Source organism: Bacillus thermotolerans (genome assembly GCF_000812025.2).
Taxonomy (GTDB): domain Bacteria; phylum Bacillota; class Bacilli; order Bacillales; family Domibacillaceae; genus Quasibacillus; species Quasibacillus thermotolerans.
The window spans coordinates 55654-143313 of the sequence record NZ_JWJE02000004.1 but is presented as its reverse complement, the minus strand read 5'-3'; the positions used below and the strand labels follow the sequence as shown (position 1 = coordinate 143313).

Annotated in this window: 91 protein-coding genes, 1 other RNA gene, 1 pseudogene and 1 riboswitch (1 of these 94 only partly in view); of the genes and pseudogenes, 11 read left to right on the top strand and 82 right to left on the bottom strand. The window is 44.9% G+C overall.

What is annotated here, in order from left to right:
• Positions 1-184: 184 nt before the first annotated feature.
• Complete coding sequence (locus tag QY97_RS03440) at positions 185-877, bottom strand: DUF421 domain-containing protein (protein WP_039237882.1); 693 nt, start codon at positions 875-877, stop codon at positions 185-187.
• A gap of 389 nt (positions 878-1266) precedes the next feature.
• Here QY97_RS03440 and QY97_RS03435 point away from each other — a divergent pair, with 389 nt between their 5' ends.
• Both QY97_RS03435 and QY97_RS03430 read left to right on the top strand, forming a co-directional pair.
• Entirely contained in the window at positions 1267-1824 is a 558-nt protein-coding gene (locus QY97_RS03435) for a GNAT family N-acetyltransferase (RefSeq protein WP_039237881.1), read from the top strand.
• 161 nt (positions 1825-1985) lie between these two features.
• On the top strand, positions 1986-3347 hold the full coding sequence (locus QY97_RS03430) for an MATE family efflux transporter (protein ID WP_039237879.1): 1362 nt from the start codon (positions 1986-1988) through the stop codon (positions 3345-3347).
• A 13-nt stretch (positions 3348-3360) separates the two neighbouring features.
• Here QY97_RS03430 and QY97_RS03425 read toward each other — a convergent pair whose 3' ends face one another.
• From QY97_RS03425 to QY97_RS03375, 11 genes are all read right to left on the bottom strand, one after another.
• Entirely contained in the window at positions 3361-4155 is a 795-nt protein-coding gene (locus QY97_RS03425; protein WP_039237878.1) for an SDR family oxidoreductase, read from the bottom strand.
• Between the two features lie 130 nt (positions 4156-4285).
• Positions 4286-4942, bottom strand: coding sequence for a CAP domain-containing protein (locus tag QY97_RS03420; protein ID WP_039237927.1), 657 nt, complete (start codon positions 4940-4942; stop codon positions 4286-4288).
• Positions 4943-5334: 392 nt separating this feature from the next.
• On the bottom strand, positions 5335-6807 hold the full coding sequence (locus tag QY97_RS03415) for a lmo1851 family serine protease (RefSeq protein WP_039237876.1): 1473 nt from the start codon (positions 6805-6807) through the stop codon (positions 5335-5337).
• A 181-nt stretch (positions 6808-6988) separates the two neighbouring features.
• Positions 6989-7807, bottom strand: a complete 819-nt coding sequence (locus QY97_RS03410) for a D-Ala-D-Ala carboxypeptidase VanY (protein ID WP_039237873.1) — start codon at positions 7805-7807, stop codon at positions 6989-6991.
• Between the two features lie 112 nt (positions 7808-7919).
• The gene (deoD, locus tag QY97_RS03405) at positions 7920-8624 is read right to left on the bottom strand and encodes a purine-nucleoside phosphorylase (protein WP_039237872.1); all 705 of its coding nucleotides are present in this window, start codon (positions 8622-8624) and stop codon (positions 7920-7922) included.
• Between the two features lie 120 nt (positions 8625-8744).
• The gene (locus QY97_RS03400) at positions 8745-9515 is read right to left on the bottom strand and encodes a sporulation protein (RefSeq protein ID WP_039237870.1); all 771 of its coding nucleotides are present in this window, start codon (positions 9513-9515) and stop codon (positions 8745-8747) included.
• Positions 9516-9634: 119 nt separating this feature from the next.
• Complete coding sequence (locus tag QY97_RS03395) at positions 9635-9856, bottom strand: YozE family protein (RefSeq protein ID WP_261337347.1); 222 nt, start codon at positions 9854-9856, stop codon at positions 9635-9637.
• Positions 9857-9940: 84 nt separating this feature from the next.
• Entirely contained in the window at positions 9941-10336 is a 396-nt protein-coding gene (gene msrB, locus QY97_RS03390) for a peptide-methionine (R)-S-oxide reductase MsrB (protein ID WP_046128626.1), read from the bottom strand.
• A 31-nt stretch (positions 10337-10367) separates the two neighbouring features.
• Positions 10368-10904, bottom strand: coding sequence for a peptide-methionine (S)-S-oxide reductase MsrA (gene msrA, locus QY97_RS03385; RefSeq protein ID WP_039237867.1), 537 nt, complete (start codon positions 10902-10904; stop codon positions 10368-10370).
• Positions 10905-11368: 464 nt separating this feature from the next.
• Positions 11369-11947, bottom strand: a complete 579-nt coding sequence (locus tag QY97_RS03380) for a YpmS family protein (protein ID WP_039237865.1) — start codon at positions 11945-11947, stop codon at positions 11369-11371.
• On the bottom strand, positions 11944-12726 hold the full coding sequence (locus tag QY97_RS03375) for an SGNH/GDSL hydrolase family protein (protein ID WP_229731629.1): 783 nt from the start codon (positions 12724-12726) through the stop codon (positions 11944-11946). Before QY97_RS03375 ends, QY97_RS03380 begins: the two co-directional genes overlap by 4 nt.
• A 152-nt stretch (positions 12727-12878) precedes the next feature.
• Between QY97_RS03375 and QY97_RS03370 the strand changes: the two genes are divergently transcribed.
• Positions 12879-13379 carry a PCYCGC motif-containing (lipo)protein gene (locus QY97_RS03370; protein ID WP_039237863.1) on the top strand — a complete coding sequence of 167 codons (501 nt, stop codon included), beginning with the start codon at positions 12879-12881 and terminating at the stop codon, positions 13377-13379.
• 41 nt (positions 13380-13420) lie between these two features.
• Here the strand turns inward: QY97_RS03370 and QY97_RS03365 are convergent, their stop codons facing one another.
• The 16 genes from QY97_RS03365 to mntR form a co-directional block, all read right to left on the bottom strand.
• A complete protein-coding gene (locus QY97_RS03365) occupies positions 13421-14263 on the bottom strand; it encodes a DegV family protein (protein ID WP_039237862.1) in 843 nt (280 codons plus the stop codon).
• Between the two features lie 298 nt (positions 14264-14561).
• Complete coding sequence (locus tag QY97_RS03360) at positions 14562-14753, bottom strand: DUF4177 domain-containing protein (RefSeq protein WP_039237860.1); 192 nt, start codon at positions 14751-14753, stop codon at positions 14562-14564.
• A gap of 16 nt (positions 14754-14769) precedes the next feature.
• Positions 14770-14952, bottom strand: a complete 183-nt coding sequence (locus tag QY97_RS03355; RefSeq protein WP_039237859.1) for a hypothetical protein — start codon at positions 14950-14952, stop codon at positions 14770-14772.
• Positions 14953-15215: 263 nt separating this feature from the next.
• Positions 15216-16010, bottom strand: coding sequence for an ABC transporter ATP-binding protein (locus QY97_RS03350; protein ID WP_039237857.1), 795 nt, complete (start codon positions 16008-16010; stop codon positions 15216-15218).
• Complete coding sequence (locus tag QY97_RS03345) at positions 15985-17004, bottom strand: ABC transporter permease (RefSeq protein ID WP_039237855.1); 1020 nt, start codon at positions 17002-17004, stop codon at positions 15985-15987. Before QY97_RS03345 ends, QY97_RS03350 begins: the two co-directional genes overlap by 26 nt.
• Before the next feature lie 137 nt (positions 17005-17141).
• Positions 17142-18107 carry an ABC transporter substrate-binding protein gene (locus tag QY97_RS03340; protein ID WP_046128576.1) on the bottom strand — a complete coding sequence of 322 codons (966 nt, stop codon included), beginning with the start codon at positions 18105-18107 and terminating at the stop codon, positions 17142-17144.
• An 834-nt stretch (positions 18108-18941) separates the two neighbouring features.
• A complete protein-coding gene (locus QY97_RS03335) occupies positions 18942-19433 on the bottom strand; it encodes a dihydrofolate reductase (protein WP_039237852.1) in 492 nt (163 codons plus the stop codon).
• 23 nt (positions 19434-19456) lie between these two features.
• The gene (locus QY97_RS03330; protein ID WP_039237850.1) at positions 19457-20413 is read right to left on the bottom strand and encodes a thymidylate synthase; all 957 of its coding nucleotides are present in this window, start codon (positions 20411-20413) and stop codon (positions 19457-19459) included.
• A gap of 32 nt (positions 20414-20445) precedes the next feature.
• Positions 20446-21222 carry a class I SAM-dependent methyltransferase gene (locus QY97_RS03325; protein WP_039237847.1) on the bottom strand — a complete coding sequence of 259 codons (777 nt, stop codon included), beginning with the start codon at positions 21220-21222 and terminating at the stop codon, positions 20446-20448.
• Positions 21223-21329: 107 nt separating this feature from the next.
• A complete protein-coding gene (locus QY97_RS03320) occupies positions 21330-21764 on the bottom strand; it encodes a BrxA/BrxB family bacilliredoxin (RefSeq protein WP_039237845.1) in 435 nt (144 codons plus the stop codon).
• A 14-nt stretch (positions 21765-21778) separates the two neighbouring features.
• Positions 21779-22903: a conserved virulence factor C family protein gene (locus QY97_RS03315; RefSeq protein WP_039237843.1), complete on the bottom strand. Its 1125-nt coding sequence runs from the start codon at positions 22901-22903 to the stop codon at positions 21779-21781.
• A gap of 78 nt (positions 22904-22981) precedes the next feature.
• The gene (locus QY97_RS03310) at positions 22982-24868 is read right to left on the bottom strand and encodes an ABC-F family ATP-binding cassette domain-containing protein (protein WP_039237841.1); all 1887 of its coding nucleotides are present in this window, start codon (positions 24866-24868) and stop codon (positions 22982-22984) included.
• A 24-nt stretch (positions 24869-24892) separates the two neighbouring features.
• Positions 24893-25393 carry a hypothetical protein gene (locus QY97_RS19470; RefSeq protein WP_052717198.1) on the bottom strand — a complete coding sequence of 167 codons (501 nt, stop codon included), beginning with the start codon at positions 25391-25393 and terminating at the stop codon, positions 24893-24895.
• A gap of 37 nt (positions 25394-25430) precedes the next feature.
• Positions 25431-26108: a class I SAM-dependent methyltransferase gene (locus QY97_RS03300; RefSeq protein ID WP_039237840.1), complete on the bottom strand. Its 678-nt coding sequence runs from the start codon at positions 26106-26108 to the stop codon at positions 25431-25433.
• A 414-nt stretch (positions 26109-26522) separates the two neighbouring features.
• Positions 26523-26960, bottom strand: a complete 438-nt coding sequence (locus QY97_RS03295; protein ID WP_039237837.1) for a hypothetical protein — start codon at positions 26958-26960, stop codon at positions 26523-26525.
• Positions 26961-27104: 144 nt separating this feature from the next.
• Positions 27105-27524, bottom strand: coding sequence for a transcriptional regulator MntR (mntR, locus tag QY97_RS03290; RefSeq protein ID WP_039237835.1), 420 nt, complete (start codon positions 27522-27524; stop codon positions 27105-27107).
• 225 nt (positions 27525-27749) lie between these two features.
• Here mntR and cspD point away from each other — a divergent pair, with 225 nt between their 5' ends.
• Positions 27750-27950: a cold-shock protein CspD gene (cspD, locus tag QY97_RS03285; RefSeq protein ID WP_029280415.1), complete on the top strand. Its 201-nt coding sequence runs from the start codon at positions 27750-27752 to the stop codon at positions 27948-27950.
• Positions 27951-28005: 55 nt separating this feature from the next.
• On the opposite strand, the gene QY97_RS03280 is transcribed toward cspD, so the two are convergent.
• Both QY97_RS03280 and QY97_RS03275 read right to left on the bottom strand, forming a co-directional pair.
• Positions 28006-28200, bottom strand: a complete 195-nt coding sequence (locus QY97_RS03280; RefSeq protein ID WP_408606239.1) for a zinc-finger domain-containing protein — start codon at positions 28198-28200, stop codon at positions 28006-28008.
• Positions 28201-28222: 22 nt separating this feature from the next.
• A complete protein-coding gene (locus tag QY97_RS03275; protein ID WP_039237921.1) occupies positions 28223-28876 on the bottom strand; it encodes a reverse transcriptase-like protein in 654 nt (217 codons plus the stop codon).
• Between the two features lie 119 nt (positions 28877-28995).
• Here QY97_RS03275 and QY97_RS03270 point away from each other — a divergent pair, with 119 nt between their 5' ends.
• Both QY97_RS03270 and QY97_RS03265 read left to right on the top strand, forming a co-directional pair.
• Positions 28996-29667: a queuosine precursor transporter gene (locus QY97_RS03270; protein ID WP_039237829.1), complete on the top strand. Its 672-nt coding sequence runs from the start codon at positions 28996-28998 to the stop codon at positions 29665-29667.
• 98 nt (positions 29668-29765) lie between these two features.
• Complete coding sequence (locus QY97_RS03265; protein ID WP_039237827.1) at positions 29766-30167, top strand: ribonuclease HI family protein; 402 nt, start codon at positions 29766-29768, stop codon at positions 30165-30167.
• Between the two features lie 135 nt (positions 30168-30302).
• On the opposite strand, the gene QY97_RS03260 is transcribed toward QY97_RS03265, so the two are convergent.
• The 5 genes from QY97_RS03260 to QY97_RS03240 all read right to left on the bottom strand — a co-directional run bounded on the left by QY97_RS03260 (position 30303) and on the right by QY97_RS03240 (position 36314).
• Complete coding sequence (locus QY97_RS03260) at positions 30303-30578, bottom strand: DUF6123 family protein (RefSeq protein ID WP_039237825.1); 276 nt, start codon at positions 30576-30578, stop codon at positions 30303-30305.
• A gap of 13 nt (positions 30579-30591) precedes the next feature.
• Positions 30592-31515, bottom strand: a complete 924-nt coding sequence (locus QY97_RS03255) for a 5'-3' exonuclease (protein ID WP_039237822.1) — start codon at positions 31513-31515, stop codon at positions 30592-30594.
• Between the two features lie 88 nt (positions 31516-31603).
• Positions 31604-32443: a sulfurtransferase gene (locus QY97_RS03250; protein ID WP_039237820.1), complete on the bottom strand. Its 840-nt coding sequence runs from the start codon at positions 32441-32443 to the stop codon at positions 31604-31606.
• Between the two features lie 27 nt (positions 32444-32470).
• Positions 32471-32689, bottom strand: coding sequence for a hypothetical protein (locus QY97_RS03245; protein ID WP_408606238.1), 219 nt, complete (start codon positions 32687-32689; stop codon positions 32471-32473).
• The gene (locus QY97_RS03240) at positions 32670-36314 is read right to left on the bottom strand and encodes a dynamin family protein (protein WP_052728916.1); all 3645 of its coding nucleotides are present in this window, start codon (positions 36312-36314) and stop codon (positions 32670-32672) included. Before QY97_RS03240 ends, QY97_RS03245 begins: the two co-directional genes overlap by 20 nt.
• Before the next feature lie 194 nt (positions 36315-36508).
• Between QY97_RS03240 and QY97_RS03235 the strand changes: the two genes are divergently transcribed.
• Positions 36509-36754, top strand: coding sequence for a hypothetical protein (locus QY97_RS03235; RefSeq protein WP_039237816.1), 246 nt, complete (start codon positions 36509-36511; stop codon positions 36752-36754).
• 536 nt (positions 36755-37290) lie between these two features.
• Here the strand turns inward: QY97_RS03235 and QY97_RS03230 are convergent.
• The 12 genes from QY97_RS03230 to QY97_RS03180 all read right to left on the bottom strand — a co-directional run bounded on the left by QY97_RS03230 (position 37291) and on the right by QY97_RS03180 (position 48544).
• Complete coding sequence (locus tag QY97_RS03230) at positions 37291-38601, bottom strand: nucleobase:cation symporter-2 family protein (protein ID WP_039237813.1); 1311 nt, start codon at positions 38599-38601, stop codon at positions 37291-37293.
• Positions 38598-39188 carry a xanthine phosphoribosyltransferase gene (locus QY97_RS03225; RefSeq protein ID WP_039237812.1) on the bottom strand — a complete coding sequence of 197 codons (591 nt, stop codon included), beginning with the start codon at positions 39186-39188 and terminating at the stop codon, positions 38598-38600. The genes QY97_RS03230 and QY97_RS03225 overlap by 4 nt, the downstream gene beginning before the upstream one ends.
• Before the next feature lie 120 nt (positions 39189-39308).
• A riboswitch (purine riboswitch) is annotated at positions 39309-39410 on the bottom strand.
• 137 nt (positions 39411-39547) lie between these two features.
• Entirely contained in the window at positions 39548-40387 is an 840-nt protein-coding gene (locus QY97_RS03220; RefSeq protein ID WP_039237809.1) for a cytochrome c oxidase assembly protein, read from the bottom strand.
• Positions 40388-40625: 238 nt separating this feature from the next.
• The gene (locus tag QY97_RS03215) at positions 40626-41768 is read right to left on the bottom strand and encodes a THUMP domain-containing class I SAM-dependent RNA methyltransferase (RefSeq protein ID WP_039237808.1); all 1143 of its coding nucleotides are present in this window, start codon (positions 41766-41768) and stop codon (positions 40626-40628) included.
• Positions 41769-41982: 214 nt separating this feature from the next.
• Positions 41983-42375, bottom strand: an RNA gene (rnpB, locus tag QY97_RS19785) — RNase P RNA component class B.
• Positions 42376-42457: 82 nt separating this feature from the next.
• Positions 42458-42775 carry a cell division regulator GpsB gene (gpsB, locus tag QY97_RS03210; RefSeq protein ID WP_039237806.1) on the bottom strand — a complete coding sequence of 106 codons (318 nt, stop codon included), beginning with the start codon at positions 42773-42775 and terminating at the stop codon, positions 42458-42460.
• Positions 42776-42856: 81 nt separating this feature from the next.
• On the bottom strand, positions 42857-43420 hold the full coding sequence (locus QY97_RS03205) for an SLOG family protein (RefSeq protein WP_039237917.1): 564 nt from the start codon (positions 43418-43420) through the stop codon (positions 42857-42859).
• Between the two features lie 382 nt (positions 43421-43802).
• Positions 43803-45041 (bottom strand): ribonuclease H-like domain-containing protein, encoded by a 1239-nt coding sequence (locus QY97_RS03200; RefSeq protein ID WP_039237804.1) that lies wholly within the window; start codon positions 45039-45041, stop codon positions 43803-43805.
• A gap of 2 nt (positions 45042-45043) precedes the next feature.
• Complete coding sequence (locus QY97_RS03195; RefSeq protein WP_039237802.1) at positions 45044-47326, bottom strand: DEAD/DEAH box helicase; 2283 nt, start codon at positions 47324-47326, stop codon at positions 45044-45046.
• A 124-nt stretch (positions 47327-47450) separates the two neighbouring features.
• Positions 47451-47813: a YppG family protein gene (locus tag QY97_RS03190; RefSeq protein ID WP_039237800.1), complete on the bottom strand. Its 363-nt coding sequence runs from the start codon at positions 47811-47813 to the stop codon at positions 47451-47453.
• A gap of 61 nt (positions 47814-47874) precedes the next feature.
• Positions 47875-48225: a YppE family protein gene (locus QY97_RS03185; protein WP_039237798.1), complete on the bottom strand. Its 351-nt coding sequence runs from the start codon at positions 48223-48225 to the stop codon at positions 47875-47877.
• A 76-nt stretch (positions 48226-48301) separates the two neighbouring features.
• Positions 48302-48544: a hypothetical protein gene (locus tag QY97_RS03180; RefSeq protein ID WP_039237796.1), complete on the bottom strand. Its 243-nt coding sequence runs from the start codon at positions 48542-48544 to the stop codon at positions 48302-48304.
• 368 nt (positions 48545-48912) lie between these two features.
• Here QY97_RS03180 and recU point away from each other — a divergent pair, with 368 nt between their 5' ends.
• Both recU and QY97_RS03165 read left to right on the top strand, forming a co-directional pair.
• Positions 48913-49536: a Holliday junction resolvase RecU gene (recU, locus tag QY97_RS03170; RefSeq protein WP_039237792.1), complete on the top strand. Its 624-nt coding sequence runs from the start codon at positions 48913-48915 to the stop codon at positions 49534-49536.
• 73 nt (positions 49537-49609) lie between these two features.
• Positions 49610-52486, top strand: a complete 2877-nt coding sequence (locus tag QY97_RS03165) for a transglycosylase domain-containing protein (RefSeq protein WP_052717210.1) — start codon at positions 49610-49612, stop codon at positions 52484-52486.
• A gap of 91 nt (positions 52487-52577) precedes the next feature.
• Here the strand turns inward: QY97_RS03165 and QY97_RS19465 are convergent, their stop codons facing one another.
• The 13 genes and pseudogenes from QY97_RS19465 to panB form a co-directional block, all read right to left on the bottom strand.
• Entirely contained in the window at positions 52578-53060 is a 483-nt protein-coding gene (locus QY97_RS19465; protein WP_052717211.1) for a YpoC family protein, read from the bottom strand.
• The gene (gene nth, locus QY97_RS03155; RefSeq protein WP_039237791.1) at positions 53060-53716 is read right to left on the bottom strand and encodes an endonuclease III; all 657 of its coding nucleotides are present in this window, start codon (positions 53714-53716) and stop codon (positions 53060-53062) included. The genes QY97_RS19465 and nth overlap by 1 nt, the downstream gene beginning before the upstream one ends.
• Positions 53717-53732: 16 nt before the next feature.
• The gene (locus QY97_RS03150) at positions 53733-54422 is read right to left on the bottom strand and encodes a DnaD domain-containing protein (protein ID WP_039237790.1); all 690 of its coding nucleotides are present in this window, start codon (positions 54420-54422) and stop codon (positions 53733-53735) included.
• A 196-nt stretch (positions 54423-54618) separates the two neighbouring features.
• Positions 54619-55911 carry an asparagine--tRNA ligase gene (asnS, locus tag QY97_RS03145; RefSeq protein ID WP_039237789.1) on the bottom strand — a complete coding sequence of 431 codons (1293 nt, stop codon included), beginning with the start codon at positions 55909-55911 and terminating at the stop codon, positions 54619-54621.
• A gap of 140 nt (positions 55912-56051) precedes the next feature.
• Entirely contained in the window at positions 56052-57257 is a 1206-nt protein-coding gene (locus QY97_RS03140; protein WP_039237788.1) for a pyridoxal phosphate-dependent aminotransferase, read from the bottom strand.
• A gap of 84 nt (positions 57258-57341) precedes the next feature.
• Complete coding sequence (locus tag QY97_RS19780) at positions 57342-57512, bottom strand: YpmA family protein (RefSeq protein ID WP_082090203.1); 171 nt, start codon at positions 57510-57512, stop codon at positions 57342-57344.
• A gap of 80 nt (positions 57513-57592) precedes the next feature.
• The gene (locus QY97_RS19460; RefSeq protein ID WP_052717212.1) at positions 57593-58399 is read right to left on the bottom strand and encodes a ComEC/Rec2 family competence protein; all 807 of its coding nucleotides are present in this window, start codon (positions 58397-58399) and stop codon (positions 57593-57595) included.
• A 57-nt stretch (positions 58400-58456) separates the two neighbouring features.
• On the bottom strand, positions 58457-61279 hold the full coding sequence (dinG, locus tag QY97_RS03130) for an ATP-dependent DNA helicase DinG (RefSeq protein ID WP_039237909.1): 2823 nt from the start codon (positions 61277-61279) through the stop codon (positions 58457-58459).
• Between the two features lie 394 nt (positions 61280-61673).
• Positions 61674-62892, bottom strand: a pseudogene (locus QY97_RS03125) (amidohydrolase).
• Positions 62893-62936: 44 nt separating this feature from the next.
• Positions 62937-64349, bottom strand: coding sequence for an MFS transporter (locus tag QY97_RS03120; protein WP_039237787.1), 1413 nt, complete (start codon positions 64347-64349; stop codon positions 62937-62939).
• Between the two features lie 340 nt (positions 64350-64689).
• The gene (panD, locus tag QY97_RS03115; RefSeq protein ID WP_039237906.1) at positions 64690-65073 is read right to left on the bottom strand and encodes an aspartate 1-decarboxylase; all 384 of its coding nucleotides are present in this window, start codon (positions 65071-65073) and stop codon (positions 64690-64692) included.
• 5 nt (positions 65074-65078) lie between these two features.
• Positions 65079-65936, bottom strand: coding sequence for a pantoate--beta-alanine ligase (gene panC, locus QY97_RS03110; RefSeq protein ID WP_039237786.1), 858 nt, complete (start codon positions 65934-65936; stop codon positions 65079-65081).
• Positions 65933-66772, bottom strand: coding sequence for a 3-methyl-2-oxobutanoate hydroxymethyltransferase (gene panB, locus QY97_RS03105; protein WP_039237785.1), 840 nt, complete (start codon positions 66770-66772; stop codon positions 65933-65935). The genes panC and panB overlap by 4 nt, the downstream gene beginning before the upstream one ends.
• Before the next feature lie 295 nt (positions 66773-67067).
• On the opposite strand from panB, the gene QY97_RS03100 reads away from it, so the two are divergent.
• Positions 67068-68138 (top strand): PQQ-dependent sugar dehydrogenase, encoded by a 1071-nt coding sequence (locus QY97_RS03100; protein WP_039237784.1) that lies wholly within the window; start codon positions 67068-67070, stop codon positions 68136-68138.
• A 37-nt stretch (positions 68139-68175) separates the two neighbouring features.
• Here the strand turns inward: QY97_RS03100 and QY97_RS03095 are convergent, their stop codons facing one another.
• The 7 genes from QY97_RS03095 to QY97_RS03065 are packed head-to-tail and all read right to left on the bottom strand — an operon-like array spanning position 68176 to position 73744.
• Positions 68176-69162: a biotin--[acetyl-CoA-carboxylase] ligase gene (locus tag QY97_RS03095; protein WP_039237783.1), complete on the bottom strand. Its 987-nt coding sequence runs from the start codon at positions 69160-69162 to the stop codon at positions 68176-68178.
• Positions 69147-70340, bottom strand: coding sequence for a CCA tRNA nucleotidyltransferase (locus tag QY97_RS03090; RefSeq protein ID WP_039237782.1), 1194 nt, complete (start codon positions 70338-70340; stop codon positions 69147-69149). Before QY97_RS03090 ends, QY97_RS03095 begins: the two co-directional genes overlap by 16 nt.
• The gene (gene bshA, locus QY97_RS03085) at positions 70330-71484 is read right to left on the bottom strand and encodes an N-acetyl-alpha-D-glucosaminyl L-malate synthase BshA (protein WP_198402924.1); all 1155 of its coding nucleotides are present in this window, start codon (positions 71482-71484) and stop codon (positions 70330-70332) included. The genes QY97_RS03090 and bshA overlap by 11 nt, the downstream gene beginning before the upstream one ends.
• A 1-nt stretch (position 71485) precedes the next feature.
• The gene (gene bshB1, locus QY97_RS03080; protein WP_039237781.1) at positions 71486-72196 is read right to left on the bottom strand and encodes a bacillithiol biosynthesis deacetylase BshB1; all 711 of its coding nucleotides are present in this window, start codon (positions 72194-72196) and stop codon (positions 71486-71488) included.
• The gene (locus tag QY97_RS03075) at positions 72183-72596 is read right to left on the bottom strand and encodes a methylglyoxal synthase (protein ID WP_039237780.1); all 414 of its coding nucleotides are present in this window, start codon (positions 72594-72596) and stop codon (positions 72183-72185) included. The genes bshB1 and QY97_RS03075 overlap by 14 nt, the downstream gene beginning before the upstream one ends.
• 15 nt (positions 72597-72611) lie before the next feature.
• Complete coding sequence (dapB, locus tag QY97_RS03070) at positions 72612-73412, bottom strand: 4-hydroxy-tetrahydrodipicolinate reductase (protein WP_039237779.1); 801 nt, start codon at positions 73410-73412, stop codon at positions 72612-72614.
• Positions 73412-73744 (bottom strand): nucleotide pyrophosphohydrolase, encoded by a 333-nt coding sequence (locus QY97_RS03065; protein WP_039237778.1) that lies wholly within the window; start codon positions 73742-73744, stop codon positions 73412-73414. The genes dapB and QY97_RS03065 overlap by 1 nt, the downstream gene beginning before the upstream one ends.
• Before the next feature lie 176 nt (positions 73745-73920).
• Here QY97_RS03065 and QY97_RS03060 point away from each other — a divergent pair, with 176 nt between their 5' ends.
• Entirely contained in the window at positions 73921-74790 is an 870-nt protein-coding gene (locus tag QY97_RS03060) for a YitT family protein (RefSeq protein ID WP_039237777.1), read from the top strand.
• 84 nt (positions 74791-74874) lie between these two features.
• On the opposite strand, the gene QY97_RS03055 is transcribed toward QY97_RS03060, so the two are convergent.
• From QY97_RS03055 to aroC, 15 genes are all read right to left on the bottom strand, one after another.
• The gene (locus QY97_RS03055; RefSeq protein ID WP_039237776.1) at positions 74875-75552 is read right to left on the bottom strand and encodes a zinc metallopeptidase; all 678 of its coding nucleotides are present in this window, start codon (positions 75550-75552) and stop codon (positions 74875-74877) included.
• A 66-nt stretch (positions 75553-75618) separates the two neighbouring features.
• Positions 75619-76410 (bottom strand): sporulation protein YpjB, encoded by a 792-nt coding sequence (locus QY97_RS03050; RefSeq protein ID WP_052728915.1) that lies wholly within the window; start codon positions 76408-76410, stop codon positions 75619-75621.
• A 92-nt stretch (positions 76411-76502) separates the two neighbouring features.
• Entirely contained in the window at positions 76503-77093 is a 591-nt protein-coding gene (lhaT, locus tag QY97_RS03045) for a lipoprotein heptaprenylglyceryl N-acetyltransferase LhaT (RefSeq protein ID WP_039237775.1), read from the bottom strand.
• 84 nt (positions 77094-77177) lie between these two features.
• Positions 77178-77945, bottom strand: a complete 768-nt coding sequence (locus QY97_RS03040; RefSeq protein WP_039237773.1) for a menaquinol-cytochrome c reductase cytochrome b/c subunit — start codon at positions 77943-77945, stop codon at positions 77178-77180.
• 51 nt (positions 77946-77996) lie between these two features.
• A complete protein-coding gene (gene qcrB, locus QY97_RS03035; RefSeq protein ID WP_039237771.1) occupies positions 77997-78671 on the bottom strand; it encodes a menaquinol-cytochrome c reductase cytochrome b subunit in 675 nt (224 codons plus the stop codon).
• A 14-nt stretch (positions 78672-78685) separates the two neighbouring features.
• Positions 78686-79189: a ubiquinol-cytochrome c reductase iron-sulfur subunit gene (locus tag QY97_RS03030; protein WP_039237770.1), complete on the bottom strand. Its 504-nt coding sequence runs from the start codon at positions 79187-79189 to the stop codon at positions 78686-78688.
• A 161-nt stretch (positions 79190-79350) separates the two neighbouring features.
• Positions 79351-79809 (bottom strand): YpiF family protein, encoded by a 459-nt coding sequence (locus QY97_RS03025; protein ID WP_039237769.1) that lies wholly within the window; start codon positions 79807-79809, stop codon positions 79351-79353.
• Positions 79810-79948: 139 nt separating this feature from the next.
• Complete coding sequence (locus QY97_RS03020; RefSeq protein ID WP_039237768.1) at positions 79949-80488, bottom strand: ReoY family proteolytic degradation factor; 540 nt, start codon at positions 80486-80488, stop codon at positions 79949-79951.
• 38 nt (positions 80489-80526) lie between these two features.
• A complete protein-coding gene (locus tag QY97_RS03015; protein ID WP_039237767.1) occupies positions 80527-81786 on the bottom strand; it encodes a tetratricopeptide repeat protein in 1260 nt (419 codons plus the stop codon).
• 172 nt (positions 81787-81958) lie between these two features.
• A complete protein-coding gene (gene aroA / locus QY97_RS03010) occupies positions 81959-83257 on the bottom strand; it encodes a 3-phosphoshikimate 1-carboxyvinyltransferase (RefSeq protein ID WP_039237766.1) in 1299 nt (432 codons plus the stop codon).
• Between the two features lie 12 nt (positions 83258-83269).
• Positions 83270-84373: a prephenate dehydrogenase gene (locus QY97_RS03005; protein WP_039237765.1), complete on the bottom strand. Its 1104-nt coding sequence runs from the start codon at positions 84371-84373 to the stop codon at positions 83270-83272.
• Between the two features lie 11 nt (positions 84374-84384).
• A complete protein-coding gene (hisC, locus tag QY97_RS03000; protein WP_039237900.1) occupies positions 84385-85485 on the bottom strand; it encodes a histidinol-phosphate transaminase in 1101 nt (366 codons plus the stop codon).
• 28 nt (positions 85486-85513) lie between these two features.
• Entirely contained in the window at positions 85514-85900 is a 387-nt protein-coding gene (aroH, locus tag QY97_RS02995) for a chorismate mutase (protein WP_039237764.1), read from the bottom strand.
• Complete coding sequence (gene aroB / locus QY97_RS02990; protein ID WP_039237763.1) at positions 85897-86988, bottom strand: 3-dehydroquinate synthase; 1092 nt, start codon at positions 86986-86988, stop codon at positions 85897-85899. Before aroB ends, aroH begins: the two co-directional genes overlap by 4 nt.
• A gap of 2 nt (positions 86989-86990) precedes the next feature.
• On the bottom strand, positions 86991-87660 hold the 3' portion of the coding sequence (gene aroC, locus QY97_RS02985; protein ID WP_039237762.1) for a chorismate synthase. It continues 503 nt past the right edge of the window; the window shows 670 of its 1173 coding nt (coding positions 504-1173); the start codon falls outside the window, past its right edge; it ends in the stop codon at positions 86991-86993.

The window sequence follows — 87660 nt, the reverse complement described above, 5'->3', positions numbered from 1 at the left end:
GACAAGCTGATGGGAAGCATCATACATGTGAAGATAGAACGCCCGGTTTTGTTCAATTTCCTGGTAGGTGTGAGAAAAGAACATAAAAAAACCTCCTCTTTCACGTATTCTGAGGAGATTCTACATATTTTTTCACTGTTTGTCCATTGACAGAAGACTTTATCAACAGAATGAGGAGAAAGACTTAGTGTCTTTCTCCTTCATTATCATATGGATAAATAAGGAGGCCATTCTTTTCTGACCACTCCGCATAGAAGATATCTTCTGGCTTCTCGTACCCTTCCTTCTGAATCTCTTTTAATAGCCAATGTTTATCTTTCCCGGCAATAGCCAGCTCCTTCTTTTCAACCTTTCCCTCGTCAATTAGCATATACGTCGGTGCGTTCTCTTCTGGATGAATATTAAGCATGTCCGGTGTTACAGGCTCAGCTTTCGCTTTTGGTAAGATGCTTAACCCGCCGTTCGTCTCTAGCGTAGCAAATTCAATCTCCGAAAGAGAAAAATACCCTTTCTCTCTCATTAGTATTCTTAACTGCTCCATTTCCATATGAGCTTGCTTTAACCTCTCCTGATTGATCCTTCCGTTCTCAATCAGGTTGGCTGTCTCTCCCTTCATAAGGCGCCTCACCCAGTCCACCCTTGCAGCGAGCACCTCAATTAAGAAGACTAAAACCCCCCAAAGAGCAACCGAGTACAAAATATGAAGCAGCGAAACCTTATCGTCATATATTCCTTCTTCAAGGAAGCTTCCTAATAGAATTAGATAAACAATATCAAAGGGTGTAATCTCGGAAAGAGTTTTCTTCCCCAGCAAACGAATAACTACGAGAAGAGCAATTAATCCGATGATCAGCTTTATAGTTATAGATAAATACACAATAGACTCCTCCTTTAAGCAAACAACCAGTCACTTTATATCTTTCCGTTTTCGTAGTGATTAAACGGAATTTAAATAGATACTTATTACCAATTTCTTCTTTCACTAAACCTTTTGTTGTACGCTGTAGGCCCTTTTTAGCTTCTAAAAATTTTTTTTAGAAACAGAAAAAAATCTATTTGCAAATAGGATTTTTTTACGTATTATATATTTATAAATGACAATACTTTTATGGTAACTAGGGAAGGCAAATGGTGCGCCACCAGCTTCTATGGCTGGTTCTAGTGGGTTCGATTCCCACCCCGAAATTTTTTATGAACGCTATGAAAAATTTCGAGGGTGGATTCGGACACTACAGGACCGGAGTGCCCTCATATGGAGGGATTTACATGTTAAAGAAGCGCGATGTACACGACAGCCAGGTACTATTCGACTTGATGACGCACCCAGATGTCTTCCCTTTCGTGCGCCACAAAGTTCATTCCTACGAGGAGTTCTTGTTTATTACGAAGCAAATGATCGACTCAGAGGAGAATGGTGAACTGATCTCACGGACGATTACAGACGAATGGGGAGCGCCTATTGGCACCATTACTCTGTACGATGTGAATGATAATGCCGGTTTCCTCGGCACGTGGCTTGGCAAGCCCTATCATGGAAAAGGGTACAACATGCCTGCAAAGGAAGCTTTCTTTCACGAGCTGTTCTTTGAGCTGGGTATCGAGTCCGTATTTATGAAAATTCGCAAGGCCAATGTGCGCTCTCGCAAGGCGGCGGAAAAGCTGCCTTATGCCGTACAGGCGAACGACACACGGCCGGCTATTTACTTACAGATCAATGAGCATGAGGATGCCTTTGATTTATATGAAATTCCGAAAGACTTATTCACTTTATATGCTCTTCGCCAGCAAAACCAGGAAGCGGACGAACAAGCACTGGAAGCCTAATTCCAGCTGCCGTCTTTTCTTCTCTTGATCCGCTGGTTCAAAAACTCCCCCTTTGGCCTTTCCGGCTAAAGGGGGTCTTATGTTTTCACACCTATTTAAATGTTTGTGATATAATTTTCTTTATTCCATTCATTGAACTTTATAGAAAAAGGGGGAGTAGAATGGAGCAAACGGTGACTATTAACCAAAAAATAAAGCAGTTTCTTTACATTTTAGTTCCCATCCTTGTCACACAAATCGGCATGTATGCTATGAACTTTTTCGATACGATGATGTCGAGCCGCTTCTCACCCGATGACCTCGCAGGCGTAGCCATCGGCTCCTCCTTATGGGTGCCTGTATTTACCGGCTTAAGCGGCATTTTGCTGTCCATTACCCCTATCGTGGCGCAGCTGATTGGCGCTGATCGGAAGGAAAGCGTGCCGTTTACCGTCATGCAAGGCATTTATGCGTCGGTCGCTATTTCGCTTGTCGTAGTTGTTCTAGGCAGCCTTACATTAGACCCCGTACTACATGCTATGAGCCTGGAAGCTCATGTACGGATGATTGCAAAAGAATATGTGGTGGCCCTATCCTATGGCATTGTGCCTGTTTTTGTTTATACGGTGCTGCGCTGTTTTATCGATGCACTCGGCCTGACAAAGATTTCTATGGTGATTACGTTGATTTCCTTGCCGCTGAACATCTTTTTTAACTATGTGCTGATCTTTGGAAAATTAGGATTTCCGGCTTTGGGAGGGGTAGGAGCAGGCTACGCCTCAGCGATTACTTATTGGCTGATTGCCTTAATCGCTGTTTATGTCATTCACCGTAATCATCCCTTTGCCAGCTATCAGATATTCCGGCAACTGCCGGCAGTTTCTCTTAAGAAATGGAAAGAGATCCTGTTCATCGGTATTCCGATCGGCTTAGCCATCTTTTTTGAGACAAGCATTTTTTCTGCGGTCACCTTATTAATGAGCGAATACAGCACAAACGTGATTGCGGCTCACCAGATTGCTATCAACTTCTCGTCCCTGCTGTACATGTTCCCGCTCAGTATATCAATGAGCTTGACGATTCTGGTTGGCTTTGAAGCAGGAGCCAAGCGGTGGAAGGACGCCAAAGTATACAGCTGGCTCGGGGTCACGGTAGCGGTCTGTATTTCATTAGCCTGCATAGCCTTGCTTCTTTTGTTCAGCGAAGAGATTTCCAGCCTTTACACACAAGAACAGGAGGTACTGTCACTGGCTGTTCAATTTCTAATATTTGCAGCGCTCTTTCAGCTATGGGATGCCATTCAGGCTCCTGTGCAGGGCGCCCTGCGCGGGTATAAGGACGTCAATATTACCTTTCTCATGACCATGATCAGCTATTGGGTCATCGGCCTGCCGTTAGGCTATGTATTGGCTAACTTCACAGCATGGGAAGCATATGGCTACTGGATTGGTCTAATTGTCGGGTTAGCCACAGGTGCCCTGACATTGTCCACCCGCCTCATTATCATGCAGCGGAAAAAACGGCAGAGCGCCTCACTATTGTAAAAAACCGGATGGCTTACATCCGGTTTTTTTGATAGTTTATGTGATGAATTTTGCCTAATACATCTTGTCCGCCAGTTACCGGGATAATACTTCCTGTCATAAAATCAGCATCCTCTGATACGAGAAAAGCAACAACTCTTGCCAAATCCTCTCCTGTTCCGGGACGCCCTACGGGGACAAGATCATGTTCAGCTGTCCGTGCTTCGGTAATGCCTCGTTCCTTCCATTCTCCCGCAATATCGCCGGGACAGATCATGTTAGCCGTAATCCCGTTTGACGCTTCTTCAGCTGCAAGAGTCCTTGTAAAAGAAGCAAGGCCTGTTTTAGCCGCAGCAAAGGCGGAGCGATAGATCCACCCGGGAGCCGTTTCCACCCGGTCAAAGCCGAAGGTAATCACCCTTCCCCACTGGTTCGCCCTCATATAAGGAAGCGATAATTTAGTTAAATAGAATACACTGTTTAAATTTCCATTGACCATGTATTCCCATTCTTCCCATGAATATTCATCCAGGGTCTTTCTCTCAGCGACATAAGGGCCTGCGTTATGTATGATGATATCTATGCTGCCAAATTCAGCGGCTGCTGTCTGGATTAGCCGCTCGCAATCCTCTTTCTTTGAAATGTCGCCATGTATCGGTGCTGCTTGCACACCGAACGCTGCAGACAGCTGCTGTCCGAGACTCTCAGCTTCCTCTTTGCTTTTGTGATAGTTAATCACTACATTATAACCGTTCTCTGCCAACGTTATAGCCGTGCGTTTGCCAATTCCTCTTGAAGCTCCAGTTATTAGCGCAGTTTTCCTCCCCATACAATCCCTCTCCCAGAAAAAGTAGTATATAAATTTATACTAAGCATCTGCTGGCTATTATGCAAACTTAAGGAATGAAAGCAGGAATTCGACAAAAAAAGCACCGCGGATACCGCGGTGCTCTTGTCTCTTACTTTTTAATGAACATTTGTGTCCAAATATGACCATCTTCCACATAGCCGACACCAATATGAGTGAAGTCTTCGCTCATAATGTTTGCGCGGTGGCCTGAGCTATTCATCCAGGCATCCACAACTTGAGCCGGTGTTTGCTGTCCTTTAGCAATGTTCTCACCTGCTGAGCGGTAGCTTACACCGAATTCCTTCATCATATCGAATGGAGATCCGTATGTTGGGCTCGTGTGGGAGAAATAGTTATTTGCAAGCATGTCTTCAGATTTCTTCTTTGCTACGGAGCTTAATTGCTGATCAATCTGTAAAGCTGGTAATCCCGCTTTCTGGCGCTCTTGGTTTGTTAGATCAATAACTTCCTGTTCAAACGCGTGAAGGCCTGCCTCTGTTTGTGCCGGCTGTTGTTGAGCCGGTTCTGCTGTTTCCTCTGACGGAGCTGCTTCTGGCTGTGCCGCTTGCTCAGGTTGAGCTGCCTGTGCTGGTTGTTGGAATTCATACTTGCTGAGAAGCTGCTGACAGTTTGAGAAATTCCAGCTGCTTTCCGGTGACCAACGATATGTATTAGAAGGCTGCTCTGCTGCCTCTGCCCCATTTGTAAACGGAGCTCCAAATAATGATAATGATAGTGCTAGTGAAACGACTACTTTCTTTTTCATGTCTTTCATTCTCCTCTCTCTTGCTGTTTGACATAGAAATCGTATCATGGGTGCCTTGTAATAAGAGAGGGAATATATAGCAAACTATCTAACTATTTCTTAACTAGGACCTTTCTCTAGTAGCTTGCCGCTTATTTTCCTTAAAACCTTGAAATATCAATATTTCCTTTTTAAAGATATTTACATAAAATTATACTTATATCTATGATTTTGGATAATAGTCCATAAATTACCTCAACAAAATATGCTCGTAAAACGGGAGGAAAGAAACCGTTTTGCAAAATGTACACTTGCATTACAAAATCGACATTCTTTTTGCAAAAACGACATTCTGGTTTTATTGCACAAAAAAAGCCTGTTTCTTCCTTCAAAAGGAGAAACAGGCTCTCTTATTAAGACGCATTCTTCTGCTCATTCGTTAACAATTCAATGGCTTTTTGTTTTTGCGTATCGTTTTGTTCAATTTTCTCTCGCAGACTGGTCATCAGCTCGACAGCTGTATCACCGGTAATTACGCCTGTCACCTCTAGATCCGCTTCTTCCTGGAAAGCTTTCACTGCCTCTTCGGTCTCTTCATCGAAGAAACCATCGACTTTTCCTGGATTGTATTCGAGCGCTTCAAGAGCTTTCTCAGCATTCTTCACCTCTTCGGACAAGTTGTCCAGTTTTAGCTCACTGTCAGGGTTGATGTACGACAATTTTGAGTAGCTTGGGAGTTCAACTACTTCGTCTGGTGTGACTCCTTTTTCATGAATCCAGTTTCCCTTCGGTGTCAGCCACTTAGCTGTTGTGAACTTCATGTTTGACTGGTCACTGAAGCCTTCCGCTGTTTGTACAGTTCCTTTGCCGAATGTTTTCTCCCCCACTAACGGTACGCCAGCCGACTCTCTCATCGCTGTTGCAAAAATTTCAGATGCGCTAGCACTGCCCCCATCGACTAGTACCGCCACAGGAAGGTCGAACTTCTCTCCCCCATCGGACAGCATTTTCTCACGGTTTCCCTCGCTGTCTTCTACCTGGAGAATCACTTCTCCTTCCGGGACAAACATGCTGGTAATTTCAATTGCCTGGTCTAACAATCCACCTGGGTTCTGCCGAAGATCCAGCACGAGCGATTGCATGCCCTCTGCTTTCATTTTCTTGATCGCTTCCTTCAGCTCACTAGCCGTATGCTCGGAAAAGCTGGTAATCTGAATATGGGCGACATTATTTTTATCCATTTCCGCATACACCGTTTCAATCGGAATTTCGTCACGCGTGATGGTTATATCCATCGGCTCGCTAACGCCGGCCCGCTGGATCGTTAAAGTTACCTTCGTTCCTTTCTCGCCTCTGATCAGCATCACTGCTTCTGATGAACTCATGCCCTGCAAACTCTTTCCATCAACGGAAAGAATACGGTCATTTGGCTGGAGACCTGCTTTTTCTGCAGGGGAGCCTTTGATAGGTGAGACGATTTTGATGGTTCCCTTTTCCTCTTGTATCTCTGCCCCAATACCTTCAAAGGAGGAAGACACGCTTTCTTGGAACTGCCCCGCCTCTTCTTCATTCATATATTCACTGTAGGGATCGTCTAAAGATTCAACCATTCCATTGATCGCTCCGTCGATGAGCTTTTCTTGGTCGATATCTTTATAGTAATTCGCTTCCAATTTATCGTAGGCTTCATATAGCTTTTCAAACTCTGGCCTTGATACTACACCGACGTCGGTCGCTTTCTCATCACCAAAAGCAAGAGCGAACGTCGTTAAAGCTGCTGTAATAAATACGGTAAAGAATAAAAGCATGATGAAGTGAAATCTTTTCAACCGTATATAATGAGATGGATGCTTACCCTCATGCTGGGCGGGTTTGTTTTCATCCATGATGCTCACCGCTTTCTATGCATTAATATTCATTTAGTTAACTCTTACATTCTATCAGTTTTCTAATGAATTACAAAGGAAAACCCCTTCATACACAGATGAAGGGGCCGGAAGACAAAAATCCGGATTTCTTTCTTATCACTCCAAAAGGTGAATCACGGTTAGTAAATGGAAAAGATAGTTATATTTTTTCTACTTCCTTAAAGTACTCTTCGAGGGTCCACTGGTTTTCAAATATCTCGGTCGCTGCTTTTACACCCACATAACGGAAATGCCACGGTTCGTAGGCATATTTCGTGATATTCTCCTTATCCTTCGGGTATCGCAGAATAAATCCGTACTTATGGGCGTTATTCGCTAGCCATTGCCCTTCCTTTGTATGCTCAAAGGATTGGACTAAATCAAACTTCACACTTTCTGCTGATATGTCCATAGCCAGTCCACTTTGATGCTCACTCTGTCCGGGCGGTGCCACCGTCTCAGCAGCCTTTTCGAAGGAGCCGACACTCGCTATTTGATTATTCATGATTTCCTGCTGGCGCTCATACGAACGGTAACCGGAAACGGCATACAGCTGGATGCCCGCTTCTTTTGCCGCTGCAAACATCTTCTCTAAACCAGCCGCAGCTTCTTTTCTTATGTAGCTTTTATCAATATCTTGATCGCCGAAGGAAAATTCCACATTGGGACGGACTAAGTCCTGCGGCTTATATTCTGCCGGCAAAGCAAACTCCTTGTTCACAAGAACTAGCGGATTTTCCGGGTTCGCAATTACTGCTTTCCCATCTATTTGCTTGATTTGATTAAAGTACGCAGCTTCTAGCTGCGGGCCTGGCGAGGTCTTTGGCTGACCTGCCGTTTCCTGCTCTGTTGCTACTGGTTCAATCTTTTCGGCTTGTTCTTCTGCCGGCTTCTCACTGCCGCTGTCAGCAGTCTCACTTACCTGCTGACACCCGCTGAGCAGAAGAGCGCCTGTCAGCAGCCAGCTTGCCTTCTTCATCTCATCACCTGATTTCTCCGTCACTCTCGGTTATCTTATTCTGATTTCTGTCTATGCCTATAATAAAGGAAAAGACCGCCTTTGAACAACACAAGGCCGTCTTTTTCCTTCTTTATTCTTGAATGGCCGCCTCAAGCGCTACTTCAATCATTTCATTGAAAGTAGTTTGGCGTTCCTCAGCTGTCGTCTCTTCACCTGTTAAAATGTGATCGCTGACAGTCAAAACAGATAAAGCCTTGCGTCCAAACTTAGAAGCTAATGTGTAGAGCGCGGCTGTTTCCATTTCAATGGCTAGAATACCGTATTGAGCCCACTTCTCGTGCTCAGCATTGTCGTTATAGAACATATCCGCTGTAAAAACATTTCCTACCTTTAACTCTAAGCCCTTTTCGGTACCGGCGTCAAACGCTTTTTTCAGTAAATCCCAGTTGGCGGTTGGCGCATAATCGATTCCATTAAAGGTTAATTGGTTCATCTTTGAATCCGTTGAAGCGCTCATGGCTAAGATTACGTCGCGAACGTGTACGTCTTTCTGAATAGCTCCACATGTACCTACACGAATCAAATTCTGCACATTATAGCTTTGCATCAGCTCGTTGATATAGATAGAGATGGATGGAACGCCCATCCCTGTTCCTTGTACAGATACTCGCTTTCCTTTGTATGTGCCTGTGTAGCCGAACATATTTCTCACTTCATTGTAGCAGACTGGATTGTCTAGAAATGTTTCAGCAATGTACTTGGCGCGCAGCGGATCTCCCGGAAGAAGAACCGTTTCTGCTATTTCATTTTCCTTTGCTCCAATATGAACACTCATAATAAACCTCCTAGTTTGTATCTTCCTGCGAACATTATTGTAGACTTTTTCCAAACGACGGGCAATTGATTTACTCTTCAGGCTTCTTTGGCCGGTTAGGAGCCAGGAGGTATAATCTGCTTAGGAGTGCTTATCGATCAAGCTTTTTAACTTCTCGTTCAGCCGACTAAGATCGCTAGAATAAATGGTGATCTTTACGTAGGTCTCATCCATTTCCAGCATTTCCTCTAGAAATCCGCCAAACCCTCGCGCCTTGCGATCGACTTGAATCAGCAGGTTAGCAGATTCAGCTGCTTGGGACAGGAAAATGATTTCCACCTCATCCAGCTTGCCAGCGAACGGACCGCCTACCGGTACAAATTCGAACTCCTGTACGAAAGGATAACGTCCTCTGAACCGCTTAGGTGCCTGTTCACATTCTGCCTCGCGCAGCCTGAAGCCCATTCCTTGCATTTCCTTTAGAACAGCCGCAGGAATCCTTGCGGGACGGATTTCAATATAATCTTTGTCTGTCGGATCCGGTGCACTCTTAATGTCCAGGCTCGTAGCGATCCACACGCGTGTATGCCCATAGGTGAGCGGTGTTTCCATCGGCACGGTTAACGCAAATGGAATCACTTTTTCTTCTTTTGCCCTAATAGTAAATGGCTCATTCAATTTGTGCGTGTATAAAGCAGCCCGGTCTGTATATTTTGTATCGTCCATCTCCCGTGTATAAGTGGTATAGAGAGTTAAATAAATAGAATCAATTCGCTGCTGGACATTTCCACCTTTCACTTCAACCTGTCCCCTAATAGTCTCTCCGGCTATGTACTCGCTTTTTTCCAGCTTCGTGTCTACCTTTGCTCCTCCTACACCGATACTTGCCAACATTTTATTAAAAAAAGACATAGAGACTCCCCCTTTATTAATCTTACTTACCTTCTATATATACGCATAAAGGGAGCAGTATGTTTCATTTTCTTTCCGCCTCATGAAAAGAACCCCTTCATCGACCGACAATAAAGGGGTTAAGCCTCTTCTATATAGCGTTCCCATGCCTCATCAAAGACGCTCATGCTTGGTAAGTACGAACCGTTCATCTCCAGGTAGCGGCTGATCTCGTCGTATTGATCTGCCATCTTCGGGAAACTGTGATCTTTAAATGCATGGTTAGCGAAAGCCGCCAATTCATCCCTCGGCGGCTCTTCACGAAATTTCATTAAGTAATGAAAAAAAGATTTACGTGTCAAACCCCTCTCCTCCTTTCCAATCAATATAAAGGAGGACGAGGGGCTGTGTAAAGATAAAACTGCATGGAAGCTTAAGGTTCACAATTACTTATCCTCAAATAATACCAGCCACTTGCCGTAGCCTTCCTCTTCCATTTTTTCTTTTGGAATAAAGCGCAGAGCAGCTGAATTAATACAATAACGCAGTCCAGCCGGCCCAGGTCCATCCGGGAATACATGGCCGAGGTGGGAATCAGCTGTTTTGCTTCTCACTTCTGTGCGCACCATGTTATGGCTTAAATCCTGCTTTTCTTCAATCTCTTCTTCCTCAATCGGCTTTGTGAAACTTGGCCAGCCACAGCCCGCATCGTACTTATCACGCGAAGAGAATAACGGTTTTCCGGAAACTACATCGACATAGATGCCGTCTTCAAATGTATTCCAGTATTCATTTCGGAACGGCGGCTCTGTACCGTTGTTCTGCGTAACCTCATATTGCATAGGCGTCAGTTTTTTCTTCGTATCTGTTAGGTTATTTTCCAATCCTTTTCCCTCCCCAATGGTTGCGGATAAATGCCGCTCTTCCTGAACCTTCCTGATAAGCTTCATAATGAAGCGGGTTCTTCTTATAATAGTCTTGATGGTATTCTTCTGCCGGGTAGAAAGTCTTGGCCGGCAAGATTTTTACAGCTGCCGGCATAGGGAAACGTCCACTCTTGTCCAGCTTCTCCTTGGATTCTTCTGCCAGGTGTTTCTGCTCTTCTGTATGGTAGAAGATCGCCGTCTGATACGATTGTCCGCGGTCATGGAACTGTCCGCCAGCATCTGTCGGATCGATCTGCATCCAGTATATATCAAGGAGCTCCTCATAAGAGATGACAGACGGGTCAAAAGTAATTTCGACCGCTTCATAGTGTCCTGTTTGTTCACTGCAAACTTCCTCATACGTTGGGTTCTCTGTAAAGCCGCCCGTATATCCTGATACGACCTTTTTGATGCCTGGATATTGATCAAACGGCTTAACCATACACCAAAAACAGCCTCCAGCAAATGTTGCTTTTTCTTCCATCTACAATCACCTCTTTAGGAAATATACCCTGTTTTTATTATTTTAATATGATCCTCTTTAATTGGAAACTAAATTGGCTCGTCACTCGCAGCTATACTGATTTAACCTATATACGACGTGTGGTATGCTGTAGGATGGAGGGCCCTGAAATAAGGGGAAACTGAACGGATGGAAGGATACATAGAAAAAGGGGGAAAGAAGAATGGCTTTATTGAGAAATAATTATTTTATATCGGCTTTATGGTTGTCTGTACTGCTCGTGTTAGCATGCCTCTGCCTAATTATTTCAAGCAGTTATTTTAACTCAAAAGAAATAAGCTTATTAACTTCCCGCTGTGACGAGGTGAATGGGAAAGTGCTGCTGCACATACAGAACCACCTTACAAACGACTATTCTTTTGAATGCCAACGATAAAAAAAGAGAGGAGCGGGTACCTGCTTCTCTCTTTTTTGCTTTCTAACGTTTACTCTTTTGTGGGCATAAGAAGAGTAAACTGAATATCATCTTTCTTCAGGTCAATCTGGTCTGCTCTAACCTTTAGATTACTCTTTAATTCCATATCCTCCAGAGAAATGTAAATCACTTCATCGTTTGGCATGATCTTTACCCATTCTGGAAAATCATAAGCATCCCGTGCCGCCTTCAGCACATAGGATACAGGCAGGTTCACTCGTCCGACCTTGATCCCTTTTTGTCTGAGCACTACGTTGCCATTCTCAAGCGCTTCTGGTTCAAACGTTAATTTATAATCAATTCGCTCCGAGAAAATGGGGATATCTCCGTACAATTCTACTTCATCTCGCAGGTATACATTATAGTCTACCCGTCCGCCTTCTTTCTGCTCATCAAGAAAGCTTTTAATTACCCGATTCAAATCCTCTTTGTTGGATTGTATATGAAACTCTACCGCTTCCTTTTGAGGATTTGATGCCGGCAGAGGTTCTTGTTCAATCGGCCAAAGGAAGCCGATCGCTAAGATTGCAACAATCACCACATTGAGGGTCAATAACGATAAAAATGCGATTTTCCAACGTTTATTCATACACTATCCTCGTTTACGTAAATAATTTTTCTATTAGTCAGCTTTTCCAGCTCTTTGCCTTCAATCGTTTCAAAAATCCTCTCGGCGATCAATTCATACCCCCGGTCATTTGGGTGAAATTGATCCTTGTATAAGAGGTTTTCCTGCGGGTTCTGAAAAATATCATCTACCGCAACAAAGCTGGTTCGCTCGTATTCTTCTACAATGCTCTTGCTGGCTGCATTCCAATCCCTCATAATCTCCTTCACTTCCTTTACATCACCGAATACTTCTCTGAAAGGATTATAAAGGCCGATTAATACGATGCCCGTTTCCTTATTTTGCTCTCTTACGGTTTGAATAATTTTATGAAGCCGCTCCTCATACAGCTCCTGTTCCCGTTCAAACTCCTCTATACGAAGCTTCATAAAATTATCTTTAAACACCTTCATGACATCATTTCCACCAATCGTGATGACCACTACATCCGACTCCTGGATCGCCTGCTGCACTTCTTTTTCATCCAAGCGATCTAACAGCTGGTCAGTTCGGTTCCCTTTTATGCCATAATTCTCGAATTGGGCATCATTCACGCTATCCAGCTGCTCCAGCCGCTGCTCTAAGTAAGGAATATATCCTCCGCTGTTCGAGCTGTCTCCTACTCCTTGAGTTAAGGAATCGCCGATGGAGACGATATGCAAATCCTTTGGAATCACTTCTTTTTGTTCGTTAGGCCACTGTGAACACCCGGATGTGACGAACAGAAGAGCAAAGAAAATGATCCACCATTTCCTCAACACCTTCACCTCTTTAATTCTATTAATTTCGATTATATCATACTTTTTTTGACACACACGCACCACACTTTACGCCTTCAGGTAGGTTCTTGTGTAATCATATAGTATAATATGCTTGTTCATACGATAAAAACACTATAAAGGAGCGTTATTCTATGAAAGCACTCTATTATTTTTTGACACTCGCTGCCTTGATGGTCTTAATTGCCGGATGTTCTTCAAAAACCGAGCAGGCCGAAACAGCAGACCATCACGAAGAGGGTCATGTACATACACTAGCCAACGGTGACCTTCAGGAAACTACCTCTTCCATTAAGGACATGCCAAGCTTTCTTGAAGATAAAGACGATCAAATGAAAGCTGTCTATTTAGCTGCAGCTCAACACCCCGATATTCTTGAATTCATGCCGTGCTACTGTGGCTGCGGCGACTCGGCCGGACATAAAAGCAATTTAAATTGCTTTGCAGCTGAAATCACGGAAGAGAAAATCGTATGGGATGACCACGGCACACGATGCGCCGTATGCCTGGAGATTGCAGCTGAATCTATCCTAATGAAGGAAGATGGACATTCCCTTAAAGAAATTCGCCAACACATCGACCAGAAATATGGCGAAGGCTACGCTAAACCTACACCGACACCTATGCCGGCCTAATAACGGGACAAAAGCTGTTCTCTTAATGAGAACAGCTTTTGTTATTTCGCCCAGTACATTACCCCAAGCGCTCCGAGCCCAGCATGTGTAGAAATAACCGGTGTCGTCGTAACGACCTCTACGTCTTCAAAGCCAGTCAGTTCAATCAGCTTTTCTTTCACGCGGCTGGCCAATTCGTACCCACCCGCATGAGCAAGACTGATTTTCATAATTTGCTTGCCCTTTACTTCCTCTGCAATTTGTGTAGACAAGAATTTGACAGCTTGATTATGGCTGCGCACCTTCGTCACAGGTGTTAACTCTCCGGCATCCAGATGAGCAATCGGCTTGATGTGCAGGAGGGAACCGATGAATCCTCTTGCTTTGCCAATTCTCCCGCCTTTTATTAGATTTTCAAGCGTATCAACAACGATATACAGCTTCGTTTCCAGCCGAATATCCCGAAGGCGAGCCACAATCGCATCTACACCCTTTTCAGCCTTCGCCATCTTAGCAGCCTCTATTACTTGATAAGCCAGCGCTCTTGAGATATACCCGGAATCGATCACAGTTACATCGGTCTCACTCAGTTCCGCCGCTTGTTCAGCCGAACGCACCGTACCGCTCATTTTTCCGGTCATATGAATCGAGATGATTTGGCTTCCATCTTTGCCTAATTCATTGTATACCTCTAAAAATCGTCCTACTGGAGGCTGAGAGGTTTTGGGCAGCTCTTTCGACTGCTGCATACGTGTTAAAAATTCCTCCGGCGAAATGGTTATTGTATCTTCGTAGTTATCTTCCTCGACTGTGATCGTTAACGGAACGACCGTAATATCATATTTCTTTAGCTCCTCCGGCTTCATATCCAACGTTGAATCCGTGACAATTTTAATGTTTGGCACACTTCCACATCCTTACTGTTCAATCAATCTTTTGCTATTATATCGTGAAATGTATAGCCTGAACATCTCTCTTTTCCCCTGAAGCAAGAAAAAGAAACAAAAAAGACAGACTAAGCGAAGCGATACAGCTCTGCCTAGTCTGCCCTTTCCTGCTCCAGCTCGACCTCTTCATTTCAGCCTGTCATTATTAAGGAAAATGAAAGCAGTCAACCGTTAAACATTATCATGAAGGAAATGAAGTGCTTTATTGGTGAAAAAGGCATCGTTCCCTTTATTCCCCGCAAGGAGTTTCAGTTGCCTATCTCTCTTTCTCCCGTTTAAATATTAATTCAAAGAAAGAAGGTGTACCGTAGCCTTTTATACCTGGTGCAAAAATTTGAACTAACTCCCACCCTTCCTTTTCGTGTTCATGAATCACCGCATGATAATCTTCTTCTGGAACAAGTTTAAAAGAAGATAACTTAATTCTCACAAATTTGTGTTCATACACTCTGAACCAGCCTCCTTTATAAGGAATCAAATACACTGCCTATCGACCTTTTTATCACCCTTAGTATCCACATGATAACTTTGAATGGGAATACCAAAATTTCAGGTATATAAAGAAGAACTTCTGCTATATCGCTTACCGCATCGCCCTTGCTTGTTTTTCTTTTTCGCTTTTCCTTATCAACATTATTTCTTGCCATTTTCCGCTCATCTCCCATTGTGAGGTTCACTGTTCTGCTAATGAAAAATAATTTTGATTATGTAAGTATACTTATTCCATAGGTTATATTTAACTACGAACCAACTATGAAAAAGTTTCCTTTACCTGTCATTTTCTATTGAAGATGACCGTCTGCGGACGCTCCCTGTTCTCAAATAAAAACTCAATTAAGGAGAAAACAAAAAAGTACACCGCTACTTTCGGTAGTGGTGTACTAAATATAATAAAATGACATATGTCGATTTATACCAGCAGGGCACGGTCGCTCGAAAGCGCCTCTCCCCTGATACGCTGGAATTCTGAAAGCAGCTTCTCCACTGTCAGAGCCATCTTTTCCTGTTCATTCGCTTCAAAGATAATCTGGCCTTTATCCATCATAATCAAACGGTTGCCCAAATCGAGGGCCTGCTGCATGTTATGGGTAACCATTAAAGTTGTTAACTGGAATTTCTCTACAATTTCCTTCGTCAGCTTTGTAATTAAGTCTGCTCTTGCGGGATCCAGTGCCGCTGTATGCTCATCCAGCAGAAGAATGTCCGGCTTTGTAAAGGTAGCCATTAATAATGACAGCGCCTGCCGTTCTCCACCGGACAATAGCCCTACCTTCGCCTGCAAACGGTCCTCTAACCCTAAATGAAGAATCTCGAGCTGTTCACGGAAAAAATCACGGCGCTTCTTCGTGACTCCAAATTGAAGGGTTCTCGGTTTTGTGCGGTTATAGGCAAGCGCCAGGTTTTCTTCAATGGTCATCGTTGGTGCTGTGCCGGCGAGCGGGTTTTGAAAGACTCGGCCGATTCTCTTTGCCCTCTTATGCTCGGGCATGGAGGACATGTTTGTTCCATTAATAACCACATGGCCGTGATCGGGAAATATGTTTCCAGATATAATGTTCATCAAAGTTGATTTCCCCGCGCCGTTACTTCCAATGACAGTGACAAAGTCACCAGCATTTAACTGCAGGTTTAATTGATTTAAAGCAATTTTCTCATCAGGTGTCCCTTCATAGAAGACCTTATAAATCTGATTTAGCTGCAGCAACCTGGTTCCCTCCATTCGCGCTTGCGGCTCCTAATTGCTCCGCCCGCTTTTTCTTTCTTGATTTTGCTTTTTGTTTATCAACCAATTTAGGCACTACAAGTGCAAAGATAACAATGATTGCTGTGATCAGCTTCATATCTCCCGTTTCCAGGAATTCCACTCTTAAAGCCAGCGTGACGATCAGACGATAGAGAATGGCCCCGATCAATACAGCCAGCGTAGCCCGTACAATGGTCGCATTGCCGATAACGGCCTCACCGATGATGACAGACGCCAGCCCGATGACAATCATACCGATTCCCATACCCACATCGCTAAATCCATTGTACTGAGCAACAAGAGCCCCCGAAAGAGCAACCAATGCGTTTGCAATCCCAAGGCCCAGCACCTTCAGCCAATCCGTGTTAGCTGAAAAGCTGCGGACCATCCCGGTATTATCTCCGACTGCCCGCAAGCTGAGACCAATTTCTGTTTTCAAGAAAAGATCCACAAGCTTCTTAATCACGAAAGTAAGCACCAGCATGACCCCAAAGATCCCCCATGTGGCCGGGATGAAATTACCTAAGCCAACGGAGGAGAGAAGCCCCTCCATCAAACTGTCAATTCCTAATCCTTGCCACCAGCTGGTAATCTGAGTCATTAAGGTTTCCTCTGCAAGGAGAGGAATGTTTGGCTTATCCATAATCCGTAAATTAATTGAGTAAAGTGCAATCATCATAAGTATTCCAGATAATATAGGATTAATCTTGCCTTTTGTGTTCAGAATTCCAGTCATACAACCGGCTAGAAATCCGGCTCCTAGTCCAGCGGCTGTTGCCAAAACCGGGCTTACCCCCGATACGATCAGTACAGCAGCGGTCGCTCCGCCTGTGACGAAGCTTCCATCGACCGTTAGATCAGGAAAGTCTAATATTCTAAAAGATAAATACACGCCTAAAGCCATAATAGCGTAAATTACGCCCACTTCTACTGAGCCAAATAAAGCAGTAAACATTTAATCTCCTCCTTGTCAGGAAAAAGGTGTCTAACTTCCTAGATGAAAGCCGCAGACGATCTGCTCCTATCCTTAAACCGCCTATTGGCTGAGCTACAAACGAAGGGCTTTCCCAAAAAAGGAAGCCCTTCCTCTTATTACTTTGTAAATTCAGCTTGGTCTTTCCAATCCTCTTTAATTTCAATATTCATTTCTTTGGCAGCCTGTTCATTAATCAGCAGCTTTAAGTTTTGTGGAGGCTGAACAGGCATATTGGCCGGTGCTTCCCCTTCTTTCAAAATCTTGGCTGCCATTTCGCCTGCTTCGTAGCCGATGTCATAATACTCAAATCCGTAAGCCGCAAAGCCGCCCCGCTTAACAGAGTCCAGCTCGCCGACAAACAAAGGAATGTCTTCCTGGTTCGCTACTTGAATAACGGATTCAAGCGCCGATACAACCGTATTGTCTGTAATAATATAGATCATGTCCGCCTTTCCAACCAGCGACTCTGCTGCCTGTTTTACTTCTGAGGAAGCGGATACGGTAACCGGCACGACTTCGAGGCCGTTCTCTTCCATGATCTTTTTCACCTCTTCAATTTGAGCAACAGAATTTTGCTCACCCGCATTGTAAATCGTCCCTACCCGCTTGCCTTCAAATTCATTAGCCATAAATTCAATCGTTTTCGGAATCGCTTCAGGGTGCAGGTCAGTTGTTCCTGTGACATTTGCTCCTGGTTTCTCCGGGTCCTTCACTAATCCCGCTGCTTTTGGATCACTTACAGAGGTGAAAACAATCGGAATATCCTTCGTCGCATTTAAGGCCCCTACCGCACTAGGCGTAGAGTTGGCAAAAATCAAGTCCACATTATTACCCGCCAGGTTATTCGCAATCGTTTGGTTATTGTTTTGGTCTCCTTGAGCGATTTGGACATCGAATTCCGCTTCAAGCCCTGCGTCTTCGATGGCCTTCTTAAAGCCGTCGTAAGCGTTATCAAGAGACGGGTGCTCAACAAGCTGCGTTACCCCAATCTGATAGGTTTCTCCCTGGTTATTGCCAGAAGCGCCTTGCTCTCCGCTTCCACTTTCTCCCCCTGTTTCTCCTCCGCAGCCAGCCAGCAGCATAGATCCTGCTAGTCCGGTAGCCGCAATCCCTTTCCACCACTTTTTCAAGCCTTTCCCTCCTTTAGAACTATAATTTCTAAATTTTTAGTTATATCTTTCAGGTTAAATTTATTATCCTTTAAGCATGTTAGAAAATCAAGTATTTTCAGAATAATAATTACAGTCTGTATTCTCATATTTTATTTTGCTGTTTTTTTGTTATAAACGGGGAGTACACAAGGGATTCACAGGCTTTAAGTGTATGATCTGCATTTCTGTGAAAAAGCAAAGAGCATAATTATTTTTTGTTATATTGGACTTCTAAATAACCTCTGTCACAATTACAGCAGCTCCTGTAAAATTCCGAATGTACAATAATATATATTTTGATTTATTTGCTAAACTAATAAACTAAATTAGTCAATGGAGACCGGATAAGAACTACTTTAAAAATGATATAATTCTACTCATTGATATGGGAGGGTTTTAGGTGAGACGGGTAAGAGCTTGGATGAAAGTCATTTCAATTTTAAGCTCTATTGGAATAGCATGGTTTTTCTTATTTGGAGTGCGGTTAAGCGGTTATTTTTCAGCTATAAGTGAAAAGGGACTTCAAGCAGTGCAATGCGGGACGCAAGGATGCAGCAGCATCACACTTTTTTGAGCACAGCTTGGACGTTTTCGTTTTTTATTATAATCCCGCTCATTCTGCCATCCGTTCTTGATCTAGCAAATACTTTAGCAGAAATACAGGAAAGTGCATGGCGGTGAAGGCCAAAATATCGCAGCGGTAAACGAGGACGGGCGGGCAGTAATAAAAATAGGCAAGGCAGAAAATACTGCCTCGCCTATTTTTTAAGAGTGCTTTCTTTCGTAAATACGAAAGTAATAATCATAAGGATTCTTTTCGTTCTTTTCACCTTTCTTCTCTGAAAGGAGCGACCATTCTCCCCAATCGATCACCTCGGGGAAATAGGTGTCTGCTTCAAATACATCATCAATATACGTTACATACAGCTTATCCGCGTAAGGCATCATCTGTTTGAACACGTCTCCTCCGCCAGTAACAAAGAGCTCTTCCACTTCTTTTGCTCTCTCCAGCAGTTCTTCATAAGAGTGAACAACCGTGCACCCGTCAGCTTCATAGGCAGGGTTGCGAGTAACGACTATATTCTCTCGGCCCGGCAACGGCTTTCCGATGGATTCATACGTCTTCCTGCCCATCACAATAGGGTGACCCATCGTTGTCTCCTTGAAAAACTTTAAATCCTCCGGGAGTCTCCACGGAAGGGCATTATCCTTGCCTATTGCCCCATTTTTGTCCATTGCCCAAATAAAAGAAATCATGCTATCCCTTCTTTCCTTTGTTGTCAAACAGCTACAGGGGCTTTAATAGCAGGATGAGGGTCGTAGCCTTCTATAGAGAGATCAGAAAGCTCAACCTCAAACACCGAACGCTTCTCTCCGTTAATGGACAGGCGAGGGAGCTCTCTCGGATCCCTCTCCAGCTGCTTATTCACCTGCTCAATATGATTCGTATAAATATGCGCGTCCCCAATCGTATGAATGAATTCTCCCGGTGCAAGACCACACTCATGTGCGATCAAGTGAGTCAGCAGAGCGTAGCTGGCAATGTTGAACGGCACTCCGAGGAAAATATCCCCAGAACGCTGGTACAGCTGACAAGAAAGCTTGCCATCGGCTACATAGAATTGAAACAGTGTATGACATGGCGGCAAAGCCATAGATGGAATGTCCTCTGGATTCCAGGCCGATACAATCAGCCGGCGGGAATCGGGGTTTTTCTTAATGTTTTCAATCACATCTGCCAGCTGATCAATGGCCTCTCCTTTGGTCGTTTTCCAAGCCCGCCACTGGCTGCCGTATACGTCACCAAGCTCGCCGAACCGTGCCGCAAAGACATCATCTGTTAAAACACGCTCTTTAAATGCGTTCATTTGCTTTTCATATTCCTCATTGAACACCGGATCTTGAAGGGCGCGCAGACCGAAGTCCGTCATATCGGGACCTGTGTACTCATCGCTCTCTACCCAGTTTTTAAACGCCCATTCATTCCAAATGTTGTTATTATGCTCAAGTAAATAACGAATATTCGTATCCCCTTTAATAAACCATAACAGTTCGCTTGCCACTAAGCGGAAAGGAATACGCTTTGTCGTTAAAAGTGGAAATCCTTCCTGCAGATTAAAGCGCATCTGCACTCCAAATACGGAAATCGTCCCCGTTCCCGTGCGATCCTCTTTTTTTATTCCTTCTTTCAAGATATGCTGGCATAAATCCAGGTACTGACGTTCGTTTCGACTCATTTTTTCTCTCCTTACTTATAAACGTGCTGCTGCTATTTCACTTCTATGATTCCAAAATGGAAAAGCGAAGCAGGGCGAATCTGCTGCTTAAATCCGAACCGCTTAAATCTCGGCGATTGATAGTGGTCTTTAAGAACCACTCTCCTTCGGGCAATGCGCAGCGCTTCCTTTATTGCCGTTTCATTCAATTCCTCATATACAGCTAAATGCCTTAATGGAGCAATGCCTTCCGAGGCGGAAATTGCCTTCGTAAACATCGGGTCAAAATAAACTACATCTGCTGACTGATCAGAAAGCCCCGGCAATATGTCCCGGTAGTTCCCTTGCCTAATGGAAATTCTGGCCATCGCTTCATTCATTTCTGCTACAGGTGATTCCCATTCTTTTAATCCCTGCTCTACAATATAAGCCAGAACCGGATTTCCCTCAATTCCTATTACTTTTCCTTCTTGCCCGACAACGCAGCTTGCTGCAATACTATCTGAGGCAAGACCGAGAGTACAGTCCAGTAAAGTCATTCCTCTCTCAAGGCCCGCCGCTTCAATAAAAGGATCTACTTCTCCCCTCATCAGCCGCTTAACCCGAAAGGACGCTGAATTAGGATGAAAGAAAAAAGGTTCGGCCGATCCAAACGGATAATACTCCAGCCGGTCCTTTCCGACAATTAAACATCCAGTGTTATAAGCCTTTTGAAGAGCAGCTATAGAGCGTTTTTTCCTTAAAACGAACGGTGCTTGCAGCTGTTCGGCTGCACTCTGTGCTCGCTCATTCAGTTTATCGTTCGTCCTGGCAGCTGTAGATACAATCATCTTTTCTCCTTAAAAAAAGGATGCCTAAAGACATCCTCCAGACTTCCACAAGCGCCTCATCTGTTTGCCTGCATACTGAAGGACGCCTAAAGACATTCCGCTTTTATTTATTTACAGTGTTGATCAAATGCTTCTGTTAAATTTTGAATGATAGAGCCCATATCATTTCCTTCAATGTTTTCACGTGGAACGAAATGAACCACCTCTTGTCCCTTTAATAAAGCAATGGATGGAGAGGAAGGCTCATACCCATCAAAGTATTCACGCATTTGCGCTGTTGCCTCCCGGTCTTGACCGGCAAAGACTGTAACCAGGTTGTCAGGAGCAGGCTCATGCATAACCGCCTGAACGACAGCAGGGCGGGCAAGCCCGGCCGCACAGCCGCAAACAGAATTTACAACTACCAATGTAGTGCCTTCTGCGTTAGAAACAAACTCGCTCACTTCCTCTGGCGTTTTTAATTCTTTAAAACCAGCATTTGTTAGCTCCTCACGCATTGGAATAACCATTTGTTTCATATATTCTTCATAAGCATTTGTCATATTTATTCCTCCATTTATCGATTTTCTCTTGCTTCTGTCATCTGCTTCCAGACAGAGCCTTTTGCTTCTTCTCCGCCCTCAATTCGCTCAATGGCCATCTTCACCTGCATTTGCACTTCGAATTCAGGATCCTCTGCTGCCTCTTTCAGAGCTGGCAATGCCGTTTCATCGCCTACTTCATATAAGAACATGGCCGCACGCCAGCGCACGATCTTACTCTTGTCCTTGAGCGCTTCACACATAGCAGGGATTGCCTCTTTAAACCCCAAATCTGACAGACAGTCCCCGGCCGTGCGGCGTACCGTCACAGTCGGATCCTTGAGGCCCTGGTATAAAAGCGGTAAGACCGATTGATCTTCAATCATGCCGATGTAAACAACCGCCAGCCGGCGGACGGCAGGCTTCTTATCCTCGAGAGCTAGCTGGAGCACAGGCAAGTCTTCCTCCGTTGGATCATCCATTTGCTCCAACCACTGATAACGGCGGCGCCAGTCCTCCTCTTCCTGCCACATTTGGACAGTAAGCTTCAGGCCGCGGCGCTTCGCCTCCGGCACGCTTTTTCCTGCGGCTCCGGCACTCGCCAGGGATTCAAGACGCTCTTTCGGATAAGCCGCAACAATTTCCTCTACTACTTCCTTTCCGATTTCGTCTAAATCGCCATAACGTATGCCAAAATCCTCCCATTTCCTCTGAAGCACATAGTTATCATCCGCCAGCTGAGCCTTCTGGAACGCCTCCATGAATTCATCAGGAAGCGGAAAACGCTTCTCCTCATCGGCTGATGTTAACTTCAACTGAATTGGAATACCTTTAAATACTTGGATAGATGCTTGGACTTCACCAAAAGCATCATCGATAACTGATGCCTGTCCCTCGGCTGCAGCTTCGCCAAATACCTCTCTTACCTGCGGCAGCAGCTTCTGCCAGTCATACTTCCCATTGCGTTCAATAGCTAGAAAATCTGCCACGTGATAGACACCTTTGATGCCTTCAATGGCTAATATAGCCTGTATCTTTTCCGGAGCACCTTCTGCTTCTCCTGACTTGTAGTTATTGCTTTTTCCTGCTGGCAGTTCTTCATCCAAAATTACTTTCATTGTATTTGGACTTGGTGTAGGTTCAATCTTCAAAATCCGCAAAACGAACGGCTCCTTTCACTTACTCAAATCGTTACGGACATTTTAACATATATTATAGAAGGGATGGCTTATCTTTGCTCATTGCGCATATTCAGATAAATAGCTCCAGCGCTCAATGTAATGCTCAAGCTGTTCATTTAATTGCTCAATTTCTTCACTGAGCCTTTGAGCCTTTTCAAAGTCACTTCCCGCTTCCTCGAGTTCTTTCTCCGCTTCTTCAATCCGGCCCTCTACCTTAGCGATATCATCTTCTATCGTTTCCCACTCGCGCTGCTCGTTATAAGTCAGCTTTTTCTTCTTTGCCTTGCTCTTTGGCTGTTCCTCCTGCTTCTTCTCCTTCGGCAGGGGTTCCGTTTTCTTTTCGAGCTGGGACTGCTCCTCTAAATAGTCGCTGTAGGAGCCGTAGTAAGAATCGACCGCGCCATCCCCTTCGAAGACAAGAAGCTGATCCGCGGTTTTGTCGAGAAAGTAGCGGTCATGGGAGACTGTAATAACCACACCAGGGAAATCCTCTAGATAATCTTCAAGCACAGTTAGCGTCTCTGTATCTAAATCATTCGTCGGCTCATCCAAGAGCAGCACGTTCGGCTGCGTCATCAGCAGTCTCAGCAAATAAAGCCGCCGCTTTTCACCGCCTGAAAGCTTAGAAATTGGCGTACCATGTGCATGCATCGGAAAAAGAAAGCGTTCAAGCATTTGAGCAGCTGAAATCGTCTCTCCCGCCTTAGTAACGACTACCTCTGCTGATTCACGAATATAAGCAATTACCCGCTGATTCTCATCCATATCTACGCGCTCCTGCGTGTAATAAGCGATTCTCACGGTTTGCCCTGTGATCATTTCTCCGCTGTCGAACGGGATTCGGCCAGCAAGCATATTCATGAAAGTAGATTTGCCACTGCCGTTCTTGCCGACAATGCCAAAACGGTCGCCAGGCTTCACAATCAAATTAAAATCCTTGATGATTACTTTCTCGCCAAAGGTTTTAGTTACATCCTTCAACTCAAACACTTGCTTCCCGAGCCGGCTGCCTTTGACAGATAAGTCAAGCTGATCTTTCTTCGGCCCCTGCCCAAGCTTGCCTTCTAATTGCTCAAACCGGTCAATCCTTGCTTTCTGTTTTGTCGTTCTTGCCTTTGCCCCACGTCTCATCCAGGCAAGCTCCCGGCGGTATAGATTTCTCCTTTTTTCCTCTGCCGCTGCCTCCTGTATTTCGCGCTCCGCTTTTGCAGCAATATAATCCTGGTAGTTTCCTTTATATGTGTATAAGCGTCCGCGGTCCAGCTCAAAGATACGGTTTGTTACACGGTCAAGGAAATAGCGGTCGTGTGTGACAAGCAGCAAAGCGCCTGTATATTTGCTTAAATAGTCCTCCAGCCAGCGAATCGTCTCATAATCTAAATGGTTCGTCGGCTCGTCTAAAATAAGCAAATCTGGCGTTTCTATTAGAACTTGTGCGAGTGCTACACGTTTTTTTTGTCCCCCGGATAGCTCTCCAACCTTTCGATTAAAATCCTGAATGCCAAGCTTTGTCATAATGGTCTTCGCATTTGTGCTTGCTTCCCATGCGCCAAGAGCATCCATCTGTTTCTGAAGGTCGAACAGCTTCTCTGCCACTAGCTGGCTGTCCGGCTCAAGCTCCAGCTGTTTTAATGTATGCTCATATGCTTTCAGCAGCTGAATGACGGGGGCTTCACTTAGAAACAGGTGGTCCATTACAGTAAGCTCAGGGTCCAGGTCCGGCTCCTGTGCTAAGTAGGCAATGGAGTAGTCATTAGGCGCTTTCATCTCACCTTCATCAGGAAGATCTTTACCAGCTACGATTCTCAGCAGGCTGGATTTTCCTGTGCCGTTAATGCCGATTAGGCCGGCTCGTTCTTTCTCTGAAATCGTGAAAGACAGGTGGTCAAACAATACCTTCTCCCCGTATGATTTCGTTACATCCTGTACTGTTAACGTTCTCATTTCTGCTCTCTCCCGTCGTCTTGCTTATCGTTCTTCTGTTGTCTTGTCATCCAACGTCTCCATAATAAAGTCCACGAGCGCCCCGAATTCCTCTATCATATCCTCTGTAATCAGACGGTTGAAATGAATGTGGTGCTTATAGATCGTTTCCCTTTGGTTTGATTCTATTTTCAGCCGTTCATATCTTCTTCCCTCTCCCCACTGCTCTTCTAATTGATCCATCCGCCGGGTAGTCAACACCGTTTCTCCCCCGCTGTATGTAATCTCCAGCATGACCCCCGGTGTGGCTTCAGGTATATCAAGCAGTTCACCGGCAAGCTTCTCAAGGCTGGAGGAAATGGAAAGCATCACAGAAAGCCTGGGACGAGCTTTCAAAGAGAAAGTAATGGAAGCTTCACGGCTCAGCTTAGCCAGATCAATTTGATCTTTCCGGTCCTGGACACGAAGCAGGCCCTCTAGCTCCCGGTCGTACACTTCCGCCTGCATGATAAATTTAATATTGTCAAACGCCGTTGGATCAAACAAATGAACACCTTCTTTATCTCAATTCTATTCCTTCTCCCTAGCACTTTCTTAGCATAAAGAGCGTAAAAAACGTTAGCGATTGCTTTAGCTCGGCAGGCAAAGACTCTACATTAATCGTAGCTGCGCTGTCTCTGTACACATAATGCTGCTCAATCTCCTCGAAGCCTTGTTCTTCTGCCAGCCTTTCGAACTCCCATGGCATCATTGTATTCATAATGACTGCCTTTCCATTCAGACGCTCGTAACTATTTTCTCTTGGGCCGGCTGTTGGGCCTAAAATGGCTGCACACAGCTTTCCGCCAGGCTTCAAGACTCGGTGAACCTCTTTTAGCACCTGCCATGGCTGTTCTGTCCACTCAATCGAGTTAATGGCCAGCGCCGCATCAAGCTGTCCAGTCGTGAAAGGGAGCTGAGATAGATCTCCTTGCTTGAATGATAACCCCTTCCCTTCGAATCGCTTAGCGAGCTCCACCATTTTATTGGATAAATCTATTCCTGTTACTGTGTATCCCTCACGATGAAGCTTTTGGCTGCCATATCCGTCGCCGCAGCCTAAGTCAGCCACAAGACTTTCCTTTTCTATATGTTTAACAAAAAAAGGAACAACCGACTTTCGGCTTCCTCCATCCCACATATCAGCACTTTTACTGTGCCACATACCTGCCCTTTCATTCCATTTTCCCTTCGCATCTGATTGCCAGGATGACGTGCTCAACTCCCATTCCCCCTTCATGCATCTTTATTTCATTGTAAGGGAACTATCATCTATTCGGCAATATTAACAACTGATGAACCTTTTGGCTATGCGAAGCAAAAAAATAAAGCCTCCCTTTTGACAAGGATAGCTTTCTATTATTTTAAAACAAGGCTGACTGTACGGCTATATGAACTTGATTACTCTTGTTGATTGGAATGGAAGACGCACAGACTCCTGCGGAATCAGCGGGACAGGTGAGACCCCGCAAAGCGCAGCTTGAGGAGGCTCACCGCCCGCCCCGCGAAAAGCGAAGCATCTGGAGTGGAAACCAACACGCTTACAGGCAAAATAAAAAGACTGTAGACACTCGATTTCCATCGAGTCTGTCTACAGTCTGAAGCTACCCTTTTGAAAAGGATAGCTTTGTTTGCATTAATGGGAGGATGAGCGGATAAGAGGACTATTGGAGAAGTACCGCAAGGATTCCTCTTTCACCAGCTGAAACAGCTCTTGATCAATAAAAGCAAAAAGCTCTTCAGCGTTCCTCCATGCATTTAATTCGATTTGTGCCAGTATATCCACGCTCTTCTCTTGAGATAGTCGTTCGCTTAAGGCGGGCAGCTCCTGATCCATCGCATGTCCAGTCTCATGTGCCAAAATAATCCATTCGTATTCCTTCAGACGGCTGCAATCTCCAAGAAGCCGCTCGCATTGAATAGCGATATCCTCTTTATAAAGGGTTACCATGTGAGAAGCCGGAGAATACTTTCCGCCTACACAGCGGGCTCCTGGGAATCTATCTTCTATATTAAGAATCAATGTGCGGTCAATTTGTGCCAAGACATCTTGATAATTTGCACGTATGTCCATTTTCTTCTTTCCCTTCCTAATATGTAATAACCATCCTAAAAATAGTTATAGTCCATTATCTTAAAAAAAGAACAGTCAAATGTACATAGGCACAAAGAACTATAAACAACAAAAAATATAAGCAGCTGCCTGTCAGGCAGCTGCTTATTCAGCGGGCTTCTGCTGAAGAGCCCGTAATGCTTCGGCTCTTTCCGGCTTTTCATTAAAGTAATCCACTAGATCCGCAATACGATCAATTGAATCCCAGCTTAAATGATGCTCAATGCCTTCTACATCCTCATAGATATGCTCTTCCTTTACACCGATCACCCGAAGGAACTCTTCTAATAGTGTATGTCTTTCCACGAGCCGCTTGCCGATCTTCTTGCCTTTAGATGTCAGCATAAGCCCTCTGTACCTTTCATACACCAGGTATTCATCCCGATCCAGCTTCTGCACCATTTTCGTAACAGAGGAAGGATGAACTGACAGCGCTTCCGCAATATCGGATACACGTGCATACCCTTTTTTATTAATTAGTATAAATATTTGCTCTATGTAATCTTCCATACTTGGCGTCGGCATAAAATACCTCCTGAATAAACTCATTAAAACAAGTTTACTATAAGACACAGACCGGCACAAGGTACTCACCCTCCCGCTCCTAATTGCCCATTTATTTTCTTTTTGGGCTTGACTATTTACAATTATTGCTGTATTATCAAGTTATTATGAATGATTTATTCATAATGAATAATTTTGATTTGAGCACTAGAAAAGTGCTTCGAAGATTTAGGAGGATTCATTAACATGCAAAACGGTAAAGTAAAATGGTTTAACAACGAAAAAGGATTCGGGTTCATCGAAGTAGAAGGCGGAGACGATGTATTCGTTCATTTCTCTGCAATTGAAGGAGACGGCTACAAATCCTTAGAAGAAGGTCAAGAAGTTTCTTTTGAAATCGTAGAAGGAAACCGTGGCCCTCAAGCTGCTAACGTAGTAAAACTGTAATCTTACTAAAAAAACCGAAGCCGGCTAATCAGCCGGCTTTTTTATATGCTTTCATTTAGTTAATTTTCAATAATTGCTCCCCGCACTTCCGAATCTGCTCGCCTACAGTGCATTGTTTAATGCAAAATTTATGAGCATAAGCCTTTCCTTTTTCCTTTCGGAAGGTTGCTTTCAATAAACAATGATTGCAATATGTGTGTAAGATATCTTCAATTTCTTCCATTAGCTGTTTTCTGTCCAAACGTGTCACACCTTTCTATTCGAGTCACTGCTTAAGACATCACAGAGTGGCTGTTCACAAAAACGCGTTGTAAAGCCTGATTAGCTAATTTATCCGCTTCTTTATTTTGCCTTCTATCTACAGATTTGTAAAGCGGCTTAATACCAAGGGCCTCTATTTTCGCTTCAACACGGTCAAGCCACCTGTTGAGCTGTTCGTCAAAGCAAGGCCATTCTCCTTCCAGCTGCTTCAAAACAACTTGAGAATCACCAATAATGGTCACAGGGATTTGCTTCACGCCTATTTCTTCAAGCAGCTCCATTGCTTTATAAAGCGCGGCATACTCCGCTTCATTATTCGATTCCATTTGCATTAAGTGCTCATTCACCCGGTAACGCTTTTTTACACCACTCTGCTTATAATAGATGACTATCCCTAAGCCCGCCTCTTGCTTTTGCCGGTCAAACCCTCCATCAAAGTACACCTCTATCTCACCCGGTTCTTCATCCAGCTTTGCATTCAGCTTTGTGAATTCCTTAACCGTCCATTCATTCGCCAACTCATCTATAATGACAGCGGATTTGAGCCTGCCACCTCTTGTTAAATCTTCGACAATCGGAAGGACAGCTTCCTTGTCAAGCCAGTCGGATTCGAAGCTTGTCTTTCGTCCTTTAAATTCATATTGCCATTGAATCTTCATCTTCATTCCCATCCCTGCTTTCCTCTTGACCTATTTTTTTAATTTTGTATAATGTACGCTATGCTGCAGCTTGCTAGTACCAGCGAATCACTTTCTCCATTCGCTGTTTAAAAAGGAGAATTTGCATGTTCAATGAATGGTTTGCCCTTTTATTTGTTATTGTTAACTTTACTATATTTTTAATTATGTATCGACTGTTTGGCCGCGTTGGTTTGTTTGTCTGGATAGGAGCAGCCACTGTACTGGCTAATTTGCAGGTCGTCAAGACAGTGGAGCTTTTAGGACTGACAGCTACACTGGGAAATACAATGTACGGCTCGGCTTTTCTCGCGACTGACCTGCTCAATGAACGCTATGGGAAAGAGGATGCTAAAAAAGCGGTATGGCTCGGTTTTTTCACGTTGTTAATGATGACCATTATCATGCAAATGGTCCTATTGTTTGAACCTGCTTCTACCGATTTCGCCCAAGAGCCGATGGAACAATTATTCGGCCTTCTTCCTCGTATTGCCGCAGGAAGCCTGGCGGCCTATTTAATTAGCCAAATGGTTGATGTTCATATTTTCTCCTATTTGCAAAAAAAATTTCCGAAGGACTCGCAATTTTGGATTCGAAATAACGCAAGTACGATGATCAGCCAATTGATTGATACACTCATCTTTACAAGCATTGCTTTTCTTGGCACTTACCCAACGGACGTTTGGCTGCAAATTTTTCTTACCACCTATATACTGAAATGGATCGTGGCCTTGCTGGATACTCCATTTGGGTACCTGGCTAAACGCTTCCCAAAATAGTCAGCAGGAAAGATGGCTATATGGCCATCTTTTTTCGTTGCAAGGAATCGGATAATTCCGTAAAATTTATTCTTATGAACTAAAAGGAGGAAAAGTTATTGTTTGAAGTATATACGGATGGGGCAAGCACCGGGTCCCCCGGGTGGGCCGGAGCAGGTGTATTTGTTAAAGATGGAAATCATGTCGAGCGCCATTCCTTCCCGCTAGGTATGAAGGATACACACGAAGCGGAATTTATAGCCGTTATCAAGGCATTAAGGCTATTAAAGGACAAACAGGCCGCTACCGTGTCTCTGCGCAGCGATTCTCAAACAGTCGTACAATCGATTGAGAAGGAATACATCCATAAAGAAGCGTACAAGCCGCTATTAGATGAGATTTTGAAGCTGTCAAAAGAATTTCCTTTATTTTTTGTAAAATGGATTCCAAGCAAGGAAAACCGGGCGGATAGCCTAGCCCGCGAAGGCATTCAGAAAAATGAAGGAAAACAAAATGAATAAAAACCGCCAGACGGAACAGCTCATCCTCTCTTAGCAGCCGCCTAGCCACCTTTGTTCTGTGTGTCCCGCGGCTGCTTAATCAAAAAGGTGGACAGCTAGAGTACCTGTAGCTGTCCACCTTTTTGGGTCATCTATTTATAGTATTAAACCGTGCGCTTCCGCGAATTCTAACGCCCTTTGCCTGTCTTCGATTTTCTGCTCCGCTAGCTGCTCGACAAGTGATAGAAAGAAGCTGCTGTCAAACTCTTTTTGTACCTTCAGCGTAATTTCCACTGCGACAATCATTAAAGCATCAGAAGCATTCGTTGATTTTTTGCCAAAATAAATAAAATGAATAATGTCATCAGAAAACTTAAATCCTCGCGCTTCTAAATTAAGCAAATATTCATCGAGTGATTGTTTTTTCTTCATGGTTCTCCCTGCCTTAAATTGATGAAAATGGATCATCTATATCCTTGATGGACATAGAGACGTTCATTTGAATAAGCTGACGGCGCAGCATATGTAACTCCATCTCCTCGACTGCCCTGACTGCCTCTTCTTCGACTCCTCGCCACCTTGCTTCCTCAATGTGCCACAGAACAGGGACTTCGCAATGAATTTCAGCAAGCTGTCTGGATAGCTCAAGCACATTCATCCCTGCAGACATTTTCTTTTGCTGAGAAGGAGTTAACTGGTCAATATTCGCAAGAATGCCTTCAATGGAGCCATACTCCTTAATGAGCTTAAAGGCAGTTTTCTCTCCGATGCCTTTTACCCCTGGGTAGCCGTCACTTGGGTCTCCCATAAGTGCCTTTACATCGATGAATTGTCTTGGAGAAATGGCAAATTGCTCATAGAAGGTTTCCGCTGTATAGGTGATGTAATTGCCGTACCCCTTTTGCAGAAGCATCACATCCAACTGGTCATCCAGCAGCTGAAGAAGGTCGCGGTCACCGCTCAAGATCGTTACTTTTCTTTCTTTGTGCTCTTGTTTCGCAATAGTACCGAGACAGTCATCCGCTTCATACCCAGGGACGCCAACATTCGGGAGGCCGAACGCAGCAGCTGCTTCCTTCGCTAAATCAAACTGCGGATGAAGCTCGTCCGGCGGCGCCTGCCGGTTAGACTTGTAATCTGCAAATAAATCATTTCTGAACGTGTAGCTTCCCATGTCCCAGCAGACAGCTAAGTGAGTTGGCTGTTTATGCGCAGCAGCCAGCAAAACATGCTTTAAAAACCCTTGAACCCCATTGGTTGGCAAGCCGCTTGAGTTCCTCATATATTGGCCTCGTACCGCTGTGGCAAAAAAAGCACGAAACAATAATGCCATCCCATCGACAAGAAGCAAGTGTTCTTCCTTTTTCATATTGTCACCTCGCTGTTATTTTACCATAAGCTTTTCTAAAAAAGCGGGTGAACAGGAAGAAAAAGCCGCCCATACAGCGGGCGGCTGATTACTTCTCCGTTCTTTTTTCCACCGGCAGCTCCTCATATGAAGACCAGTCACTGTAGCTTCCAGCGTACAGACGGACATTCTGAAATCCAGCTTGCTTTAAAGCAATAATGTTCGGCGTCGCCGATACTCCCGAACCGCAGTAAACGATGATCGGCCGTTTCGGATCAAGCGATTGAAACCGCTGGGTTTGCGCTTCTTCGCTTTTCCAGAAAGAGCCGTTAAACCCCTCTTTAAAGAAGTGATTTATAGCCCCAGGGATGTGCCCCGGCACTCGGTCAAGCGGTTCTGTCTTTCCTTCATACCTTTCAGGTGCACGGGAATCAACTAAAATCGTTCCGTCCTTTTCAAGCGCGGCCTTCCTCACTTCCTCTAAAGAGGCCGTCCACTCCTTTTGAATGCCGATGGAGACCGAGCCTTGTCCAGGCGCTGGAATATCTACGGAAACAGGCAACCCTTGTTTCCTCCATTCATCAAAACCTCCATCAAGAATGTATACATGCTTATGGCCAATGTAAGAGAGCAGCCACCAGAAACGACCGGCAAACATTGCTTCCCCGCCGTCATAAGCAACAACGGTTGTTGTATCAGTAATCCCGAAAGCTTCAACGGTTTGCCGGAACACCTCTATGTCCGGAAGCGGGTGCCTGCCCCCGTGTTTTGACTTCTCACCGGACAAGTGCCGGTCCAGATGAGCATAATAGGCACCCGGAATATGACCTTTCTTATATTGCTGCTCACCGGCTGCCGGATCACTTAAATCAAATCGGCAATCAATAATGCAAACGTCAGCATCATGTAAATGATTAGCCAGCCAGTCGATGGACCGAATGTACTCCATTATTTCTCCCCCTTTGATGCCTTCCTTCTACTCTTCCTCCAACTCCCCCAGCTTCTTCTTCATGAGCTGAACCACCTGCTCCTTTGGATTCCAGCAGCGAAATTGATAATCTGGCTTCGTTTCATACTGTAGCCGGCTGCAGAGGTAACGCATGCCTTTCTTCTCTTTCACCGGCTGAAAATGACGGCATGTGGCACAGGCGTGAAAGCGATCCAGGATCTCTTCTCTACGCTTGCTCAAGTCCAATTAGCACGCGCTCCCATTCTTCAATGTTTTCTGCTTCATTTAACACTTGCAGCCAAGCACTGAATTGTTCTTCTATGTCAGAGGATAGCGTCTCTTTCATAAGACCCATTCCATGATACAGCTCATCATTCGCCCAATTGCGAAGCTTCGCTTTTTCCTCTTCCAAATATTCATCAGCTAAGCTAGATAACATGTCCTCAAGCTTTTCCTGCATCAGCTGCTTTTCGTTCTTCTCAAAGAAAGCTTTCGCATTTTTGTACAGGGATAAGGCACTATCAAAGGTTGAAAGCGGCGTTTCCCGAAAAGCAGTCGGGAAGTCCGGTGTCTCCTTTGAGGGCCATTCAATATCCGTAAATTGCAACTGGGACTGAATAGACTCGTATTGCATCTTTAACTGCTCATGCTTGTCAGAAAGCAGCTTATGCACCTGGTTCTCTGAGCGAAGACTCGTTGCCCGCATCTCCTGGGCAAAGTCGTAGCCTACTGAGTTTAACAGCTCCTTCATCGCTTCCTGCAGCGCATGCTTTGCCTGAGAGCCGCTGCTGCCGAGAGAGGCCGGATTGAACGCTTCCTTGAAGAAATCAGAGAAACGATAGAAGACCCGCTGTTTCACATAGAACACAAGCTCATCCATTTCTTGATTTAACCGCTTTTCCATCAACTGGAGCGATTCTTGTTCCAGATGGCTGCTGATTTGGTCATACTGGCTGTTCAGCTCTTCTTGCTTCTGTTCGCGGTTATCCCGATTTTCTTTCGCTGTAGCGATTAACTGGCACAAACGCTCCAGCCCCCGCTCCCATTCCGCTTCCGCCGACTGCACGGCCATCTGTGTCAAATCACCTTCTAAGAACTGACCAAACGCCTGCTTAAACGGCAGGATATTAGAGTTCGGATGGTCTTTATCCCCGCGCTCCAGCTCTTGTATTGCCTGCAGGCTCGACAGTCCATAAATACGAGGGAAACGGATGCCATACTGCTGCAGCTGGCTACTTACATAACCAATGACCTCGTCTACCTCCTCATCACTGCTGGCCAAGTCAATGGCGTTAACGATAAAGAACATTTTGTCCAGCTCGAACGCATCCTTCACACGGCCCAGCTGAATGAGGAATTCCCGGTCAGCTTTAGAGAAGGCGTGGTTATAATACGTAACGAATAGAATGGCATCTGAGTTTTTAATGTACTCAAAGGCAACACCCGTATGTCTAGCGTTAATGGAGTCCGCTCCCGGCGTATCAACAAGCGTTACGCCCTGACGCGTGAACTCACAGTCATAATACAAGTCGATCGATTCCACAAAACAGCTTTGCTTTTCATTTGCCACGAACCCTTTAAAGGCCGGCAAGTCTACAGAAAGCGTTTGGCCGAGGTGCTGTTTATATTCGGTGTAACCTTCGTAAAAGGCCTTCAGGAAAGAAAGGTGAATATTTTCCTTGCCGTCTCCGCCTTTGTTCCCCAATAGTCCAGGAACAGCTTCATAAGCTTCCTCCAGGGTTTGAACGGTCCGGTTAAAAAACTCTAACGATTGCTGCAGGTCAAACAGCATCACTTCTTCCGTCTTCAAATGAACGTCTGCTGTCCGGTGCTGGTGAGTGTCATCAGGCGGATGAATACGGTTCACGGCAGCTGTTGTCGGGTTAGGAGACACTGGAAGTACCTTTTCGCCCAACAGTGCATTGGCAAAAGAGGACTTCCCGGCACTGAATGCCCCGAACAAAGCAATCGTGTATTTTCTTTGTTCCAGTCGACCGGCTTTCTGCTTTAATCCATCAATAAAGCGCTGGAAGCCTGGAATTCCATTCAGCTTTTCGCTCATATGCCGAAGGCGGCCGGCTGTTTCTTCCATGCTCGTACCCGTAGTTTCCATAGTCCGTATTGCTTCTTGAACGATCTTTTCTTCTTGTTCAACAGCCTTCGACTCCCAATCAGCGGCTAAGTCCTCATTAAAGACTGTTACATCACGAAGCTGCTGCTCCCATTCCTGAATAAATCCCTCATATCGCTGAGGAATAGCCATTCCGTCTTCCGCCAGTAAGCGGCGAATCGTTTGCTGTCTATTAGATGCCTCTGTTTCCAGGTGTTCCAGCTTATGAAGTGCTTCAACCTTTTTATGCCAAGCAGACCACCTCTCCTGCCACTCTTTCCGTTCGGAAGCAAACTGGCTTCCCATGCGGCCAGCTGCCCTTTCCTTCAATTCGTTTGTCAGCTCACGCGCCCGTTTCTTTAATTGATTGGCTACATCATCACTATAAGTAAGTACATAGTCACCGGTTACGCCCGCGCCTGATTTTACGGTATTGGTGATCACCGACTCATCAACAGGCACCGACAGCTCTTCCGCTTCAAGCTGCAGCTCATCATCCCGGAGACCGCTTTCCTTCAGCCAGCTGCTGAACTGCTGGCGAAGATGCCAATTAAGCTGTGTTTCCGTCTTCTCCTGTAGATCAGTTAAGAAGTTCTCCAGTCTCCGCCTGCGCTCCTCTTCCGTCTTCTTCTTGCTGAATAGCAGCCCTACCTTAAAGTCTGGCTGAGCGGATTCCAAATATTCACGTGCAAGCTCCCGTGTAGAGGCCGGCATTAAATAAGCATTTTGCAGCACTTGTTCACGGCTTTCTTCAATCTGGCGAACAAGCGCTTCTGGATCACGCTTGTCAAGCTGCGCTTTCGTCTCCCGTTCTTTTTCAATGAGCTCTTCCTTATCCCAATCCTCGCCAAGTATCTCTGCAAGTTCTTCTTTCGTTTCTGCCTGTTCTTCCTCAAGCCAGCTAAGATGTTCGCTGACAAGACGATTCATCATTGTTTCAGCCGAACGAAAAGACAGCTCTTCCCGATCTTCCATGCTTTCGTGAATAAGGCTCTTTACTTCCTCAAAGTCATTCCCCGGAAAAGAAGGCGCCTTTAAGCTCGTAAAGTAAAATGCCTCCGGCTCTACCCCCCAGGCTGAAAACGATGTATAAACGGACTGTTTAAATTCATCGAATGAAAGCTCTTCATCCCTATGCTTATCGATCTGGTTAATAATTAAGTACAGCTTTACTCCGTGAGAAAGCAGTTCCTTTGTATAAATAAAGTTCAGCTCTGACTGAACATGGTTATAGTCCATTACGTAGAAAACCATATCAGCCAAATGCAGGGCTGATTCAGTCGAAATACGGTGGGCATCATCTGTTGAATCCACACCTGGTGTATCCATCACCGTCACTTCACTTGGCAGGCTGGATTCACTATGACCGATTTCAATTGTTTCTACTTCTTCTCCATCTTTGCAAAACTCCTTTACTCGTTCAAAACGGTAAGGCGCTTGAAAAAGAAGCGGCTGCTTGTCTCTGTAATAAACCTTTGCAAAGTCTTCAGATGCCCGGTGAACCTTTACTAAGTTAGCGCTTGTCGGAATCGGGCTTGACGGCAGCAAGTTCTCTCCTGTCAGCGCATTAATCATCGTTGATTTCCCAGCGGAAAAGTGCCCGCAGAAAGCTACGATAAATTCTTCATTATGAAGCTTCTGTAAAAATAACTTCGCTTTTCGTGCACGTTCCTCATCACCCGCCCGCTCAAATAATTCAAATAGGCTGACGGTTTTGGCAATGATAGGTGCCATTGTCTGCTGTATAGTTGCTGTTGACATCATCAAATCTCCTCACCTGCATAATTGTTCTCATCCGTAGTAGACAAGCTTCTTTTTTACTTATTGTAAACGATTTTCTCTTACTTTCCTATATAAAAAAGAAGCTATGGCTGTCCTGCTTTCTCTTTTGTTCCTTACATAGCAGCAGTAGAAAATATGAATACTAAATGGAAAAGCAAAAAGGAGAGATGCTCATGGCTATGTGTCCTTTGTGTAATGCCTTTAAAGAATTGGAAATGTATTGCCCCGAATGTCACTCCCAGCTGGACGACTCGGGCAAAGTGTCTGATTTCCTAGATCCATACGGCCATTATAATGATGAAGAAACAGTAAAAATGGGAGATGGCTACCCGAATACAGCGAAAGATGAGATTTGTCCTCATCTAATGTACTGCAATGGGTGCGGATACGATAAGGTGGCGTTCATTCAGGAAGAGTAACTGAGCAACTGGTCCCACCTTAAAGACAGAAAAAATACAAAAAAGATAGACAAGGCAGATGAGCTCTGCCTTGTCTATCTTTTTCCTTCACTTATTAGTTATGTGGCACTTGTGGTTTGTTAACATGATCGATGACATACTTCATTACACCGCCATAAACGACCACTGTTGCTGTTACGAACATCCAAACCATATAAAGCACCACCTTTGTTTATTTTCATTTTAATTATTGATAATAGTTATCATCCTCATTCTCATAGTAACACAGCCGATAATGATTTTCAATACCACTTTCATTGTTTTTTGACTTTTTCGTCAAATACAGAATGATAGGATACAGCTAGCTTTTGAGAAAGCGGTGCTCTTTATACACCTTAGAGCCGTATACTGATGACAAAGCAAAAAAGCCTGTACCTTCAACTGAACAAGCAATACAAGATACAAGCTTAAAATGGATAAATGGACATTTGTTATATGATTAAAGGTCAGCCGCTGTTTCTTTTTAAAAAAAAGAGGCTGCAAATGCAGCCCCTTGATTAGGAAACTTTTTGTTCTGCCAGTTCGACCGCGGTGCTTGATTTCTTGCGGCCAATTTCATTGAAGACAATATTCAGAATGATCGCTGTCATACTGCCGGCTACGATGCCATTGCTTGTTAAAATTTGCAGACCTGACGGTAAGCTGGCAAACAGATCAGGGACGACTGTCACGCCAAGTCCCATACCGACTGAACAAGCGATAATTAATAAGTTCTCCTGCGAAGCCATATCCGCACGGCTCAGCATCTTAATCCCTTGAGCGACTACCATACCGAACATTGCTATCATCGCTCCTCCAAGAACGGAAGTAGGAATGATCGTCGTGAAGGCACCAATTTTCGGTACTAATCCAAGAAGCATTAAGAAAACGGCCGCGTAGAAAATCACTGCTCTTGACTTCACGCCTGACATTTGCATAAGTCCCACGTTTTGGGAAAAAGCCGTATAAGGAAAAGCATTAAAGATAGCCCCAAGTGCGTAAGCTAACCCCTCTGCACGGTACCCTTTTGCTAAATCTTTCTTCTCTAGTTTCTTGTCACAAATGTCCGATACAGCAAAATATACACCCGTTGACTCTACCAAGCTGACAATCGCTACGAGAATCATTGTAATAATAGCTGACCATTCGAATGTCGGCATACCGAAGTAAAAAGGCTGGACCACGTGAAAGTACGAAGCTTCCTGAACTGGCGAAAAATCAATTTTGCCCATAAAGGCAGCAATAGCTGTACCAGCAAGCAAGCCAATCAAGACTGCTACTGCGCGAACAAAGCCTTTAAAGAAACGGAATAGAGCAATAATAATAAGGAGCGTTATAAAACCAAGAAAAATATTAGACATAGAACCAAAGTCAGGACTGCCGGCTCCACCGCCTAAGTTCTTCAGCGCTTCCGGCACTAACGTCAAGCCAATAACTGTCACGACAGAACCTGTCACGACCGGCGGGAAGAAACGGACCAGCTGACTAAAGACTGTGGAGATTAATAAGACGAAAACCCCTGCAGCTAGGGTCGCTCCATAAATCGCTGAGATACCATAAGAACCGCCAATGGCAATCATTGGTCCAATCGCTGTAAATGTACAGCCCAGCACAACCGGCAAACCAATTCCGATAAAACGCCCTTTCCATACCTGCAAGAACGTAGCAAGCCCGCATGTAAACAGGTCAATAGAAACCAAGTATGTCAGCTGCTCAGCTGTCAGCCCCATTGCTCCGCCGACAATCAAAGGAATGATTACTGCTCCTGCGTACATTGCTAATACGTGCTGAATACCGAGTGAAGCTGTTTGAAAGAACGAGAGCTTCATGATGTCACTCCTTCTTTTGCCGCAAAGGTTACTTTGCCATTTTCAAGTGATTGAATTCTTGCTAAAGACTCTACTCTTACTCCTCTTTCACTAATTAGCCGGGCGCCATCCTGGAAAGCTTTCTCAATGACAATTCCAACACCCGCAACAGAAGCACCGGCCTGGTCTGCAATATCTAATAAGCCTAAGGCTGCCTGCCCATTAGCCAGAAAATCGTCTATGATCAATAAATGATCTTCACCTGTGATGAAAGAAGCAGAAACAGCAATACGATTTGTTTCTTTCTTTGTAAAAGAATAAACCTCGGCTGTCAGCAAGTTCTCTGTTAACGTTAAAGACTGGCGCTTTCGGGCGAAGACAACGGGAACATTTAAGGCAAGTCCCGCCATGACACTCGGGGCGATGCCGCTTGATTCAAGCGTCAGGATTTTCGTAACCTTCTCCCCTGCAAAAAGCTGGGCAAACTCTTCCCCAATCTCCTTCATTAATTGTGGATCGATTTGATGATTTAAAAAGGAATCTACTTTTAACACCTGGCTAGAAAGGACCCTTCCTTCATTTATAATCTTTTCCTGTAAGCTTCTCATTAGTTATCTCCCTTCAATTTCATCCATTATTTAAACAAAGAAAAACCCAAAGGGCATTGCTTCCCTCAAAAATAGAGTGAAGCAATGCCCTTTGGGTACGAAAATAGCCAGCCTGTTGACTGTTTCTCACTGCTCACTCATAGTCAAATGATTTACGGTCATTTGGTAGAAACTTGCAAGCCATATTCTTGCGATTATATGAGCGAAGACGCTTATTAGAATGTATTCATATTATATCAACATAAAAAAGAATTTCAATGAATTCACGAACATTTTTTTATTTCTTTTGATAATCGTTCGAAAAACTGACTATAAAAAGACAAAAAAAGAAGAAGCAGTTAGATAAAAACCACTGCTTCTTACTTCTTCACCGGACCATTTATTGCCTGTCCAGGGGAATATGGGTAGTCATCATCAGGCTCCTCTTCCTTCTTCGCCCACTTGACAATTAATAGAAACAAGGCAAATCCATAGGAACTAAGCTGAACAGCCTTTAACAAGCCACCTGCCAGCTGCTGATCCTGCACGGCATTCAGCTGAGGCAGCTGCTGCTGGACGCTTTCTGCATACACCGTGTAAAAGGGTGTACTGGCAATCAGAAGAAATATTCCAATTGGCATCAGCAGCACAGAAGCTACGAATACATACAACACCCTTACCGGTTCTGACAACGGGTTCATTTCAGGCAGCGGTGAAATAATGGTCCACCACATAAAAAAAGAAGCAGCCAGCAATGCCGCCTGGCTCATCCCCAGCAGCAACGTGTGCTGCTGCAGCCAGTTAAAAACGGAAGGTACAAGATAGACAGATAATGCCACATTAAAGATAGTGGCAGTCACCCATGGATGAGTAGAAAACTTCAGCATCACGCGCATGCGGTAAGACCAAAAGAAAGAGCGCAAAAACTCCTTTGGCAGTCCTAAAATAAAGAGGGGCACAGAGATAAACAGTACAACCATCAGCTCCAGCACATGCGCACTGAAAAGCTCCTCTGCAGCAATGACAGCCACCGGGCTTCCCACGGCTAAGTAAAATAGGATCAGGCTGAGAGTGAAGTAAAAGACTTGAATCCGCTTCATCTCATAGCGTCCATCTGCAATCCACTTTTTGTAGAACCAAAACAATAGCAAAAGGCAAACTAGATAGCCTGCTCCCCACAACTGAAACCAGTTCAAACCAGAGGTCACATTTCCGATCACTTCATTTCCTCCCTAAAAGATACGTTCAACGGATGCATGCGGCTTAAGGCTGCTGATTATTTTTTGTTTTCTCTTTAGATTATCGATTCTCTCCTTAAAGCCGGCGAGCCGCTTCAAGCGGCATGTCCTTACACTAATCAGCCATGTTCATAGCAGCTTTCTTGTTTACTATTGTACCAAATATTCTTTATATTTCTACATCTCAAAAAGAGTTCCCCAGTCACTGTATCAGCTGAGGTCAGTCTGTATTTCTTGGCGGGCGCTTGCCCCAATACTGATAGTAATCTGTTCGAATAAATCCGTTAAACAGCTTTCTCTTTTTAGTGGCTTTTTTGCCATAAAAATCTTCAAAGCCTTCATGAGATGTCAATATATAAATAGACCAAGTATCGTAATCAGCAAAAGCCTGCCCCATCTCCTGATACATTTTCTCTACCCCTGGACGGTCGCCAAGGCGCTCTCCGTAAGGCGGATTGCCGACAATAACCCCATATTCCTTTGAGGAAGAGAAGTCCTTCACGTTCATTTGCTTAAATTGAACCAAATCGCCCAAGCCGGCTTCAAAGGCATTTTGGCGGGAAATGTCCACCATTTTATGATCAATATCGCTCCCCTGAATATCCAGAGGCTGATCATAATTTGCCCGATCCTCCGCTTCAACCCGGACATGCTCCCATACCTCATCACCAATCCAAGGCCATGTCTCTGAGAGGAATTCCCGGTTAAAGCCCGGTGCGATATTCTGGCCAATGAGAGCTGCTTCAATTGGGATGGTGCCTGAACCGCAAAATGGATCGACAAATGGCCGGTCAGGATGCCAGTTCGTCAGCTGAATAAGAGCAGCCGCCAGTGTTTCCTTAATAGGGGCTCCCCCCTGCGCGATCCGGTACCCGCGTTTATGCAAACCTGCCCCGCTCGTATCAATTGTCAATGTCGCTTTATCTTTTAATAAAGACACTTCCACTTTAAATAAAGGACCCGTTTCTTGCAGCCACGTGCTTACCTTGTACTTGCCTTTCAGCCGGTCCACAATTGCTTTCTTCGTAATAGCCTGACAATCAGAGACGCTAAATAATGTCGATTTCACCGATTTACCCTGCACAGGAAATTCGGCATCCTCGGGCAAATACCGCTCCCATGGCAGTGCCTTCACACCTTCAAACAACTCGTCGAATGTTTTTGCCTTAAATTCACCGACCACAATTTTAACCCGGTCTGCTGTTCTTAACCACATATTGCAACGGGCAATGGCTGTTGCATCGCCTTTAAAAACTACTCGCCCATTCTCGGTCTTTCCTTCATAGCCAAGCGCTTTCACTTCATTAGCGACAAGCGCCTCCAATCCCATGGCCGCTGTAGCCATTAACGTATACGTCGTCATTTTATCACCTGCACCTTGAAAATAAATACTGCCTATTCCCCTATAATAAGATATGTACATATAAAATAAAAGCTCTCCGCACGGGAGAGCTTTTACTCAAGCACTATGACCTTTCCTTCAACCCAGCAACGATCGAAAGGAATTTGCGCTGTAAATATAAAAACTCTCCCAGATGGAGAGTTTCATCACCTAATTAAATCCCGATATAATAACGTTCTGTAAGCCATGTTCTGTACCATCGTACTGCAAACGACCAGGGACGGTCTTGTACTCCGGCGGTAATCATCTATCTGCGGGTGACAAAACACCCGCCCTTCTTCTCGTTCATTTCCTCAAAGAAGGTGCCCCTACCAAATTTGGGTTGCTCACTCGAGGGGTTTACCTCGTTCCACCTTTATAATTTCTTATAAAGCTACGTCACTGTGGCACTTTCAGAGTACTTGCACCATATCCGAAGACTTAGGCTGCTTTCCCCGCCGTCAATCCAGCCGAAGCCGGACTGCCCTAGCTTATGGTTTCGCTAGGCACGAACACTACAGGCATCTCAGCACTGTGTGAGCATGGACTTTCCTCTACAGCATAAGTGCTGCAGCGATTACCCGAACGTTATTATCGATCATACTGTCCTATTATAAAAGAAAAACTCATAGGAAGCAATAGCTCTTTTTAAATTGTTATTATTTACCTTTTTACTCGTTATAAAGCTTGTCTCCGAACACATGACGTTCCAGATTGGATAGCCTCTTAAGAATATCAAAATTAGTTGTGCCAGCGGCTGGCTGCGGTGAAGAAACCGGCTGTACACGGTTGCTCCTCGTTTCACTTTCTTTTTTCAAACGGAGATTTTCTTGTTGAAGCTCTTCAATCACTTGGTTGAATGCTTCATAGTCCTTAATAATTAAATCAAGAAACTGATCCACCTCATCCGGATTGTATCCTCTCATAGACGTCTTAAAATCTTTCTCTAAAATATCTTTGCTTGTCAATTTCACTTTATTAGATAACATTCCCGTCATCACCTCGATTATTCCACACCTTCTCTTGTTCATTTTTTCAAAAACAGGCCATTTTGTCAATCTCTTCTCGAGTTACCACCAGTCATTTTCTTTCATTTGTTCCTCTTCCACAACAGTCTGAAGATCATAAAATGTAATTTGGCGAACGTCTAGAGGATGCTCTTTCTGAAAGTCACTGGCCATCTTCCACATATATTGCGGAGAACCTTCCCTTTCCTCATCATACACAATCAGCAATCCATCTGATTTATTTAGGAGCAATAAACTTTTATTACGAAACTGCGCCGGACTTTTATATGGCTGCTTTGACACTGATTCTACAAAGTCTGCCTGGCTTAATATGTTTTCGTAATATGCTTGGTTCTCCTCGTTCCATTTCTCCTCCTGGTTCAAAAATGGTGTGAGCACAGCAAGCTTGGCATGAGGATACTCATCTCTAAGCTCAAAAAACACTTCAGCAGCCCAACACTCAACGCCTAGCTGGCCGCTGATGAGCAGCCATTCCATTCCTTCTTCCAAGAGGATGGAAATCTCCTTTTTCAGCGCTTTTTTTATGTAAACAACCGCTGGATCGCTGGATTTAAAAATACCGAGTTCAAATGATTTATAGCCAGTGACTGTCCAAGTAGACACCATGAATCCTCCTTCCACTATGTTACTGCCAAAAAACACATGCTGCAAAAGCAAGAGGTGTCCCCCTTGCTTTTGTCATAGTTCTCTAAGAATCTCAGCCTTATCGTTCCCATCCTTGAAGATAAGCAGGTTTAATCAGCAGGAAGTGATATGGAAGAGCTCATTACTTTTATATATGCAAAAAACCTTCTCCTTCATGCTTTTCATTATCTTGAACAAATCCCTATCCTACTGCCTGTCTATAAGAAGCTAAAGAAGTCATCTTTCAAATTCGTCATTAGAAAAGCTGTTAATCCTATAATAATAAAAAATAATAAGAACAAAGCACGATGCATGTTTCATCCACTCCATCCATCTTTCTATTTATTGCTGGCAGCACAGCTTCTTACCGGCTCATTTTCTTCTTTAGCCTTGCTCTCCTTTTCTCCAGATCCTCTTTTCTTGTCCGGCTGTTTCCGTCGTAAAGAAAGTGAGCCTTATCTGCATGATGCAACGATTCAGTGTATTTCTTTTCCTGATGCTCGTAATACTTGCTCAGTTCAACATGAGCTTCTACTCTTTCGGAACGTGTGCCTTTTTCGCACACTTCCTTCCAGAGCTCGATGGCCCGTTCCCATTCTTTTTCTCTTTTCAAATGAAAAGCCAGCGCATGTCTAGCGGTGGTGTGTACAGCCCTTTCCTCTGCATGGGCGAGCTTGCTGTAGGCTTTCACGGAATGGTTTTTCTCGCCGATTGCTTCAAACCACTTAGCTACCTCGAGCTTTTCGGCACTGCTGGCTTCTGCTTCTTCCTCTAACACGCGAAAGCTTAAATGAGTATAAAGTGTCATCAAAGTTAGGATATCCCACTCATTATGCTGCATAACCTTCAATATACCCTCCGGATGCTTTCGTTCAATAAAGTCAAAGTAAATGATCGGCGCTAAGTAACCCGGAACATCTTCGCTTCTTTTAATATCCAGCTTTTCCTTTTCTACATTGACCAGCTTCACTCTTTCCATCGACCGTTTCCATAGCCTTCTTGAGGCATGATACAAATCAAAGTGGCCAAATTCCGGAAGCTTCGGTACATGATCACGTACGAGTGTATGCCTTGTTTTTACCTGCGGCCAGTCGAAGGATTTGCCGTTGTAGGTAACAAGTGTCTTGTAATCGACTCTTTCAAGAAAGCTCGCATAAAGCGCCGTTTCATTTCCCGGTCCAGGAAGGAAGTGCTGGCGCAGCACGACTTCCTCACCTTGTATACGTGCATAGCCGAGCAGGAAGATGACATTTCCTGTACCCCCGCCAAGACCGGTTGTTTCTGTATCAAAAAAGAATAACTCCGAAGCAGATAAGCCCTTAGCTGACAGCGGATGCTGCCCTTCCCATTCGTTCCATTTATGAACGGCCTGTTCTACCTCTTCAAATTGATGACGGCCATGCTTGTAAGAAAGCGGATAGCGAACCTCACGAATGAGACAGAATTGATCATCAAGAACATACGGCTTCACCCCCGCCTTCTCCCACTCCTCCTTAAAAGGAAGCTCGAGACTGTCAAAGGACGGGATGTCTGTTGGGTCCTTTTCCGCTTCTTCTCTTATTATATGGCGCTTCATTCGCTGAAGTTTTTTAGACAAGCCCATGTTTACTTCTCTCCCGTTAGTGAAAACCGTTCAAGCAGACGGCAAGCATCCTCTTTGGCCGAATCAAACACCGCTTCGGTTCCAATACAAGACGGGCACCCCGTTTGGCAAGGACACTGGCGGATTAGCGCTGCGGCCTGGCTTAGAATGTCTTCTAGCCGGCTGAACACTTGCTCACTCAACCCGATGCCTCCAGGGTAATGATCGTACACAAATATGGTCGGCTTTTCATTGTGACTCGCCTTTACTTGCGGCACCACATGAACATCACTCGGGTCGCACATAGCAAACAGAGGAACAATTGCTTTTAGAGCATGAGCAGCGCCAATCAGCCCATTTTCAAGGCGATCCTGTGAGAAATACTCGAATTCTTCATTTAAGGACATCCAGACCGCATTTGTATGCAATTCCATTTCCGGTAAATGGATAGGACCTGAACCGATATTTTCATGCGTATCGAATTTAATCTTTTTAAAGATTGTTGCCATTGCATGTACAGCGACATCCCCGTAGGAAATCGTAGTTTGTCCCTTCTCGCGGGTCCTGTCTTCCTCTAGCACCTGCAGCTGCACAGCCAAATTGGCATCCGTAAAATAATCAACGTCCACTTCCCGTACATACGCTTTCTTTTCTTCCCAGTCCAGCTCCTCCACCTGGTATTGGATGCCTTGGTGCAAATAAATAGCTTCGTCATGAAGCAGTGTCATCGCACTAAATGTATCCATTTCGCCAATGACCCGGTGGTTGGCTGTTTCTGTAATATCTATAATAATGACGTTTTCCTGAGAAGCGGACCGCAAGCTGATATTATGAGCTGGAAACGAATCATTCATCCAGAACCACTGATCTCTATTCTTATGCAGTACCCTCTCTTCGGTTAAAAATTCCAGTACATCCTCTATTTCCATATCTCCAAATGCTTCCCCCTCTTTAAAAGGAAGCTCGTAAGCCGCACATTTCAAGTGATCCACTAAAATCACTAAATTATTAGGGTTAATGCGGGCTGTTTCTGGTGTCTGATTAAAGAAGTAGTCCGGATGATCAATGATAAACTGGTCAAGCGGGTCAGAGCTTGCCACCATAATAACGAGAGACTCACCATGCCGGCGTCCGGCTCTTCCTGCCTGCTGCCAAGCGCTGGCAATCGTGCCGGGATACCCTGTCATCACACACACCTGCAGCTGGCCGATATCCACACCAAGCTCAAGAGCATTCGTGCTGACTACTCCATAAATATCACCGTTACGGAGCCCTTTTTCAATCTCGCGCCGCTGGGTTGGCAGGTAACCGCCCCGATAACCCCTGATGGACTTAGGGCCAAGCTCGTTTTTCACAAGCTCCTGTAAATATGTCAGAATAATTTCCACTCTTACCCGGCTTCTGGCAAAGACGATCGTCTGGATTTTGCTTTTCAGCATCTCTCCTGCAAGCCGGCGCACCTCCAGCGTAGCACTGCGGCGGATATTAAGGGGCTTGTTCACAATCGGCGGATTGTAAAACACAAAATGCTTCCTTCCTGACGGTGCCCCGTTATTATCAATCAGCGTCATCGGTTTCTCGGTGAGCGCTTCTGCCAGTTCCAGCGGATTCGCAATAGTGGCAGAGGTGCAAATAAACACGGGATCGCTGCCGTAATAGCGGCAAATCCGCTGCAGCCGGCGCAATACATTCGCGACATGGCTGCCGAAGACCCCGCGATAAATATGAAGCTCATCAATGACGATATATTTTATATTCTCGAATAAGGAAACCCACTTCGTATGATGGGGCAAAATAGCTGAATGCAGCATATCAGGATTTGTCAAAATAATTTGCCCCGCTTTACGTACCTTTTGGCGAATATTCGCCGGCGTATCCCCATCATATGTATAGCTGTTAATCGGTATCCCTATCTCCTGGATTAATTCATTTATTTCACTTTTTTGGTCCTGAGCGAGCGCCTTTGTCGGGAATAAATAAAGAGCTCGCCCCTCCGGCTCTTCAATAATAGACTGAACAACAGGCAGGTTATAACAAAGCGTTTTCCCTGAAGCAGTCGGTGTCACTGCTACGAAGCTTTGCTTCTTTCTTGCCGCTTCGAAAGCGGATAACTGATGTGTATATAACTGCTCAATGCCTCTTCCTTCTAATGCTTGCGCCAGTCGCGGATCCAGATCCGCTGGCAGAGGAACAGTTTTCGCTGCCTTTTCAGGAATCGTCTGCCAATGAATAATATTGGAATGAACAGCATCTTCATTTCTCAGCCAATCAATCGTTTCCTGAAGCGATTTTCTGTTTGATAACATCGCTCTCACCTCCCCTTTATTGTATCGAACAAACGATCCATTTGAAAGGTGAATTGTTCCCTGTTTAAGGCGCAAAAATGAAAAAGACCCCGAAGGAAAAAGGTTCCTTCAGAGCGCAAACGTTTCAAGCCTTCATCCAGCCTGCCATGTCTTTTACAACTTTTGAAATCTGCGACACTGTATTCACCATCATCCCTGCCGTCTCCATCGCTTTGTTGATATCCAACGACCCGTCCTTGTTCTTAAAGGACTGAAGCAAGAGCGACCCTCCGCTGTTTGGCTGTGATGCTGAAAGCGGACTTGCCGAAGCAGTCGGATACATGTGATATGGACCTTCAGGCATATACGTATCATAAAGCGGGTGGCTCCACAAATCTCCAGAAGTCGGAGAATATCCTGATGGCGGAAATTGAGGCCCATAGTAAGATCTTGGCGGATAATGTGAAAAGTGCCTGTAAGACGGATATCTATAGTGCCAAGAGTCCATCCTTTTCCCTCCCACATCTTTTGCTACCACATAGTATGTGGAAGATGAGGAAAGGTGCGGTTTATTTTAGCTCTTTTAGCAGCTGTTGCAGGACAAATAGCGTGGATTCTACGTAATTTCTAAAACGCGTATAGCTCGCTTTCGGAAAGAAAGCCTGTACAGAAAGCAACTCGATATTCTCTATGGTTGCTTTGACCTGGGGCAAGTGAATATACTTAAATCGTCTCGTCTGAAAGCTTCTCATAACCTCTTCTTCCCATTCATCAGACAACCGCTTAGCTTCGTCGGCAAACGGCTTTACTTCTTTATAAAAATCCCCTTCTTCTCCCGTTTCTCTAGCTAAGTGGTAACGGTCATTCGCCTGATTGACCACTTTTACTAACTCTTCTGTCAGCTCTTGAAGTCTTTGCATAGTATTCTCCCCTTGATCTTTCTTTGTATCTCTAACATTCTATAAGCTTTTTTTCCACTGTTCAAGGAGAGTGTCTTTACACCGGCTCATAGGACATATTAAAGGACTGGACCATTTTGGACTCAGGAGCAGCGGACAGCAGGAAATCAGCTCCCTTTTCAAGTGACTCGATACGTTCCATCACTGCCTGTTTCTTCTCGGAAATTTTTGAGTACTGGTTCTTGTGCATGACCTTGACATTTTTCTGTAACGTACGCTCAATCTCTTCTACCTTCTCTTCAATTTCATTCAGTGTACGAAGCACTTCTTCTCTCGTCATCCATCCCCACTCCTTTGCTATTTCCTTATGGGTTCAATTCTTTCTTTCCTTTATAAACTCCTTCCCGCTTGACAAAACTAGGTGCTATTCGGCAAAGAAAGAAGACCACAGACAAAATAATCAAAAATTTCGACATTAAGAAAGACTCGAAACAGCCATTTATTGATAATGCCGCATTCTTCAAAAAAGGTTATAATATACATTGGCAGACAAAAGGTTAAATTGAAAAAGTTGGTGATTCTGCCAAGCTGGCGGCTAAAAAGCAGCACTCCTGCCTCTTTTTAAGAGCGGGATAAAATCGGTCTAATTTCTTACCTTCCTCCAGACTTTTTCTGTTATGATATGTATTATCTCGTGAGGTGTATAGGATGACAGCGATCAGGTATCCAAATGGAAAGAAGTATGTGCCGGCAGCCAGTGCAAACGCGAGCAAGCAGCCGACCATGCAGAACAGCTACAGTAATAGGGGGATGACGCTTGAAGAGGATCTAAATGAAACAAATGCTTATTACCTTGAACAGAATATAGCGGTTATTCATAAAAAGCCGACGCCTGTACAAATCGTTCAGGTAGATTATCCAAAACGAAGTGCTGCTGTTATTAAAGAAGCTTACTTTAAGCAGCCTTCCACGACCGACTATAATGGAGTGTACCGAGGAAAATATATAGATTTCGAAGCAAAAGAAACGAAAAGCCGCACGTCTTTTCCACTGCAAAACTTCCATGACCATCAGCTTGTTCACATGAGAAAAGTGGCAAAGCAAGGCGGGATCAGCTTCGTTATTATTCGTTTCTCATTAACGGAGGAAGTCTACTACCTTCCAGCGGAACGCCTTTTTGAATTTTGGGACCGCATGGAAAACGGAGGCCGCAAATCTATTACAAAGGCAGAAATAGAAGAATCAGCTTTTTCGGTTCCGCTTGGTCTGTATCCCTGCCTTCATTATTTATCGATCGTGGATAAATTATACTTTGCGGAAGATGAAACTTAAACGGCTTATTACCATATAAGAGCATACTAAGTTCAGCCTCTTTATTTTAATTGAAAGTGAGGATATGAAATAAATGTCTGATCAATATAATTCGCGCATGGAAAAAAGAAAGAAGCAAAAGAAAAAACGGGTAGATAATAAGCCAGCAGCCAAAAGTAAAAATAATAAAAGGTCTCTCGTAAAAAAAGTATTTATCACTCTTGCTGCTTTATTTCTTTTATCGCTAGCGATTGGTGCCGGCACCTTTGCTTTCATGGTACGGGATGCACCCAAGCTGGATGAAACGCTCCTGCGTGACCCCGTTTCTTCGAAAATTTACGATATGAATGGTGATTTTGTTACATCTATCGGTTCAGAGAAACGAGATTACGTCCAATATGAAGATATTCCTCAGCTAATGAAGGATGCCATTCTTGCTACCGAAGATGCCCGCTTCTTTGAGCACCACGGTGTCGATATTATCCGTATTGGCGGCGCGGTAGTAAAAAACATCACAGAGGGCTTCGGCTCTCAGGGAGCAAGTACAATCACCCAACAGGTTGTAAAGATGTCTTTTCTGACTCCTGACAAAACGCTAGACCGAAAAGCGGAAGAAGCCTGGCTTGCTTACCAGCTTGAGAGGGAGTATTCCAAGGAAGAGATCTTTGAAATGTATGTAAATAAAGTATTCATGTCTGATCGAATTTTCGGCATTAAAGCAGCGGCCAATCATTATTTCGGCAAAGAGCTCAACGAATTATCTCTATCAGAGGCAGCTTTGCTTGCAGGAATGCCGCAAAGCCCGAATAACTACAATCCGTTTGATCACCCGGAGCGGGCAGAGAAACGCCGGAATGTTGTGCTCTCGCTCATGGAACAGCACGATAAGATTTCTGAAGCAGAAATGAAAGAAGCACAGAGTGTTCCTGTTACTAACCAGCTGGCTGAGGACAACTCTGAAGAAGAACCGTCAAAAACTAAATTCAGCTCTTTCATCGATGTAGTCGTAGAAGAAGTAGAGGAAATGGGAGAGTACAACCCTTATTCTGATGGATTAAAAATCTACACAACTCTTGATCCGGAAGCCCAAACTTATATGGAAAAGCTGCTGGACACTGATGAAATTATTCAATATCCAAGCGAAGACTTCCAGGCTGGTATCGCGCTAACGGACACACAGACAGGCGCTATTCGGGCGATTGGCGGAGGACGCAACCAGGAAGTTCAGCGCGGTACAAACTGGGCGGTGGACTTAAAGCACCGTCAGCCTGGATCTGTGATTAAGCCGCTCATCGATTACGGTCCAGCCATTGAATATTTGAAATGGTCTACTTATCAGCAGCTGGATGACCGTCCGTATACGTATTCAAATGGAGCACCAATCCGCAACGCCGGCGGATCTTATATGGGACCACTTTCTATGAGAACAGCGCTTGTCTACTCCAGAAATATTCCTGCGCTGCAAACATACCAAGAGGTTGGCCACGAAAAGGCTAATGAGTTCTTAAAAAATGTAGGTATTGAGATTCCAGAAGCGCAAGCTGAGAATGAATCTAATGCCATTGGCGGAATGAGCGGCATCTCTCCTCTTGACTTGGCAGGAGCCTATGCTGCCTTTGGGAATGGCGGTACGTACAACAAGCCCCATTCCGTGACGAAAATCGTCCTGTCCGACGGAGAAACAGAAGTGAAAAATGATATTAAACCGCAAAAAGCGATGAATGATTACACAGCGTATATGATTACTGATGTGCTTAAGGACGTTCTTGACGAGGGGACTGGGGTAAGAGCCAACATCCCGAGCCTCCATGTTGCAGGCAAAACAGGAACGACCAACTATACAGCTGAAGAAAAGCAAAAATATAACATACCTTCATCCGGCTCGCCAGACTCCTGGTTTGTCGGCTATACAACTAACTACACGGCAGCTATTTGGACGGGATATGAAGAACGAAGCGAGTATTTATCCCGAAGCAGCCAAAACATCTCAAAAGAGTTGTTTAAGAATTTAATGGAAGAAGTTTCTTCCGGCAAAGAAACAGAGGACTTTGAGAAGCCGGACAGCGTTGTGGAATTGCCGGTTATTAAAGGGTCAAATCCCGCTCGAATTGCCGGTGACGGAGTTCCTAATAGCCAAAAGGTATACGAACTCTTCATAAGAGGAGAAGAACCGAAGAAAGCATTTAGAGACTTCAAAGAAGAAGAGGAAAAAGAACAGGAGGAACCTGAAGAGCAGGAAGAAGAGAGTGAACCAGAAACCACTGGCGCCATCGAAGGACTATCCGCTTCCTACGATGCTTCCAGCCAGTCTATTAATGTGTCATGGTCCTTCTCCGGTGAAGGCTCTCCAAGCTTTACTGTCTCCTCTTCATCAGGAGAATCGCAATCCACGGACGGAAATGCCGCTACCTTCGGCGGCGCTCAGCCTGGTGAATCTTATACATTTACCGTAACCGCTCTGGTTGATGGTGCAGAAGTTGATTCAGCTTCTACTTCTCTTACTGTTCCGGGTGGAGAAGAGGAAGCCCCGCCTGAAGAAACGGAAGAGCCGGAAGAAGAACCAGCTCCGGAAGAAGAGCCTGAAACTCCTGAAGAAGACGGCGAGGAGCCGAACCAACCTGGCGGAAGCACCGAAGGCGAGAACAATGGCGGGAATCAAAATAATGGCGGCAGCAATGGCGGAAATAACGGGGGTGACCAAGGCCAAAATAATAATGGTGGAAGCAACAGCGGAGGAAATAGCGGAACCCCAAATAACGGCGGCGGAACTCCTAGTGAAAACGGCGGAAACCAGAATAACAATGGCGGAGGACAAGGCGGAACCCCAAATAACGGCAACGGCGGTGGCAGCCCCCCTCCAGCCGAGACCCCTGCTTCTCCTCCTGCCGGAGATAGTACCCAGCAGGGACAGGGTGCACCTGCCTCCCCCCCTGCTGCCGGCAATGAAGCAGCAAATCCAGAAACAGAATAATAGTACGACAAAAGAGGATGGCGTAAAGCCATCCTCTTTTGTCTTTAACACATGAGAAAGGACTGTCTTGCAGGAAGACAGCCCCTTTTATCTATTTTTCTCTCATTGCCTGATACTTAGCCAACTGCTTCGTTTGCTCTGTCATTAATTCACTGATCTGCACGTACGCATGATAGGCAAATGGACGTCGCAACACAAATCCTAGCCGCTCCTCTACATTTACCGGCTTAATAGCCAAACGCTGAACAAGATGCTCCCAGTTCACTGCTTGCACAGGTGAACCGTTGCTCCAGAATAGCTTCATAAAGAATAAGGCTATAGCCGCTCGCATCTCATTCTTAATGTCCCCGTTCCTCTCCCGAAACTTTCCTTCAAGAACAGTTTGTACTTTCGCCCATTCCTGCTTTATGTAAGCCTGTCCTTTATCTTCTTTTAGCCACGGCTGTTCCCCATCCATGATCTCATAAATGAAAAAAGGCGGATGACCCAACTGAGGCTGTTCCGGCCAGTCCACTGCTTTCTCTTCAAAAAAGAAGGGATGCCGCAGGGAAGAAGGAATATCGACGGAGCGCATTATTGCACCACTTTCTTCTTCATTCTCTTTTTCCCTTCCCGGCACAGCTCAAGCAGCGGACAGATTTCACATTGAGGAGACTGGGCTTTGCAGTGATAACGTCCAAAAAAGATCAGTCGGTGGTGAGTAATTGACCATTCCTCTTTTGGTATTTTTCTCATCAACGTCTCTTCTACTTCCTTCACCGAATCCTTCCAACGGCAAAAAGCAAGCCTCTTGCTGACCCTCTCTACATGCGTATCTACAGCAATAGCCGGCACATCAAATGCAACGGAAGCTACAACGTTAGCGGTTTTTCTGCCGACACCTGGCAGTTTCTCGAGCTCCTCTATCGTTTGTGGGACTTCCCCATTCATCTCTTCAATCAGCATCCGGCAAAGCTTTTGAATATTTTTCGCTTTGTTGCGGAACAGGCCAATGGAACGAATATCTTCCTGAAGCTCTTCTAAAGGCACCGCTAAATAATCTTCCGGGGTCTTATACTTCTTGAATAATTCCTTTGTCACCTTATTTACCAGCGCATCGGTGCATTGAGCCGATAGCAGAACAGCGATCACTAGATCAAATGGATTCCTGTGATTCAATTCGCAATGAGCATCAGGAAACATTTCGCCAATCGTATCTAAGCAATAACGAATCTCTTTCTTGTTCAACATAGATGACTCTCTCCTTCTATTGCTCAAGCCAGTTATAAAAAGGCACGGCCTTATCCGACCGCCTTACTTGCTCAGGAGTCGTCTGTCCCTTTCGGAAGCGCTGGCCATACTCTCTGGCCTGATCGAGCGTCTCAATCCCCTTCTTCTTCCATTCGAACAGAATACGGTCAATATAACGGAAATTCAGCTTCCCCGAGATGACCGCTTCTCTTAAAGCAGCTTTGATAATCACCGCATCATGGTGATCCTGATCAATCCAGATGGACAATGTTTCGCATTCGAGCGGAGAAAGCGGACGACCAAACTCCTGTTCAAAGCATGTGTATAGATCCTTCTCTTCGCTTAGCGTCTGGTGCAAGGCAGATTGCCTTGATTCTTGAATCATAAAGTCGGCAAGCTTCTTCCAGAGCGGCTTTAACGAATAGCTCTCAAAGCCTAACGCATCTCCCTCTTCGATAATGAGCATTTGCTGCTGGATTAACTTCTTTATTAATATGGAGCATTCACTGGCAGTGATGGTCATATGGGCGGAAAGCTCTTCAAATGTAGGAAAGTGCTGCCCTTTTTGCTTGAAGGAAAAAATCTGAAGCAATAATACAAGTTCCGTTTCTGTCAGTCTTAACTCTTTATAGTGTGTAAGCAACACTTGAGGGATGCTGATCATGCCCTTATCCATCCACTCTATTAACAATTCTTTCTCTTCCATCTCCAACACCTCTCCATCAGTATAGCACGGGCAAATAATAAAAATGAGGATTGACAATGAGGCGATTTATGCTCTCTCTATTATCCTCCTACTAAAAAGGTTGCCCCATAAGCCTTGATCGGCCTCCTTCTATTAGGCCTGACTAATGAGAAGAAGCCACCCGATTCTGCTTACAGGACAACCTTTGCTGCTTTACTTATGGATATAGACGATTTAACAAACGCGGGAATGGAATCGTCTCACGGACATGCTCCACTCCGCTGATCCAGGCGACCGTACGTTCAAGACCAAGTCCAAAGCCTGAGTGAGGGACAGAGCCATATTTTCTTAGCTCCGCATACCATTTATACGCCTCTTCATCCAGCTTATGCTCCTTAATCCGCTCTTCTAGCAACTGCCTATCATGAATACGTTCCGAGCCTCCGATAATCTCTCCGTATCCTTCCGGTGCAATTAAATCTGCGCAAAGCACGACTTCCTCCCGGTTTGGGTCCGGCTGCATGTAAAACGGCTTGATAGCAGTAGGATAATGCGTAATGAATACCGGCTTATCATAGTTTTCCGCGATTGCTGTTTCATGAGGAGCCCCAAAATCATCTCCCCACTTGATGTCATCAAACCCCTGCTTATGCAGAAACTCGATCGCTTCATCATACGTGATGCGAGGGAAAGGCGTCTTGATCTGTTCAAGCTTAGACGTATCTCTGTCAAGGCGGCCAAGCTCCAGACGGCAATTGGCCAGTACGGATTGTACAACATGGGATACATACTCTTCCTGTACCTTCAGATTATCTTCAAAATTGTAAAATGCCATCTCGGGTTCGATCATCCAAAATTCAATTAAATGACGCCGTGTTTTTGACTTCTCTGCCCGGAATGTTGGACCGAAAGAAAAGACCTTTCCAAGTGCCATCGCTGCTGCTTCCATGTATAGTTGTCCGCTTTGTGAAAGATAAGCATCCTCGTCGAAATAACGAGTATGGAACAGCTCAGAAGTTCCTTCAGGAGCACTTCCTGTTAAAATAGGCGGATCTACCTTTACGAAGCCGCGGTCATTAAAGAACTCATAAGTTGCCCGAATGATTTCATTACGGACCTTCATGACTGCATGCTGACGGCGGGAGCGCAGCCATAAATGGCGATGGTCCATTAAGAACTCTGTGCCGTGCTCCTTTGGTGTGATCGGATAGTCTTCTGCTTCAGCGATGATGTCAATGCTTGATACAGATAGCTCGTAGCCGAATGGAGACCGGTTGTCCTCCTGGACTGTACCTGTAATATATAGGGAGGATTCTTGCGTAATGGATTTTGCTTGTTGAAATACTTCCTCACCTACTTCACTTTTCACAACAACGCCTTGAATAAAGCCTGTTCCATCACGAAGCTGCAGAAAGGCAATCTTTCCGCTTGATCGTTTATTAGCAAGCCACGCGCCGATCGTTACTTCCTCTCCGACATGCTGGCCTGCTTCTGTAATGGTTATTTTCATCTATAAGTCCCTCCAAACGTTAGCAACCATTTTTCGTATCCACATTATACCTATCTTTCTGGATAAAGTGCAAGAAATGCCCCTTTCATAAAGAAAAGCCCCGCTTTTATTAAGCTGGGCTTTCTCACTACCATCTATTATTACTTCTTGTTATTCTCAACATAGTCAGCAATGCGAGCGACGGCTGATTCTAGCAGATTAAGGGACGTCGCATAAGAAAGACGAATGTTATCTGGGGAGCCAAAGCCGCTTCCTGGAACCACAGCCACTTTCGCTTCTTCAAGCAAAGCTTTAACGAAGCCGTCGACGTCTTCAAATCCTGTCATAGCAGCTGCTTCCTTTACATTAGGGAATAAGTAAAAAGCACCCTGAGGCTTTAAGCAGCTAACGCCTGGAATATCATTCAACTTACTGTGAATGACATTTAAACGTTCTTCAAAGGCTTTCTTCATTTCTTCTACCGGCTCTTGAGTTCCTTCATAGGCAGCAATAGAACCGTACTGAGAAACAGCTGTCGGGTTAGACGTTGAGTGGCTCGCAAGGTCTGTCATCGCCTTGATCACTTTCTCGTTGCCGGCTGCATAGCCAATCCGCCAGCCTGTCATAGAATGAGATTTGGATACACCATTAATAATGATTGTTTGCTCCTTAAGCTCTGGAGATAGCTCTGCAATTGATACATGCTTACTGTCTCCATAAACAAGCTTTTCATAAATTTCATCTGAAACAATGAAAATATCATGCTTGAGCGCCACTTCTCCAAGCGCTTGAAGCTCTTCTTTAGAATAAAGCATACCCGTTGGATTACTCGGGGAATTAATGATGACTGCCTTTGTTTTCTCAGTGATCACAGCATTAAGCTGTTCTGGTGTTATTTTAAACTGGTTCTCTTCCTTACCTTCTACGTATACTGGCGTCCCGCCGGCAAGCTTTACTTGCTCAGGGTAGCTGACCCAATATGGAGTCGGGATAACTACTTCGTCGCCTTCATCAAGGATAACCTGGAATAAGGTATAAAGTGCGTGCTTTGCTCCAACGGTTACGATCACTTCGCTGCGTTTATATGTAATACCCTGGTCTTGCTTAAATTTATTAATAATCGCATCTTTCAATTGTGGCAGACCGCCGGCCGGTGTGTATTTAGTATGGCCATTTTTTAAAGACTCATAAGCTGCCTCGATAATATGTTCAGGTGTATTGAAGTCTGGCTCACCTGCACCAAGACCAATCACATCAATGCCTTGAGCTTTCATCTCTTTCGCTTTCGCTGTAATTGCCAATGTTGTCGAAGGGGTTAACGCTTTAACCCGCTGTGCTAATTGTACATTCACAAAAATACCCTCCATTATCTTGTTTCTTATTGCAGAAGCTCGTTAAAATGACTGATATTCATCTCATTTAGCAAAGCTTACTCCCTTATTCATTATGTACTAAGTACGGTAAATTGTAAAAACAGCTTTCTCTTTATCCTCAGGGTCTAAGGCTAAACCGAACATTAAATCATTTCGCTTTAATGTTCGGTTTAACGCGTCGACTATCTTATACAGATCCGGCTGGTTATTCACTTTCACTGTTGATAAAACCTCAATCTTCCTCTCCATTCAAACGCCCCCCATTCTGTTTATATTATAGCAGGAAATGATTCATCGTCATTAGTAATTTTTCGAAAAGTGAGAATTGATTATTTCATCTCAGGAATCGTTAAAATGGAATAGCCGTCCCGCGTAAATTTGATAATGATCAATCCTTGCTGATCAGTATAATATACATCAATCCACGTCTGATGGAGTACTTCTAGTAATTCATCATCCGGGTAATCTACCTTGCTTTTAAACAAAATCGCACTTTGCGGGTCAATGTGAGTTAGCAAATTGTAGGAAAGACTGTCTTTTTTCCCAAACTGCGGAAGCTTTAAAATATTGCTGTCCTTTAAAGACTGCGCAAGCATCTCTTGTTCAGATAATGAAGAAGCAGAAGACATCCATAAAAAGCGGGATTGACGATGTCTGATTGAAAAATCCAGGCCTTCATCATCACCTTCCCCATAATAAAGGGGCTGTAAAGAGGCTTCCGAACCAAGGTCGTATATCTCTCCCGGCACCCACCGTTCATAAGCAAGGCGGCTGTCCCGCTTTTCTTCGTCCACCGGCCAGGCAGTAATGACTTTCTTTAGCCCCCTGTTATCAGCCAGCTGCTCGATAAACATCTCATGCCAATACTTTTTCTCTGTAACAATCAACCCGTCCAATTGGCGAATTTGGAGCTTAGCCATATAGTAGAATATCTCTTTCCGGCTATTCTTTTCGCCTGTATTAATCAAGAACTGACCCCCGTTTCCGGTCTGTAAAAGGGCTGCTTCCCCATCGGACAACGGCAGGAATGAGATCGCTATTTCATCCTTATCTAAACGGAGATCAATGGCCGAAGCGTACACTAGGCCAGGGAACAAGCAGCTCAGACCAATGATCAATGAGATGATTAATTTCATGCCAGCCTCTCCTTTCACTACCGTTAGCGTACCTTATTCCGAAAAAAATAAACACGCTTACTCCTCGGAAAGCTGGAGCCAATTTTCAACAATGAGAGCCGTCTCGTCGAGGGATGCCTCTTCGATAGGAATATCAGGAATAGACTGTAAGAACGTCCTTCCGTATGCACTTGTCTGTATGCGGCGATCAAATACAATAATCATGCCTCGGTCTGTACTGCTTCTGATTAAGCGGCCAAACCCTTGCTTGAAGCGCAATACCGCCTGCGGCAAAGAATAATCTGAGAAAGGATTACCCCCTCTTTCTTCCAATTTCTCGCTTTTTGCCTCGATAAAAGGCTCATCCGGCGGTGAGAATGGCAAACGAACCATCACCAGGCAGGATAAATCTTCTCCCGGCACATCAATGCCCTCCCAGAAGCTATTCGTGCCAAATAAGATAGCCTTGTCAAACCGCTGAAAGTTTCGCGTCAGTCTCGTCCGGCTGCCGTTCGTAATTCCTTGGGCGAGCAGAATGTACTCTTCAAGCAAACCGCTTTCCCGGATAAGTTCATACGTTTTCTTCATCATATCGAAAGCAGTAAAAAGAACGAGCATTCTCCCCTTCGCCGATTCAGCGATGACCGTTAAATAATTAGCGAGCGCTTCCACGTATTCATCCTGGGGTACATGTTTGATTTCAGGCACGTCGTCAGGGATAACCATGCGGCAGTTCTTCTGAAAATCAAAAGGAGATGGCAGGGTCACCGCCTGGTGCTCACATGCTGAAAGCCCTGATTCTTCCGTAAAGAATTGAAAGGAACCGTTAACTGTCAAGGTCGCCGATGTGAAGACGACATGCTTCTTATCTAGAAGAGCTTCTTTAATTAATCCACCCGCCTCAAGAGGAGAAGAACGGATCGCAAACGTGTTAGCTAACGAGCGGCTGTCTCCCTCCATCCAAATGACCTCATCCTCTTCCGGCCGGAAAATAAGCCGCTCCAGCATCAGCTGGTAATGCTTCCATTGATGAATCAATTCCTTAAACTGATCCACCTTCGCCTGCTCTGCAGCCGACATTTGTTCCCAGAACGGATTCAGCGCTTCTTCTTTCCTTCTCATCCACCCTTCCACTTCAGTGAGCAGTTCGTCAAGCCGCTCAGCTCCGTATTCTACCGGCTGCCAGTCTGCCAGACTTCTTACTTTAGACGTCAGCCTGACTTGTCTTTTCGACCAGTGGCCAGCTCTCTTTTTCGTATGACGGCTAAAGAACGTATGCAATGTTTTAAACCATTCATCGCTCTCAAAGTGAAGCTGCTGCAACTGGCGGTTCATTCCGAGCTGTTCATCCTTATTCAGAGGCTGCTCATATTTAGCGAGCAGCTCATCAATTTGAACAACAAGCTCCTCCTGTTCATAGGTGCCAAGCCGGCCAAGAAGCTGTTTATAGGCAACCTGATCCATAAACAGCCCCAGCCTCTCTCGCGCTACCCGTTCAAAATGATGCGCTTCATCAATAATGACGTGGCTGTACGAAGGAAACACTGACGATTGGGCTGTTAAATCCGATGCGAGAAAAGAATGATTCGTAATCACAATATCAGCCTGCTGCGCCTGCTTTTTCGCGTAAATATAAAAATCTTTATCCAGCCAGGCTTTTCGGCCTTTGTTCATGTAATCTCCGTCCTGCCGTATCTCATTCCAAAACAGCTCTCCTCCTGAAGACAGATTCAATTCATCTACATCCCCTGTCTCCGTCTCAAGCAGCCAGATTAGAATCTGCATTTTTGCCAGCACATAATCATAATTATCTTGGGGTTCCTTTAGGCGCTCTGAAAACTTGTACAAGTCAATATAATGACTCCTTCCCTTTAGAACAGCCGAGGTTACCGAAAAAGGAAGAAGCTGTTTAAGCTTTTCCATATCATTCTTCAGCAGCTGTTGCTGGAGAATGACTGTATGGGTACTTACAATCACCGGCTCTCCCGTCCGTTTGCTTTCATAAATAGCCGGCAGCAAATAGCCGATAGATTTGCCTGTACCTGTTCCTGCTTCGACCGCTAAATGGACAGAGGTCCGCATGGAATCATAGATCAGGTCCATCATCCTCCACTGACCGCTGCGCCGTTCAAAACGCGGAAAGGCAGAGAACAGAGCCTCCTTTTCACTCTCTTCCTTCGGGTAAGAGAACGAGTGGCTATGGGCTTTTTCCCTTTCCTTCACTTCCTTTTTACGGAGAGCAAGGCCCCGGTACACTTCCAAATGCGACGGCAGCTGCTCTACATGATGCTGCTTTTCTTCAATAATCGCTTGAATCAGAACATAGGCATCACTTTTTAAGCCGACAGCCAGCCGGCCGAGCTTTTCAAGCGTAGCCAACGGCATCTGTTCCAGCTTTTCAATCATCATAATCAGCATTTGAGCTGTAACATATGCATCACTGTCCGCTTGATGAGGGCGGTCATGAACTAACCCTAAACCTTTGGTTAAGTCTCCCAGCTTGAAGCTGTCAGAGGTAGGCCAAATAATCCGGGCTAGCTCCACTGTATCGACAGCTGGTCCAGTAAAGGGGGAATAGCCGGCTCTTTCAAGCTCTCCTTGCAGAAACTGAAGATCGAACAAAACATTATGAGCAACGAAAACCGCGCCATCTAAAAGCGGCAGTATATCCTTCGCCGCTTCATGAAAGAATGGAGCATTCTTTACCATCTCATCTGAGATTCCCGTTAGCTCTTCAATAAACGGAGGAATCGATCGCTCAGGGTTAAAAAAAGAAGTATATTGGTATGTAATTGTTTTATTTTCAATAATCACGAAAGAAGCATGAATGATGCGATCTTTCTCTTTCGGTGCATGGCCGGTCGTTTCAAAATCGGTCACGACAAATGTTGGATGGGTCATGAGTGCTTCCACACCTTCTTCATTCAAATTTCCTTTTCAGTGTACCACACGGATTTGCAAAAGAGCCAGATTCAGGAGGCATGTGTCATGAAACTACAAAACATGAAGGGGAAGAAAGGTGTCCCACTTTGAGAGGTATTCAAAGCAGAAATGGATTGAGGCTGCTCAATCACTCAAGAATTAGCCAGCTGAGCCGTTTACACATACAAATGCGAGTCTTAGCAGTTCCATCTTCTTCTCAGCGTTACTTTATGATCAAAAAGAATACCCCATCATCTTAGCGAGTCCTTGCCTGCTAGAGCAACCCGTCATCCATAAAAGATGAAGAGCTGGTTCTACATTTGAAAATTTTTCAATTTCCGTTTTAGTGCAATACTTTGGACCTGCTCCGCAGTTAATCATTAGATCCATCTTTTTCTATATGTAAATAATCGCACACCACATATCCCACCGATTTAGCCGCGACAAGCAGGGCAGCCTCATCAATATCAAACTTAGGGTGATGGTTGAAGTAAGGCTCTTCTACTCCCTTTGGCGTGCACCCAATATAAAAATAAGTACCGGGCACCTTCTCCAGGTAATATGCAAAATCATCGGACGGCGCCATTTTAGGAAATTCTTTTACTTCTTTAATGTGCTTGCTTATCCCCAGCTTTTATTAAGGTTTTCGCTACGAATGCAGTTAGTTCAGGATCGTTATACAACGGTGGATAGTCGGGTTCATACGTGAGTTTGCAGCTTACACCAAATAATTCTTCGAGCCCCTTCACCATCCGGTGAATTTCCTTGCTAATCACATCCCTCGTTTCATCATCTGAATAGCGTATATCTCCTTCAATTTCAATACTGTCTTTAATCACATTAAAGCTTCCCTTGCCGTCAAATGACCCAATGGTGACTACACCTGCATCCAACGGGTTCACTCTGCGGCTAACAATCGTTTGAACAGCTGTGACAAAGTAGGCTCCTGCGACAATGGCATCGTTTGCCTTATGCGGAGAAGAACCGTGTCCGCCGCTTGCCTGTACCTTCAGTTTAAAATAGGCGCGACCATTGAAGGAATAGCCGCTATGATAACCAACGGTTCCCGCAGGGGCCACCGGTAAAACATGAATACCAAAGATTGCATCTACACCATCTAGAGCCCCTGCTTCTACAATGCTCTTAGCTCCGCCAGGCGGTACTTCTTCGGCGTGCTGATGGATAATCTTAACAGTGCCATGAATCTGCCCTTTTAATTGAATAAGACAATCAGCTAAAACGAGAAGGTAAGCTGTATGAGCATCATGACCGCAAGCATGCATGATCCCTTCGTTTTTGGATTTAAACGGAATCTCCAGCTCCTCTTTAATCGGAAGCGCATCAAAGTCAGCTCGAAGCGCCACTGTTTTACCCGGCTTTTCCCCTTTTATAGTAACCACAATGCCATATCCATTTCCAACACCCGTTGATACATCCACATCTTTGCCTCTGTAAAAGTCAGCAATATAGGCTGCTGTTTTCGCCTCTTTAAATGAAAGCTCCGGATTTTCATGTAGATAACGGCGGATGTTAATCATCTCAGCTTCCCGTTCCTCTAACATTTTCATCAATTGATCAATCACCAGGACCATCTCCTCTTAAGTTTTGTGCGGACAGGGAATAGCTGTCCCGCTATTTAATTACCCTGTTCTACTAGTTTTCCGGCCTTTTTCCTTTTTATAGAAACGCCCGGAACGAGTACGACAATAGATAATAATGAAACAGCGGCAAAAATAACATTCGTGATAATTCCGACAGTTGCAGCTGTATGAACAGTACTTACCGCTGCTACTGTACTATATATCGTTGCAGAAATTGCAATACCAAAGGCATTCCCTAAGGAGCTTGCCATTTTATAAATACCCGAAGCTTCCCCTACCTTATCATCTGGCGCTGAAGCCACTGCTGTATCAGTCGAGGGAGTTGCATACATTCCAAGACCTAAGCCGAATAAAATAAATCCGACAAAGACCATTACTGTATAAATTAAATCCGAAAAAAATGTTAATCCCATTAAAGCAACACCGATTAAGGTAATGGCGGACCCCCAAATCATTGGTTTTTTTGCACCAATCTTCTGCATCAGCTTTTCACCAACACGGATCATGGATAAAACAGCAACCAAATAACCAATGGAGAGTAACCCAGATTGAAATGCCGTAAAGCCGCGGCCTACTTGTACATACGTATTAGCAACGATCAATGTACCTGCGACAGCATTCAATAAGAAGTTTGAAATGGTTGCTCCTGTATATGGTTTATTTTTAAATAGCCTAAAGTCAATAAGAGCATTTTTTCTTTTTGCTTCATACTTCACAAATACAATAATCCCACCAACTGATACGGCTGCTAGAATAATTGTTGGCAGGCTTGTCCAGCCTAAGCCAGCACCTTGCGTGATCAATATATTAATCGCAAGCATGGTGACGATAAATATGCTTAGCCCTCCAAAGTCGAATCTAAATTTATTATCTGTTTCAGCTTTACTTTCTGGTACTTCCTTGATGAGCCACATCGCAAGCAAGGCAAAAATGATGGAAAAAATAAAAATCCACTTCCAGCCCATATATGTCGCGATTGCCCCGCCGGCAAAGGAAGTGATTCCAGAGCCTCCCCAAGAGCCGATAGACCAGTAACTAAGTGCACGCTGTCTCTCAGCCCCTTCGAAGTATGCTTTCATTAAAGCAATAGTGGCAGGCATAATACATGCGGCAGATAAGCCCTGCAGCACACGGCCAATGATTAATAGGACAGCCCCTTGCGCAAGTACCGGAAGCAATGAACCAATGACACTCAAAATTAGACCAATGTAGGTAACTTTCTTCCTTCCAAACCTGTCTGCTAAACCGCCTGCAACAACAATAAACATACCTGAAAAGAGGGAAGTTAAACTGATGGCTATGTTCAAAGCCGTTAATTCAACATCTAAATCCTCTTGAACTGCTGGAACAATATTTACCATCGCCTGGGCAAATAACCAGAAGGTAATGACACCAAATACAATACCCGCAATCATCTTATTCGTACCTTTATAGCCCGTAGCTTCCATAGCGCTCCTCCTTTTAGAGTTTTACATTTTAACTTTCGAGAAATAGCGGTAACTTTAAGCTTCGCTAATAAACTGCTTATTATTACAATTCAATTATAGAAAGATTCCACAATGCATAAGTTAACTCTCACTCAATTCTTCAACAAACTTTCACTTTCTTCGCTACGACTTATTTGGACAAATATAAGATATACATTTACTTTCCAAATAAAAAAAGAACCAATGCCTCACGCATTGATTCTTCAATAGCAGAATAGCCTGCTTTTTACCGCCTTTCTTAACCGTAACAAAAACCGCTTCACCTCCAACCCATTGAAGGTGAGGCGGTTTGTTTGCTCCCTTATAAAACTGTGCCCGCTATTTCCTGATGAAGCAGCTGATCAATCCGGTTTAATTCATCTGCTACGACAATCTTTGGCTGATGATCCTTCACTTGCTCTTCAGCCACCATGACATACGAAATGATAATAACCTTATCTCCAGGCTGAACGAGACGGGCTGCTGCTCCGTTTAAGCAAACTACACCGCTGCCCCGCTCACCTGAGATAATGTATGTTTCCAGACGGGCGCCATTGTTATTGTTGACAATTTGCACTTTTTCATTTTCAACCATGCCTGCCGCATCCAGCAGATCTTGGTCAATCGTGATACTGCCTACATAGTTTAAGTTAGCTTCCGTGACAGTCGCACGGTGAATTTTCCCGTTCATCATAGTACGAAACATATTCATCATTTCCCTTCATTTACGCTAAAGATAATATTATCAATCAATCGTGCTTTTGAGTATTTCACAGCGGCTGCAAGAATCATCCGTCCTTCTACACGTTCAAGCTCTTTCAGCTCCGGGTAAGAAAGCAGCTCTACATAATCAAGGTCAGCACCGCTATAGGCCAGCAGGTATTCACGCGCCGCTTCTTGAACACGGTATGGGTCCTTCTCTCCTTGTTCAGCTACCTGAACACCGGCCTGCAAGCCCCTTTGCAGATGAGGCGCCTTTTGACGCTCTTCCACTGTCAAATATATATTCCGCGAACTCTTCGCAAGACCATCTTCTTCTCTCACCGTTTCTACACCAACGAGCTTTACTGGAAAGTTCAGCGACTTGACCAGACCTTCAATAACAGCAAATTGCTGGGCATCCTTTAATCCAAAGTATGCCTGATCTGCTTCCGTTAAGTGAAAAAGCTTGCTGACAACCGTCACGACCCCGTCAAAATGGCCTGGACGCTTCTCCCCGCACAGCTTGTCCGTCCGGTCAGTAACCGTCATCTTGATCATGGGTGGCTCAGGGTACATTTCCTCTACACTAGGCGCAAAGATGCAATCGACTCCTGCGGAAGCTGCCAGCTTAGCATCACGCTCTAAGTCACGCGGATATTGCTCAAAGTCCTCATTTGGACCAAACTGGAGCGGATTTACGAAAATAGACATGATGACTGTCTCATTTTCTTCCCGTGCCCGTTTGGCTAAGGATAAATGCCCTTCATGGAGAAACCCCATCGTTGGCACTAAGCCGATTTGTCGACCTAGCCGTTTCTCCTCTTGGACATATGCTTTTAGTTGTTGTACCGTCTTAATAATGTTCACGGGGTCACTCCTCCATAAAGCGCTTCCAGTTCTTCTTCTTTCATCGTAAAGGAATGCTCTCTAGCTGGAAATGTCCCTGCTTTTACTTCCGATACATAAGCTGAAATGGAGGTTACGATCGGCTCACTCACATTATGATAGGATTTAACAAACTTCGGCGTCCGGCTCACACCATACTGAATAAGGTCATGATACACGAGCACTTGTCCATCTGTTTCATTTCCCGCTCCGATGCCAATTACCGGGATGCGAAGAGCATGCGCAATTTCAGCAGCAATTTGATAGGGTACGCATTCCAGCACCACCATAAAGGCTCCAGCGGCTTCTAGCTGTTTGGCTTCTTTAAGCATTTGCTTCGCATCTTCCGCTGTTTTCCCCTGAACTTTATAACCGCCAAGCACACCAACAGACTGAGGGGTTAACCCTAAGTGAGCCACTACCGGTACCCCAGCATGAGTAAGCCGCTGTACGGTTTCGGCGATTTCAGCACCGCCTTCAATCTTAACAGCATGCGCTCCCGCTTCCTGCATGAGTTTGCCGGCTGCACGCATCGCTTCTTCCTGACTGATGTGGTAGGACATAAACGGAAGATCCGTCACGATGAACGTATCTTTAGCTCCTCTCTTTACCGCCTTTGTATGGTGAATCATATCTTCCACTGTTACAGGTACAGTCGAGTCGTACCCGAGCACTACCATACCAAGTGAATCTCCAACTAAGATAATATCAGTCTGTGCTTCTTCTGACAGCTTGGCCGATGGGTAGTCGTAAGCCGTCACCATCGCAATTTTCTCGCCAGTTTGTTTCATTTTAATGAAATCGCTTGTTTGCTTCACGCACGCTTCCTCCTTTTGTTTTCAGAGGAGACGAAACAATATCAATAAAAAAACCCTTCAGACAGAAGGATTCGATTCGCAATTAGTTGTTGTTTCGACCCTCTGTCCCTGTCTACTACAGATCAAGGCAGAATGTTTGCTTATTTAGTTGTCCTATTGGCTTAGCTACATTGAAGTGCAGTTCTATACAGATACTGCCCGTTTTTATTATAACAGCCTCTCTTTTTTTTGACTATTGAAAATTCAAAAGGTAGGATACAAATATCAAAAATTATGTAAAAAGCGGGGTAAGAGCATGAAAAAATGGATGTTTGTTGCCTGTATTCTGTTGGCAGGCTGCACCTCTACGAAGGAGCGGCCCCCTCAAGAAGAAGCTGTCAGCACAGATACTGAGCCTGTACAAAGCGAAGAAGTTATTGCAACACAAATGCAAATCCCTTGGAATATCACCAAAGCGAGCGACCGCTTTATTATCAGCCAGAGAGGCGGAAGCATTGTCTTGATTGGACCGGATGACACGAAAGAGGAAACCCGACTTCATCTGAAGCAGGAGATTGCCCACGAAGGAGAAGGTGGATTGCTCGGCTTTGTCCTGGACCCTGATTTCTCTAAGAATCGGCTAGCCTACGTATACCATACGTACAATGAAGAGAGCCGCATCCAAAACCGTATCATTCAAGTGCGGTATGAAGGGGACGGGTGGCATGAAATAAAAGAATTGTTATCGGGTATTCCGGGCGGCTCAATTCATAACGGCGGACGGCTCGCCATCGGCCCTGATAATAAGCTTTATGCTACCGCCGGAGATGCCGGTGAGGCAAGGACAGCTCAAGAGCCTGAAGTACTTTCCGGGAAAATTTTAAGAATGAACCTTGACGGGTCGATCCCTGAAGATAACCCTTTTAGCCAGTCCTATGTCTATACACTTGGCCATCGAAATCCTCAAGGCATGGCCTGGGATGAAAGAGGACGGATGTACGCAGCTGAGCATGGTCAGCGCGCCCATGATGAAATCAACTTAATTGAGCCCGGCCGCAATTATGGCTGGCCGATCATTGAAGGGGATGAGCAGCAGGAAGGGATGGAAATACCTTTATTCCACTCCGGCGAGGAAACGTGGGCCCCTTCGGGAATGGATTATCAAGATGGCAAGCTGTTTGTCGCGGCTCTTCGGGGTGAAAAGCTTCTCGTTTTTGACCTTGAGCATCAAACGGAAGAGGTATTCTACAGCGGAGCAGGCAGGCTGAGAGATGTATACATTGATGACAACAGCCTGTATGTAATCACGAATAATACAGACGGGCGCGGCAATCCATCAGAAGAGGACGACCGGCTGATCCGGCTGCCGCTTTCAAGAAGTGAATGAAGACTGCCGGCTGAACAGCCGGCAGTCTTAAAGAACATCAATCTGCTTTTTTCTCAACCTCTATATCAGCAGAATAAATATTGTGAATGACCCCCTCATCATCCAACAATTTTAATACGCCTTCCTCCGTAATGCCGAGCGCTTTTCCGTGCAATACTCCGGTTACTGTGCGGGCTGAAATCCTCTTTCCGATCGACAGGGCGTAGCGCTCCCATCTCCTCTTAATATCAGAGAACCCTTCTTCAATATATAAGTGGTAGTAGTGCTCCAACCGTTTCAAAATTTCCTGTATAATATGCGACCGGCTGATCTTTTCGCCCTTTTCAATAGCTAGGGATGTGGCAATTTCTTTCAGCTCCTCCGGGAACTTTAATTGGTTAACATTGATGCCGATTCCGATAATGACAGAGTGGATACGGTCGGCATCTGCCTGCAGCTCTGTTAAAATGCCTGTCAGCTTCTTTCCGTTTAATAGGATATCGTTCGGCCACTTAATTTCCGGCTGGAGACCGGTTACTTCTCTGATCGCTTCAACGACAGATACAGCTGTCAGAAGAGTGAATTGAGGAGCTTTATAGGGGGGCAGCTCAGGCTTCAAAATGACGCTCATCCAAATGCCTGTATGCTTCGGTGAATGCCATTGCCTTGCCATTCGGCCACGGCCTGCTGTTTGCTCCTCTGCAATGACAACCGTTCCCTCTTTAAATGGCTCCTGAGCAAGGCGATGAGCCTCCTTTTGAGTGGAGTCTGTTGTATCTAACGAAACAATTTCTTTCCCAAGCCAATTTGTTTCCAGTCCAATTAAAATTTCATTTTCTGTTACTTTATCGGGCTTTGACACAATCCGGTACCCCTTTTTGCGAACAGCTTCAAGCTCGAAGCCTTCCTGTCTCAAAGCTTCAATATGCTTCCAGATAGCTGTCCGGGAACAGCCCAGTATTTCTGCTAATGCTTGCCCTGAAACAAATCCGCCGTCCGCCTTCGAAAAAGCAGACAGCAGCTGCTGTCTTACAGAAGATTGCACGCCTTCAGCCACTCCTTTATCGATTCTTTTCTATTGTCTATTTGTCCTTCCGCCACTGATTGCTCAATTTGCTCGAGAAGCTGCTTCATCCATGGACCGCCCTTTTCCTGCTTCCATTCCTTTAAATCCTTGCCTGTAACAGCTAGCTCCTTCCGGCCTTTAATTGGGAGCTCTTCATAACGCTGCATGAGCTGAATAGCCTGTGAAGGGCGCTTTTCCATAACCGCTAGTACCTCTTCCACATCTGCTGTCCGGTCAGCACCGGCCTGGTATAAAAGAAAATCGGTCCATGCTCTTCCTTTCATCCCCTGAAGCCATTCATACGTGCTGGCTAAGTACTTTATTTTCTTAGAAGGCATACGCCAGCTTCTCAGCCACTTCTCCGATTCCTCCGGCTTAATGAGCGCTAACAGAAACAGCCACCTTTGTCTGGCTGTTAAACGGCGGACATCATAGGAAAGAAAGAATTCAAGCTGCTGCTTTGTCCCTTCTAACCGAGGCAAGTAAGGGAACAGATTCCCCCTTACAATCACCTCTATGCCCGCAGCAGCGTCTCTCCCTGCTAACAGCTTTTCCATTTCTACCAGCTTTCGTTCAACCGCAATATGCTGCAGCAAGGAGGCACAGCGAAGGAGGGCTTTTTCTGTCTCCCCGTGCAGACGGAAGCCGAGCTGGCTCGTGAACCGGGCGGCTCTCATCATTCGTAGCGCATCCTCAGAAAAACGGTCTTCCGCTCGACCGACCGTTTGGATTTGCTGCTGCTGCAAAGCTTCTTTTCCCCCGAACGGATCAATGATACGGCCAGTCCGATCCATCGCCATGGCATTGATCGTAAAATCGCGGCGCTGCAAATCTTCCGTTAACGAGCGAACAAAGGACACCTTCTCCGGGCGCCGAAAGTCTTTATAGTCCGATTCTGTCCGAAAGGTGGTCACCTCATAGCCATTTCCTTCCCAAAGAACGAGCACTGTTCCATGCTCAATGCCAACATCCACCGTTTTCGGAAAAATATGCTTCACTTCTTCCGGAAGCGCTGAAGTTGCAATATCCACATCACCAATTGGACGACCCAGCAGGTAATCCCTTACTGAACCGCCCACAAAATAGGCCTCAAATCCGGCTTCCTCCAGCCTTTTCAAAAGCGGGGCGGCCTGTTCGAATACCCGCTCATTCTCCATAACCGTCACCTTCCTGCTCGCGGAGCAATCGGATATACAACTCCTCATACTGACGGACAATTCTTTCAGAGTGGAAGCGGGTGCGCACCGTTTCAATCGCCTGCTTGCTTATCTCCTCATAGAATGGCGGATCCAGCAGCAAACTTGTTGCTTGCTCTGCCATCGATTCGATATCGCCTATTTCAGAAATAAATCCGTTCACGCCATTCTCAATCACTTCAGGGATTCCTCCGGTATTTGTTCCAATACAAGGCACTCCGCATGCCATCGCTTCTAAAAGAACGAGGCCAAAGCTCTCTTTTTCTGAGAGCAATAAAAAAAGGTCACTTATGGAATACAGCTCCTCAAGATTGTTTTGCTTACCGAGAAAGAGCACGTCTGCCTCTAGTTTCAGCTTCTTTACGAGCGCGCATACGACTGTCATCTCCGGCCCGTCTCCTACAAGCAGCAGCTTGGACGGCATCTGCTCTCGAATCTTTTGAAAGACGCGGATAACATCAGGCACCCGCTTAACGCCACGAAAGTTAGAGACATGCATAATAAGTTTTTCCCCTGGGGCTATTCCCAGTTCTTCACGCAATCGATCACGGGGATCAATTAAACGGTAGACCCGTTCATCGATAAAGTTGTAAATCGTTTCTATCTTCTTTTCTGGGCGGATCACATCCATTGTTTGGCTGATTAAAGCATCGGATACTGCTGTAACAGCATCAGATTCTTCAATTCCAAATCGAATGGATGCCTTCAAGGACGGCTCATGTCCGAGTACAGTAATGTCTGTGCCGTGCAGGGTCGTCACAATTTTGACATTAGAGCGGGCAATCTGCTTACCTAGAATCGCACAAACTGCATGTGGAACCGCATAATGCACGTGTAAAATATCCAATTGTTCCCGATTAATAATTTCAGCAATTTTATTTGCAAGAGCAATTTCATAAGGGGGGTACTGAAAAACAGAATACTGCGCTACCTCCACTTGATGAAAGTAAATGTTGGGGTACATCCGGTTCAGTTTGAAGGGCCGGTCTGACGTTATAAAGTGAATCTCATGCCCTTTTTCAGCCAGCAGCTTGCCGAGTTCAGTAGCTACCACTCCTGAACCGCCGACTGTTGGATAACATGTAATACCAATTTTTAAATTCATCTTAATCTCCAATCAAATCCCGTTCTAGAAGTAAAGGGGCAGAAGTAAGGAATCCTTCGGCAAACGTTCTTCCTACTTCCTTTCCCATCATCCGGTCTCTTGCAATTACCGTTTCAACGTACCCGCTCGTTAAAGGAGTATCTACCGAGCCTTCTCCCAGTTCGAATTGGCTCCGATAAGCAGATAATCCCTCTTGCTTCCTGGTAATCACCTCTCCGATATCCACACAGAAATCCGGGCGATGAAATCCATTGATCATATAAAAATAGAGCTGCTTTGCTTTATGAGCTTCTTCCTTACCCGAAGTTTCATACTTCCGGATACCCGCTGAGAAAAAGGCTTCCTTTACGAGACGAGCACACGCCCCATGATCAGGATGACGATCCTGCTCATAAGGTGCGAAGACTACCGTCGGCTGATACCGACGGATGACTTCTGCCACTTTGCTCACTGCTTCAGCTGTTAGAAACAAACCGCGGTCAGGCAGATCGAGTGTCACTCTTTCCTGTACCCCCAGCATCTCCGCTGCCTGTCTTGCCTCTGCTGCTCTTGACGTAACTGTTCCGTTAGAAGACAGCTCTGCTTTGGTTAAGTCGCAAAAAACAACAGTCTTTCCAACAGCTGCATATTTGGCTGCGGTACCACCCATTCCGATTTCAATGTCATCCGCATGAGCCCCAAACGCTAATATATCTGCCTTAACGGTTTTCATAAGACGGTCTATTCCCTTCTACCTTCTCAAAGTCGCCCCGCTTCAATGCCTCGACTAACAACATAGCAGTACTAATGTTAGTAGCGAGCGGAACGCTATATACATCACAAAGACGGACAAGCGCAGACACATCCGGCTCATGCGGCTGTGCCGTAAGGGGGTCTCTAAAGAAAATCACTAAATCCATTTCTCCGCGGGCAATGCTGGCGCCAATTTCCTGATCGCCGCCAAGCGGCCCCGATTGAAAGCAGTGAATAGATAATCCAGAGGCAGAGATGATTCTGCGGCCAGTCGTACCGGTAGCGAATAGTTCGTGGTCAGAGAAAACATTGTGGTTTTCTGATACGAAATCAATTAACTCCGTCTTTTTCTTGTCATGGGCAATTAAAGCGATTTTCATAAGCAGCCCCCTTCGTTAGTCTAGGATATTTTCCATTCCGTAAATGAGCGTGTCCACGTTCATAACCGTCTCTACACATACTTTGACACCTGACATGAAGGACGCTCGGTTGTAAGAATCGTGACGGATTGTCAGCGTTTGGCCGTCTGCTCCGAACAACACTTGCTGGTGAGCAATGAGTCCAGGCAAGCGCACGCTGTGAATATGCATGCCTTCCATCTCTGCACCGCGGGCACCTGTCATCGTTTCCTTCTCATCCGGGTGTCCCTGCTTCTTCTCTTCCCTTACTTTGCTGATCATTTGTGCTGTTTTAATGGCTGTGCCTGATGGCGCATCCAGCTTCTTATCGTGATGCAGCTCTATGATCTCTACGCTGTCCATGTACTTAGCCGCCATTTGTGAAAACTTCATCATGAGTACGGCACCAATAGCAAAGTTAGGTGCGATAATGCAGCCAATACCTTTTTCCTCAGCGAGCTGCTTTAACTCTTCTAGCTGCCCATCTGTAAAGCCCGTTGTGCCAACGACTGGCCGAATGTTATGTTCAATTGCTGTCTTTGTATGTACATATCCCGTCTCTGGCGTCGTTAAATCAATCAGCACATCTGCTTCTACTTCACTAAAGCATTGATGAATGTCTGTAAATACAGGCACATCAATCCCATCAAACCCTTCCAGGTCTCCCAGTCTTTGACCATCATATTTCCGGTCAAGCACAGCCGCTAGTTCAAAATGACCAGTTTCCTGTACCATTCGTACAGCTTCCTTTCCCATTCTTCCACGCGGGCCTGCAACAATTACTTTTACTGTATCCATTATTCATTCTCCTCTTTTCTTGTCCATCGATCTTTATCTCTCGTATTAAACTTCTTCATCACCCGCTCATGAGCGGACGCTAAATCAATATTCAATGAGTTGGCCAGGCATGTAAGGACAAATTGTACGTCTCCCAGCTCTTCCTCGATTGTCTTCTCTTCTTCTGTTGCCTTCTTCGGTTTTTCTCCATGATAATGGTTGATCTCTCGAGCCAGCTCACCCATCTCTTCTGTCAGCCGTGCCATCATGGCCAACGGACTAAAATAGCCTTCTTTAAATTGGCCGATATAATCATCTACTTCTTTCTGCATCTCTTTTAATGTTTTGTCCATAAGCTTCCCTGCCTTTTCCCTTATTAATTTTATGTTAGCTAATTCTGGCTTATATGACAATGAATTTATACGTAAAGCCGTATTTCCGTACATTTACAGATTGTGGGACAGCAGCTTATTCTATATAATGACAATTATCAACAGAGGAATATTTATAATGTAAAGGTGGTTCACATATGATACTCGGCATGAAATTCAAAAACCTCTTTTTTATTCTCCTCGGAAGCGCGATTTACAGTTTCGGACTTGTTCACTTTAATATGGAGAACAAGCTCGCAGAAGGCGGCTTTACCGGTATTACGCTGCTTTTATATAACCTGTATGGAATTGATCCATCCTATTCCAACTTTATCTTAAACATCCCTATCTTTTTCATTGGGTGGAAGCTGCTTGGGAAAACCGCTTTCTACTACACCATCGTCGGAACGGTCAGCCTTTCTGTGTTCCTGTGGTTATTCCAGCGTTACCACTTTAATATGCCGCTTCATGACGATCTGTTCCTAGCTGCCTTATTTGCAGGAGTCTTCATCGGTGTAGGTCTCGGCATTATCTTTCGTTACGGGGGAACAACAGGCGGCGTGGATATTATTGCTCGTCTCGTTCATAAATACCGCAGTGTCAGCATGGGAAAAACAATGTTCCTTTTTGATGCCGTTGTCATCACTGCTTCTCTGACATATATGGACTATCGTCAGGCAATGTATACGCTGGTCGCTGTTTTTGTCGGTACACGAGTCATTGATTTCATGCAGGAAGGTGCCTATGCAGCAAGAGGCGCTATGATTATCTCGAATCACCACGAAGAAATTGCCGAGAAGATCAACAAGCAAATGGACCGAGGCGTGACAGTATTAAAAGGACATGGTTCCTTTACGAAGGAAAACCGCGAAGTGTTGTATTGCGTCGTCGGCAAAAATGAAATTGTCCGTCTCAAAAACATTATCAATTCCGTTGATCCTCACGCCTTTGTCTCTGTAACAGTCGTTCATGATGTTCTCGGTGAGGGCTTTACACTCGATGAAAACAAACGGCCACTTGAAGTGTAAATATAAAAAAAGGAAGCCCTTTAGGCTTCCTTTTTCTTCGAGGATAAGGAGGCCCTGCCTCTCTTATCTTTTATCACGCTACTGTTAGTCCTCGCTTTGCATTCCTGTGTAGATAAGCACTAAACGAAGAAGTTCAGCGACCGCTACAGCGGCAGCAGCCACATATGTCAAAGCAGCCGCATTCAGTACTTTGCGCGCTTCCCGTTCTTCATCATTGCGGATAACCCCTGAGGAAACAATTTGATCCATTGCCCGTGATGATGCATTGAATTCCACCGGAAGGGTAATCACTTGGAACAAAACAGCCGCAGCCATTAAAATAATCCCTAATAGGAACATACCCGTTGCCGATGTGAAGATACCGATCAAAATAAAAATCCATGATAGGTTCGACCCGATATTAGCAACTGGAACAAGTGCATGGCGGAAGCGAAGGAAAGCGTAAGCCTCTTTGTCTTGAATCGCGTGGCCTACTTCGTGAGCAGCAACAGCAGCTCCAGCTACCGATTGACCGTGGTAGTTATTCGGTGACAAATGAACGGATTTTGTCATGGGGTTATAATGGTCACTTAGAAACCCTTGGGTCTCTACGACTTTCACATTGTGCAGTCCGTTCTCATCTAAAATGCGTCGTGCCGTCTCGGCTCCTGTCATGCCGGACGAAACAGCAACTTTCGAGTATTTCTTATACGTGCTCTTTACTTTCATCTGTGCCCATAAAGGAACGAGAATGAGAATAAGAAAGTAAATTAAAAAGCCCATCTGGTAGTATGACCCCCGTTTGTATTTTACTTGCTATCTTTATTTTACCCGTTTTACTGATTTGCATCAATTATTCTGCTTTTCTTTTATTTCTTCCTGATGCCCTTTATATTTCCTCCAGCCTACATAGGAAAGCGTCGTAATAATGATGCCTCCTGTAATACTAATAATCCAGCCGAGAGATGGCTGTGAAGCCTCCTCCTGAGACACTTCCTTAAAGACCATATCCATTTCTTTCTCCAGCTGATGAATTTTCCCCTCCTGTTCCTCTCCGGCTAGAAAGGCTGTTCGATGCTGATCTACATAACGAACTTGTTCTTCCAATGATTGCAACCGCTCTTTGGAGATATCAACCTTTAGGCTCGGCTGAATGATATCGTAGTTAGCGAGAAAGGTGTTAAGAGATGCATGAAAACCCGAGGAGTCAGCGGCGGCGGAGGTTTCCTTTAAGGATTGTAAAGAGGACATAACCGGCTGTTCCATCTCAACCCACAGCGGCTGATATTGAGATACGACCGCATCTGCCGCCAGACGGAAGGAAGTCACGGCTTCTACTGCCTCTCTTTCCTTTCCTTCAGGTGACTCTATGACTTGAAGCGCTTGTTCCAAAGAAGTTGCAAGCACTGTCCAATCATTCCATGAAAGAGCTTCCTTGTCCGGATGCAGCTGCGGCAACTCGCTTTCAATCTGCTCCAGTTGTGCTGAAGCTTCTTCATAGCGACCGGCCTTTGTAAATTCTAGCGCCTGTCCAGCAGATTGGTCTAATTGCAGAAGGCGGGGATTAAAATCCTTTCCTTGCGCGTAAATAGGGACAATAAAAAAGCAGCAAACAACCAAAAGCCATCTAAGCCTTTTCACTTCTCTCCCTCCTTCGCTTCTGCTGTTAATATATGCAGCAAGTGAAGAATCGAGAAGAGAAAGTTATCGGCTGCATCCCTATTCAGGAGGAATTACAGCTCCCATTTTAGCCGTCGTTTTCTTAAAGTCAAAAACCAAGCAAGAAAAATAGAAAGGATACTTAGCCAAAAGGTAAAATAAGCAATTTCCTCCACATACAAATGAAGATGTGAGTAAACCGGATACTGCATAAATACATAGTCAATGATTTCGTTGTGAAGCGTCCATACCGCCGCCACTGCTAAGTGCCAGAGCTTGACGCGGTAAAAGGGAGCGTACAGCAGCCCCTGAACAGCCATCCCTAAGTGAGAAAGGATCAGCATATAGGCCTCCCAAGGTAAGTACCCGGTCCAGACCCACGTCAAAACATTCATCACAACAGCCCAAACGCCGTATTTAAATAAAGTAATCAAAGCCAGGACTTGAAATAGTCCCCATGACTTTTTCAATAAAAACCCTGCCAGCACAATCGTAAAGAACAAGCTTGCTGTTGGACTGTCGGGGACGAAAGGAATAAACAGCCACTCTGTTCTCGATAATTGTGACCCATACCACACATATCCATATACTGTTCCTGCTAAATTGATTATAAACAATAAGAGCAGAAACCTTCTGTCAGCTAACAGCCAATATATATATTGCACCGCACACCACCCTGTCCTTTCTCGGCTTCTGTATGCATATCATACAAAAAAGATGTCCTACCTGAGATAGGACATCTTTTGTTATTATTCTGCTTCTAAAGTAGAAATGAATTCAGCCAGCTTGCCCAATTCTTCATCTGTTCCCTTAAATTGGCCAGGAGGCATTGTTCCTACTCCTTCTACTGCAATCGTTTTTATCTCGTCAGGGCTTAAGCCGGTGCCCACCAATGACGGGGCAGCTGCGCCTCCAGTAAGAGTTTCGCCGTGACAGTTAATACAGCCATTTTCTTGGTAAATTTGAAATCCTTCTGAATTCTGATCAATTTCCGGTCCTTCTACAATTTGACCCTGAGCTTTCGCCGCTTCCCAGTCATGGTTGACAACAGATTCCCAAGTCAAGAACACAACAGAAGCTAAAGCAAGAAGCATAAAGCCAGTTGCAAACGGACGCTTAATTGGTCTGCGTTCAGGTCCCCGGTCAATAAATGGAGCTAGTAAAAGCGCTCCGAAAGCAAGTCCCGGGATGATAAATGCTCCAATGACGTTATAAGGTCCGGAAGCATATGTGTATTTCAGTAACTGGTAAAGAAATAAGAAATACCAGTCTGGAAGTGGAATATACCCCGCATCCGTCGGATCCGCCACACGTTCAAGCGGGGATGGATGCGCCACTGTTAAACATAAATAGCCAACCAAGAAAACAGCACCGACCATCCATTCCTTCAACAGAAAGTTCGGCCAGAAGGCTTCTGTTTTACCAGGATATTCCGAGTAGTCTTTCGGAATATTCGGCTTGCGTTCCGCCGGGATACGTGAATCTCCAACGAATTTCATACCTTTTCCACGATGCATAGCGTTCCCCTCCTTCTAAAAAACTACATGCGTTCTAAAGAAAAATCAATTTTACAACGGTCCAGAAATACCCTGTCTGCGGATCATGATAAAGTGAGCTGCCATTAGGCCAAGCAAAGCTGCCGGCAGGAAGAACACATGGATCGCAAAGAAGCGGGTAAGTGTCTGAGCTCCGATGATATCTGGGTGACCTGCAAGAAGGGTCTTCAGCTGCTCACCGATGAATGGAGTGGCTGCCGCAATCTCGATACCTACTTTTGTAGCAAATAGCGCTTTCATGTCCCAAGGTAATAAGTAACCTGTGAAACCGAGGCCTAGCATAACAAAGAAGATCAATACACCGACCATCCAGTTCAATTCACGAGGCTTCTTGTAAGCGCCCTGGAAGAATACGCGCAATGTATGTAAGAATATCATGACGATAACCAGACTAGCACCCCAGTGATGCATACCGCGCACAATCATACCGAAAGCAACTTCATTTTGCAGATAGTAAACAGATTCCCAGGCATTTTTAATATCAGGTACGTAATACATCGTTAAAAACATCCCTGATAAGATCTGGATCACTGTTACGAAAAATGTTAATCCGCCAAAACAGTAAACAAAGGCCGAGAAATGATGACCCGGGTTTACGTGTTCAGGCACTTCATGATCAGCAATATCCCGCCACAAAGGCGTAATATCTAATCGCTCATCGACCCAATCATAAATTTTGTTAAGCATGGATTACGCCTCCTTTATGCAATTGTTTGTGGCTCTGGTTTACCGAGCTGAAGAAAACCGTCTTTCACTTTTGTTGGATACTTATCAAGCGGTGCAGTTGGTGGTGTACCAGGAACGTTGTTGCCATTCTTCTCATACAACCCGCCGTGGCACGGACAGTAGAACTGGTTTTTGTGATTATCTCCCTCCCAGTTAACTGTACATCCTAAGTGTTTACAAATAGGTGAGAGGGCGACAACTTCGCCGTTTTCATCTTTGTAAACCCAGGCTGTTTCCGTAACTTCAGATGTGTACCATGCATCTTGTTGTTCATAAGAGAAGTCTACACGAACCGGTGTTGACGTCAATTCATCTACCTTTTGGTTCGTCGTTTGGAATTCACCGGCTGCTCCTTCTGCAAGAACCGGATCAATCGCAAAGCGAACCATCGGCATTAGCATACCAGCTGCCATAAAACCGCCGACACCCATCAATGTATAGTTAAGAAATTGACGTCTTGATACTGGCTGTTTACTCATTTTTTTCCCCCCTCTGTTGTAAGCTGTGTCCATAATGGACAAAATTTAGGCGCACAAACATAAACTAGGACAACATTATGATAATCTAAACTCAACACAAGGTCAATATTGCTTTAACTAAATCACGACAAATATTGTGTCATTTTTCTGAATCGTTGCAATTATTGTTGCCATTTGTGAGCAATAATGTTAATAAACTGTTTGGCTTGCTCTTCAATGAGCGAGTATTTGTAAGAAGGCTCCATATGCTCGAGCGGCACCGAAGGGACCCATATGAGCGTGCCGTCCAGCTTGTCCTCCACCAGCTTCCAGCCGCTGTCGGATGTGAAATAGAAGATGTGCTTGAATTCCGCTTCTCTCAATTCCTCCGACCAGCTGTTTAAAGCAGCAATCTTATCTTCTTCCCTCTTCTTGCTTTGGTAAGAAAAAGGGGGAAGCAATAGAGTTCTTCCTTTAAACTGCTTCTCAAGAAGCATGGTCAATAATTGAATGAACTCATATTGGGACGCCGCCTCTTTCATCTCTGCCCCAAAGGAGACCGGAGCAAGCGGCATGATGGCTGTATCTATGTATTCCTTCTGTTGCTTATAGCTCTCTACGTCTTTTCCATTCCAATTCATCACTTTCACCTCCTCTTTATCATAACATGCGGGCTTCTCTGTCGACTACCATCCTTTTCCGTACTTTCAAGTATTCCTCCAGTCTTTAAACGCTTCTCAATGTGTACACAAAGTAAACCCCCTTGCTCGGGCAAAGGGGTTATGTCAGTTTATTTAACTGCTCTGTTAACTCTAAAAACGCTTCCTTGTCTCCGCAATCGAGTGCCTTGTCTATTTTTTCAAGCAAGCGTTTTCTTTGAAACTGGTAAATACCTTCCTTCAAGAACTTCTCTGCAAGTGCTTTATCTTTTTCTGTAATCCGCAGATTTCGCGGCATGAAGGGGTTTTCCTCTAAGACGGCTGCATATTGATGAGAAACATTAGATGACTTGAACTTCAGCTCAATATAAATATCTTCCTCTTTGTTTAAGCGAATGTCATGGAAGGTTTTTTCGGCATCCGTTGTCATAACATTTTCCTTAAAGAAGCGGAACGGCGCATTATCCACACAATAGGTAGACATAATCATCCCGCGCGGGCAATATTGAGCCTCTTCCACAAAGTGAACCTTTTCCATAAGCTGGTCGTGGCTCATTAAGTAGTTTAAAATCCAAACCGATTCCCGTCTTTTCAACTGATAATGATTTAGAAACCAGCGAATAAAGTCTTTTTTCTCGTGAACAGATACAGGGGCAGCCATTTGTAATTCCCTCCTCTGTAAAGATAGATTTTATTTCCTCACTCTTGCAGACGTTCGACTAGCAGCATCCACTCTTCATTAGCAGGATCCTGCCTTAATAATTGCTGAAAAACCATTAAAGCTTCGGTGCGCTTTCCCTCTTCCATTAAGAAGAATCCATATTCTTCTAAAAAGGAACCGTTGTCTTTAAAGAAAGTATATGCTTCTTGATAAGCTAATAATGCCTCATTATACTTCTCTAATTCATTGCTGGCTTTCGCTTCGTCCCAAAGGAATTGCGGGTCCGCTTCTCCGTCCTTTCTCAACATAGAAGTGATCTCAAGTACGTCTTCGTACCTCTCCTGCTGAAGAAGAAGCTTGTTAAGTGTCAGTCCGGCTTCCGCAAATTCGGGATCTAAGGCCAGTGCTGTGCGCAAGTATTGTTCAGCCTCTTCCTCTCTGCTAAGCTTTAGACTCAGCTTACCAGCAGTCAAATACAGCTCTTTCTGGAATTCATCCTGACGAATCCCTTCTTTAGCTGCTTCGAGACTCTTTTCAAGCTCCTCTTCATGCTCGTACGCTCTTGCTAAATACAGATAGATAGAATGATAATCTGGATCCATTTCCTTAAGTTCATTGAATTTAGCAATGGCTGTCTGGTAAAAGCCTGCTTGGTAAGCAGTAAATGCATAACCAAACAGCGTATTAATCTCTAGATGATCATCCATTGCCTTTTCATAGTACTCCAAGCTCTCCTCAAATGCACCGCCTGCACTTAATGATTCTGCCAGTCTTTGATAGATAGAGATACCAGCTATTTCTTGAGTCCCTCCTGAGAGCAGCCCTTTATAGAAACGAACCGCTTCTAGAAAACGGCCTTGCTCTAAGTAGAGCTCCGCAAGCGCAAATTGGACAACTGGCTCGTCTGGCAAAAGCTCGTAGGCGGCTTGGATTTTCTGCTCACTCACCTCGTACAGCCCTTGCATTTGATATAAATCAGCAAGGAGCAGCAAGGCTCGAGGATAATATTCATCCGCTGGATCCAGCTTCTCTAAAAGAAGCACTGCCTCTTCCTCCCTATCCATATCAACGAGTACCTCGGCAAGAAGGATAAGAAGCTCTCCTTCCTCCGGATAAGCGGTCAGCAGCTGCTCATATAGCTGCCTTGCCTCATCTAGGAAGCCTAGGCTATATAACTGTTCCGCAAGCGAGAACTTCTCTTCATCACTTGAGAAAGAAAGAACTTTGTTGAAAAGAGAGAATGCTTTCTTATCCTCCCCCTTTTGTAAACTTTCAAGCATTTGCTGTGCGTAAGACATGTTTCATATCCTTTCTAAAAAACAGTTTACTAACATTGACATCATAGAGAAAGAAAAGCCTGACAGCAACTTTTTTTACTTATATCTTACCTAAATATATTCGCCAATGAAAGATGTTTTCCTTCTTATTGCTCAACAACCTGCTTTTGATAATAAAAAAAAGAGCTGATAATCAGCTCTTTTTCCCTTGAATCAACCGGTCCATATCCTCAAAGAAAGATGGATAAGAAACAGCAATGACTTCAGCGTTCTCTAGTACTACCGTTCCTTCTGCTACCAAAGAAGCAACCGCAAGCATCATACCGATTCGATGATCACCGTGTGAAGACACATGGCCGCCCGATAAGCCTTTCTTGCCATGGATGACCATTCCATCATCCGTCGCTTCGATCTCCGCTCCGAGCTTCTTCAGCTCACTGACAACTGTGTCAATTCGGTTTGTTTCTTTTACTTTAAGTTCCTCAGCATCCTTGATGACTGTTCTGCCTTCCGCTTGAGTAGCCAGCAGTGCAATGACCGGAATCTCATCAATCAGCTTCGGAATGAGATCTCCACCAATCTCTACACCTTTTAAGTTAGATGTTCGAATCGTGACTGTGCCGACTTCCTCTCCGGCTATTTGCGCTTCCTGGATCTCAATATCCGCGCCCATGTCTTTTAGAACATCAATAATGCCCGTTCTCGTTGGGTTTAATCCCACTTTTTCCAAAACGATTTCACTATCAGGAGAAATAGCACCTGCCACGAGGAAGAAAGCCGCAGAAGAGATATCCCCAGGCACATATATATCCGTTCCTTTAAACGTCTGCCCGCCGGGGATGATAATATCATTCCCGCGCCGGGTAACACTCCCCCCAAATTGTTCAATCATCTTCTCCGTATGATCGCGGGTCAGCTGCGGCTCGGTAATGATGGTTTCCCCTTCTGCCTGCAGCCCTGCAAAAATGACAGCGGACTTCACTTGGGCACTCGCCACTGGAAGCTCATAGTGAATAGGCCGCAGCTTCGTTCCGTTGATAGCAAGAGGAGTGAACCGACCCTCACTTCTCCCGTTGATTCTTGCCCCCATTTGAGAGAGCGGCACAGTAACACGATCCATTGGTCGTTCGGCAATAGAAGCGTCTCCTACTAATACCGTATGGAACGGACAGCCGGCTAGTATTCCTAATAACAGTCTGGTCGTGGTACCGGAATTTCCTGTATCAAGTACCTCTTTGGGCTCCTCTAAACCTTTCCAGCCCTTGCCGTGTACGATAATTTCCTCTTCCGTTTCTTCAATTTCCACACCCAGCTTGCGGAAACAATCAATTGTACTTAGACAATCCTCTCCCTTTAAAAAATGCCGAATTGTTGTTTTGCCATCAGCTAACGCACCAAACATAATGGAACGGTGGGAAATAGATTTGTCTCCAGGTACTTCTAAATGCCCTTGAAGCGTTGAATCAGTTAATTTTATTTCCATTTCCTTCATACAGACCACCCTTTAGGCTAAAAATAAATCAAAATTGGTGTGTTTCTCAATACATGTCTTCGCTCTCGCCCGGTCTCTTTCGTTCTGAAAGCTAATGACGAGTACACCGTACACATCTTCTCTTGTTTCCATGATTCGTATATTCGTAATACTAATTCGTTCCTCTGCTAAATAGGCCGTTATTTCAGAAACAACGCCCGGATAGTCAGGCACATCCACATACAGATCATAAAAAGCGGGAATGGCTCCTTGCGCTTTAACCGGAAGCTCATCTCTAAAAGTCTTTGCTTCCTTGAAATAGTCGAACAGCAAGGTGTCGTTCTCCTCTTCAATGAGTTGGATCACACTCTCCATCTCTTCTTTCCACTCATTCAGTAAAGCAAGCAATGTTTCTCTATTATGTAAGGAAATATCCTTCCACATTTCAGGGTTGGAGGAAGCAATTCTCGTTATATCCCTAAACCCCCCCGCAGCTAAACGGGAAATTAACGGATGGCTGCGGTCATGCCGGCTCGCCTGACGAACAAGCGAGGCAGCAATAATATGCGGGAAGTGGCTGACCACACCTGTGAAATGGTCATGATCAGCCGCGGATAGCTCGATGATCTTTGCCTTCGTTCCCTCCAGCCACTTTTTAAGTATCGCTACATACTTCTCCTCTGTGTGCTCACTAGGTGTGAGCAGGTAAAAAGCATTCTCAAATAAATGCTCCTTTGCTGCAGCAATTCCACTTTTATGAGAACCTGCCATTGGATGACCGCCAATGAATGCTATCCTCCGCTCCAGCAACACTTCTGCGCAATCCATGATTTTTTTCTTTGTGCTGCCAGTATCTGTAATGATCACTTCTTCTTTAAGTGGGAGCTGAGCAAGCTGATGAATCATTTCTTCCGTTTGTACGACCGGAACTGCCAAAATGATAAGGTCAGCCTGCTCGGCTCCTTCAGAAAAAGACGGCACACTTTGGTCAATTATATTTAGTGCTTCTGCCAGACCGGCTTCTTTTTCACGAATGTCGTATCCAATAACTGTTGCTCCCGGATGGGCCTTTTTAATTGTTTTTGCCAGCGATCCGCCAATCAGGCCGAGGCCGGCAACAAATACAGTTCCTCTCATACTAGAAACACCTACTGTCTAATCGCCTTTTCTACTAAAAACTGCTTCATCGCCTGGATGACTCCCTCATTCTGTTCCTTTGACCCAACCGTTACCCGGACAGCGCCTGGGCACCCAAGGGCATTTCCCGAACGGATAATGTAGCCATTTTTCATTAAATACTCAAATACTTCATCGCTGTCACAAGGGAAATAGATGAGTACAAAGTTTCCTTGAGACGGGTAGTAATTGAGGTTCTCTTCTTTACAGAATTGGTAGAACTGCTCACGGCCCTTTTCGTTTTCCTCACGGCATGTATCTATAAATTCTTGGTCAGCCAGAGCAGCTAAGGCAGCACCAGACCCAAGCGTATTTACATTGAAGGGTTCACGAACAGGGTCGAGCATGCGAATGAGTTCTTCAGATCCAAAACCATACCCGACACGGAAGCTTGCCAGCCCGTAAATTTTTGAGAAAGTTCTTAATGCAAGCACGTTCTTATATTGCTCAACAATTTTAACTGAGTCATAGTAATCATCCGCTGTCACATACTCATAGTAGGCTTCATCAAGGACCACAAGCACATCCTCTGGGACTTTATCTAAAAACGCTGTTAGTTCATCGTTAGAAATATAGATGCCAGTAGGGTTATTCGGACTGCAAAGCCAAACAACAGCTGTGTTTTCATCTATCTGCCTAAGCATGCCATCCAGATCATGCGCCCCATCTATAAGTGGTATTTCGCGAATTTCCGCTCCTTCCACTCTCGCGTTGTGGCGATATTGCGGAAAAGTCGGAGCAGCCATTACTGTGTTCTTTCCTGGCTCTAGCAGGGCTCTTGAAATCATAAGAATAAGCTCATCCGAACCGTTTCCAAAAATAAGCTGCTTTTCTTTCACTCCGATGGTCTCGCTTAAAGCAAGGCGAAGCTCAGTTGTATATCCATCTGGGTAAATAGCAAAAGAAGCATCATAAGAACGAACCCACTCCTTCGCTTGATTGGACGGACCGAAAGGATTTTCATTGGAAGCCAGCTTAACAACCTTCTCTAGTCCATATGCTTTTTTGACCTCTTCGATTGAACGGCCCGGCTGATAGGCTTTTAAGCCGTTAATCTGTTGTTTCCATTTCATTCTCATCACAATCCCTTCACTTTTTTGCTTAGTTGACTGCAGGATCTTTTTCCTGCTTTAAGTCTGGACGCAGCTTTACAGCTTCCTCTAAATATACATGCTGGATGTCCTGCTGTGCTGTCTCTGTATTCACATGGACCATTACTCGAATGCATTTCTTCAGGCTTCCTGGCACAGGCACCTCATTCATGCACATAATCGGCACATAGTCCCAGTTCCCCTCAATTCTTCTTAAAGCTTTCGCTGGAAAGACTGCATTAATATCTTCTGTTACAGATACAAAGATGGAACAAACATCTTCAGGCTGCACCTTGTTCTGGCTAAAAACTTCTTTAAACAGCCTTTCAGCTGCATCAAGCATCTCTTTTTCTGTATTTTCCTTTACTGTAATAGCTCCTCGAATCCCCCGCATCATACGGCAGCCTCCTCCCTCATAAATTGATCTGCTTTCTGAAGCTCTTCACGGCTTGTTTCAACAATCACCGGCCGTCCTACTTCTTTTAATAGGACAAAACGGATTTTTTCGCCAACTGCTTTTTTATCCCTGGCCATTAGCTGATACAGCTCTTCGAAATCTAGTGACTGATTTAAATGGAGCGGATAGCCAAGCTGAAGAAGCCAGTTCATAAAGCGCTTCAAGTCAAACCGGAGTCCTTCCTTCTGCTCGCTGATATAGAGAGCATATACCATACCGGCAGCTACAGCTTCCCCGTGTGTAATATTGCCATAGCCCAGCTTTGCCTCAATGGCATGACCATATGTATGGCCGAAATTTAAATAAGCACGGATGCCCTGTTCCTTGACATCCTCTTTCACAATTTTTCCTTTAATTTGGATACCCTTTTCTAAGCAATAGGCAAGAAACTCTTCAGAGAGGTCCTGAAAGCCTGCTACCTTTTCCATAAGCTCCTCTAAAAATGCCGGATCAGCAATAAGGGAATGTTTAATTACTTCAGCAAAACCAGAGCGGACTTCCTGCTCGGGCAAGGACCGCAGGAAGCGTGTATCATAGACAACCGCTCTTGGCTGATGAAAGTGACCAATCATATTTTTCCCAAGCGGATGGTTAATCGCGGTTTTTCCACCTACCGCGCTGTCGTGAGCTAAAATCGTCGTTGGGATCTGAATAAATGAAATTCCCCGCATATAGCTCGCTGCTACATAGCCCGCTAAATCCCCAGCCGCTCCTCCGCCGAAAGCTAAAATGCATGACTTGCGGTCAAGGCCTTTCTCCAGCGCAAAGGTAAGGCAGCGTTCAAAGGAAGCAAAAGACTTAGCTGACTCTCCTTGCGGCACAGTCAGCCATTCAAACGGCAGCTGATCTGGAAGAGCTTGTTTAAGTGTTTCGCCATGGAGCGAGGAAACAAACTCATCTGCGATGACAAGTAGCTTCGTCGTTGTCTGTAAAGCCCCCTCAAACAATTCCTTCAGCTTACCTAACGCTCCCTCTCCAACATATACTGGATAAGACTGATCTGGTGTTTCAATCAGCAGCTCTCTCATTATTAAAACTCCTTCGCATAGCGGCGGAACTCTTCTACCGAGGCCACTAACGCATCCATACGGTCACTGTAGAATTGGTCAACAATTGCAGATGCAAGCTCCCAGGCTACAACCGCTTCTGCAACTACCGCTGCTGCTGGCACCGCACAGCTGTCGGAACGCTCAATGCTTGCCGTAAATGGTTCCTTCGTATCAATATCTACACTCTCAAGCGGCTTGTAAAGCGTCGGAATCGGCTTCATGACACCTCGTACAACGACCGGCATTCCATTTGTCATGCCGCCTTCAAACCCGCCAAGACGGTTCGTTTTGCGGTAATACCCTTGCGCTTCGTTCCAAGCAATCTCGTCGTGCACTTCGCTGCCGAAGCGCTCAGCTGCCTCAAATCCTATACCAAATTCGACTCCTTTGAAGGCATTAATGCTTACAATCGCAGCCGCCAGCTTCGCATCAAGCTTACGATCCCATTGAACATAGCTTCCTACACCAGCCGGCATCCCTTCAGCAATCACTTCTACAATTCCACCGATCGAGTCACCATTCGCTTTTGCATCATCAATCGCCTGCATCATCTTCTTCTCAGCTTCTTCATCCAGACAGCGGACAGGAGACGCTTCACTTCGCTCACGAAGCTCTTCCAAGCTCTCAAAGGATACTTTATCTGCCTTTACA

What these genes read in the sequence shown, in the direction of transcription:
- QY97_RS03435 (WP_039237881.1), top strand. Translation starts at nt 1,267, where the DNA reads ATGTTAAAGAAGCGCGATGTACACGACAGCCAGGTACTATTCGACTTG.
- QY97_RS03430 (WP_039237879.1), top strand. Translation starts at nt 1,986, where the DNA reads ATGGAGCAAACGGTGACTATTAACCAAAAAATAAAGCAGTTTCTTTAC.
- QY97_RS03425 (WP_039237878.1), bottom strand. Translation starts at nt 4,155, where the DNA reads ATGGGGAGGAAAACTGCGCTAATAACTGGAGCTTCAAGAGGAATTGGC.
- QY97_RS03420 (WP_039237927.1), bottom strand. Translation starts at nt 4,942, where the DNA reads ATGAAAAAGAAAGTAGTCGTTTCACTAGCACTATCATTATCATTATTT.
- QY97_RS03415 (WP_039237876.1), bottom strand. Translation starts at nt 6,807, where the DNA reads ATGGATGAAAACAAACCCGCCCAGCATGAGGGTAAGCATCCATCTCAT.
- QY97_RS03410 (WP_039237873.1), bottom strand. Translation starts at nt 7,807, where the DNA reads ATGAAGAAGGCAAGCTGGCTGCTGACAGGCGCTCTTCTGCTCAGCGGG.
- deoD (WP_039237872.1), bottom strand. Translation starts at nt 8,624, where the DNA reads ATGAGTGTTCATATTGGAGCAAAGGAAAATGAAATAGCAGAAACGGTT.
- QY97_RS03400 (WP_039237870.1), bottom strand. Translation starts at nt 9,515, where the DNA reads ATGTCTTTTTTTAATAAAATGTTGGCAAGTATCGGTGTAGGAGGAGCA.
- msrB (WP_046128626.1), bottom strand. Translation starts at nt 10,336, where the DNA reads ATGCAATATGAGGTTACGCAGAACAACGGTACAGAGCCGCCGTTCCGA.
- msrA (WP_039237867.1), bottom strand. Translation starts at nt 10,904, where the DNA reads ATGGAAGAAAAAGCAACATTTGCTGGAGGCTGTTTTTGGTGTATGGTT.
- QY97_RS03380 (WP_039237865.1), bottom strand. Translation starts at nt 11,947, where the DNA reads ATGAATAAACGTTGGAAAATCGCATTTTTATCGTTATTGACCCTCAAT.
- QY97_RS03370 (WP_039237863.1), top strand. Translation starts at nt 12,879, where the DNA reads ATGAAAGCACTCTATTATTTTTTGACACTCGCTGCCTTGATGGTCTTA.
- QY97_RS03355 (WP_039237859.1), bottom strand. Translation starts at nt 14,952, where the DNA reads ATGGCAAGAAATAATGTTGATAAGGAAAAGCGAAAAAGAAAAACAAGC.
- QY97_RS03345 (WP_039237855.1), bottom strand. Translation starts at nt 17,004, where the DNA reads ATGTTTACTGCTTTATTTGGCTCAGTAGAAGTGGGCGTAATTTACGCT.
- QY97_RS03340 (WP_046128576.1), bottom strand. Translation starts at nt 18,107, where the DNA reads ATGCTGCTGGCTGGCTGCGGAGGAGAAACAGGGGGAGAAAGTGGAAGC.
- QY97_RS03335 (WP_039237852.1), bottom strand. Translation starts at nt 19,433, where the DNA reads ATGATTTCTTTTATTTGGGCAATGGACAAAAATGGGGCAATAGGCAAG.
- QY97_RS03330 (WP_039237850.1), bottom strand. Translation starts at nt 20,413, where the DNA reads ATGAGTCGAAACGAACGTCAGTACCTGGATTTATGCCAGCATATCTTG.
- QY97_RS03325 (WP_039237847.1), bottom strand. Translation starts at nt 21,222, where the DNA reads ATGATTGTATCTACAGCTGCCAGGACGAACGATAAACTGAATGAGCGA.
- QY97_RS03320 (WP_039237845.1), bottom strand. Translation starts at nt 21,764, where the DNA reads ATGACAAATGCTTATGAAGAATATATGAAACAAATGGTTATTCCAATG.
- QY97_RS03310 (WP_039237841.1), bottom strand. Translation starts at nt 24,868, where the DNA reads ATGAGAACGTTAACAGTACAGGATGTAACGAAATCATACGGGGAGAAG.
- QY97_RS03295 (WP_039237837.1), bottom strand. Translation starts at nt 26,960, where the DNA reads ATGGACATACGTGCAAATTATCAAGATGTCTTGGCACAAATTGACCGC.
- mntR (WP_039237835.1), bottom strand. Translation starts at nt 27,524, where the DNA reads ATGCCGACGCCAAGTATGGAAGATTACATAGAGCAAATATTTATACTA.
- cspD (WP_029280415.1), top strand. Translation starts at nt 27,750, where the DNA reads ATGCAAAACGGTAAAGTAAAATGGTTTAACAACGAAAAAGGATTCGGG.
- QY97_RS03275 (WP_039237921.1), bottom strand. Translation starts at nt 28,876, where the DNA reads ATGAAGATGAAGATTCAATGGCAATATGAATTTAAAGGACGAAAGACA.
- QY97_RS03270 (WP_039237829.1), top strand. Translation starts at nt 28,996, where the DNA reads ATGTTCAATGAATGGTTTGCCCTTTTATTTGTTATTGTTAACTTTACT.
- QY97_RS03260 (WP_039237825.1), bottom strand. Translation starts at nt 30,578, where the DNA reads ATGAAGAAAAAACAATCACTCGATGAATATTTGCTTAATTTAGAAGCG.
- QY97_RS03255 (WP_039237822.1), bottom strand. Translation starts at nt 31,515, where the DNA reads ATGAAAAAGGAAGAACACTTGCTTCTTGTCGATGGGATGGCATTATTG.
- QY97_RS03250 (WP_039237820.1), bottom strand. Translation starts at nt 32,443, where the DNA reads ATGGAGTACATTCGGTCCATCGACTGGCTGGCTAATCATTTACATGAT.
- QY97_RS03240 (WP_052728916.1), bottom strand. Translation starts at nt 36,314, where the DNA reads ATGTCAACAGCAACTATACAGCAGACAATGGCACCTATCATTGCCAAA.
- QY97_RS03235 (WP_039237816.1), top strand. Translation starts at nt 36,509, where the DNA reads ATGGCTATGTGTCCTTTGTGTAATGCCTTTAAAGAATTGGAAATGTAT.
- QY97_RS03230 (WP_039237813.1), bottom strand. Translation starts at nt 38,601, where the DNA reads ATGAAGCTCTCGTTCTTTCAAACAGCTTCACTCGGTATTCAGCACGTA.
- QY97_RS03225 (WP_039237812.1), bottom strand. Translation starts at nt 39,188, where the DNA reads ATGAGAAGCTTACAGGAAAAGATTATAAATGAAGGAAGGGTCCTTTCT.
- QY97_RS03215 (WP_039237808.1), bottom strand. Translation starts at nt 41,768, where the DNA reads ATGACGACGTATACGTTAATGGCTACAGCGGCCATGGGATTGGAGGCG.
- gpsB (WP_039237806.1), bottom strand. Translation starts at nt 42,775, where the DNA reads ATGTTATCTAATAAAGTGAAATTGACAAGCAAAGATATTTTAGAGAAA.
- QY97_RS03205 (WP_039237917.1), bottom strand. Translation starts at nt 43,420, where the DNA reads ATGGTGTCTACTTGGACAGTCACTGGCTATAAATCATTTGAACTCGGT.
- QY97_RS03200 (WP_039237804.1), bottom strand. Translation starts at nt 45,041, where the DNA reads ATGGGCTTGTCTAAAAAACTTCAGCGAATGAAGCGCCATATAATAAGA.
- QY97_RS03195 (WP_039237802.1), bottom strand. Translation starts at nt 47,326, where the DNA reads ATGTTATCAAACAGAAAATCGCTTCAGGAAACGATTGATTGGCTGAGA.
- QY97_RS03190 (WP_039237800.1), bottom strand. Translation starts at nt 47,813, where the DNA reads ATGGACTCTTGGCACTATAGATATCCGTCTTACAGGCACTTTTCACAT.
- QY97_RS03185 (WP_039237798.1), bottom strand. Translation starts at nt 48,225, where the DNA reads ATGCAAAGACTTCAAGAGCTGACAGAAGAGTTAGTAAAAGTGGTCAAT.
- QY97_RS03180 (WP_039237796.1), bottom strand. Translation starts at nt 48,544, where the DNA reads ATGACGAGAGAAGAAGTGCTTCGTACACTGAATGAAATTGAAGAGAAG.
- recU (WP_039237792.1), top strand. Translation starts at nt 48,913, where the DNA reads ATGACAGCGATCAGGTATCCAAATGGAAAGAAGTATGTGCCGGCAGCC.
- QY97_RS03165 (WP_052717210.1), top strand. Translation starts at nt 49,610, where the DNA reads ATGTCTGATCAATATAATTCGCGCATGGAAAAAAGAAAGAAGCAAAAG.
- QY97_RS19465 (WP_052717211.1), bottom strand. Translation starts at nt 53,060, where the DNA reads ATGCGCTCCGTCGATATTCCTTCTTCCCTGCGGCATCCCTTCTTTTTT.
- nth (WP_039237791.1), bottom strand. Translation starts at nt 53,716, where the DNA reads ATGTTGAACAAGAAAGAGATTCGTTATTGCTTAGATACGATTGGCGAA.
- QY97_RS03150 (WP_039237790.1), bottom strand. Translation starts at nt 54,422, where the DNA reads ATGGAAGAGAAAGAATTGTTAATAGAGTGGATGGATAAGGGCATGATC.
- asnS (WP_039237789.1), bottom strand. Translation starts at nt 55,911, where the DNA reads ATGAAAATAACCATTACAGAAGCAGGCCAGCATGTCGGAGAGGAAGTA.
- QY97_RS03140 (WP_039237788.1), bottom strand. Translation starts at nt 57,257, where the DNA reads ATGGAGGGTATTTTTGTGAATGTACAATTAGCACAGCGGGTTAAAGCG.
- QY97_RS19780 (WP_082090203.1), bottom strand. Translation starts at nt 57,512, where the DNA reads ATGGAGAGGAAGATTGAGGTTTTATCAACAGTGAAAGTGAATAACCAG.
- QY97_RS19460 (WP_052717212.1), bottom strand. Translation starts at nt 58,399, where the DNA reads ATGAAATTAATCATCTCATTGATCATTGGTCTGAGCTGCTTGTTCCCT.
- dinG (WP_039237909.1), bottom strand. Translation starts at nt 61,279, where the DNA reads ATGACCCATCCAACATTTGTCGTGACCGATTTTGAAACGACCGGCCAT.
- QY97_RS03120 (WP_039237787.1), bottom strand. Translation starts at nt 64,349, where the DNA reads ATGGAAGCTACGGGCTATAAAGGTACGAATAAGATGATTGCGGGTATT.
- panD (WP_039237906.1), bottom strand. Translation starts at nt 65,073, where the DNA reads ATGTTTCGTACTATGATGAACGGGAAAATTCACCGTGCGACTGTCACG.
- QY97_RS03100 (WP_039237784.1), top strand. Translation starts at nt 67,068, where the DNA reads ATGAAAAAATGGATGTTTGTTGCCTGTATTCTGTTGGCAGGCTGCACC.
- QY97_RS03090 (WP_039237782.1), bottom strand. Translation starts at nt 70,340, where the DNA reads ATGGAGAATGAGCGGGTATTCGAACAGGCCGCCCCGCTTTTGAAAAGG.
- bshA (WP_198402924.1), bottom strand. Translation starts at nt 71,484, where the DNA reads ATGAATTTAAAAATTGGTATTACATGTTATCCAACAGTCGGCGGTTCA.
- bshB1 (WP_039237781.1), bottom strand. Translation starts at nt 72,196, where the DNA reads ATGAAAACCGTTAAGGCAGATATATTAGCGTTTGGGGCTCATGCGGAT.
- QY97_RS03075 (WP_039237780.1), bottom strand. Translation starts at nt 72,596, where the DNA reads ATGAAAATCGCTTTAATTGCCCATGACAAGAAAAAGACGGAGTTAATT.
- dapB (WP_039237779.1), bottom strand. Translation starts at nt 73,412, where the DNA reads ATGGATACAGTAAAAGTAATTGTTGCAGGCCCGCGTGGAAGAATGGGA.
- QY97_RS03065 (WP_039237778.1), bottom strand. Translation starts at nt 73,744, where the DNA reads ATGGACAAAACATTAAAAGAGATGCAGAAAGAAGTAGATGATTATATC.
- QY97_RS03060 (WP_039237777.1), top strand. Translation starts at nt 73,921, where the DNA reads ATGATACTCGGCATGAAATTCAAAAACCTCTTTTTTATTCTCCTCGGA.
- QY97_RS03055 (WP_039237776.1), bottom strand. Translation starts at nt 75,552, where the DNA reads ATGGGCTTTTTAATTTACTTTCTTATTCTCATTCTCGTTCCTTTATGG.
- QY97_RS03040 (WP_039237773.1), bottom strand. Translation starts at nt 77,945, where the DNA reads ATGCATCGTGGAAAAGGTATGAAATTCGTTGGAGATTCACGTATCCCG.
- qcrB (WP_039237771.1), bottom strand. Translation starts at nt 78,671, where the DNA reads ATGCTTAACAAAATTTATGATTGGGTCGATGAGCGATTAGATATTACG.
- QY97_RS03030 (WP_039237770.1), bottom strand. Translation starts at nt 79,189, where the DNA reads ATGAGTAAACAGCCAGTATCAAGACGTCAATTTCTTAACTATACATTG.
- QY97_RS03025 (WP_039237769.1), bottom strand. Translation starts at nt 79,809, where the DNA reads ATGAATTGGAATGGAAAAGACGTAGAGAGCTATAAGCAACAGAAGGAA.
- QY97_RS03020 (WP_039237768.1), bottom strand. Translation starts at nt 80,488, where the DNA reads ATGGCTGCCCCTGTATCTGTTCACGAGAAAAAAGACTTTATTCGCTGG.
- QY97_RS03015 (WP_039237767.1), bottom strand. Translation starts at nt 81,786, where the DNA reads ATGTCTTACGCACAGCAAATGCTTGAAAGTTTACAAAAGGGGGAGGAT.
- aroA (WP_039237766.1), bottom strand. Translation starts at nt 83,257, where the DNA reads ATGAAGGAAATGGAAATAAAATTAACTGATTCAACGCTTCAAGGGCAT.
- QY97_RS03005 (WP_039237765.1), bottom strand. Translation starts at nt 84,373, where the DNA reads ATGAGAGGAACTGTATTTGTTGCCGGCCTCGGCCTGATTGGCGGATCG.
- hisC (WP_039237900.1), bottom strand. Translation starts at nt 85,485, where the DNA reads ATGAAATGGAAACAACAGATTAACGGCTTAAAAGCCTATCAGCCGGGC.
- aroH (WP_039237764.1), bottom strand. Translation starts at nt 85,900, where the DNA reads ATGATGCGGGGGATTCGAGGAGCTATTACAGTAAAGGAAAATACAGAA.
- aroB (WP_039237763.1), bottom strand. Translation starts at nt 86,988, where the DNA reads ATGAGAGAGCTGCTGATTGAAACACCAGATCAGTCTTATCCAGTATAT.